This is a genomic window from Rhodospirillales bacterium, from assembly GCA_028824295.1.
Taxonomy (GTDB): Bacteria; Pseudomonadota; Alphaproteobacteria; order TMED109; family TMED109; genus VXPW01.
On sequence record JAPPED010000015.1, the window covers coordinates 1 to 113,508 of the forward strand.

Consider the following 113,508-nt stretch of genomic DNA (forward strand, 5'->3'; position numbering starts at 1 on the left):
TCCTCCGTCCTTCGTTTCGGTGCATGACGGGGCTTGTCTTTCGCTGGCCGTCGACTTGGAGCAGCCGCGCGTGCTGACAGGCGGAGACGATGGACGGCTGGTGCGCACCGATACCGACGGCGAGACCACCGAGATTGCAGCCATGGCGGGGCGATGGGTCGAGCCGATTGCCGTCAGCGGGGTATCCGGACTATGCGCTGCGGTCTTCGGCAAGACCGTCTCCCTGTTCGCGCAAGATGGAAGCGCGGTGGGAACGTTCGATCATGCCAACACGGTCGGCGGCCTGGCATTCGACCCGAAGGGACGACGGATCGCCGCCGCGCACTATGGCGGAATCAGCCTCTGGAGGGCGAACCCCAGCACGCAGGATCCGCAACGGCTCAGCTGGGCGGGCTCGCACCTCAGCCTGACCTGGAGCCCGGACGGGAAATACATCGTCAGCGCAATGCAGGAGAACGAGCTGCATGGTTGGCGGGTCTCCGACGGCGCTGATATGCGGATGTCTGGCTACCCGACGAAGGTCAAGTCGATGAGCTGGCTGCCGAAGGGACAGTATCTGGCGACCGGTGGAGCGGAGTCCGTCGTTTGTTGGCCTTTCCAGGGCAAGGACGGCCCCATGGGTAAGGCGCCACTCGACCTCGGGTGGGGCTTCGACGGTGCGGTGACGGTGGTGGCCGCCCACCCCCAGCACAACGTGGTCGCCGCCGGATACGAGGACGGTGCCACCATCCTCGTGCAAATCGACCGCGCGCGCCCAGCTCTGGTGAAGCGACCCGGCAACGGCGCTGTGACCGCGCTCGCCTGGTCGGCGGATGGACAGCACCTCGCACTCGGTACCGAGAGCGGCTTTGTCGGTCGAATCAGCGTTGCCGACTGGCGGGCTCCATCTTGAGCGCGAACCGGGCGCGACCACGGGCTGGCCTTCATCGCGCCGCAGGGGCCCGGTACCGAGTCGGAGGCGTCCGCGCAGGATGTCGCCCGTCTGGTCCAGCAGGGCTGGGGCCGACGCGGCCTTGGCAGGCCATGGCCGACTATCGCCTAATACCCATTGCGATCACCGGTGGGGCCGATGTTGCTCGGCGCTAAGCCAGGGAGTCCGCATGACCGACGCTGCCGCGTCCGTCTTGACGAATGGGGTGCCGCCGTCTCGTGTATCCGTTTCCCCACTGGGTCCATGAAAACCTATCCGAGAATTTTCTCGCAATGGGTGGTCCAAGTTCCGGGGAGCAGGCCAAACCCGCTTAGCACTAACATTGCGAGTGGACCAATCGATCGGGGCTGACTAGCGGTCCCGAACACGACAGCAGGTACTCGATCCGAAACCCTGTACCGCGAGAGAGCGAGGCAGGAATTGCGGTGTCACGTGCCAGATATCTGTCTGACCGACACCGCGATGCCTGACCGATCCCCATGACATAATCCTTCCAATACACAACGACACAGGTAGCTAGCCAGGTCATCCAATCCCTCTCCTGGGCACCCCCGAACAGTCAGCATCGGAAGCGCCATCCCGTCAATGGTGGTGCGGGACTTCGACCTCTCCGGCGGCATCGGCTTCCAGATCGTCCGGGAGCGGCGGCATTGGCTCTCCCGCCAGTGCCAGCTCGACACCACTGTGCACTTGCACGGACAGGCCGGTCGGTGGCTCCGCTTGATCGTGTTCCGCAAACGTCCAGGTCAGGATCCAGGCGTGCGCGTCCGGAAATACCGTGCGTGCACAGAGCACGTGGTCTCCAAAGCGGGCCAGTGCCCGCAGGTCAGGGACAGCGAATGCAAACGGCGCGCGACCTCGCATCAGCGCGTCGGCATGGTCCAGCGACAGCAGGAGAACCTTGAGCTGGTCGGTGGCGATCAGGTCGGCGAGGCGCTGCACCGTCCGCGCCCGGGCGACCCGCGCGCTGGCTTCCGGCAGGTGCTCCTCGAGGAACGCCTGGATTCGCTTGGCCTTGGGATAGCTCTCGGCGTCTGCCCGCGACGCGCCGATCACGAGGTGGCGCTGGCGGTAGACCTGCCACTGCCGGTAGGGAGTGTGGGCCCTCGCCGGGACGGCCCCGAGGACGCCGGCGAGAAAGGCTCCGAGGAGCGCCCGTCGGGTGGCGCGCGCTCCTCGGGAGCAAACGGTCTCAGTTCCTGTACTTGTCGAAGACGTCAAGGTTCAGGACCGCGGTGACCACGTAGTTCGGCACGTCGACGACCTGCCCGACTCGGAGGTCGACCGCGACGCTAGCCAGAATGTAGGCCTGTTCGCGCGTCATCCCGTGCTCGGCTTGGATGTAGTCGATCATCTGGATCAGCGCGTGCCGCGCGGCGAGGGTGAGGTCCTCGCTCAGGTTCTCGAGCGCCCCGATCTTCTCCGATTCGAGGTAGGTCACGTAGATCGGGACCTCGCCGGCCGTCTTGAGCGGCAGGCCGATCGTCTGGTGGAACCGGGTCGGCTCGATGTCGCGGATCTCGTCGTTGCCGGAGACCTGCGGTGCCACCATGCCGGCGGCCCCACCTTCGATGATGCTGGTCCGGACCGTCACCACGGCGCCGATCTCGATCGCCGTGCCGGAGACCTCGCCGTCGCCCTGGGCGTAGTGCACGTCACCGATGAACAGGCCGCAGCCGTCCACGTAGCAGGGGAAGATCATCGTCGTGCCGACCTGCGTCTGCTGGACGTCCATGTTGCCGCCGTTCTCGCGGGGCGGGATGGTCCGGAGACAGTCGCCGCTGTGGCTTCCCTCCGGTCCGCACACCGCGGCCGGCAGGCCGCCGATGGGCTGGGGTGCGAGCGCGATGCCGCCGGCCTCGGCGAGCGCCGCCTCGCGGGCCTTCCAGGCCTGGACCTCGGGCTCGCCCGGCAGCACGCCAATCGAGCCGGGGAACGCCTCGTAGGGCACCGTGATGCCCGGCATCTGGTCGGACACCGCGCCCCGCGGGGTGAGCTTCCAGTTCACGATGTAGGACTCGGTGTAAAGGTCGCGCAGGAACCCGAAACCGGGGACGATCAGCGTGTAGCCGTACTGGTCGGGGTCGATCGCCAGCAGCTCCACCGCGAGAGCGTCGCCCCGCTTGGCCCCGTTGATGTGCACGGGTCCGGTCATCGGGTGCACGAGGTTGAGGTCGAGCGCGGCCATGTCGTCGGCGATCGAGTCCAGGGTCAGGTCGGAATCGAGCGCGTCACGGGTGCCCATCGTGATGATGTCGCCCGGGTTCGCATGGGCCACCGGCGGGATCGCCGGGTGCAGACGATTCATGCAGCTCGGGTCGTCGGCGCAGTGGTCGCCCTGCTTGGCGATCACGACCTCCGTCGCCCATTGGGAATCGGTGGTGTCGGCTCGGGCCGTGAAGGCGGCGGCGAGCGCGGCGGTAAGGATGAACGGGAGCAAGGCCCGGAATATCGTTGGCAATTCAGCCTCCTCGACGCCGCAAGGGCGGCGCAGTCAGGGTCCCGCAACGCTCAAGGCATGAGGGTGGCCGAACTTTCGCACCCGCATCACGCGGGCCAGACATGCACCCGCCAGGCGCCCAGCGACGGGCCCGGCATACTCGCACCCGACCGTTGCAATGTCAGACATTAGCACAGCCGAGCATGCAATAGTTGACTCAATTGGTCTAAATTACTAAGTGTTGCTTGTCGACCTACCGGACGGGGAGGAGGATCCCATGCTCCGTGTCAGTCGGCTCGCGGACTACGCCGTTCTGCTAGCAGGGCGTATGGCCCGCGAGCCTGCACGCACATTCACCGCTGCCGCGCTGGCCCGGGACATGCATCTCCCGGCGCCCACTGTCACCAAGGTACTGGCGGCGCTCACGCGTGCCGGCCTGGTGGAATCGCAGCGCGGCCCGGGCGGCGGCTACCGCAGTGCGCACGCCGCGCCCGACATCTCGGTCGGTGCCGTGATCGCCGCGATCGACGGCCCCGTTGCGCTCACCATCTGTGCGGAGGGGGGCGACGCCTGTGACCTCATGGAGATCTGTCCGTCCGCGGCCAACTGGCAGCGCATCAACGAGGCAGTCCGTTCCACCCTTGAAGGCATTTCGCTGGAGGAACTGACTGGCGGCGGTGCGGGCTTCCCGCTGCCCGCCGCCCCTGTCGCCGCCGTGCCGGAGATGGCCTCGTGACGCCGCTTAGGGAAACTGTCGAGACGGTCGAGCGCGCATCCGGCGAATACCGCTACGGCTTCGTCACTGACATTGAGACCGAACGGGCGCCGACGGGTCTCAACGAGGAGATCGTTCGTTTCATCTCGGCCAAGAAGGAAGAGCCGGAGTGGCTCCTCGAGTGGCGCCTCAAGGCGTTCCGTATGTGGCTTGGCCTCGAGGACCGCGAGCCCCGCTGGGCCAACGTCCACTTCCCCAAGATCGACTTCCAGGAGGCCTGCTACTACGCCGCGCCGAAGCAGGAGGGTGACGGTCCCGCCAGTCTCGACGAGGTCGATCCCGAACTCCTCCGCACCTACGAGAAGCTTGGCATCCCGCTCAGGGAGCAGGAGGTCCTGGCGGGTGTCGCCGGCGCCGGGAACGTCGCGGTCGACGCCGTGTTCGACAGCGTCTCGGTGGCGACCACCTTCAAGGACAAGCTTGCTGAGATGGGGGTCATCTTCTGCCCGATCTCGGAGGCCGTTCGCGACCATCCGGAGCTGGTCAGGCAATACCTCGGGAGCGTGGTGCCGCAGGGCGACAACTTCTACGCAGCGCTCAACTCCGCCGTTTTCAGCGACGGCTCGTTCGTCTACGTCCCGAAGGGCGTGCAGTGCCCGATGGAGCTCAGCACCTACTTCCGGATCAACGCGCAAGGCACCGGCCAGTTCGAGCGCACGCTGATCATCGCCGATGAGGGGAGCCGGGTCTCCTACCTCGAGGGGTGCACGGCGCCGCAGCGCGACGAGAACCAGCTGCACGCGGCCGTCGTCGAGCTCGTGGCGCTGAAGGACGCGGAGATCAAGTACTCGACGGTCCAGAACTGGTACCCGGGCGACGCCGAGGGCAAGGGCGGCATCTACAACTTCGTGACCAAGCGGGGCGCCTGCCGCGGCGCCGATTCGAAGATCTCCTGGACCCAGGTCGAGACCGGCTCGGCGATCACCTGGAAGTACCCAAGCGTGCTCCTGCAGGGGGACCGGTCCGTCGGCGAGTTCTACTCGGTCGCGATCTCGAACCTCCGCCAGCAGGCCGACACCGGCACCAAGATGATTCACCTCGGGCGCGACACCCGGAGCACGATCATCTCGAAGGGGATCTCGGCCGGCCGCGGGCAGCAGACCTACCGGGGCCTGGTGCGGGTCCAGCCGAAGGCCGGCGGCGCCCGCAACTTCACGCAGTGCGATTCGCTCCTGATCGGCGATACCTGCGGCGGCCACACCGTGCCCTATATCGACGTGCGGCACCCCGGCGCTGAGGTTGCGCACGAGGCCACGACGTCGCGGATCAGCGACGCACAGCTCTTCTACTGTCGCCAGCGCGGGCTCGACCCCGAGGAGGCGGTGTCCATGATCGTGAACGGCTTCTGCCGCGACGTGCTCCAGCAGCTTCCCATGGAGTTCGCGGTGGAGGCGCAGAAACTGCTCGGCATCAGCCTGGAGGGCGCCGTCGGATGAGCGAACCACTTCTCTCGATTCGCAACCTTCGGGCCAGTGTCGACGACAAGGAGGTGCTGAAGGGCATCGACCTGACCGTCGCGGCCGGCGAGGTCGCCGCCATCATGGGGCCGAACGGGTCGGGCAAGTCGACCCTGTCGAACGTGCTGGCGGGCCGGGACGGCTACGAGGTCACCGACGGCGAGGTGCGCTACGACGGGCAGGACCTCCTCGCGATGCAGCCCGAGGAGCGCGCAGCCACCGGCGTGTTCATGGCGTTCCAGTACCCGGTCGAGATCCCGGGCGTCGTCAATGCCACCTTCACCCGCACCGCGCTCAATGCCCAGCGCAAGGCGCGGGGCGAATCCGCGATCGATGCGATCGATTTCCTGAAGCGCGCCCGCGCGACCCTGGGCCGGCTCGAGATGAACGAGGACTTTCTCCGGCGCGACGTCAACGCCGGCTTCTCGGGCGGGGAAAAGAAGCGGAACGAGATTTTCCAGATGGCCATGCTGGAGCCCCGGCTCGCAATCCTCGACGAGACGGATTCCGGCCTCGACATCGACGCCCTCCGGATCGTGGCGACGGGGGTCAACGCCATGCGCAACCCCGAGCGCACCCTGGTCGTCATCACGCACTACCAGCGGCTGCTCGAGTACGTCGTGCCGGATTCGGTGCACGTCCTGGCCGACGGGCGGATCGCCCGCTCGGGTGACCGCGAACTCGCATTGGAACTGGAACGGGCCGGCTATGCGGCCTTCCAGCCGGCCTGACACCATGACCGACGCATGGCTGGCAGGACAGCGAACGGCGTTTGCCGCCTGCCGTGACGCGCTGCCCGGCTCAGGCACACCCTGGGTCGACGCACTTCGTGCCGAGGCCTTCCGCCAGTTCGAGGAAGACGGCCCGCCGACTGCGAGGATCGAGGAATGGCGGTCCGGGCCGACGGCGGCCCTCACCGGCCAGATCTTTGCGCCCGCGGCGCCGGACGGCGCGCGAGCGGCAGCGGTGCCGGCGCCGTCCCTCGAGGGTCCGCGTCATCGGCTGGTGTTCGTGGACGGCCGGTTCAGCCTCGATCATTCCGATGCGGGTGAGCCGCCGAAGGGGGTTCGTCTCACCACGCTGGGCGCACTGCTGGCGGAGAATCCGCAGGCGGCCCGCGACCTCATCGGCGACCCCGACGCGTTCGCCGAGGAGCGGCTGTCGCACATCACCGACCGCCGCCCCCAGGCACTGGTGGCGCTGAACACGGCGCTCGCGTCCGACGGGGCCGTCCTGCTGATCGATGACGGTGTCGCGCTTGCCCATCCGCTCGAGGTCGTGCACGTCGCCCGCGACACCGAGGAACCGCGAGCCCATCACCTTCGCACCCTGATTGCGCTTGGCGCCGGTGCCCGGGCGCACGTGGTCGAGGTTCATGCGGGCGGGAGCGCCAGCGTCTGGACCAACCACGTCACCGACATCGCGATCGGCGCCGGCGCGCGCCTCGAGCACGTCCGGGCCGACGCGGGATCCGCGACCGCCGTGCACGTCAACGTTGCCCACGCCCGCCTGCGGGCCGGCGCCGCCTATGCCGGATTCGTGCTGGCCGCAACCGATGGCGCCGTCCGGACCGAGACGCGTCTTGCGCTCGAGGAGCCGGGCGCCGACGGGGAGGTCAACGGCGTCTGCCTGGCAAGGGAGTCAGGCCACATCGACGCGTTGACCCGCCTCGATCACCACGCCTGCGAGGGGGCGAGCCGGCAGCTCTGGCGGGGCATCTTCGCCGACACGGCACGCGGCGCCTTCCAGGGGCGGATCCGGGTGCTCCCGGATGCCTCGGGCACCAACGCGGCGCTCGACAACCGCAACCTGCTCCTGAGCACCGGCGCCCGTGCCGAAAGCAAGCCGGAGTTGGAGATCCTCACCGACGACGTGGCGTGCAGCCACGCCTCCGCGACCGGCGAACTCGACGCCGACGCGCTGTTCTACCTCCGCTCCCGCGGCCTGTCCGAGCAGCTGGCGCGGGCCCTGCTGATGGAGGCCTTCGCCGGCGCCGTGGCCGACCGCATCGCCCACGAGGGGATGCGCGAGTTCATCCGGCGCCTGGTCGACGACCAACTGCACGCACTGGGGAGTGCCGCATCATGAACGCGCCCGCGGGCCAGAACCCCGAAATCCTCGCCGCACGGGACGATTTCCCATTGCTGGCGCGCCCGATGCACGGCCGCCCGCTCGCGTTCCTCGACAGCGCCGCGAGCGCCCAGAAGCCCCGCGCGGTGCTGGACGGACTCCGGGACTTCTACGAGTCCGAGTACGCCAACGTGCACCGGGGGGTCTACCTGCTCTCGGCGCAGGCGACCGACCGGTATGAGGCCGCGCGCGAGACCGTGCGCCATTTCCTCAACGCCGGCCGGCCCGAGGAGATCGTGTTCACCCGGGGTGCGACCGAGGCGATCAACCTGGTGGCCGAGACGCTCGGCCGGAGCGGCCGCCTCGAGCCGGACGACGAGATCGTGCTCACGGTGCTCGAACACCACTCCAACATCGTGCCGTGGCAACTGATGCGCGATGCGACCGGCGTGCGAATTCGCGCGGCTGCCGCCGACCAGGACGGGAACGTTGACGTCGAGGCGGTCTTCCGGGAGGTGACCGACCGGACCCGGCTCATCGCGTTTTCGCACGTCTCCAACACCACCGGCACCGTGCTCCCGGCCCGCGAGATCTGCCACCGTGCCCGTGAACGGGGAATCCTCACGCTGATCGACGGCTGCCAGGCCGTCCCGCACGCGGCCGTCGACGTGCAGGACCTCGCCTGCGACTTCTACACGTTCTCGGGCCACAAGCTCTACGGGCCTTCCGGGATCGGCGCACTCTACGGACGGCTCGACCTGCTGACGTCCCTGCCGCCCTGGCAGGGCGGCGGTTCCATGATCGAGGAAGTGACGTTCGAGCGGACGACGTATGCACCGCCGCCGGCGCGCTACGAGGCCGGCACACCGAACATCGCAGGTGCGGTCGGGCTGGCCGCCGCCATCGACTACGTGCAGCGTTTCGGGAGCGAGAACATCCAGCGCCACGAGAGTGCCGTGCTGAAGTACGGGGTCGACCGCCTGCAGGCATTCGACAGCGTGCGCCTGATCGGCACGCCCCGCCATCGAGCCGGTTCGATTTCGTTCGTGATGGATGACGTGCACCCCCACGACGTGGGGACCGTGCTCGACCGGGAAGGGGTTGCCGTCCGGGTCGGGCATCACTGCGCACAGCCCGCGATGCGCCACTTCGACGTGCCCGCGACCATTCGTGCCTCGCTCGGCATCTACACGCACGCTTCGGACTTCGACGCCCTGGTCGAAGGTCTCGGCAAGGCAAAGGAGCTGTTCCAGTTGTGATCGACCTTCGCGACCTCTACCAGGAAGTCATCCTCGACCACAGCCGAAACCCGCGGAACGCCGGGCGGCTGGCGGAGCCGAGCGGCACAGCCAAGGGACACAATCCCCTCTGCGGCGACTTGATCACGCTTGATGTCCTGGTCGAGGACGGAGTGGTCCGCGACGTGTCGTTCGACGCCCGGGGGTGCGCGATCTCCGTGGCCACGGCCTCCATCATGTCGGACATGCTGAAAGGCAAGACCCTCGAGGAGACGCACGACCTCTTCCGCCGGTTCCAGGAGATGCTGACCGGTCCGGATGCCGAGGCCGAGGGTCTCGACAAGCTCGAGGTGCTGGCCGGCGTGCGCGAGTTTCCCATGCGGGTGAAGTGCGCCACGCTGCCGTTCCATACGTTGCGTGCTGCGCTTGACAACGAGCCGGGAACGGTCCAGACGGAATAGCCATGACCGATTTCGACCCGCCGCCACAGCCCGGCACCGTCACTCCTGACGAACACGCGGAGGCGCTTCGACCGGCTGTCGTGGCCGCCATAGGTACCGTTTACGACCCGGAGATTCCGGTCAGCATCTGGGAACTCGGGCTCGTGTACGACATCGCCATCCGGAACGGCCGCGACGTCGATGTCACGATGACGCTGACGACGCCGCACTGTCCGGAAGCCCAGTACATTCCGGGGCGCGTCGAGGAGGCCGTTCGGGAAGTCTCGGGCGTGGGTGACGTGAGGGTTGATATCGTCTGGGAACCGCCGTGGACGCCCGACCGGATGAGCGAGGCCGCGCGCCTTGAGCTAGGCTATTTCTAGAGGGACCGTGATGACCAACGCGCCGAAGCTCCTGACACTGACCGACGTCGCCGCCGAGCGGGCCCGGGCCATGATTGCCGCCCGGGGAGCGGCCACGCAGGGGCTCCGCATCGCCCTCAAGACCGGCGGCTGCTCCGGCATGGCCTACGACGTCGAGTACGCGGACGAGGCGCGCCCGACCGACGAGGTGGTCGAGGACCGAGGGATCAAGGTGTTCATCGATCCCGCAGCGGTACTGTTTCTTGCCGGCAGCCGGATCGGCTGGGAAGAAAGCATCCTGCAGTCGCGGTTCACGTTCGAGAATCCGAACGAGGTTGCTCGGTGCGGGTGCGGCGAATCGGTGTCCTTTGGAGGTCTTGGCGGGCAAGGCTGAGGCCGCGTTCCGCTGTCCCGGTTTGGTCTTTCGACGGTTGCAGGCGCACATAGCGTAGCGCCCGGCGGCAGGCATCAGCGCGGGGCGATGATCTCCCCTACAAAGCGCTCCCTCCCGACAGGGCGTTCGGGTGCAGCGGTCCGTTGGCGGTTCCACGACCTTGGTCTCGATCGAAGCCTCGTGGCGGAGCCCATCACCGGAGGATTGCCAACGGTGTGGCGCCGCTGCGCCGGTGAGGATGTATCCGTTTGGGTTGCGCTGATTTCTCCAGTGGACAGGAGTGTCTGCAGCACGACGCTCGGTGCGGCCTGAAGCAATAGTTCCGGGCGCGGTTGCGGGTCCGGGAGAACTGCCCCCAAGCCAACCGCCCACACCGTGGCTCGTGTTGCGGCGCTTGACGGAAAGCCCGTAATTATGGGAATATGTGCTCATGAAGACCACGGTAGAGCTTCCCGACGCCATGTTCCGGCGGGCAAAGGCCTATGCAGCCGTTAACGGCATAAGTTTGAAGCAGTTCTTTAGCGAAGCACTCGAGGAGAAGCTTCGAAGGTGTGTGGATGAGCCGACCGCCGGCCAGGTGGTTCCACCTTGGATGGCAGGCTTTGGCGGGCTCGCCGACCTTTCGGATGAGAACCGTCGGATCATGCGCCTTATCGACGAGGAATTTGAAAAAATCGGTCCCGAAGACGCGGCGTGATCATCGACACCAATGCGTTATCGGCGTGGGCGGAAGGCACGCGGGCCGTCGAACCAGTCCTGTTCTCCGCTGGTCGGCTGGTGGTGCCGACTGTCGTACTGGGCGAATACTGCTTCGGAATTTGGCAATCCCGTCACCGCGGTCGCTACGAGGAATGGCTGGGCCAGAACCTGCCGCTGGTGGAAGTTGCCTCTATCTCTGCGGTGACGGCCCATTGTTATGCGGAAATTCGCTTGCAACTGAAGCGAAAGGGAACTCCCATTGCTTCGAACGATGCTTGGATCAGCGCCCTAGCCAGGCAGCTTCGCCTTCCCATCCTGAGCAACGACACCCACTTCGATTTCGTGGACGGAATCGAGCGCGTCGCGTTCTAGGAGAAGTAACGCTACTTCGACCTCTCCGCCTGTTCGAAGCCGAATTGGGGGACGGCTATCATCAGGCTTCGACCTTGGTCCGGGGATGGCGAACGTGGTCAAGCCGCTCCAACATCTGATCGCGCCGTTGCTCTTCGGGCTCATCTTCCTGCCGGCCGCAGCTTCTGCGCAGGGAGTCGAGAGCGGAGGCGGGGATCCGCTTAGCCGGGAGCTGATACCGGCGCCCGTGCTGTCCCCGGAAGATGTGGTCCGCATTCAGCTCGAAGCGCTGCGCCACAACGACGAGCGCAATCGCGGCATTGAGGTCGCTTTTCGCTTCGCCTCTCCGGCCAACCGCGTTCACACCGGGCCGCTGCCGCGCTTCATCGGCATGATCCGCAACGGCCCCTATGCCCTCATGCTGGACTTTCGGGCAGTGAGCTACGGCCCGGTGGAGTCGAACGGCACGCAGGCGCGGCAGCGGGTCATTCTCACGGACGCGACAACGAGCGTCATCTATTGGTTCTACCTTTCCCGCCAGTCCAAATACCCCTACGCGGACTGCTGGATGACCGACGCGGTGTTCATTGAACCCTCGGAGGGGCAGGCGGCATAAACACGGCCACCTTCTGCAGGTCCCGGCCTGTCCGCGTCCGGCGAGCAGACCGGCAGGCCGCGGGGGCCGACCGCAAAGCGCGGATCTGTCGAGGCGCTACAGGCGAAGGCGGAAGTCGTTCTCGCCTGACTCGTCGATACCGCGGACGAGGAATACCGTGCGCTTCGTGTGGTCGGACACGCCCTTTTCCTCGCTGAGGCGGCGTGCGAAGTCCCGATCGAAGACCGTGCTTGTCGGCATGTAGCGGAGCGTCATGCCTCGGCGCGGGTGCTCTGACCGGTTGGCGAGGGAGCCGTGCGTCAAGTAGACGTCATGCAGCGAGATCTGACCAGCCTTGAGCTCCAGGCCCACCGCTTCAGAGAGGTCAATCTCGTCGTTGTCGATCTCTTGATGCAGGGTCAGCTCGGGGTTGGCATTCGTGTGGTGGGAGCGAAGCTTCCTCGCCTTGTGGCTGCCCCGGATGACCTGAAGGCAGCCGTTCTCGGAGCTCGCAGCGTCCACGGCGATCCATACCGTGCACGTCGCCATTGGTCGGAGCGGCCAGTACTCGCCGTCCTGATGCCACGGCGTCTCGTAGCCGTCCCGCGCCGGCTTGGCAAAGAAGCTCGAGTTCCAGAGCGCGATATTCGGACCCAACACCTGTTCGACCATGTCGAGGATGTCGGGAATTCTTGCGTAATTCAGGAAGGCGAGATCGTAGGCCAGCAATGTCGGGCAGTAGTTTCGGAACTCCGGGTGGCGGGCAACCAGACGTTCGTGATGACCGCGAATGTCGGCAAGATCCGATTCGGGCAGTCGGTAGTCGGGAATCACGTAACCGTCTTCGTGGTATTGCCCGATTTGCTCGGCAGTCAGCATCGCACGTCCTCGTCCAGGGCCTCCGGGAAGTGGCCGAAAATTGTCTCATTTGCCGGGCTCCGATGCAATTTCGCCCGAGGCCCATGCGGAGCACCGATGAAATGCCGGTGGGTGGCACAGTTCCGTGCGCCGGAAGCACCCGGACGCTTCTCTCGGAAAGTTGCGAACGGAATACTTATGGTTGCGGCGCGCTGTATCGCATAGGACAATGCCGCCAATTCGGAGATTCTGCTCCGATCCCGGCGGCACCGGCCACTCGGTCGCGCCCAGTTGTTCGGCGATGTGCCGCCGGAATACCGACCGCGCCGTTGGCCTACCGCTCTCGACGCCGGATCGCATTCGTCCCTCGCCACGTCGGCTGATCGGCGTTTCAGTTACATTGACGCTCCCCCGACAAGGCGTGCAGCCGTTGGAAAGTCAGTCATGCAACTAAAGCGATACAGTGACTATTCGTTGAGGGCTCTGATCTACCTCGGGCTCAACCCTCACCGGCGCTGCACGATTCACGAGATTGCCACTGCGTACGGTATTTCCGTAAACCACCTCACGAAGCTGACGCATCGTCTGGGGCAGCATGGTTTCATTGCGACGTCGCGCGGCAGAAAGGGCGGCTTGGAGCTCGCCATGCCGGCCAGCGAGATCAGCCTCGGCGACGTGTTCAGGGTGACCGAGGGTGACGTCCACCTGGTCGAATGCTTCCGCGGCGAAGAGAACAACACGTGTCCGATCGCGGGGCCGTGCGTGCTGACCAACGTGCTGGAGTCTGCCCTCGCGGCCTTCATCAACGTGCTGGACCGGCACACGCTGGCAGACCTGCTGGCCCCGTCACAGGCATTGCAGGCCATCTTCGCCGCAAGGCAGGACGAGGGCGCGGTTCGGCCGCTGGCCACGGGCAGCAGCGCCACCGCCTAGTGGGATGAAAGCCGGGGCTCCCCGCCGCTTTCAGGAGCCGGGAACGCCGGGGCCTACGATTCCAGCAGCACGCGGAAACCGAAGTTTCCCGGCATGGGTTTCACTGAGCAGCCGCCGGAGCCGATTTCCCGAAGAAACGTCTGCATGAAGCTCTGGTGTTCTCCCTGCAGGATCCGGATTCCGCAGTTCTCCCTGAACACGCTCCCGCCTTCCTGCGCGTACGTCCGGTGCCAGCAGGAGTCGGTCCATTCCCACACGTTGCCCCTGATACCGAAGATACCGAAGGCATTGCCGTCGTCGGACCCGACCGGACTGGTCTTGCGGGTCGGCCTGGGGACGAGTGCGTAGTCCGAGGCCCAGGCCAGACGCTTGTCCGTGAACAGCTGCGGTTGCTCGAACGGTTCATCGGATCCGGCGCGAGCCGCGTACTCCCACTCGTGCTCCGTCGGCAGCCGGTAGGGGTCACCCGTCGCATCGGAAAGCCAACGGACGTACTGCGCGATGTCGTCCCAGCTCACGTTGATCACCGGCCGGTCCCCGCGCCCCCAGCCGTTGTCGTCCGGACGATGGGCGCAGGCGCCAGCTTGGTGGCAGTAGTCCCATTGGGCGAACGTCACCTCGAATTTCCCGATGTAGAACGGCCGCTCGAACACGACGCGTGGCGGGTCGCCGCTCCGCTCGGCAACCGGAGCGGCGTCGGCAGTCGCCATTGCCATCTGCCCGGCCGGGACCCTGACCAGCTCGGGCAGGAACTCGTCGGGAATCGGCGGGGCCGGCGAACGGAGCGCGGCGAACACGCCCACGGACACCGCCACCAGGACCACGGGCACCGCCACGACGCCGAGGCCCAGCCAGCCGACGCGAAGTTTGGACATCCTGCGATTCATGAGGACCTGCTGCTGGGCACCTCCCGGAGCAAGGGGCCGGCGGTCGGCCGCTCCCGGGGACGCGGGAGCGGCACAAGCGCCGTGAAAGCCTACGCGGCGATCGGGCCCGGGGCCTGGACCTGCGTCATCAGGTCATCGTTCCACTCGCCTTCGACGACCACGGTCGCCAGGGCCCCCAGCTCAACCGCCTCGATCAGGTTGTGGGAGAGGTAGACGTACACGCCCGGCTGCAGGAACTTGTACAGCGCCGCGCCGGCCGAACCGCCCCGGATGAACCAAGTCTCAAGGCCTTCCGCCGGCGGGTCGGCAAACGAACCCTGTTCCCAGACGTAGTCGCCGTGGCCGCCGATCAGGTGGGGCCGGGAATCCCGGTTGGCCTGCGAGTGGATGAAGAGCACGGACTCACCGACGTTGGCCGTCATGGTGTTGTCGCCCGTGAGCCCGCCCACGCGGCCGTTCATCACGACGTGGGTCGGGGTCGGCGTCCGCATGACCTCGAGAGTCTCGGCCATCGCGTCAGCGTGCGATTCGAACGACTTGAAGTTGCCGTCGGCGTCGCGCGGTACGTAGAAGTCCTGCTCGCCGACGTAGTAGGCCTTGTCGTAGTGCAGCGCGTTCCCGTGCCGGTCCTTGAGACCGTCCCTCGGCAGCACCATGACCGCGCCGTTCATGCCGGACACCACGTGGTACGGGATCATCTGCCCGCCAGGCGCGCAGTGGTAGATGTAGGTCCCGGCCTTGGTCGCCTTCCAGCGGAGCACGACCTGTTCGCCCGGTTGCACGAGCGTGAGACCGCCGCCGCCCAGCGCCCCCGTCGACGCATGGAAATCGATGTTGTGGGCGAAGATGTTCTCTTCGGGATTCTTCAGCGTGAGTTCGATGTAGTCGCCCTCATGGCAGACCATCAGGGGGCCCGGAATGGAACCGTTGAATGAGAGCGCGTTGATGACGGTGCCGTTGTCGTCGATCTCCCGCTGGTCCTCGACGGCCGTGAGTTCGACCTCGATGATCTTGGGGCCGCCGGATGCTACAAGCTCGTGGGCGGGCGCATGCGGCGGGGCGAGGAGTTCCTGTTTCACCCGCGGCAGGTCGTCCATTTCAGCAGCGGCGGCCGTGTTGGTTGCCACGGGCACCACCATCGCGTTGACGCCGGACGCGGCGCCAAGTGCACCCCCGCCAGCCCAGAGCAGCTGACGTCTGTTCATGTCGAGCATGGCTGATTCCTCCTTTTGTCTGTTGCCTCATCGCCAGGATTCGACGCGGCCCAAACGCGGATCAGCTATGTCACTAGTGGCTTCGACTCCTCGCAGAGACAATCAGCAGCAAGCACATTAAGTTGTATTTTAGATGCATCTTTAAGGACATCAAGCACGTTCGGAGCCGGCGCCCCGGATGGCGGCCGGCCTTGCCACACGTGACGAATCGGCCGCGAGCCCCGGCGCTGTTATCGGCGGCGGATCGTCCGGGCGCTGTTGCGTCCGGCAGTTCATCGCTTGCGCTCATTCCCGCGCAGGTGGTGGGCTCGGTCAGGCGGGGCCCGTGCATGGCGGGTTCAAGAGCACGGGATCCCGTGGCCGCGCGGTGCTCAACGCTGCCCTGCCGTGAACCCGCGCTGTGTCCCCTGGCTTGCCGATGACGGAGCCATCTGGACGTGGAGCAGCCCCGATTCGGGCCGGGTCAGTGACGGCGAGTGCTGCGGCTGCAGGCGGTCGCGTCAGGGTAACGGGAGCGCCAGCGACGGGGTCAGGCGTCCCAGAACCGCACGCGCGTCGTAAGCGTCGGGGTCGCCTGCCGGCTTGGCGCCCCTTCGCATGACGATGTTGGCGTAGGACGCGTATCGGTCGGATGGCCGGGCTCGGGCCGTGGCGAAGCCGGCAAAGGGATCGCCGTAGGAATCGTACCAGCCGAACCCCACGTAGCCGGTCAGGGGGACCGTCGAAAAGTAGGTGGTCTTGCGCTCCGTGTCCCAATGCGCGACCACGAAATGGTCGAAGCCGCGCGTCACGGTGATCTCGGCAGCGCGGTAGAGCAGGTAGTTCTCGACCGTTTCACGCGATGTCAAGCGGTTGCCGCTGAAGGAGATGCGGAAACGATTCGCCTCAAGCGCCTGCTCGGCGTAGCCGTAGCCATCCGCGGCCGGCTGGTACGGCGTCGGTGTACCGCAGGCGACGAGTCCGAGTGTCGCCACGATGACCGTCGCCATCATCATGCGCTGCGTCGGTCCGTTCATCACTGCCAATTGCTCGCAATTCCAGTTTGCAATATGGGGCCCCGGCGATGGCGCGGCAATGTCGGGCAGTGCGTGCTCGCCCGGGCTGCGCGCGCAACTGCGGGAGGTGCCTCAGGTTCGATCAGATAGACTCATAGGTCGGGAAGGGCTTCATTGGGGGACACGATGGACCGCTTCAACGCAATCATCGATTCGGTCAATGCATTCGCCTGGGGGCCGCCCATGCTGGGCATCCTTGGCGTCACCGGCGTCCTGCTGACGTTGGGGCTGGTGTTCATGCCGTGGCGAAAGGTGGGCTACGGCTTCAGGCTCCTATTCGACAAGAGCTCCGCCGTCGGCGAAGGCGAGGTCAAGCCGTTCAACGCGCTGATGACGGCGCTGTCGGCAACGGTCGGGACCGGGAATATCGCCGGTGTGGCGACCGCCATCGCGCTCGGCGGACCGGGCGCCATCTTCTACATGTGGCTCATCGCCCTGTTCGGAATGGCAACCAAGTACGCGGAAGCGGTGTGCGCGGTTACCTACCGCGAGGTGGACAAATCCGGGAAGTACGTCGGCGGACCGATGTACTACCTGCGGAATGGTGTCGGCGAGTTCGCCCCTGAGCTCGGCAAGTGGCTGGGGCTGGCGTTCGCGATCTTCGGTGCGGTGGCGGCGTTCGGCATCGGCAACGCGGTTCAGGTCAACTCCATGGCCGCGGCCTTGGTCAACAGCTTCGGCGTGCCCACCTGGCTGACCGGTGTCATCGTCGCGGCCCTCGTAGGCGTGGTCGTGATCGGCGGCATCCGCCGGATCGGGGAGGTCGCCGGCAAGCTGGTGCCGACCATGATCGTGCTCTACCTCGGCGCCGCGGTGCTGATCATTGCCATCAATATCACCAGCGTGCCAGACGCAATCGGCCTGATCTTTACCCACGCCTTCACGCCGGCGGCGGCGACCGGTGGATTCGCCGGAGCGGCGGTGGCCGCGGCGGTCCGTTTCGGGGTGGCCCGCGGAGTGTTCTCCAACGAATCCGGGCTGGGCTCAGCAGCCATTGCGCACGCGGCCGCCCAGACCAACAGCCCGGTGCGTCAGGGGATCATCGCCATGCTAGGGACGTTCATCGACACCCTCGTCGTGTGCACCCTGACGGCCTTGGTGATCCTCACGTCTGGCGCATGGACCATGACGGGGGCGGACGGCGGCGGGCTGACCGGCGCGGTGCTCACGTCGACGGGCTTCCAGACTTCGATTGCCGGCGGCCAGTACATCGTCACCATTGCCTTGGCGGTGTTTGCGTTCACGACCATCCTCGGGTGGTCGTACTACGGCGAGCGGTGCTGGCAGTACATGTTCAGGGAGAAGAGCCTGGTGATCTATCGGGCCCTGTGGGTGCTGGCGGCGCTGACCTTCGCCAACGTCAAGGTCGACCTGGTCTGGAACCTGTCGGACACCCTCAACGGTCTGATGGCGATCCCGAACCTCATCGGATTGCTGCTGCTCGCGCCCATGGTGTTCAAGGTGACCCGCGAGTACTTCGAGTCGATCGGACGGCCTCTCGCCTGATCGCAGTCGGCAAGCCAGGCTGACGCGGGGCCCCTCGGCCGCCGCGCCAGCCTGTATCGAGCGAACGGCCTGACGCCGGAGGGCCCGGCGTCAGGCCGGGCGGATCATGTCGGAGGCGCGACGCGCAGCGTGAACGTCACGGGTCCGTCGTTGGTGAGAGAGACCTGCATGTGGGCGCCGAATCGTCCGGTCTCGACCAGCGGATGCAGCGCCCGCGCCCGGCACACGACATGCTCGAACAGGCGCTTTCCCTCGTCCGGCGGCGCGGCGCCCGAAAAGCTGGGACGCGCGCCCTTCCGGGTGTCGGCGGGGAGCGTGAACTGGGGCACGAGCAGGAGCCCGGCGCTGACGTCGGCGACGCTGAGATTCATCTTGCCGTGATCATCGGGAAACACGCGGTACCCGACCAGACGTTCCACGAGGCGGTCGCCTGTCCGCTCGGTGTCTCCTCGCTCCACGCCAATCAGGACCATCAGACCGGCGCCGATGGCGCCGATGGTGTCCGGCCCGATGTCGACCCTGGCCCTGGAGACGCGCTGGAGCAGCCCGATCATGGGTGCCGGGTGTGGGCGGAACCGCCGCTTCCGCGGTGAACCGCGGCCGCCGGATCCGCGTGTCCCGGTTCCGGGGAACTCTCGGGCAGGCGCGGTGTGCGACGCGCGGGTTCGACCCCGGTCACGGTCACGCGGCCTAGGCTGCGGCCTGGCTCGGAGCCTCCACGACGCGGGTCCCGAAGTCGGCCGGCGAGACCACCTCCAGCACCTCGTAGTCGTCGGAGCACGCGATCTCGCGGTGCTTGATTCTCGGCGGCTGGAGGATGCTGTCCCCCTTCTCGAGCCGGCGCACGCCCAGTCCCTCGTACTCGAACTCGGCCCAGCCGTTCAGCACCAGCACGAACTGGAAGTCGCAGTCGTGAACGTGCCATTCCTGGACCTCATCCTCCATCCGCTTGCCGTTGGCCTTGATGATGTGCGCGATGTAGTCACCCTTGGTGCCGTTCTTGATGCCGAGGTCGCGGTAGTCGAAGATCTCGCGCAGACCGGGGGTCCACGCGGCGTCGCCCGCCTTGGCATGGACGAATTCCCATTGCTTAGCCATGTCCTGCCCTCACTTTCGCTGGATCAATGGAGCGCGGGGTGCCGATGATGGCATGAAGTGCGGGCGCCGTCTTGCCTACCACTCGCTGACAGGGTGATGCCGATCCGTCATTCCCCCGACTGACACATGTCGCGATGACATCGGACTACCAACTCTGCTCGACGCTTTGGACACACAGTTCCTTGATAAGCACGATCTCTTCTCTTCGCTCGCGCGCGATGGCATGGAATTCGTACTCCTGTTGGCCGCGGCACGATGCCACCGGTCCCCATATTCAGTTTGGTGCGAGACACTGGCGGTCGAGAGCTACCTGATTACGGGGCGCGAGGAAAACGACCGTCTTGCACTATCCGAAAACACAAATTAAAATCTATAGTCAGCAAGAAATCGTCAGGAACCGATTTTGATTCACAGATTTTCCGTAAACAACTTTCGGTCCATCCGAGAGAGCGTCGTGCTGGATTTCCGGATTCCCGGAACCACTCCGTCGGAGTCCTGTTTCCGTCAAAGCCGCTCGAAGCCTCGCACCCGGTTGCCGACGGTGGTGGTGCTGGTTGGCCCAAACGGTTCCGGTAAGACGGCACTTCTCCGGGCTCTTGCCGAAACCGTTCGATTTGTCGCGCATTCGTACGACCAGTCTCCGACAGGCTATTTCGCCGACTTCATCCCGTTCTTGTCGCCTGAGACGCGGGGAGCGCCGACGCGAGTGGAGGTAGAATTCGATGCCGAGTGGTTCGATTTCGGGAATGGTGAAGAAGCCAACCTATTCAGATACACGTTGGAACTCCGTCGGGATGCTTCGACGCTGGCGATCGCCGGTGTCGGCTACGAGGCTTTGCACGCTTTCCCGCAGGGTCGCCCAAGGCGTGTGCTCGAGCGGCGCGAGACCGGACCAGTTTATGTTGCGAAGGAAACTGGGATTCGACAACGCGATGATCGTCTTGCCGCCATTCCTGCAAGCGCATCCGCAATTTCGGCCTTGGGCAAAATGGGTGTGGGCCCGTTTCCATCGTTAGCTCAAGACGTCGGAAACCTGCAAACAAACATTTTCGGCCCTGATCCGGGACGCCCAGACACCTCAGCCGTGATCGACTTCTACCGCAATCATCAGGAACTGCGGGAGCGGGTTGCCGGCAAGCTGCAGCGTTTTGATCTGGGTATCGAGGACATGCAGGTTCAGCTTTTGCCGGACGGTAGATGGATCCTGCTTTTCCAGCATCAAGGCCTGGACTCACCGGTCATATTGGAGAATGAGTCCACCGGTACTCGGCACCTAGTACACGTGTTTCCGCAGTTGGACTATGTCCTACAGACCGGCCATGTGGCCGTCGTCGATGCACTGGACACTGAATTCCATACCGATTTGTCTGCCGAGGTTCTGAACTGGTTTCGCCGCGAGGAAACTAATCCCAAGGGTGCGCAACTGATTTGTTCGCTTCACAACGTCTCGGTACTCGATGATCTCGAAAAAGAAGAACTCTTCATTGTGGAAAAGGATTCCGACGGCTCCACCCGCGCCTACGGCGCCGCCGATGTACGTGGTCAGCGACGTGGCGGAAACCTACAGAGGCAATACCGTAGCGGCGTCTTGGGCGGGCTACCTGCATTTGGATAGCGCATGGCGCAGTACAAGGGTCTGCGTCCGCGCCGGCGACGCATCTTCATGGGTGTTGAAGGCGAGAGCGAACGATCACTCGTCCGGTGGTGGAAGCATTTGTGCGATGAGGCCGAAAGCCACGTGCATTTGGACGTAGTGGTTGGAGGTGGCGGAGATGGGCTGGCGATTGCTGAATTCGCGGTCAAGCGATACCGCCAGGTCGATTTGCGGCGGGCTTCATCGTCCTTGATGCGGACCGGGTTGAGGAAGATCGGCGCCGTGGCCGAGATCCGGCCACGGCGGTGCAGCCCTTCGACATCCAGTTGATTTACTTGCGGCCGAACCTGGAAGGCTTGCTGTTTCGACTATTCCCCGGCAATGAACGGCGACGGGTATCGGCAAGCCATGCAAACCGGCTGCTGCGGAGAAAGTGGCCTGGCTATTCCAAACCTGCCTCGGCGATGGAACTTCGCAGCCGTTTCACGCTGGATGACGTTAGGCGGGTTGGCGAGGTCGATGCAGAACTAGGGCAGTTATTGCAGGCTCTCGGTTTATTTGGCGCGGATCGGGAGCCATGAAGTGCGTGGCGGATGGCGCGAATGCGGGTCCGACTGGACCCAGACATCCGTTGGTGGCGCACCACGGACCAGCTGCTGTTTGCTGCTAGTGCTTCGGCCAGGAGTGGCAGGATTTCGCTGCACGGCTTCACCGTCTCGAGGTCGTCCGCAAGTAGTCCGCAACGGTTGACGACTCGCTGCGCTGCACGCATGTTGCAGCCTGCCGGTGTCCACCGGTGCCCCTTTCTGACGACCTGACTGCGCCCCCGGATTCCGGCTTGTCCGAGACGTTCTCTCCTGCGACGTACCGCAGCATGGCCAATGCGGTGCGTGCCCTCGCCATGGACGCGGTCGAACGGGCCGCCTCCGGGCACCCGGGCATGCCCATGGGCATGGCCGATGTCGCGACGGTGCTGTTCGCCCGGCACCTCCGGTTCGATCCCTCGTGCCCGGACTGGCCGGACCGTGACCGGTTCGTCCTGTCAGCGGGTCACGGCTCGATGCTGCTCTACGCGCTGCTGCACCTCACGGGTTATGCCGACTTCCCGCTCGAGCAGCTCAAGCGCTTCCGCCAGCTCGGCAGCCGCACGGCCGGCCATCCGGAGTACGGGCACGGCAAGGGCATCGAGACCACGACGGGCCCGCTCGGTCAGGGCCTGGCCAACGCGGTCGGCATGGCGCTCGCCGAGCGGATGCTGAACGCGCGCTTCGGCGACGATCTGGTCAATCACCGCACCTGGGTGATTGCCGGCGACGGTTGCATGATGGAGGGGATCAGCCATGAGGCGGCCAGCCTCGCCGGCCATCTGCGGCTCGGTCAGCTCACGGTCCTGCTGGATGACAACGGGATCTCGATCGACGGGCCGACCAGCCTCGCCATGTCCGACGACTACCCGGCCCGGTTTGCCGCGCTCGGCTGGCACACCCAGTCGGTCGACGGGCACGACATCGAGTCGGTCGACCGGGCATTGACCGCGGTGACCGAGGACCCGCGCCCCTCACTCATCTGCTGTCGGACGACCATCGGGCTGGGCGCTCCGACCAAGGCGGGAACCGCGAGCGCGCACGGGGCTCCGCTCGGCGCGGAGGAAATCTCCGGCGCCCGCGCCGCCCTCGATTGGCCGCACGATCCGTTCGAGATCCCCGCCGACATCGCGATGCACTGGCGGTCCACCGGCCGGCGCGGGCGGGAGGAGCGCTCGGCGTGGGAGGCCAGGCACGCCGCCGCCGGGGCTCCGGCGGCCGCGCTGAGCAGTGCACTCGCGGGCGAACTCCCGGAGGCACTGGGGACGGCGGTGGCCGGACTGGTCCGCAAGTTTTCGGAGACCGCGCCGACGTGGGCGACCCGGAAGGCCAGCCAGGAGGTGCTGAACGAGCTTGCGCAGGTGGTGCCCGACCTGGTGGGCGGTTCGGCCGATCTCACCGGGTCCAACAACACCCGTGCCTCCACGCAGGAGCCGGTCACGCCGGGACACTACGACGGCCGGTACCTCTACTGGGGGGTGCGCGAACTGGGCATGGCTGCCGCCATGAACGGTATTGCCCTGCACGGCGGGTTGATCCCGTACGGCGGCACCTTCCTCGTGTTTTCCGACTATGCGCGCTCGGCGATCCGCCTGGCCGCCCTCATGGGTATCCGGGTCATCCACGTCGCGACGCACGATTCGATCGGCCTCGGCGAGGACGGCCCCACCCACCAGCCGGTGGAGCACCTGGCCGCGCTCCGGGCGATTCCGAACCTCCTGGTGCTGCGGCCGGCCGACGCCGTGGAGACGGCTGAGTGCTGGCAGCTGGCCCTCGAGCACACGACCGGCCCGTCGATTATCGCGCTGACCCGGCAGGGGGTGCCGACGGTGCGGACGACCACCGGTCCGGACCGCACCGCCCGCCGCGGCGGCTACGTGTTGCGCGACGCGCCGGGTGCCGACGCGGCCCTGATCGCATCAGGCTCGGAAGTCGCCGTCGCCATGGCCGCGTCGGACCTCCTTGCTGGTGAGGGGATCTCCGCGCGGGTGGTATCGCTGCCCTGCTGGCAGCTGTTTGCCGCCCAGGACGAGGCGTATCGCGAACAGGTCCTCGGGGGTGATACGTTGCGGGTCGGCATCGAGGCGGCCACACGGTTCGGCTGGACCCGGTGGCTTGGCCATGACGGTGAATTCGTCGGGATGACCGGTTTCGGGGCGTCCGCGCCGGCCTCCGACCTGTTCCCGCATTTTGGCATCACGGCAGAAGCGGTTGCCGAGCGGGTGCGTGCGCGGCTCGGCCGCGGCTGAGGAGACAGAATTCAATGGCAGCACGACTGGCCATCAACGGCTTTGGCCGGATCGGCCGGCTGGTGTTCCGGGCCGTTCACGAATCGGGCCGGGATGATGTGGAGGTGGTCGCCGTGAACGACCTCGCCCCACCCGAGACGTCCGCCCATCTGTTGCAGTTCGATTCGGTCCACGGCCGCTTTCCGGGCACGGTCTCCCTTGACGGCGATCGGCTCGATGCCGGCGCTTCGAGTGTCGTCGTGCTGGCTGAACCCGATCCGCAGAAGCTCCCGTGGGGAGACCTGAACGTCGACGTGGTGCTCGAATGCACGGGCCGGCTTGCGGACCGCGACGGCGCGGCCCAGCACCTCGAGGCGGGGGCTGCCCGCGTGCTGGTGTCGGCCCCGGCCAAGGATGTCGACCGGACCGTGGTCGTGGGCGTCAACGATTCGATGCTGCAGGCGAGCGACCGCGTGGTGTCGAACGCGTCGTGCACGACCAACTGCCTCGCGCCGGTGGCCAAGGTGCTCCACCAGCTGGTCGGTCTTGACCGCGGCTACATGACGACCGTGCACGCGTACACGGCGGACCAGCGCCTGCAGGACACGATGCACGGCGACCTCCGCCGCGCCCGGGGGGCGGCGATGTCGCTGATCCCGACCTCGACGGGGGCGGCGCGGGCGATCGGACTGGTCCTGCCTGAACTTGCCGGACGGCTCGACGGCTGCGCCATCCGGGTACCGACCGCGAACGTGTCGCTCGTGGACCTGGTGTTCGACGCCGGTCGCGCGACCAGTGCAGACGAGATCAATGCCGCGATGGCCGCGGCGGCCGGCGGCGCGTTGCGGGGGGTCCTCGCGTACACCGAGGCGCCGTTGGTGTCGTGCGACTTCAATCACGTTCCCGCCAGCGCCACGTTCGACGCCACCCAGACCCAGGTAGTGGACGGGCGCCTGGTGCGCGTGCTGGCGTGGTACGACAACGAGTGGGGCTTTTCCAACCGGATGGCGGACACGGCCGCCCGCATGGCCGCATTTGGCGGGCAGGTCGGGTGAAGCTCCGGACCCTCGATTCGATTTCGTGGGAAGGGCAGCGGGCACTCGTTCGCTGCGATCTCAACATTGCCTTCCACCCGGACGGCACGCCCGCGGACGTGTCCCGGATGGAACGCCTCAGACCCACGATCGCCGAGCTCGTCGGACGGGGTGCCAAGGTGGTGCTGGCTTCGCATCTCGGCCGGCCCGGCGGCACGGTGGACCAAGATCTCTCGCTGACGCAGCTGGTGGAGCCGCTGGGTGAGACGCTCGGGGTGGAGGAAATCGCGCTCCTCGGCGACTGCGCCGGCGACACGATCGAGGCGATTACCCGGGACCTGCAACCCGGCGGGATCGCCCTCCTCGAAAATCTCCGGTTCCATCCCGGGGAGGAAGCCAACGATCCGGAGTTTGCCGCTGCCCTTGCGCGGCTGGGGGATGCCTACGTCAACGATGCGTTCTCCGTGGCCCACCGCGAGCATGCCTCCGTCATCGGGGTTCCCCGGCATCTCGACTCGGTTGCCGGTAGGGCGTTCGAGACCGAGGTGGACATGCTCGGGCGGGCACTCGATGCGGGTGACGGCAGCGTGATGGCGATCGTGGGCGGCTCCAAGGTGTCTTCCAAGATCGTCGCCCTGCGCAATCTCGTGGGCTGGGTCGACGCCCTCGCCGTGGGCGGCGCCATGGCCAACACGTTCCTCGCGGCGCAGGGTCTGGACCTCGGCAAGTCGCTGGTGGAGCCCGAGATGTTCGATGAGGCTCGGGCGATCATCGAGGCCGCGTCGCGATCGGGCTGCGAGCTGATGCTGCCCGTCGACGTGGTGGCGTCCGATGATGCCGCCGGGGAGCCGCAGGTCGTGCGCGCGGACCAGGTGCCGTCGGGGCAACAGGTCTACGACATCGGTCCTGAGACCTGCGACGCCTACGGCAACCGACTCACGACCGTGCAAACCCTGCTTTGGAGCGGTCCGCTCGGGCTTTACGAGGTGGCGCCGTTCGACCAGGGCACGGCGATCGTCGGTCGCACCGCGGCCATGCTGACCCGCGGCGGCGTTCTCACATCGGTCGCTGGTGGCGGGGACACTGCGGCGGCACTCAGCCGGCTGTCGCTGGGTGGTGGCTTCAGCTACGTCTCCGTGGCCGGCAGCGCTTTCCTGCGATGGGTCGAGGGCAGGAGCCTGCCCGGGCTTCTGCCGCTGGCTGCCTGACCTCGTCTCCTCGAGAAGGATTCTTGAGCATGCATGCAACGCCTGAAGTCAAACGCATTCTCAGTCACTACGAGGGGGAATCGCCGTCGCTGCTCGCAAACCTGGGCCGGATCCTCATGCACGGGGCGCTCGGCGGCACCGGCCGGGTCGTGATCCTGCCGGTTGACCAGGGTTTCGAGCACGGTCCCGGCCGGTCGTTCGCACCCAATCCGGACGGGTACGATCCGCACTACCACTACCAACTGGCGCTTGACGCCGGACTGAGCGCGTTCGCGGCGCCGCTCGGCCTCCTCCAGGCCGGCATCGACACGTTCGGCGGGCGCGTGCCCCTGATCCTGAAGCTGAACGGCGGCATGAGCTGGTCGACGGTCAAGGATCAGGCCGTGACGGCTTCCGTGCGCGACGCGGTGCGGCTCGGGTGCGCGGCGGTGGGGTTCACGATGTACCCCGGTGCCGAGGCCCAGTACGGAATGATGGAGGAGTTGCGCGAGATCATCCGCGAGGCGCGGGTGGCCGGGCTCCCGTCCGTTGTCTGGTCGTACCCGCGCGGCGGCGCGCTTGCCAGGGAGGACGAGACGGCACTCGACGTGACCGCCTACGCTGCGCATCTCGCAGCGCTGATGGGTGCCCACGTGATCAAGGTGAAGCCGCCGACGGCGCATCTGGCGCAGAAGGAGGCCGCGGCGGTCTACGCCGAGCACGGTGTGCCGGCCGGAACCCTGTCCGAGCGGGTCCGTCACGTGATGCAGGCCTCCTTTGACGGCCGGCGGATCGTCGTCTTTTCCGGCGGCTCGGCCAAGGGACAGGACGCCATCCTGGCAGAAGTGGGGGAGATCGCCCGCGGCGGCGGCCACGGCTCGATCATCGGCCGGAACAGCTTTCAACGGAAGAAGCCGGACGCTCTCGCGCTGCTGGGCGCGATTGTTGACATCTATCGGAGTGCATGCTGACGCATCCCGGGCCGGGCAGCGCGGAGCAGCGCTGCCGCCTGTACCTCGTCACGCCGTCGGTTTTTGATCTCGAGGCGTTCGTTCCGCGGTTCGAGGAAGCGCTCGCAGGCGGCCCGGTGGGCTGCGTGCAAGTGCGGATGAAGGAGGCGGACGACGCCGCGGTCGTGGCGGCGATGGCCGAACTCCTGCCCCGATGCCGCGAGCGCGGCGTACCGCTGGTGTTGAATGATCGGGCCCATCTCGTGGAGGTGACTGACGCCGACGGGTTGCACGTGGGCGCAGAGGATCTGCCCCCCGTGGCGGCGCGCGAGCGGATCGGGGCGGACCGGGTCCTGGGGGTCAGTTGCTACGATTCCAAGCATGCCGCGATGGAGGCGGCCGCCAGGGCCGATGCGGACTACGTGGCGTTCGGCGCGTTCTTCCCGACGGCGACCAAGACGCCGCGGGCGCGGCCCAACGTCTCGCTGCTTCGGGACTGGGACACCGCCACCGTTGTGCCGGCGGTTGCTATCGGCGGCATCACGCCGACGAATTGCGGACCTCTGGCCGAGGCCGGGGCGGCCTTCGTGGCCGTGATCTCAGCGGTATGGGAACACCCGGCCGGACCGGGCGCGGCCGTGGCCGCGTTCAACCGCGCGCTAGACGAGGCGGCAAGCCGGTCGGCTGTGCGGCAGCGGTAGCGACGGGGAAGCGCAGGCATTCCCCGAGGCCGTAAAGGAAACGGTCAGGCTTCGCGCGCTGCGCGCTTGCGCTGCAGCTTCCGCCAGCGGCGCACGGCTTCCGACTTTTCGCGGGCCCTTCGCTCGGAGGGTTTCTCGTAGGCCCTCCGCTTTTTCATTTCCCGGTACAGGCCCTCGCGCTGGAGCTTTTTCTTCAGCGCCTTCAGGGCCTGATCGACATTGTTATCTCGTACGACGACCTGCAATGGATGCTCTCTCTCGTGGACGCAATTGCTCGAATTCCCGTCGGGACGGTCGCTTTCTATAGCACAGGCGCGGATACCATGGGAAGGCGTGGAGCGTGGCACGAGGCCGGTGAGCGAGGGGGGGGCCGAGAAGAGGGAGGAATGCGGGCGCCCTCGGCCGTCGCTGCGATATCGTCGGCGCGTCGCGCGATCGTATCGGGCGAGGATTCCGCAAGATGACCAGCCGGCGCCTCCCGGTCACGTGGTCGTGCGCCCTGCGCCGGGGGCCGGGCGCCAGGGACGGTCTTGGCCCCGGCAGGACCTGCCGTGTCGCTTGGGGCTGCTGCCGAACGAATCAGATGACGGCGAGGGATTCGGTGGTTGCTCGCCGGACAGCGCCCAGGGGCACGGACTTCTCGAGGGTCACAAAACGGGCGCCGTGCGAGACGGCCAGAGCCAGCAGATAGACGTCCGTCAGCTGGCGCGGGACCAGCAGCTGATGGCGGTCGACGGCGTGATCGTCGAGCAGGCTGACGTCATCCGCCAGGAATCGGTGCCACGGGGTGGATACGGCGATTCGGAGCCGCATGACCGCCTCAGCCGCGCCCAGCACGTTGGGGTATCGCGGCTGAGAGAGGATCCGCACACAGCCATTCTGCGTGAGCGGGCACGAGGCCCATCCATGTTTGATATGCGCTTCCAACCACTCAGAGACCGTCTGGTGCTGGGCGTGGTTTTCGTCAAGCAAGGCTATCAGGACGTTGACGTCGAGCAGGGCCCGCATGGATCAGACTCCCAGCTCATCGCGCAGTTCATTGACGAGCTCGTTGGTGACGACCTCGCCCCCGGACGGAATGGGCTTGAAGCCGTAGACGTCTCGACGCGAATGCCTGGGGCCTGCGGAACCGGCCCGGGCCCGCAAGGCCTCGCGGAGCAGACCGGAGACGAATTCGCCGGTGGTCGTCTGCTCGCGTTTGGCCAATTCCTTGACGGCGTACAGGACATCGCCGTCGATGTTCAATGTGGTTCGCATGCCAGAGTTCTCGTGGCCATCCGGCACGACATGGTAATGCGACGGTCAACAGCATCCAACATCAAGCATCGGCCATCACCAGCGCCAATGTCCGAGGATGCGCTTCGTGGCTGGCGGGACGGCGCTGCGCATTCCGTCCCGCCTCGGTGGGCCCGACGGCCGCAGTGGCGGGATGCCGCTGTTGCGGCGATTCGGCCGAATGTCTCTGAAATCACGTGACCGTTTCTGGCTCGCCCCTATGGCTTGACATATACTTGACATTCTGATGCACAGCTTGGCTTGCACATGGTAACGCCGCTCCCCGCGCTCGGTCCCGCGGGCAGCCGTTGCCGATTTCCCACAGTCGATTCACCGGAACGCCACGCATGCGTGATGACGCCGGTTGGAGCACGACCTGGCGCGCTATAGGCGAGTTGTCCGCACGGTTCCGCTCGTTGTGGCGGGTTCCTGTATCTTCGCGTGGGCCGTCGGGCTACAGGGATTCATCCAGTCGCTGCCGACGGATCCGGCGATCGATTCCGACATCAAAGCCGTCATCGTGCTTACCGGAGGACAGGGTCGACTTGCCGCCGGGTTTCAGCTGCTGGAGGTCAATCCCGGAGCGCGCCTGCTCATATCCGGGGTCGGAGCGGGCGTACGCGCTGCCGACCTGGTCGTGCCGGAGGGCATCGAGTCCCGGGTGGATCTCGGCCGGACAGCCGCCAATACGGTGGGCAATGCCGTGGAAAGCCGGCAGTGGGCGAAGGAGCGTGGAATTGCTCGGGCCGTCCTCGTCACCAGCGATGTGCACCTACCGCGCAGCCTGCTGCTGTTTCGCTATCTGGCACCTGACATAGAGGTCGTTCCGTACCCGGTTGCGGGCTTGGGCGAAAATCCTCATGACCGGTCGCTCGCGTGGTACGCCGCCGCCGCGGTCGAGTATTCCAAGTCGATCGTCATGCGGATCATCCTGATGTTCGGCGGGCTGGACTACATCGCGGGCAGATCGTGATGGCGCCGGCGACAGCACGCCCGCGGTGGAACCGCGCCAAACAAACGCTATATGCTTGTGTTCATACACTTCCTGGGCGTGTGCACATCTCTAGCCGGGAACGTGGAGGTTCGCGGGCTGAGCACGTTCGGATCCATCGCTCGACGATGCCGTCAACAGTTGCAACATCATGACCGAGCCCACTGGCATCGAAGCTGAACCGAAGCGTGCCGAGGACGGAGCGGCTCCCGCCGATCCGGCCGTGCGCCGCTTCCGATTCTTCCGCGGGTTCCGGCGCATCTGGCATGGCCTGCATTTTGTCGGCGTGCTGGCTGCCGGGATTGCCGTCTTCATGGCTCTAGTCCGCGCCAAGGCGCCGCCGGAGATCCTGGACATGACCCTGCCGCCGCTGCCTGTCGCGGCGGCAACGGCCCAAGAGGGGGATCATCCGTCGACGATCATCGCCTACGGCGAGGTGGTCGCGCGGCGTTCAGCCGATGTCCGCGCCATCGTCGGGGGGGCCATTCTGCGGGTGTCGGACCAATTCGCGAACGGGGCGCCGGTGGTGGCGGGAGATGTCCTGATCGAACTGGACCCGTTTGAGTACGAGCGTCGGGTCGAGGAGACGGCCGCCGCGGTGCGGGAAGCAGAAGCACGACTGCACGAAAACCGGGAGAACAGCCGCCATCAATCGGATCTCGTGACCCTCGCGGAGGAACGACGGGACCTGACCCAGACGGAGTACGAGCGGCAGGTGGACCTTGCCGAACAGAACGTGAGCGCGAGGCGCACGCTGGAGGCGGCGCAGTCCAGGCTGGCGGCGGCCGAGGCGGAACTGACGCAGCGACGCCAGCAGGCCACCGCAGGTACGGCCAAGATCGCCCAGCAGGAAGCGGTGCTCGAACGCTTGCGCGCGGCCGAGGCGCGCAGTCGTCGGGCATTGAGCGACACCCAGATCCGCGCTGCTTTCGATGGCTATCTCGCCCAGGTGTCGGGTGACCTGGGCCAGCAGATCAAGGCTGGGGAACGCGTCGCCCGGCTGATCGACACGGCCGTGCTTGAAGTCCGGTTCTTCATTCCCGAACGACAGCTTGCCCGGCTGGTCGAGATCGCCGACCGCGGCATTGGCGCCATCTGCGTGGTGTCGTGGCGGACGGAGGCGGGCGTCCGAACGTATTCGGCTCGCGTGACCCGCATCGAGGGCGAAATCCAGTCCAACAGAGCCGGCGTCAACGTGTATGCCCGCATTTCCGATGCGGACCTGGACGCGGATCCGATCCGGCCGGGGGCCTTCGTTGAAGTCGAACTCTTCGAGGAGACCCACGTACGAACATTCCGGGTTCCGTCGGAGGCACTGCATCCGGGCCTCAGCCTGCTGGTCGCGAAGGACGGGATCGCGGTTTCCCGGGCGGTCACGGTGGTGGCCCGGGCGGGCAACATGGTGCTGCTACGCGGCGACCTGCTCCCGGGCGAGGCCGTGATCGTGACCCGCTCCGGCGAACTTCACCCCGGGGATGCGATCGCAATCGTCGCGGACGAGACGCTACGTGGACAATAGATCGAGGCTGGTCCCGCGCCGGGGCCTGATTGCCGCGTTCGCCCGCCACCCAACTGCGCCCAACATCCTGATGCTGATCCTGGTGGCGCTGGGCATCGCCTCGATGGATCGCCTCAATCGTCAGTTCTTCCCCGACTACTCGGTCGACTATGTGAACGTGGAGGTGGTCTGGCGGGGCGCCAGCGCCGATGAGGTCGAGCAGTCGGTGGTGGCCGCCATCGAACCGGAGGTTCGTTTCCTCGATTCGGTCAAACGTGTCACCTCCACTGCCCAGGAGGGTTACGGCGGGGTGCTTGTCGAGTTCCTGGAAGGCACCGACATGCAGAAAGCGCTCGCTGACGTGGAGACGGCCGTGGCCAGGGTCACGACGCTGCCCGAGACGACCGAGCGCCCGACCATCACGCGGATTGTTCCGTTTGAGCAGGTGGCGAGGATTCGTGTCGCCGGGCCGTACGAAGAGGCCCAACTGCGGAGCTACGCCAAGATCCTTCGCGACGGCCTGCTCGATGCCGGAGCTGACAAGGTCACCATCTCGGATCTTCGTTCACCGGAACTGGTGGTCGACGTTGAGCCGGCCGCGCTCCTCGCACTTGACCTTAGTCTGAACGACGTCGCCGACCGCATCGCTGCCCAATCGCGCGACATGCCTGGCGGCGATACCAGCGGCGCGACCGAGCTGCAGGTGCGCATGCTCGGCGAGCGCGCTACAGCGCGGGAGCTGGCGGCGCTCGAAATCGTGTCCGATTCGTCAGGCCGCACGTTCCGGGTCGACGACTTGGGGACGGTGTCCGATACGTTCGCCGAAGGCATGGCGAGCGGCCGGGCAGGTGGCCGCCTGGCGCTGTCTCTCCTCGTCAGCCGTTCGGAGACCAGCGACATCCTGGATATCTGGAAGGACATTCAGACGTATCTAAATGGCGATCTTGAGGGGCTGCCCGACAACCTTGAGTTGACGCTCTACCGGATCGAGGCCGATGGGGTGATGAGCCGGCTCAACATGCTGGTCCGGAACGGGCTGAGCGGCCTCGTGCTGGTCCTGATCATCCTGTTTGTCTTCCTGAGCCCCCGGACCGCGTTCTGGGTCGCCGTGGGAATCCCCACCGCCTTCGCAGCGACGCTGTTCGCGATGTACATCACCGGGCAATCCATCAACATGATCAGCATGTTCGCCATGATCATGATGCTGGGGATCGTGGTCGACGACGCGATCGTGGTCGCGGAGCACGGACAGATGCAGTGGGAGCGGGGCGTGCCGCCGCTCAACGCGTCGGTCATGGGTGCAAGCGCCATGCTCTGGCCGGTGGTTGCAGCTTCGGCCACCACCGCGTGCGCCTTCATGCCGGTGTTCTTCACGACTGGCCTCGTCGGCCAGATCGTCGGCGCGATCCCATTCGTGGTGATCGCGGTACTCGCGGCCAGCCTGTTCGAGTGCTTCCTGGTGCTGCCGGGCCACCTGCGTCACGCCTTCACGCAAAGGTCCGGCCGCCCCCGCGAGGCCAGGGGGTTCCGGCGGTGGTTCGATCGGGGCTTCGCGGCCTTGCGCGACGGGGTCTACCGACGCTTCGTTGCCTGGGCCCTGACTCGCCGCTACCTCATGGTGGCGGTCGTGGTGGCCTCGTTCCTCGCGGTTGGGGGCTTGCTGGCAGGGGGGAAGGTGAAGTTCGTCTTCTTCCCCCAGCTGGAGGCCAACGTCGCGGAAGTCACGTTCTGGTTCCCGGCCGGTACGCCGCGGAGCACCACGGTGGCCATGGTCGACGAGCTGGAACGCGCTGCCCACGTCATCGACGACGGCGAGTTCGTCGAGACCATCTACGGCTACGTCGGCCGGACACCGACGCCACGGTCCGGCCTCGCCGGTGACCATGTCGGCGGCATGACCCTGCAGCTGATTCCGATCGAGGACCGGAACATTCAGCTGCAGCAGGTCATGGACGCATGGCGGGCCGAGATCCGCCCCCTGCCGGGACTTGAGAACCTGGTGATCGCCCCGCCGCCGCGCGGCCCGCCGGGCAAGGAAATCGACATCCGCCTCTCCGGCGCCGGACCGGCAGCGTTGAAGGCGGCTGCGCTCGAGGTCCGGTCGGTGCTCGCCGGCTACGTCGGCGTGAACGACATTCGCGACAACCTTCCGTACGGCAAGCGTGAACTCGCACTCACCCTGACCCAGCGCGGCCGGGCGCTCGGGTTCACCACGGCCAGTGTCGCCCGCGAAGTACGGGGAGCGTTCGAAGGCATCATTGCGCAGCGGCTGGCGGCGGCGGACGAGGAGCTGGTGGTCCGGGTCCGGATGCGCCCGGACGCCATGGAAGCGCACGCGCTCGGGACCCTGTTTGTGCGGAGCCCGGCCGGGCTTCAGGTGCCGCTGTCCGAGGTCGTGGACATCACGGAACAGCAGGGTTTCTCGGTGTTCCGGCGCGAAAACGGCGTGCGCGAGGTCGCCATCACCGCCACCGTGGATTCGAGCCGCGCCAATGCGAACGAGGTGCTAATCCGGCTCGCGGATGGCCCTCTCGCCGCGGCGGTCGAGCCGCACGGCGCGCGCTGGCGGCTGGCGGGCCGGAGCGAGGAGCAGCAGGAAACCCTCCGCGAGATGCGGCTGGGGGCCGCCCTGGGCCTCCTCGCGATCTACCTGACGATCGCACTCGTGTTCGGGTCGTACACCCGTCCCATCATCGTCATGGTGGTGATCCCGTTCGCCACCGTGGGAGCGATTCTTGGGCACTGGGTGATGGGCTACGACCTCACGATCATCTCCCTGCTCGGCCTGCTCGGCCTCTCCGGCATCGTGGTCAACGGGTCGATCATCGTGGTCAATACCATCGACCGGCACGTGGGCGCGGGTGAAGACCTGCTGGAGGCGGTGGTCAACGGGAGCTGCGAGCGGTTCCGGGCGGTCATTCTGACCACGGCCTCCACGATCGGCGGTCTGGCGCCGCTGCTGCTGGAGACGAGCTTCCAGGCGCAGTTCATTCAGCCCATGGTGGTGACGATCATCTTCGGGCTCCTGGCGACGACGCCGCTGGTTCTGGTCATCGTGCCGAGCCTGTTCCTGGTCCAGAACGACGCCGGGAGGCTGATCCGGAGGCTGCTCAGCGCCGCCAGAATCCGGGAGCGAACATCACCAGCGCCGTGAGAAACTCGAGCCGGCCGAGGAGCATGCCGACCGACAGCGCCCACTTGGCGGCTTCCGGCAGGGGGGCGTAGGAACCGTCGGGCCCCACGATCGGCCCGAGCCCGGGGCCTACGATGGCGACTGCCGAGGCCGCGGCCGACAATGCCGTGAGACGGTCCAGGCCGAGGACCGAAAGGAATCCGGCCAGCACCGTGACGGTGATCAGGAACAGCGCAGCAATGCTCAGGACCGGACGAAGGTAGTCCTCGCTGATCGGCTTGCCGGCCAGCCGGGGCGTACTCACCAGTCGCGGCTGCGACACCTTCCGCAACTGCGCCGCGACCAGCGCCAGCATGACCTGGATCCGGAAGATCCGCAGACCGCCGGTGGTGCTCCCGCTGCACCCGCCGACGAACATGAGCAGGAACAGCAGGGCGGTCGTACCGCCCCCCCACCCGGAGAAATCCTCCGTCGCGTACCCTGTTCCGGTCAGGACCGAGATCACGTTGAAGGCCGAGCGGCGCAGGGCGTCGAACGGCCCGGTCCCGGTGCCCAGCCACAGCCAGAGCGTGACGACGCCGACCGCGGCGCCGACGACGGCGAAGAAGACCCCGACCTCCGGATTGCCGGCAAAGTGGCGCCAGTTGCCCTGCGCAATCTGGCGATAGCCGATGAACGGCAGCGACGCCGCCAACATGCCCAGGATGACGACGGTCTCGATCGCGGGACTGTGCCAGGCGCCCACGGATCCGTCCCGCGTGGAATAGCCGCCGGTCGCGATGGTCGTCATGGCATGGCAGAGGGCGTCGAACCAGTCCATTCCGGCGATGCGGAGCAGGACCACCCAGACCGCGGTGAGAATCAGGTAGATCCTGACCAGCACCAGCGCCAACCGTGCGTCACTCAGTTTCCGGCCGCCGCTCAGGTTGTACTGGTCGATGCGGATGACCTCCATGCCGCCGATTTCCCGGAACGGCAGCATGACCAGCGCCATCACCACGATGCCGAGGCCGCCGAACCATTGCAGCATGGCCCGCCAAAGGAGGACGCCCGGCGGCCGGTCCTCGAGACCGGTGAACACCGAGGCGCCAGTGGTGGTGAGCCCGGAAGCGGCCTCGAAGAACGCGTCGGTGTAGTTGATGCGCTGGTCGGCAAAGTAGAGCGGCAGCGCCGCCAGCACGATGGCGAGCAGCCACCAGAGCGTGATCAGCGCCAGGACCTGCCGCGGGTCATGGTTGCGGCCGAAGTCGCCGGCCAGCGTGCCGCTCCGGCAGGCGAGGGCCAGGGCCACGCCGACGAACGCGGTCGCGGCGCCGGTACCGGCGAAGGCCAGAGACGACGGTTCGCCGGCCAGCAGGTCGGCCGCCATGGGGATCAGCATCGCTGCCCCCACCGGGAGCATCAGGATCCCGGTCAGGTACAGAACCGGCCGGATTCGGAGCATTCGCTGTCCGGGGTCCTAGCGGGGTCCCCGATCGATCAGATACAGGAATTCGCGACGCGTGGAGGGATCGTCGCGGAAGGCTCCCGTCATGCGGCTGGTCACCATGACGGCGTTGCGTTTTTGGACGCCGCGCGTGGCCACGCAGAAGTGCTCTGCCTCGATCACCACGCCGACACCGCGTGGGCGCAGTTCCTCGGTGATCGTATCGGCGATCTGGGCCGTCATCTTTTCCTGGAGCTGCAGCCGCTTCGCGAACACGTCCACGAGGCGGGCGAGCTTGCTCAGCCCGACCACCCGGCGGTCCGGCAGGTAACCGACATGCGCGTTGCCGATGATCGGGGTGAGGTGGTGTTCGCAGTGCGATGAGAACGGGATCGACCGCAGGGCGACGATTTCGTCGTAGCCCTGGGTTTCCTCGAACGTTCGCCGCAGGACGGCGCCTGGATCCTTGGCATACCCGGCGAAGTGCTCGTCGTACGCGCGGATGACCCGGCCGGGCGTAGCGGCGAGTCCCTCGCGATCGGGATCTTCGCCGATCCAGCGGATCAGGGTGCGTACCGCCGCCTCGGCCTCCGCCCGCGACGGGCGTTCACTGTCCATTAGTGGAGCGTGCGCTGGGACCAGGGACTCTCGAGCGGGAACGCCGGGATCTCGACTTCAAACGTCTGGCCGTCCTCGCCCTGCATCGAGTACGTGCCGCTCATGATGCCCGACGGCTCGGACAACGGGGTGCCGGACGCGTATTCGAACGTCTCGCCGGGCGCCAGCACCGGCTGTTCGCCGACGACGCCCTCGCCCTTCACCTCGATCGCCTGGCCGCGACCGTCGACGATCCGCCAGTGGCGGGTCATGAGCTGGACCTTGCCGGCGCCGCGGTTCTCGATGCGGACCTGGTACGCCCACAAGTAGCGCTCTTCGTGCGGCACGGACTGCTCTTCGAGATAGAACGGGCGAACCCGGACCGTGATGCCGCAGCTTTCCTTCTGGTACCAGTGTCCCTCGTCGTCGTCCTCTTCGGGCTCGGCCACGTCAAACGGGTCTTCATTCATGATCAGCTCGCCGAACAGTTGGCGCCGCCAAGGACGCAGAACTGCGCACAAAAGGGGTGGTTGAGCGCCACGCTCTGGTGGGCGTCGGAGAGTTTGGTGCCCAGCTCCAGTGCCTCGTCGTAGGGTAGCAACGTGCACGGGACGACTGCAGGGGCGGGTGCCCCTTTTCGCCGCACGACCATGCGGGACGAGGCGCACATCATGGTATCGGGGTCCACGTCGAGAATCTGCCAGCAGGACTGCGTGATCTCCGGTACATCGCGGCGGCGGTCCATCACCGGAAACAGCACGAGGCGGGCCGGGTCGAAGGCATCGACGCCGAGATCGAGTTCCCGGAACAGTCTGGCGAAGCCGGTGCGCATGTCAGTTTCGGTTTCGTCTTCCAGGAGTCGACACGCAATGTCGGTGTGGAAGCCATGGTCGCGCAGCCAGCCGAGCCCCCGCATGGCCGGAGCCCACGACCGCGCGCCGCGGATGGCTTCGTGCCGTTCCGCGCGGTAATGGTCGAGGGAGACGCGAATGATCAGGCGGTCGCGCCCGGCAAGGTCAGCCAGGGCATCGGCCTGTTTCTCCATGGGGCGCATCGCGTTGGTCAGCAGCAGCACCTGAAACCCGCGATCGAGGCAGCTCCCCAGCATGCCGACCAGCTCCGGATTCATGAACGGCTCGCCGCCGGTGAAACCGATCTGCCGGGTCGCCAAACCGGTGGTTCGGATCTCGTCCAGATAGCCTTCAACTTCCTGCAGCGATAGATACTGCAGCCGGTCGTTGGTCGGGCTCGACTCGATGTAACAGCCTTGGCAGGCAAGGTTGCAGAGTGTCCCTGTGTTGAACCACAGCGTATCCAGCCTGCGCAGCTGGACCCATGCGCGCGGGCTTCCGTCGAGCGTGAAATCGGGGTCGACGTACTTGGCCGACTTCGCGTCGATCATCTGCAGATCGGTGGGGGCGCAGTCGTCCATGGGCAGTTCCGAGCATGGATTGCCCCGGGATCGGGCACCAGATCAAGATAGCGTAGGGGACTCCGGCATTCCACACCGGGAACCGGTTTTCCCCTGCGCACTGAGGGTGTTGCAGGCGCGTCCTGCGGGGCTTGCGGCGCGGGTCTTTGACCGTTGGCAGGGCTGCGGATACCTTCAACGCCAGCGTCGGATGGATGCTGTTGTTCGCGCGGGCGTAGTTCAGTGGTAGAACGTCAGCTTCCCAAGCTGAATGTCGCCGGTTCGATCCCGGCCGTCCGCTCCAGTGCCGTCTGACGGCATGGCACCTTTTCGGGTGACCGTATCGGGCCTACGCACGGTCCAGCGATCCCGCTTCGGCCGTCCCGGCCATGTGGTGTCCATTCTCGACCCCGGCAACCAGACTCCGGTGCCGCTCCGGCGCGGCAACGGCGGGCGGGTGACCCGAATGGCGTTCCACGACGCGGTGCGGCCGACCCGGGGCAAGCGGCTGCCGTCGGCCACGCACGTCCGCCGACTGATCCGACTTGGTCGGCGGCTGGCGGTCGCAGGCTGCCGGCACGTCCACGTGCACTGTTATCAGGGCGTCTCCCGATCCACGGCGGCCGCATTGATCGTGATGGCGGCGGGAAGCGGCGGAGGGCCTGCCGACGGCCTGCTGGATGAGCTGGACCGGATCCGCCCGAAGAACTGGCCGAATAGCCGGATGGTCGCGCTCGCCGACCGGCAGATGGGTTATCGTGGGGGGCTGACGGCCGCCCTGCGGGCACATCAGCGGCGCAAGGCGCACCGGGATCCGACGCTGGCGCGTTTGATCCGGTCGCATTCGTTCGGACACCGCCGCCATGAGGTCCCGGAAGGCGTGTAAGGCCGGCCGGCGAGCCTGTGCGGCGGGCCCGATGGGCGTGGCGAAGAAGGCGTGATGCAGAAAGCGGCAAGGGACGAGAGCATCAGCCCGTTGAGCGAACTCGACGAGCGCTCGCAGGAGATCTTCCGGCAGGTCGTCGAATCGTACCTCGAGGGCGGCGCTCCGGTGGGGTCGCAGACGGTGGCCAAGGAGCTGAACGGTACCCTGTCGCCCGCATCGATCCGCGCGGTCATGGCGGAACTGGAGGGCCTGGGGTTGCTCTACGCACCGCATGTCTCGGCGGGGCGGCTCCCGACCGAGCGCGGACTCCGGCTGTTCATCGACGGGTTTCTCAAGATCGGCGAGCTGCCGGTGTCCGACAGCAGCCGCATCGAGGCGCTCTGCGCCGGGGCCGGGCGCAACCTGCGGGAAGTGCTGCGCGAGGTCGGTGAAGGACTGTCGGGCCTGTCACAGTGCGCGTCGCTGGTGATTACCCCCACCCAGGAGCAGCGCGCGATCAAGCACATCGAATTCGTGCGGCTGGATCCCGGACGGGCGCTGGTGGTCATTGTGGATACCCACGATCTCGTGGAGAACCGTCTGATCGATCTGCCTCCCGGCCTGCCGGCGCATGCGCTGATCGAGGCCTCGAACTACCTCAATGACCGCTTTGCCGGACGTTCGCTCGAGGAAGCCAGCCGCGCGATCGAGGCGGACATGACCGTTGACCAGGCGGACCTTGACGCCGAGACCCAGAGGGTGATCGAGGCAGGGCTCGCAGTCCGTACTGCGGCCGACGGCGATCCGTCGCTCATCCTGACGGGTCGGGCCCGCACGCTGGAGGGAGTACAGGAACGTGCCGCCATGGAGCGGGTACGGCTGCTGTTCGAGGCGATCGAGCGTGGCCGTACGCTCCGCCGCCTGCTGGAATCGACCCTGGACGGGTCCGGCGTGCACGTGTTTATCGGGGCGGAGACCGAACTCTTTGCCCTGTCGGGATGTTCGATGATCGTCGCGCCGATTGTGCAGCACGACAGCGGCACCGGAACGCTGGGCGCCATCGGCGTCATCGGGCCCACCAGGCTCAACTACGCCCGCATCATCCCCATGGTGGACTACACGGCGCGCGCCGTCGGACGCTTGCTCGCCTGAACGATGAAGAACGGGACAGTGACGGGCCCGGGCACCGATTCAACCGCCCTCCTCCGAAGCGAACTGGAATCGGCCCGGCGCATCCTGATCTTCACTGGCGCCGGGATCAGCACCGAGTCGGGCATCCCGGACTTCCGCAGCCCGGGCGGCGTATGGGACCGCAATCAACCCATTCTCTTCGACGACTTCCTGCGTTCCGAGGCGATGCGGCGGGAAAGCTGGCGTCGGAAGCGCGAAACCGACCGGTCGATTGGGCAAGCCGCCCCCAACCGAGGGCACCGGGCGATCGCGGAACTGATGCGGCGGGATTCGGCGTCCATGGTCGTCACCCAGAACGTCGATGGCCTGCATCAGGTGTCCGGGGTGTCGGAGGAGCAGCTCGTGGAACTGCACGGCAATGCCACCTACGCCGCCTGCTGCGACTGCGGGCTGCGGCACGAACTGGAAGACATCTTTCGCGAGTTCGACCGTGACGAGACGTTGCCGACCTGCCGGGGTTGCGACAGCCCGTACGTCAAGAGCGCGACCATTTCGTTCGGGCAGCCCATGCCCGTCGAGGCGATGCGCCGGGCCGAGGCAGCGGCCCGAACGTGCGATCTCGCGATCGCGATCGGGTCCTCGCTGGTTGTCTACCCGGCGGCAGACGTTCCGCTGATGGCGAAGCAGCACGGCGCCCGCTACGCGATTCTCAACCGCGAGCCCACCCCGCAGGACAGCTACGCCGACCTGGTGGTCCACGGCGAAATCGGTGCCGTGCTAGGGGACGCCGTCGGCATCGACTGACTGAGGCTGGGCGTTGAGCCCCGCAACGTTGCAGTCGCGGCCTGGAACCAAGACGCTTCGCAGATTTCGGAACGAGATTCAACCGCCGCGCGGGATGCCGTGCTCGGCAAGGAACACGTGACGCGTTTGCGCGACCCGACCGTGAACAAGACGTGGGAAGTACCCGGATACTCCTCGCCTGCGCTCGTCCGAATGTTGGCGTCCTATCGGACCCGGCCAGCCCCTGCGGGTTGAGTTGACACCGGAGGGAGGGCGTGTAACGCGTGGATGGCGCCGCGGGAAACCGGTGTCGGGAGGGTTCGGAAATCCGGCCGTTCCTGAAACGCGACCAACCTCTGTTGCCGACCCCGATGCCGATCCGGTCCACTGTCACGCTGTCGCGCACGCCGGCGAAGCTCGCCCATCGCGCCGGACGGTTCCACCGACAGCGAGGCTTCCCGGCTTTGCGGTGGCAAGATCGGGAGCAGAGGGCACCGTCTGAAGAGAAGGGAAAGGGGGCGTCGCATGGCGTTTCTTGCACAGGTCGCGATCTTCCTCGCCGCCGCCGTGGTCGTCGTCCCGCTGGTGAGGCGGGCCGGGCTGGGTTCGGTCCTGGGCTATCTGCTGGCGGGCGTCATCGTCGGGCCATGGGTGCTGGACGTGGTCGTGGACGAAGAGGAGGTCCTTCACTTCGCGGAGTTCGGCGTCGTTCTGCTGCTCTTTGTCATTGGCCTCGAACTTCAGCCGTGCCGCCTTTGGGCGATGCGGCGGGCGGTGTTCGGGCTGGGCGGCGGACAGTTCCTGCTGACCGCCGCGGCACTCGGCGGCCTCGCCCTCGTGTTCGGACTACCGCCCGAGAGCGCCGTGGCTGCGGGACTCGCGTTGGCGCTTTCGTCGACGGCCTTCGCCTTGCAAGCGCTCGCGGAGCGCAATGAACTCACTACCCGCCACGGCCGGCTGTCGTTCTCGATCCTTCTGCTGCAGGACCTAGCTGTGATCCCGATCTTGGCCCTCCTGCCCCTGCTGGCGCCTGCGTCCGGCAGCGCCGACGGCGAGCTCCTCTGGCTCGGTATTGCCAAGGCGGTCGGAATGATTGCGCTCGTCGCTTTCGGCGGCCGTTACCTCCTGCGCTACGTCCTGCGCCTCGTGGCGCGGTTTGGCACGCATGAAGTGTTCACGGCCACGGCCCTCCTCACGGTCGCGGGCGTGGCCCTGCTGATGGAGCTCGTCGGCCTGTCAATGGCGCTCGGCGCGTTCCTGGCCGGCGTGCTGCTGGCCGATTCCCAGTACCGGCACGAGCTCGAAGCCGATATCGAGCCCTTCAAGGGGTTGTTTCTCGGCCTGTTCTTCATGGCCGTCGGCATGAGTGTCAACGTCGGGCTGGTGATCGAGACGCCGCTCATGGTGCTCGGTCTCACCCTCGGTCTGATCCTCGTGAAGATGCTTTGTCTGGTCGTCGTCGTGCGCGCCGGCACGCCGAACTGGCGGACGATCCGCGGAACGGCCGTAGCGCTCTCGCAGGGCGGCGAGTTCGCCTTCGTCATTCTCGCGCTCGCCGTGTCGTCCTCGCTGATGGATGAGCGCACGGCCGACCTGCTGATCGTCGCAGTGACGCTCTCGATGGCGGCGACGCCGCTCGCGCTCATGGCCGGCGACTGGCTGAACGGGCGTCTGGAGCGGCAGCCGGAGCCGGAGTACGAACGGCACTTCGAAGAGGAGAACCAGGTGATCATCGCCGGGTTCGGCCGGGTCGGCCAGATCGTGGGCCGTATCCTCCGGCTGCGGCGCATCGGCTTCACCGCGCTCGAGACCAGTGCCGAGCAGGTCGATTTCGTGCGCCGCTTCGGCAACAAGATCCACTACGGCGACGCGAGCCGGGTTGAGCTGCTGCGCGCCGCGAAGGCCGACGAGGCCGTACTCTTCGTCCTTGCGATCGAGGATGTCGAGCGCTCGCTCGCGACGGCGCGGGCGGTGCGCCGGCACTTCCCCCAGCTCACGGTCTTCGCCCGCGCGCGCAACCGCCAGCACGCCTATGCGTTGATGGACCTCGGCATTCACCGCATCGTCCGCGACACCTTCCATTCGAGCCTCGTGCTCGCCCGCGGCGCCCTGATGGAACTTGGCCTCGGCGACTTCGAAAGCCGGCACACCGTCGAGACCTTCCGGGACCACGACACTGCACGGCTGATTCATCAGCACCAGATCGCGCACGACACCGACCGCCTGATTGAAGAGGCGAAGCACTGGACACACGAGCTGGAAGAGATGTTCGCCGAGGACGAACGGGAGGCCGCAGGGGAACGGCCCTAGAGCTCATGGATCGACCTGCTCTCCCCTGAAGCCGTGGGTTACCTCCGCGGTCGAGACCGGGTTGGCAGTACCGCCCCAAGGAGGGCAGATCATGGGCAAGCGCCGCTTGCGGGCAATGCCAGGCTGACGGTTACGCGACGCCGCCCGGTCGGCGCAGCAAGCTCGCAAACGTATGGAATTCTTGCACTCTCAGCGATGTCCGGCGCCATGCCAGTCCGATCTGTCGCGACGCGGGCGCAGCGAGCCGGGAGAGCGAGATGTCTGCTCCCAGCGCGATCTTGGCGTCGACCGCGAGCCGGGGCACCAGGGTGACGCCGATGCCGGCCGCCACCATCTGCACCAGCGTGTGCAGGCTGCTGGCCTCGAACTGCGCCCGCGCCCTCCGATCGCCTAGCCGGCAGGCATCGAGCGCGTGGCCGCGCAGACAGTGGCCCTCCTCCAGCAGCAGAAGCCGTTCGCCGGCAAGCGCATCGAGCGACACCTCGCGTGCACCGGCAAGCGCGTGGGCGCGGTCACAGGCGAACAGGAACTCGTCCTCGAGGATGACCTCGGTGGTGAGGTCGCCCACATCGTAGGGCAATGCGATCAGTGCCACGTCCAGCTCCCCGTCCTCCAACCGGGCGAGCAGCGGGGCGGTCTGCTCCTCCCTGAGGTAGAGCGTCAACTCCGGGAATCTCTCGCGCAGCGCCGGCAGGACGCGCGGAAGGTAGAACGGGCCGATCGTCGGAATCACCCCTAGGCGCATTTCCCCCGTCATCGGCGAGTGACCGGCTCTTGCCATCTCCATGACCTCTTCGGCGTCGCGCAACAGCGCCTTTGCCCGCTCGGCAATTTGCATGCCGACACGGGTGATCAGCACGCGCCGGTTCGAGCGCTCCGCGACGGCTGTGCCCAGCACCGATTCGAGATCGCGAATGCCCGCGCTGAGCGTCGACTGGGTAACGTGACAGCGCTCGGATGCGCGGCCGAAATGTCGGGTGTCCGCCAGCGCCGCGAGATATTCGAGCTGCTTCATCGTGGGCAGGCGCTTCACCCGGCGCCCCCGGGATAGAGTATTCGTAACATACGATCATTGTAATAAGTATTCATCGTTATGCACGAAGTCAGGTAGCTGCTAGGCTCATCCATGCCGTCGTACCGGATGTCGTCAGACGGAGTGCCTTGGCCGTGGATTCACGCAACGCAGTCCGAGTCGGTGAGAAGGTCCGCCACGCAGTTGCGGCTTCGTTCCCACACCCGCTGGCCCATGACTGACAGGGTCGACGGCGGACACGAGGCGCACCATGGTGAAGCGGCGGCACGCGGAACGCACCAAGGCCGTTGACGATGTCGCGGTGCGCGATCGTTCCCGAAGCGCTGCGGCGCAAGGCCCGAATCGGCCGGCCCCGAATCGTGGTCTCCGCAGACGTTTCAAAACGCTGAACATGTAGAGGAGAGAAGCATGAGCGAAGGCAAGTGCCCGGTCATTCACGGGGCTCGCAAAAACGCCGCCGGGAGCGGCACGTCGAACCGAGACTGGTGGCCGAACCAGCTGCGGCTCGACGTCTTGCACCAGCAATCCGCCCTGTCCAATCCGATGGGCGAGGCTTTCGATTACGCCGAGGCGTTCAACAGCCTCGACCTCGATGCGGTCAAGAAAGACATCTGCGACCTGATGACCACGTCGCAGGACTGGTGGCCGGCGGACTACGGCCACTACGGGCCGCTCTTCATCCGGATGGCGTGGCACAGCGCCGGCACCTACCGCATCGGTGACGGTCGCGGCGGCGCGCGCACCGGCACGCAGCGCTTCGCGCCGCTGAACAGCTGGCCCGACAACGGCAACCTCGACAAGGCGCGCATCCTGCTCTGGCCTGTCAAACAGAAGTACGGGCGGAAGCTCTCGTGGGCCGACCTCATGATCCTGGCCGGCAACTGCGCCTTGGAATCCATGGGGTTTAAGACATTCGGGTTCGCCGGTGGGCGCGAGGATGTGTGGGAGCCCGAAGAGGACATCGACTGGGGTTCCGAGGGCGTGTGGCTCGGAGACGAGCGCTATACCGGCGACCGGGAGCTCGACGATCCTCTTGGCGCCGTCCAGATGGGCCTGATCTACGTGAATCCGGAAGGGCCGAATGGCAATCCCGACCCGGTTGCCTCGGGCCGGGACATCCGCGAGACCTTCGCCCGGATGGCGATGAACGACGAGGAGACCGTCGCGCTCGTTGCAGGCGGGCACACCTTCGGCAAGGCCCACGGCGCTGGCGACACGGCCCATGTCGGTCCCGAACCCGAAGGCGCTCCCATTGAGCAGCTGGGCCTCGGCTGGAAGAGCGGCTTCGGTAGCGGCAAGGCCGGCGATGCGATCACCAGCGGCATCGAGGGCGCATGGACCCCGACTCCGGTGACGTGGGACAACAGCTATTTCGACACCCTGTTCGGCTACGAGTGGGAAGTGACGAAGAGCCCTGCCGGCGCGTGGCAATGGGTGCCCAAGGACGGCGCAGGCGCGGATGCCGTGCCGGATGCCCACGATCCGTCGAAACGGCACGCTCCCATGATGACCACGGCGGACATGGCCATGCGGATGGATCCCATCTACGAACCGATCTCCCGGCGCTTCCATCAGAATCCGGACGAGCTCGCGGACGCGTTTGCCCGGGCCTGGTTCAAGCTGACCCACCGCGACATGGGGCCGCGCTCGCGCTATCTCGGCTCGGAAGTTCCCGACGAGGAGCTGATCTGGCAGGACCCCATCCCGGCCGTCACGAACGAGCTGATCGACGAGCGTGATATCGCCTCGCTGAAGGCCGAAATCCTCGCTTCAGGGCTCTCCGTCTCCGAACTGGTGTCGACCGCCTGGGCTTCGGCGTCGACCTTCCGCGGCTCCGACCTCCGCGGTGGGGCGAACGGCGCGCGCATCCGCCTCGCGCCGCAGAAGGAATGGGCGGTCAACGAGCCCGCCAGGCTGGCGTCTGTGCTCGATACCCTCGCGGGCATCCAGCGGAAGTTCAACGACGCGCATGCCAACGGAAAAGGTGTGTCGCTGGCCGACATCATCGTCCTCGGTGGATGCGCGGCGATCGAGCAGGCGGCGAAGGATGCCGGGCATGAGGTGGAGGTGCCGTTCACGCCGGGCCGGACGGACGCGTCGCAGGAGCAGACCGACGTCGAGTCCTTCGGGGTGCTGGAACCGCGTGTCGACGGTTTCCGCAACTACCTCGACGGCCAGTACGCCGTGTCGTCGGAACAGCTGATGGTCGACCGCGCACAGCTGCTTGAGCTGTCGGCACCCGAGATGACGGCGCTCGTCGGCGGCATGCGCGTGTTGGGCGCGAATGTCGGTCAGTCCCGCCACGGGGTGTTCACCGATCGGCCGGGGGTGCTCACCAACGACTTCTTCGTGAACCTGCTCGACATGGGCACGACGTGGGAAACGGCCTCTGATTCGGAGGACGTGTTCGAGGGGCGGGATCGCGCGACCGGCGACCTCAAGTGGACCGGTACGCGTGTGGATCTTGTCTTCGGGTCGAACTCCCAGCTTCGGGCGATCGCGGAGGTGTACGGGTCCGAAGACTCAGAGCAGAGGTTCGTGAACGACTTCGTCGCCGCCTGGAACAAGGTGATGAACCTCGACCGTTTCGATCTCGCGTGATCGCTGGAAAAGGTCCACGGCGGGACGCGTCGTGGACCTTTTCCGCACCGGCGCATCGGATCCGGTTTCCGCGCGGTCGGCGTCCGGTGACTCCGAGCCCGGCGCAGGTCGCGGCGACATGGTTCGTCGCGCCGCGCCGCAATCGAACGTCAGGACCCGAACTTCGAACGCGCCACGGAGCGCGGTGATGGCGGTGCAGTCACGCGGCCGTGGCAGGACTCGCCGACCGGCATCAGCTGCGCGTGTCGGCGTTTCCTGACCGCTGGAGACGGCTGACCGAGGGATCTATTGTCGACGAATCGCGTAGACTTCTCGCGCGTTGCTGTTCCGCCTCGATGCATTCGCGCATACGCCCGTGCAGCCGCACCCGACCGAGCGAGGGAAGCCCTTGCATCGGAACCCAGGTACCACCATCTGCACCACCTGCCTGCATGGGGGACCGGCCTTGACCGACCAGGACGACGCTAAACCGACCGCGACTGACACACCGCCGGATTCCGATGTGACGGCCGAACCCCCGGCCGAAGGTGCGCCCGAGCAAGATTCTGAAGGGGCGCCGCCGCCCGAGCCGGAGTCTGAGATCGCCGACCTCGAGGCCAGGATCGCTGCGCTCGAGGAAGAGGTGGCTGCCGAACGGGACCGCGCGCTTCGTGCACGAGCCGACGCCGAGAACACCTCGAAACGCTCGGCCCGCGAACGCGCTGAGGCCGTCAAATACGGGGCGTCGGGCTTGGCCCGCGACCTGCTGGAGATCGTCGACAACCTGGAGCGCGCCCTGGCGAGCATCCCCGAAGACCGGCCGGCCAAGGCGAAGGACGTGGGGACGCTGCGGGAAGGTGTCAAGCTGACGCTGCAGGAGCTCAACGCAAAGTTTCGCCGCCACGACATCCAGCGCATCGCTCCAGCTCCAGGGGATCCGTTCGATCCCAACTACCACCAGGCCGTAACCCAGTTGGCACGACCTGATTTGCCGGGCGGCGCAGTGGCCGAACTCCTGCAACCAGGATACCGGCACCATGATCGTCTGCTGCGCGCGGCCGTCGTGGCGACCGTCCTGAAGGAGGCCGCTGCGGCGGCGCCTGAAGCCTCGTCCAACGGTATCGACGACCCAGTGCCTGGGGAACCGGGTAACGGGGACCAGCCAACCGAGCCGGACCCGGACGTCACCGACGCGACGGCCGACACGGCACGAGCTGACGCATGACAGACGGGCAGTCCCTGGCGCTCGGCGAAGGGGCGGCCCAACTGACGCTGCCGGCGGACTGGCGACTACGCGAGGTCGAACGGGACCGGGCCAAGGCGACCTTTCCGTTCGGTGACTATCCCGTACTCGGAATCAGCGTGGTGTCGGTGGACGACCCCGACGCGGTGGCCCGGGGCGAGCCCGGCGAGTACCTGCACGGCGGTGACGCCGGACTGATCGCCGCCGGCAACCCTGCCGCCGGCTGGAGTCTGGGTTACCGGGCAGTTCTTGACGACACCGAAGAGGTTCGGATCTGGCGCCGGGCCGCAGTCTTCGGGACGCGCCATTTCCGGATCGTCACGCTGGCGCTGGCCCATCCGGCCACCGACGACGCCCGGGCCGTCGTGGACGGGGTGGTTGATGACATCGAAGCGGTCGCTGCTGGCGTCGCCTTCGGTGCCTCCGAGACGGCGCTCGACCGGGAAGCCCGGGCGGAACGCCGGGCCAGCGCGGTTGTGCTGGACCGTACGACGCCCTGGCCGGGCGTCGCCATCAACCTCCCGGCCGCCTGGACGAAGCATCCGGAAACAGGCGAGCGGGTGCTGGTGCTGGAAGCACCGGACCTCCCGGGCACCTGCTTCGTGCTCGAGGGCGACGAGCGAAGTCTTTCCCAGACCCCCCCGGACGCCGAGTCGATGGTGCAGCTCATGCACTCGATCGCGGAGTCGAAGCAGGCAGGCGACATTCTGATCCGGAGCGGCCGCGAGGGTGAGTACATGCTGTCGTGCAACCGGATCAACGAGGATCACCCGGAGGCGGGCCCTCTTCGCGAACGCTTCTGGCACCGTTTCCTGTTCACGCCGGGGCGGCTCACGACGCTCAACGCGACCTTCGTCTACCCGGAAGCCACCGACGAGCCGGAATACCACGCCGCCCTGGCCCGGGTGCTGTCGCGCGCCATGACCGAAGCCGAGGTTGCGATCCCGGTTTCGGACTGATTTTCGCGGGCGGCGCCGTCTTGCAGGGGACGCGCCTCGTTCCCATATACCGTTCCTTGCCCAATACGAATGTCCGCCGCCGCTGAGGGCCGCGGGTCCCCGAGGAGAATGCAATGGCCAAGGTGATCGGGATCGATCTCGGCACCACGAACTCCTGTATCGCTGTCATGGACGGCAGCAGTGCGCGTGTGATCGAGAATGCTGAAGGTAGCCGGACGACCCCCTCGGTGGTTGCATTTGCAGACGACGGCCAGACCCTGGTCGGCCAGACCGCGAAGCGGCAGGCGGTCACCAATCCCGAAAACACGTTCTTCGCGATCAAGCGCCTCATCGGCCGGAACTTCAGCGACGAGAAGGTCACCAAGGACCGGGAAATGGTGCCCTACGAGATCGTCAAGGCCGACAACGGCGACGCCTGGGTGCGGGCAAGCGGCAAGAGCTACGCCCCGAGCCAGATCAGCGCTTATGTGCTCCAGAAGATGAAGGAGACGGCCGAATCGCATTTTGGCGGCGAGATCAACCAAGCGGTCATCACGGTGCCCGCCTACTTCAATGACTCCCAGCGCCAGGCGACCAAGGATGCCGGCCAGATCGCGGGACTCGAGGTCCTGCGGATCATCAACGAGCCGACGGCGGCGGCGCTGGCCTACGGGCTCGACAAGCGCGAAAGCGGCCTGGTGGCGGTGTACGACCTCGGCGGCGGCACCTTCGACGTATCGATTCTCGAGATCGGCGACGGCGTGTTCGAGGTCAAATCCACCAACGGCGACACCTTCCTCGGGGGCGAGGACTTCGACATGCGCGTGGTCGAGTACCTCGCCGACGAGTTCCAGAAGGACAACGGTATCGACCTCAGGGAGGACAAACTCGCCCTGCAACGCCTCAAGGAGGCGGCCGAAAAGGCGAAGATCGAGCTATCCAGCACCGGCCAGACCGAGGTCAATCTGCCGTTTGTCACGGCGGACGCGAGCGGGCCGAAGCACCTCAACATGAAGATCACCCGGTCCCAGCTCGAGAAGCTGGTCGACGACCTGATCCAGAGCACCGTGGTGCCGTGCCGCAAGGCGCTCGAGGACGCCGGGGTCAGCGCCGGCGAGATCGAGGAAGTGGTCCTGGTCGGCGGCATGACGCGGATGCCGAGGGTGATCGAGACCGTCAAGAACTTCTTCGGACGCGATCCGCACAAGGGCGTGAATCCCGACGAGGTGGTCGCCATCGGTGCCGCCATCCAGGGCGCAGTCCTGGCCGGTGACGTCAAGGACGTCCTGCTGCTCGACGTGACCCCGCTGTCGCTCGGCATCGAGACCCTGGGCGGCGTGTTCACGCGCCTGATCGACCGCAACACCACCATTCCCACCCGCAAGAGCCAGACGTTCTCAACCGCCGAGGACAATCAGACAGCTGTGACGATTCGCGTGTTCCAGGGCGAGCGCGAGATGGCTTCCGACAACAAGGCGCTCGGCCAGTTCGATCTCGTCGGCATTCCGCCGGCGCCACGCGGCATGCCCCAGATCGAGGTCGGATTCGACATCGACGCCAACGGCATCGTCAACGTGTCGGCGAAGGACAAGGCCACGGGCAAGGAGCAGCAGATCCAGATCAAGGCGTCCGGCGGGTTGAGCGAGGATGACATCAACCGGATGGTCAGCGAAGCCGACCAGCACGCTGCGGAGGACAAGGCGCGCCGGGAAGCGGTGGAAGCCCGGAACCAGGCTGACAGCCTCATCTACGCGACGGAGAAGAGCCTCGACGAGCATGGCGACAAGCTGGGCGAGGACGACCGGACCGCGATCGACACGGCGCTTGCCGACCTCAAGACGGAGGTCGAGAAGGACGACGCGGATGCCACTGCGATCGCCGCCAAGACCGAAGCGCTCAACAAGGCCTCGATGAAGCTCGGCGAGGTGATGTATGCCCAAGCCACGGCCGAGGCGGCGGGAGCCGGGACCGAGGGCGCTGCAGCCTCCAACGGAGCGGCAGCGGAAGATGCTGACGACGGAACCGTCTACGATGCCGATTTCGAGGAAGTGCAGGAGGACGACAGCAAGGACCGGCCTCGATCCTGAGGGAAGGCGCCGGCAGGTCGCGGTGCCGTCTGTGTTCGCTCTGCCGCTAGCCGGCAGGGGTTCGCATGCCTGACTTCTATGACGTGCTGGGCGTCGAGCGCAACGCCGACGCACAGGCTATCAAGAGTGCGTACCGACGCCTGGCCAAGGAGCACCACCCCGACCGCAATCCGGGCGACAGCAAGGCCGAGCAGACGTTCAAGGACGTCAACCGTGCCTACGAGGTCCTGAAGGACCCGGAACGGCGCAGCGCCTATGACCAGATGGGGCACGCGGCCTTCGAGGAGGGGCTCCAGGCGGGCTCGGCCGGCGCCGGCGGGTTCGGTGGCTTTGGCGACATCTTTGACAGCATCTTTCGCGATTTCATGGGTGGCGGCCGACGTACCTCACGTTCGGCCCGCGGCGCCGACCTCCAGTACGCCTTGGCCGTGACCCTCGAAGAGGCCTACCACGGCGCGAACAAAACGATTCGTTTCTCGGCCGAGGAAACCTGCGAACGCTGCGGCGGCTCGGGGGCGGAGGGCAACCGCCTGGCGATTTGCAGTACGTGTAACGGCTCCGGCGAGATGTCGGCGCGGCGGGGCATGATGATTTTTCAGCAGACCTGCCCGACATGCCGCGGCCGAGGCCAGATCATCGAAGTTCCTTGCAGTGCCTGCCATGGAGGCGGGCGGATTCGCCGCTCCCGGTCTGTCGACGTCAAGATCCCGCCGGGCGTCGACGACGGCACCCGGCTCCGGCTCACCGGAAAGGGCGAGGCAGGTGCCCCGGGAGGCCGCGCTGGCGATCTTTATGTGTTCATGGAGATCGAACCGCATCCACTCTTCGAGCGCGACCGGGAACACCTCCAGATGGTCGTTCCGATTTCATTCGAAACGGCGGTACTGGGTGACGAAGTGGTCGTGCCTTCGCTAGACGGGGGGCGCGTGAAATTGGCGATTCCGGCCGGCGCGCAGAATGGCCAGAAGTTTCGGCTCCGTGGCAAGGGCATGCCCCGTCTGCAGCGTTCCGGGCATGGCGACCTCTACGTGCAGATCAGCGTCGAGGTACCTTTGAAACTCTCGCGTAAGCAGAAGCAGGCGCTGGAGGCGTTCGCCAACGACATGACCGACAGCAACTACCCCACGATTGCCAAGTTCCGGGCTGCCGTCCGTCGCAGCGCGGCCTCGTGACCGCCCCCGTCCGTATCGGTGTCGTCGGTGCTGGCGGTCGCATGGGGCAGGCCCTGGTGCGCGAGGTGGCCGCAGGGAAGGGCGTGCTCACAGGTGCGCTCGAACAACCGGGCCATGCGTCTCTCGGGACGGACGCCGGCCGCGTTGCCGGCCTGGACGACGTGGGAGTCGAGATTACCGCCGCGGCCGACGCGTTCTTTGCGAAGGTCGACGTTGCCATCGAATTCACAATTCCCGAAGCCACCGTTCGACATGCGTCGGCCGCCGCCAAAGCTGGCACCGGCATGGTGATCGGGACGACGGGCTTGGATCCCGTTCAGATGGAGGCGCTACGCCGCGCGGGTACGCGCGTGCCGGTGGTGTGGTCCGCCAACATGAGCCTCGGCGTCAATTTGCTGTCCCATCTGGTGGAGACGGCCGCAACGGCGCTCGGACCCGAATGGGACATCGAGATCATGGAAATGCACCATGGTGCCAAGCGCGACGCACCGTCGGGGACGGCGCTGGCCCTCGGCCAGGCGGCCGCGGCTGGTCGGGGAATCGACCCCGAGACATCTGCGGTACGTGGACGGGACGGCGATACCGGCCCGCGGCAACGCGGCACGATCGGTTACGGCGTGCTCCGTGGCGGCGACGTCGTCGGTGACCATACGGTGGTATTTGCCGGCGCCGGCGAACGGCTGGAGCTCGGACACCGGGCGCATGAGCGCGCCATCTTCGCGCGCGGTGCAGTGCATGCCGCTGCGTGGGCGGTGCGCCAGCCGCCGGGCTTCTACGGTATGCGGGATGTCCTGGACCTGCCCACGTGAGCGGGGACGGGTCCCCCGTCCATGTTGCGTTCAACGGGGTCATGGGTGAGGGCTACGCGGAGTTGCTGCACGCGAGCCTGACACTGCCGCACGAGCTGCGGTGTGCGGGCTCCGACCCGGACGCCTGGGCCGAGGCGCTCGCAACCGCTGAAGTCGTCGTCACCATGGATTGGCCGGCAACCAGCCCCCCGGCGCCCAAGCTGCGCTTGCTGCACCTGCCGGGCGCCGGCACTGATTCCGTCGACGTGTCTGCGCTTCCGGCGGGTTGCGCCGCCTGCAACGTGTTCGAACACGAAGTTCCGATTGCCGAATATTGCATGCGGGCGATGCTCGAGCATGCAATCGGCGTGACGGCAACCGACCGGCGATTCCGATCCGGTGACTGGTCCGACAGCCTGGTCGCCGGCGGGCCCACGCATGGGGAATTGCAAGGCCGAGTGCTCGGAATTCTTGGCTACGGCCGGATCGGGAGAGCCTTGGCGAAGCGCGCCTACGCCTTTGGCATGGAAGTCCGGACGGTGACGGCACATCCGGTTCTCGAGCCTCCGCTCACCCAAGCCCTAACGCCGGACGGCTTGGTCGAGGCCGCCTCCCGGTTCGACTACCTGGTGGTTGCGTGCCCGCTGACAGCGGCGACGCACGGGATGGTCGATGACCGGGTCTTCGCGGCAATGAAGGCAGAAGCCGTGTTGATCAACGTCGGGCGAGGACTGGTAGTCGACGAGGAAGCACTGTTCCGGGCCCTGGAAAACGGAGCCATCGGCGGGGCGGTCATCGACGTCTGGTACCAGTATCCCGGTCCGGATGGACGCTTGGATGTACGGCCTTCGCGATTCAACTTCGAGGGCCTCTCCAACGTCTGGATGACTCCGCACACTTCGGCCTGGAGCACCCCGATGCTGGAGCGCCGGTTCGCCGTCATTGCGGACAACATCGTCCGGATGCGTGCAGGTCGGCCTCTCCTGAACCGATTCGCCTGAAGCTGGTCAAGGATCGCCGCGGCGGTTCAGAGACAGTCCGGGATCGGCTGCTAGTCAAGGGTTGCTTGGCCCCCGACGCTCTCCCCGAGGAAGCCTGAAGAATGAAAGCCGTCGGTCCAGCCGCCGGCCGCTGAACTCCGGTACGGCGGCCGTCGCTCGAAGGCGGTCGATCTGGCGGCGCGGGCATCGATGCCGCGGTTGTTGACGGCTCGAGCCTCGACCTGTCCCAGGCCGTCAAGGTTTCGAGAGGCCGGCCCGCGTTTCTTGGTGCCGCCATTTGAATTGCCAATCAAGCTCATTTGCCGCGGTCGCCACGATTCGCGCGGGCCCCTCGTAGGCGCGCATAAATAAGTATAACTGATGATTACTATCATTAATCGGTATTGGCTATTATCGATAACTATTGCCAATATTATTGGCAGCACCAATTAGGTAGGTGCTCTGAAGTCAGCCGGCTTCGGGATGTTGGATCAGGAGACGACCATGCGTGATCAAGCAATGACGGCAGCCGACGACAGCGTGCCTTCCGTGGATCAGGCGGGCGTACCCGGGGAGGCCGAGCTGGACGAAGTCGTGTGCGGCAGCGGGGCCAATTGCGAACCGGGACCGCAGAACACGTGTGAGGGTTCGGGTTCCGATTGGTGGAATGGTCCCAGCCGCTGAAGCCAGGTTTCCGGTCGCCGAGGGCCCGCGACGGTGGGCAGGTAGCGCGACAGGGACACTGGCGAAAGCACTGGTAGTGGCCGCGCGTTGCGTGCGGCGTGGGCCCGATACCGCACGAGCGGACGGGCTGGAAGAAGGGCTTTGTGGCCGCCTGCGGGAGCAGCGCCGCCACCACGGGAAAGGATGAGGACGTGAGGGTAACGTTACGCCAATTGCGGTATTTCCGAGCGCTTGTCGAGCATGGCTCGTTTAGTCGCGCGGCCGAAAGCGTGTTTGTTTCGCAACCAGCGCTGTCACTGCAGATTCAGGAACTGGAAGGGATTCTCGGCGGTCCGCTGGTCGAACGCGACCGCCGCGGCATCATTCTCACGCAGCTGGGCCGCGACGTGCATCAGCAGGCGTTGAGAGTCCTGGACGAGACGCTGTTGCTGGAGACCTTGGGAAAGCGGTTCGCGGAGACTTCGCTCAGGGTCGCTGTCGGCATGGTTTCGACGTTGGCGCCCTACCTGCTGCCGGGAGTCCTTGAGCGTCTCCAGTCCGCATCACCGCGGATCGAGCTTGACCTCAGGGAGGCTTCGGGTCAGACCCTGGTGTCCGACCTTCTTGCCGGCCGCCTCGACGCCGCCGTCGTGTCGCTGCCCCTGGGGGTACTCGAGCTACCGGAGCGAGAGCTGTTTGAGGATCGCTTCCTGCTGGCCGGTCGCCCCGAGCGACTGGCTGCCGTCACCCACGCGTTCGAAGGCGAGCCTCGCCCGCCGGACTTGTCTCGAGCCGACCTCGGTCCGTTGCTCACCCTTGACGAGGGGCACTGTCTGGGCGAGCAGATCCGAGGGGTCTGTGCCACGTGGCGGCTGCAGGAGGTGCGTCGCGGTGCCGGATCGCTGGCCACACTGAGCAGACTCGTGGCAAGCGGAGCCGGACTAACGCTGCTTCCGGAGACGGCGATCCTTACCGAGCGCAAGAATTCTCCCGAACTGGGCCTCTTCCGTTTCGCCGCTCCTGAGCCCGCGCGGCGCATTGGCCTGGTGCACCGCGTGGCTTCGCACGGTCAGCACTGGATCGACGTGTTGGGAGACGCGGTGGCTGACGCCGGCCAGGCGCTCGTCAAGGATACCCGCACGATGATCCAGGCCGGTACGACAGCCAAGGCCGCGTGAAGCAGTTGGTCCGGACCGGACGGTTGCTGGCCGGTCCGGCAGGGGTGGCACCCCGCGCTGGCCGGAAAGACGGCGGCGGGAGACGAGGACAGCAAGTCCGCCGCAAGCAAAACCTGGGAGGTGGCGGTAGGAGCTGCGATCGGCCGTGGCGGCGCGTGGGTCAGGCTGGCCCGGCACTTTGACGATGACCGCAATGGTACCCTAGGCGATGAGGCACACCACATAGAGGAAGCGGGACCTAGCGCCTTCTTCCGGCACATACGCGACGACGGCGTCGATGGGCCCGTGTCTGATCCACGGCGCACCACTACGAATCGCCCGACCCACTTGGCACAGACCCCGCTGGTTGCGGCCGACGACAGTGGTAGCGTATCTGGCAGGGTTCCGCGCGCGAGACGGCCGGTCGGCGTCCGGACGCCGGACTGCCTTGACGCGCTTCTGCACCGGGTCTCCGACGGCCAAAGGGATGCGATGATCGACGGTGTCACGCCGGCAGGGAAGGATGTGAGCGTATGCGGATCGTCAGTTGGAACGTGAACGGGATTCGTGCGTGCGTTCGGCGTGGCTTTGTGGATTTCCTGGCGAGATCGGATGCCGCCATCGTGGGGATCCAGGAAGTCCGGGCGCTACCCGAACAGGTCCCCGAGGCTGCCCGGTCGCCCGCCGGTTGGCATGCCATGTTCGTCGCGGCGGAGCGCCGCGGTTACAGCGGCGTCGGGATGTATTCTCGCGCTGAGCCGGATCGCGTGGACACCTCGCTCGGTGAACCGCGCTTTGACGTCGAAGGCCGATACATGGCTGCCCACTTCCGCAGTCGCGGCAGCAGGTTTGCCGTAGTCAACGCCTACTTCCCAAAGGGGAGTGGGAAGGATCGCGACAACAGCCGGGTTCCCTACAAACTTAACTTCTACGAGGCGGTGTTGGAGCGCATTCAGCGCATGCGGCGTCGGGGGCCCGTGTTCGTGGTCGGTGATTACAACACGGCTCATTGCGAAATCGACTTGGCCCGACCGAAGACCAACGTGAACAGCAGCGGTTTCCTGCCCGAGGAACGGGCAGAACTCGACCGCTGGGTGGAAGCCGGTTGGGTCGATACCTTTCGCGCGCTGCATCCCGGCCTCCCGGGACACTACACCTGGTGGCGCCAATGGGGCGGCGCGCGCGAGCGGAACGTTGGTTGGAGAATCGACTATGTGCTGGCGTCGCCAACGGCGATGAAGCGGGTCCGCAAGGCATTCATCTGGCCTGACGAGCATGGCTCCGACCATTGCCCGGTCGGCGTGGATGTCGACATTTAGCCTGTGGTCAGGACGGCGTTCAGAAGGAGGACCCTTCGGTCTTGAGGAAGGCGATCTCCTCAGGAGTGGAGGGGCGCGAAAGCACCGCGTTTCGATGGGGATAACGCCCGAAACGATCGATAATCGCCTTGTGCTGAAATTCATAGTCCAGGCTGTTCGCGTCTCCGAGCGCTTCGAATAACGGCACGGCAGCCTCGTGGACGCGTGCCGATTCGCTGTGCTGGTAGGGCATGTAGAAGAACCCCCGCCGGTCCAGCGGGACCTGTTGGTCGGCGCCAGCGCGCACCGCCTCCTGCGCCAGTACCAGCGCCATGCCGTCGTACGCGAAGGCACGCGCATCGTCGCGATGGAGATTGCGGGAGAACTGGTCCAGCAAGATGATTTCGGCGAGCCGGCCCTCTGGCGTGGCACGCCAATGGTGGAGTTCAGCACGGGCGGCGCGCTCGTGGAGCGCACCAAACTTCGTGCGGATCGTTTCGTCGAAGTCGGCGTCCTTGGCCCACCACTGGTCAGGGCCGTGGAGTTCGAACCAAAATTCGAGTATCTGCTTGATCATCCGTTTCTCCGCACGTGCCGTTGACACCACCATAGGGTCGCCTCGGACGTCCAGGCCGATCCTATGTGATGGCGCTGTCGCGCGGCTGCCATTGTCGCGAACCGGTGTCTCGATTCTGCTCTCGATCGTTGTACGCTTGTCCGGGGCCCGAACGGTAGTCGGCCTCGGGTGGTGCCGTCGTGAGGCCACGTCAGTGCTCCCTTGCGCGGGAGCCGGAGCCGGCAATGCGAAACGTGGTGAGCCTCGTGACCCTGGTGGCGCTTGCGGGTTCCGTCGGTGTTGCCCAAGCCCGCTCGGTTACCGATTCCGCAGGCCGGACGGTGACAATCCCGGATACGGTCCAGAGGGTCTATGCGGCCGGGCCGCCAGCGGCCGTCCTGTTGTATGTCCTCGCGCCGGACCGGCTCGTCGGCTGGCCGAGGGCGCCTTCGCCGGAAGACGAGCGCTACCTGCCGGAAGCGTACCGGGGATTGCCCGAGACCGGCCGTCTCACGGGTCGTGGCAATACTGCGAATCTTGAAGTCGTGCTACGCACCAAGCCCGATCTGATCTTTGACTTTGGGTCGGTACGGCGAGCGCACGTCTCGCTGGCCGATCGCCTGCAGGCGCAGACCGGCATTCCGTACCTGCTGATCGACGGACGGTTCGAACACACGGCATCCGCCTTGCGGTTGATGGGCAACGTGCTCGGGGTCCCGGATCGAGCCGAGGAGTTGGCGGCGCATGTGGAAACGCTGCTTGCCGACCTCGAAGCCGTGCTGGCGGATATACCGGAGAGCCGCCGCCCGCGAGTCTATCTCGCCCGGACGCCCTCAGGGCTCGAGACCGGCCTGCAGGGATCGATCAACACGGAAATCATCGAGCGGGCGGGTGGACGGAACGTGGCCGGCGTCAACTCCGACGAGGCGAGCCGGCGCGGACTCACGCAGATGTCCGTTGAGCAGCTGATTCTGGCCAATCCTGACACGATCATCACGTGGGACCGGACGTTCTACGCCCGTGTCCGGTCGAGTCGGGTCTGGGAACCCATCGAGGCGGTGCGGCAGGGTCGCGTGTTCCTGGCGCCGACGTCGCCGTTCGGTTGGATCGACAGGCCGCCGTCGGTCAACCGCATCATCGGACTGCGATGGCTGGGCGGGCTGTTCTATCCCGATCGGATGCGATCCGACTGGCAGGAGGAAGCCCGGTTGTTTTACCGCCTGTTCTATCATGTCGATCTGACGGATGAGATGCTAAGCCGACTGACCGATTGAACCCGCCCGGCAATCCGGAACGACCGCGCGCGCGAGGCGCTGGTCTGATCGTTGGCGGCATGGCCGCCGGTCTGCTGCTGCTTGTCCTCCTTGCCATCACAATCGGGCCGTATCCCGTCTCGGTTGTCCAGGTTCTCGACGCGTTGCTGGATTACGCTGGGGGATCTGCGGGCAAAACAGATGCCCAGCTCGAGACCGTACTGTTCTCGGTGCGCATCCCGCGCGTGCTGGCGGCGTTGCTGGTCGGCGCTGCCCTGGCGGCTGCGGGCACGGTCTATCAGGGCCTGTTCCGGAATCCGTTGGTGTCGCCAGACATCCTCGGCGTGTCCACCGGGGCCGGGCTGGGTGCCGCTGTGGGAATCCTGTTGTCGATGCCCGTGGTCGTCACCCAGGGCTTTGCTTTCGCGGGGGGCCTGGGGACGGTCGCGCTGGTGTACGCCGTTGCGACGGCGGTCCGCGGGCACGATCCGATGCTTGTCCTGGTGCTCGCGGGCGTTGTGCTTGGAGCACTGGCAGGTGCGTGCATTTCGCTGGTGAAGATCCTGGCCGATCCGTACGATCAGCTCCCCGCGATCACGTTTTGGCTGCTGGGCTCGTTGGCCGGCACGCAACCGGGTGACGTCTGGTCGGTATTGCCGTTCGTGGCGATCGGCCTGGTGCCGCTGGTCCTGCTGCGCTGGCAGATGAACCTGATGACGCTGGGCGATGAGGAGGCAACCGCGCTTGGCATCGACCCGCGCCGGCTTCGCGTGCTGCTGGTTGCGGCTGCGACATTGATGACCGCAAGCGTGGTGGCGATTTCAGGCGTGGTCGGGTGGGTAGGTCTGGTGATGCCCCACATTGCCCGATTGGTGGTCGGGCCGAACTTCGATCGCCTGCTTCCGGCCGCGATGATCATGGGGGCAGGTTTCCTCCTGATCGTGGACACGATCGCCCGGACCATGGCGGCTACCGAAACGCCGCTGGGGATTCTGACCGCATTCGTGGGAGCCCCGGTGTTTCTCTGGCTGCTCGCGACCGGACGGCGCAGCTGGTGAGCGTGTTGCGGGCCGAGGGATTGGGGTTCGGCTATCCCCGGTTCCCGGTCGGGCGCGCGGTCGACCTGACGCTGCAGGCAGGCGAAATCATGTGTCTGCTTGGCCCGAACGGCTGCGGCAAGACCACGCTGTTCAAGACCCTGCTCGGGCTGATCCCGCGCCAGGCCGGACGGGTTCTGGTCGATGATCGCGACATTCTTTCGCTTGACCGTCGGCACATCGCCCGAGTGATGGCATACGTTCCGCAAGCCCACTCGACAGTCTTCCCGTACGCCGTGGGCGACATGGTCCTGATGGGACGGACCGCTCACCGCGGCACGTTCTCCGGTCCGACCCGGGAGGACCGGGATCGCGCGACCGCCGCACTCGCGCAGTTGGGAATCGCTGATCTGTCCGAACGGGACTACACACAGATTTCCGGTGGCCAGCGGCAGCTGGTCCTGATCGCCAGGGCGCTGGCCCAGGACGCTCAGCTGATCGTCATGGATGAGCCGACCGCCAGCCTCGATTTCGGCAATCAGCTTCTGGTGCTGAACGAGGTAAGGAAGCTGGCGGCGGCCGGTCTGGGCGTTGTGCTTTCGACCCACAATCCCGATCACGCGTTCACATACGCAACCAGCGTCCACCTGCTAGGCGACGGCGCCACCCAGGCCGCGGGCCGCCCCGTCGAGGTGCTGACGCCGGGGGTGCTGTCCAGGGTCTACGGTGCGCCGATTGCCGTCGAGCGACTGCCAAGCGGCTACAACGTGTGCGTCCCGACCGGCCTGTCATCCGCCCGCAAGACCTAGCTGCCGGAGATGGGTCCGGCGCTGACCTGCGCCGTGTTGAACGACGGCCGGACCGCGCTTGAGGGCGGGTTCAGGGGCTTCGTCGGGCGGCTACGGCCTCAACTTCGATCAGGAATTCCTTCCGGACCAGTCCGTCGATGATCAGCAGTGTGTTGGGAGGATAGTCGGGCCCGCTGAACAACCTCGGAAAGAGCTTTGCACGGACCTCCATGAAGGTCGGCAGCAGGTTTGCGTCGACCAGATAGGTCCGCATGGAAACGATGCTGTCGCAACTCTCGCCGATCCCGTTCAGTACCGATGCCAGGTTTTCGTAGACCTGGCGGACCTGGGCAGCAAAGTCGTCGCTACCGACGATGGCTCCGTCGCTATCGACGGAGACCTGACCGGCGATGTGGTAGGTGCCGAACCCGGCCGGCATGAACGCGGCCTGGGAATAGAGGCCCTGCGCCGGAGCGGCGGCGGGCGGGTTAAGAAGTTCGATCTGATCGGCCACGGTTGCCTCCTGTGCAGGGCGGGATTGCGGAGGATCCAGAGAGTAGAGGAGAACTCAGGGCTTTCCGAGTTGACGAATCCCGGTAATGCTTTCCCATATTCATTGATATGGCTAATATGGGTCATATGAAGACGACCCTCGATATTCACGATGAACTTCTCTTCCGCGCCAAGCGCCATGCCCGGGATACCGGTTCCACGCTGCGTGCCGTGGTCGAGGACGGGCTCCGGCAGGTGCTGGACAGGGCGAATCCGATTCGGGAGCACGTACTTCCCGACCTGCGGGTGGGCGATCCCTCGGCGGATGACCCGCTGGAACAGTACTCTTGGCCGGAGCTGCGCGAGTTGATCTACGGTGACCCGGGTACCCGATGATCGCGGTGGACACGAATCTCCTGGTGTACGCGCACCGTCGCGAGGTGCGACTTGGCGACGCGGCTTTTTCGCTGATGCGGAAGCTCGCGGAGGGCGACCGCGCCTGGGCCATTCCCTGGCCCTGCTGTTACGAGTTCCTCAGCGTCGTGACGAACCGCCGGATCTGGAAGGACGGGGCAACGTCTTCGGGAATGGCATGGCAACAGATGGCGGCTTGGATGGCCTCGCCGTTTCACCGCATGATCGGTGAAACGGCCGATTTCGCTGACATTCTCAGCAGTTTCGTACAGCGTCCACATGTCGTTGGCGGGGTGGTTCACGACGCGCGGATTGCGGCGATCTGCGTCGCGCACGGGGTCGATGAACTGCTCACTCGAGATCGCGATTTCTCTCTGTTTCCCGAGCTGCAAACACGCGACCCGTTCGGCACGCGGTCCATCCGGCACTGACGGATGGCCAACCCTGGGAGGCCAAGGGTTCGGCCTCCCAGTTGACGCACGTCCCTGCGTAAGGCGCGGCGGCGAGCGAAGCCAACTGCCTGCCGGTGCCGGACAGTGCCTCGGGTCACTGGAGTCGAGCGATCTCCTTCCATTGACCGCCCTCGACCACTGACAAGATGACCTCGTCCGAGCCCTGATGGTCGTCGGCCGAGTAGTCGACGTGGTTGTCAAGGATCGGGTCGTAGTAGTCCAGGCTCTCGATCGCCTCAAGGAAGGTGTCGACAGTGAGGTTGCGCCCTGCCTTCTCCAGCGCCCGGGTCAGGCCGGTGGCAGCGGAGTAGCCGAGCAGGGCGCCGGTTCCCGGAAACTCACCGTGTGCTTCCGTGTAGGCCGCGATGAAGGCTGCCGGCTCGGGCTGGTCGGCCCGGGCCGCCAGGTCGGCCCAGCCGGCCGCGGCGAACAGGCCTTCGGTCAGGCCACCGGGTACTTTCGCGAGGAGGGTATGGAAGCTCCCCGAGGACCCGACGAACTTGATGTCGTCGAAACCGAGCTTCTTCGCGGTTCCGAGCACCGTAATCGTTTGGCGGATTCCCAGCGCGAGTCCGACCATCTCGCAGCCCTCGGACCGGAGCTTCTGCAGGGAACCTGCGAAGTCCGTCTCGTCGGGCTTGTGGGCGGTTTCCGCGGCGTACGTCACCGCCGCGTTTGCGGCGGCTTCGTCGCTGAGGGCCTCTTGGACTTCAATCCCGAAATCGGACGGGATGTACATGGTGCAGACCGTGGTGACCTCGTGGTGCTCCACCATGTACCGCGCGGCCAGACGCAGCTGGTCGTAGTACGTGCTGGACCCCAGGAAGCGCAGGCGGATCGGTTCCTCCACCATCTGGCGGGCGGCGGAAAGTGGCGAGATGTTCGGAATGTTGTTCGGGGTCGTGAGCTTGAAGCCGGCGATGTTCATGGGGGTTCCCAGCGACAGGAACATCGCGAACACCTGATCGCGGTTGACGAGCTTGTTGTACCCCTGCATCGCCTTCTGCATCTGGTAGCTGCTGTCCTCGACGACGAACCGGATGGTCCTGCCGTGAATGCCGCCGGCGCCGTTGACCACGTCGAAATGCATCTGTGCGGCAGTGACCGCGGGTGCGCCGAACGCCGCAAAGATTCCGGACAGGTCGTTCACGGAACCGATGACAATCTCGTCATCGCTGACACCCTGCTCGGCGAAGGCGGGTGTCGCGACGATCAGTGTTGCCGCCAGAAATTTCAGGAATCTCATGTTCGCCCTCCTTGACGAAGTCAGTACATTTCCGCGATCAACGCCTCGTGCTTGCGCTGCACGAAGTCGCGGCGAAGCTTCATGGTGGGTGTCAGCTCATCGTCTTCAGCCGTGAGCAGGCAGTCGATCAGGCGGAAGTCCTTCACCTGCTCGACCCGCGCGAACTGGTTATTGACGGTTTCGACTTCCGTACGGATCAATGTCTGCACGGGTTCCGCAGCGCACAGTGAAGCGAAATCCGAGAACGGCACGCGGCGCTCCTGCGCGAAGCGTTCCACATTTTCCTGATCAATCATGATCAGCGCCGTGAGGTACTTCCGGCGATCGCCGACCACGACAGCATCAGCGATGTACGGAGAGAATTTCATCTGGTTCTCCATCGTCGCTGGCGTGATGTTCTTCCCCCCGGCCGTGATGATGATGTCCTTGATGCGCCCGGTGATCCAGAAGAATCCCCGGTTGTCGACCCGCCCCACGTCGCCCGTGTGCAACCATCCGTCACGAATGGTCTCCGCGGTCTTCTCCGGGTTGTTCCAGTACCCCTGAAACACGAGGGGCCCCTTGGCCACGATCTCGCCGTCTTCCGCGATCCGCATTTCCACGCCCGGGACCGCAACGCCGATCGAGCCGGTCTCGTTGCGGTCCGGCAGGTTGACCGAGAGCACGCCCGAGCTCTCGGTCTGCCCGTAGCCCTCGAGCATGACCAGCCCGATCGCCCAGTACCACTTCACCAGGTCCGGCGAGATGGGGGCGGCTCCCGTCGCGACGCGACGCGCGCGGTCAAGTCCGATCATCCGGCGCAGGTTGGCCAGCACCAGCCAATCCCAGAGCCGGTAGCGCGCCTCAAGCCAGTCCGGCACCCGGCGGCCCGTCATCCGGAATTCGGCCCGCTGCATGCCGCAGGCAACCGCCCGACCGAACGCCCACCGGCCGAGCGGCGTTGCCTCTTCGTTCAGCAGCATGACGCGCGAATAGATCTTTTCCCAGAGCCGCGGCACCGCGGTGAAGAACGATGGCGAGATCTCGCGCAGGTTGTCGAAGACGGTGTCGGGACTCTCGGCGAAGTTGACCACCGATTTCGCGGCCAGCGGCACGAAGGCGGACAGCAGACGTTCGAGCACGTGGCAGAGCGGCAGAAAGCACAACTGCTCGTCCCCATCCTCGACGGGGAGCATGCGGAGGCCCGACTGCACGGAAAAGACGATGTTCTCGTGGGAGATCATCGCTCCCTTCGGCTGTCCGGTCGTTCCAGAGGTGTAAATCAGAATGGCGGTGTCATCGGGACGCGACGCGGCGATTTCGCGTTCGAAGCGCCCTGGGTCCGCGGAGTGGGCGCGGGCGCCCAGCTCGTACAGCTCGTCGAGAAACATCACGGATTCGTCAACGAAGCCGCGCAATCCGTCCCGCTCGACCACGATGCACGTGAGCACGTTCGGGACGCGGTCGCGGATCTCGAGAAACTTGTCGAGCTGCTCGTCGTTCTCGACGATCAGGAACCGGCTCTTCGAATCGGCGAGCAGGAACGCCACCTGCTCGGCGCTGTCCGTCGGATAGATGCCGTTCGTGATCCCGCCCATGCACTGGACCCCGAGATCGGCATACAGCCATTCCTTGTTGTCTTCGGAGAGAACGGAGACCACGTCGCCTCGCTTGAGGCCCAGCGACGCGAGCCCCATGCCGATTGCCCGAGCGGCGTCGAGGAACCGCGCCCAGGTATGGCTCCGCCAGATTCCCAGCGTCTTTTCCCGGTGGGCGATCCGTTCCTCCAAGGTCCGGCAGCGGTGCAGGAACACCTTTGGCACCGTGTCGCACCCGTCGATCAGGTACGGGGCACAGGGCGCGGCGTGATCGGCGTGGACCGCCTGGCCGGCTTCCGGTGGCAGGGTTAACACGGGGGATCTCACCTCCAGGACTTCCGGCGTTTCCAGCGTCGGTCGCCACGCACGCTGTTCTGGTGGCCGCCAAGGTAGAACTCCTGGATGTCCCGACTTTCCTTGAGGGCCTCCGTGGGGCCATCCAGCACGATGCGGCCGGTCTCCATCACGTAGCCGAAATCCGCGACTTCGAGCGCCAGCTTGGCGTTTTGCTCCACGAGCAGCACGCTGATTCCGCGTTCCTGGTTGAGGCGTCGGATGACGGTGAAGATGCCGCGCACGAGTAGGGGCGAAAGACCCAGGGACGGCTCGTCGAGGAGCATCAGCTTCGGGCGCGCCATCAGCCCGCGCGCGACGGCGAGCATCTGCTGCTGGCCGCCCGACAGCGTGCCGGCAGGCTGCGCCAACCGTTCCTGAAGGATCGGAAAATAGTCGAGGACCCTGCTGATATCCGCGGCGATGCCGCTGTCCGCGCGGGAGTACGCGCCCATCTCGAGATTTTGGGCCACGGTCAGCAACGGAAAGATCTCGCGCCCTTCAGGTACGTGCACGATACCGCGCCGCACGATCGCGTCGGGCTCCTTGTGAGCGATGGCTTCACCGGCAAATTGCACTGCTCCTTTTTCCGGGTTCAGCACGCCCGAAATCGTTTTCAGAAGGGTGGTCTTGCCGGCGCCGTTGGCGCCGAGCACGGTCACAATGGTCCCCTCCCGCACGTCGAGACTGATGCCGCGGATGGCCAGCACGGGCCCGTAGTAGCTCTCCAGGTTGCGGACCTGGAGGAGGGCGCCGCTCATGTCGCGGGGCTCCGGTCGAGCCCCAGGAACGCATGCAGGACTTCCGGATGCGACTGCACCTCCGCAGGGGTACCAAGTGCGATCACCCGGCCTTCGGCCAGCACCAGCACCCGGTCTGACACTGCGGAAACCAGCCCCATGTCATGCTCGACCATGAGGATGGTGATGCCGAGCTCCGCACGGATATCACTGATCCAGAACTGCATGTCCCGCGATTCTTCCGCGGACAGCCCGGATGCCGGCTCGTCCAGCAGGACGATCCGGGGCTCCATGGCGAGTGCCCGGCCGACTTCCACCACCTTGCGGGTGCCGTACGGGAGGCCGGCGATTCGCTGTTCGCGGGAAGCGTGCAGATCCAGGAAATCGATGACCCGCTCGACCGCTTCGCGATGCGCGATTTCCTCCCGCCGGGCTGCCGGGCTGAAAATCGCTTGCGACACGAACGAAGCCCGGCGGTGGGTATGGCGGCCGATCAGCAGGTTCTGCAACACGGTCGACGTTTCGAACAGGTCGATGTTCTGAAATGTGCGGGCAATGCCAAGCGGGGCGATGTCAGCCGGGCGCCGGTTCAGAAGGCTGGCTCCGTCTAGCCGCACATCCCCGGAGTCCGGCTCGCAAAAGCGGGAGATCAGGTTGAAGAGCGTCGACTTGCCCGCTCCGTTCGGCCCCACGATGGCGAAGATCTCGCCGGGCTCGACGCTGAACGAGACGTTGGTGAGCGCCGTGACACCCCCGAAACGGATGGTAACGTCGCGCACGTCGAGCAGGCTCACCGGACGCGCTCCGTTTTCAGATACGACCGCTGGCGACGGAACAGGTCACGGCGGTAGAACGGAAACAGCTCGAAGTAGATCCGCCACTTGGTGATCCTGCCGTGGACACCCTGCGGCTCGAAGAGGATGAAGAGGACCAGGATCAGGCCGAACACCCCGGTCTCGAGCCCGGGAATCGCGACCCCGCCGGTACCGATGGCCTCCGTGATCCAGTCCCGACCGATATTGATGGCCTGGGGGATCACCCCCACCACGAGAGCTCCGTAGAAGGCGCCATGAAGCGAACCGATCCCGCCAATGACGATCATGAGCAGCAGCTGGATCGAGACCACCACCGTGAAGACCTCGTGGTTGAAGGTGTAGAAGAAATGCCCGAGGAGGGCTCCGGCCCAGCCAGTGATCAGGCAGGACAGCCCGAACGCAGCCGCTTTCGTCCATGCCAGTCGGACTCCCATCGCTTGGGCAGACACCTCTGAATCGCGGATCGCGAGAAAAGCTCTGCCGAGCGGCGCGCGGAGGATGTTGCGGTATCCAAGCGTGATCATGAGCACGATCGAAAGGCACAGCCAGTAGAATCGGTCCGGGGAACTGAACCGGTCCACGTCTATCCCGGCGATAGTGATGGTCGGCGCGGTCAGGCCAATCACCCCTCCCGTCCACGGCTCGGCCAGGACAATGAAGTCCTCGACCAGCATCGATAGGGCAAGCGTCGCGATGGCGAGGTAGATGCCGTGAAGCCGGAACACGGGAATGGCGATCAGCACGCCGACAATCCCGGTGAGGACACCGGCCAGCGCGAACGAGGCCAGAAACGGAAGTCCGAAGCGGTCCATCAGGATGGCATGGGCGTAACAGCCGACGGCGAGAAATGCGGCGTGGCCGAGGCTCACCTGCCCGGCGTGCCCCGTCAGCAGCATGAGGCCCATGCCGGCGACGGCCCAGATGAGGACGCCCGTGACCTCCCCGATGAGGAAGTCGTCCAGCACGAACGGCAGCCCGACGGCGAGCGCGACGAGAGCGGCATAGCGACAGGCCTGATAGCCGTCGGCGAACAGCCGGATGTCGTGGTTGTAGCTGGTCTTGAAGGGAACGCGCATCGCTTCAGAGCTTCTTGCCTCTGACCTGAGCAAACAGACCGTGCGGACGGAAGATCAGCACGAGGAGGAGGACGGCATAGGGCGCGATCTGCGCATAACCGGCCGCGACGTATCGAGCGGCGAAGGGTTCCACGAGGCCGATGATCAGGCCGCCCAGCAATGCTCCTGGCAGCGACCCGAACCCTCCGATGACCGCCGCGGCAAACGCCTTGATGCCAAGCAGTCCGGCGCTCGGGTCCACCGAACCCTTGGCGGCAAACAGGATTCCTGCGACGGCGGCGGTCGCGCCGGCCAGCATCCAGGTCAATCCATGGACCCGCTTGACGGGGATGCCCATGTAATAGGCGGCCAGCTGGTTCTGGCTTGCCGCCTGCATGGCAACGCCAAGTTTGGTGCGGCTGAAGAACAGGTACAACAGGCCGGTCAGCAGAACGGTGACAGCGATCACCGCGATTTCGTCGGCACTCAGGACGACTTCACCAAACGCAACGTGGGTGCCTGCGACCGGATGGTCCATGACCAGTGGATCGTGGCCCCAGATGGCGCCAGCGACGAACCGCAGCACGAAACCGAACGCAATCGTGAGGATGACGACGGCGATCTGTGACTGGCCGAACAGGGGGCGAAGAAGGGTCCGCTCGACCGCCATGCCGAACGCGGCCATGATCAGGATGGCACCGACGCAGGCCAGCCAGAACGGCAGGCCGCCGTGGGATTCGTTGCCCAGTCCGATGGCAATGAAGGCGCCGAGCATCATCATGTCGCCCTGCGCAAAATTGACCTGCTCGGTGGCTTTGTAGATCAGCACGAAGCCAAGGGCGATCAGGCCATAGACGCAGCCGTTGGCAAGACCGCCTACCATGAGCTGAAGATCTTCCAAGCGCCCGCTCCGATAGCACGTCGGCCGATTGACATGAGTGCGCCCCTGACAGTTTCACTGGCAGCAGTGTGTGGTCAACTGCGGGCCTGGTCGGGTGGCCAGGGTCGAAGCGCCGGCGCGGCTGTCGAGGTCACGTATCGCCGGTGTCGGCGGTGATCCGTACAACTTGGCGCGGTCCCCGGCCGATGCTGCGTCCGTCGGGCGCCATGCGCCCCGAGGGCCGGTGCCGCGTATCAAGGTCCCGGTGCGGGATAGTTTCCGGGGTATCCGAAGGCGGATATTGTCGGGGGTGTTCTAAGACGGGGAGACGACACTCGGCGGCAGTGCCCGCCAACGCCGGATACCATCGCGGAGGAGTTCTGCGCACTTGGCACGCTCCTCGGGGGCTAGGAATGCGCCGATCACGAGGCTGCGGCCGTGCGAGGAGAGCCGAAGCTGGTCGGCGCGGTCGCCGGTATCGTCGAAGTCGATCCGAAGCCAATGCGGCTGAAACGTCCAGGACCGGGCCCGGCCGTCCGCGCGCGTTTGCACGATCTGGAGTGCCTCCGTGTCAAGTCGTATCCGCTCACGTTCGCGCGCGCTCCGGTAACTCCACCGGAATGCCATGTAGACAAGGAGCATGTCGAGCCCGAGAAACGCGAAGACGGGCCACGCCCCCAGCGAGGCGAAGACGATTCCAATGGTGAGGCAGGACGCTGCGACAGTGCCCATGAGCAGACGGAAGCCGGTCGGTCCGAGCGATCGGTGCGGCAGGAGCACGGTGTCGAGGAGGACCGTTCGCTCGCAGGCGGCAAGTGTTTGGACCGGTGCCATGACAGAAGAATAGGAGAGTTTTCGTGCTGGGGCAGCGACTTGCCGGAACTTCCGGTCGGGACCGCTGCGGAAAGGCGGAGGCGCGTGCGGTTGTCCTCCGCCATGTCGTCGAGAGCCGGTGCGTACCGCGCAGCTGTACGATGGCTGCCGGTCGATCCGGCAGCTGGCGGGTCGGGGCCGAGGCCATTCGGGGCAGCGGACCCGGTCACTTTTCGCCCTGGGCTTCCGTACTGTCCTGCGGTTTCGCTGGTTGATCCTTCCCGTTTCCCCTTGTAGGTCCTCGCAAATGGTGACATTCACCGGCGCATCGGCGGTCCTGCTTGCCAGCCGGATGGCTTGGGCGGCCGCGACTCCCGTGTTGGGGCCGGTTTTACGCGCGCGCGTCCGGCGCGGGCGCGAAGATCCCGACCGCCTCGGCGAGCGGCTCGGCTACCCGTCCGTGCCGCGCCCACAGGGCCCGCTGTGCTGGGTGCACGCGGCAAGCCTGGGCGAGGCGCGATCGGTGGAACCGATCATCCGCCGCCTGGTGGAAGAGCACGGGATGGACGTGCTGCTGACCACGGTGACCGTGACGTCCGCCCGTGCCATGGCGCAGGCGCTCCCGCCCCGGGCCTGCCACCAGTTTGCTCCCCTAGACCGACGTGCGGCCATGGGCCGATTCCTTAACCATTGGCGACCGGACTGCGCGCTACGCGTGGAATCGGAGATCTGGCCGGAAACGCTCAGTGCGCTCATCCAACGGCGCATCCCCCGGGCGATCGTGCAGGCACGCCTGTCCGCTCGTTCTGCGACACGATGGCGTTGGCTGGGCGGAGCGCTCCGACAGCTGCTGGACGGGTTTGATCCCGTGATCGCCCAGACAACGGTCGACCGGAAGCGCCTCGCGGACCTTGGTGTGGCCCACGTTCAGGGCCCTTTCAATCTGAAGGCCGACGCGGGCGTCCCGGATTCGGATCCGGCGTCGCTGGCGGCCCTGCAGAACGATCTGGGGCAGCGCCCGCTCTGGCTGGCGGCCAGCACGCATCCTGGCGAGGAGACCATTGCCCTGGCCGCGCACGCCCGGCTTTCGTCGCGCTGGCCGGACCTGCTGACCATCTTGTTGCCGCGCCATCCCGACCGGGGCAGTACGATCGAGGCCGACGTGCGGAAACGTGGACTGACGGTCCGCCGCCGGAGTCTTGGGGTGCTGCCGGGTGATGCGAACGTCTACGTTGCCGACACGCTGGGAGAGACCGGGCTCTTCTATCGGCTGGTGCCCGTCGCGCTGGTCGGCGGCACGCTCGCGTCCAGGGGAGGTCACAACCTGCTCGAGCCCGCGCAACTGGATTGCGCCATCTTGCACGGGCCTGACATCGCGAACGTTGTCGATGTTGCCGCGGAACTCAAGCAGGCGGGCGCAGCGACAGAGGTGCTGGATGCCGACACGCTGGCCGCCGCGCTATCGCACCTTCTCGAACAACCGGCGGCGGCCAAGCACATGGCCGCCGCGGCGAGACAGGTAGCGGCCCGGGCGCGCGGCGTCACCACACAGGTGACCGAGCTGCTCGGACCCATGATTGCGGCGGCCAAGGTGGCGCATGCGCGCACCTGATTTCTGGGCCCGCCGGGACAGTGTCGCGGTGCGTGCCCTCACGCCCCTGGCAGCCTTCTGGACATGGGGAGCACGGCGGCGCCAGCGCCGCGGGCGACCGCGGTCCTGTGGGGTGCCGGTCCTCTGCGTCGGCAACCTGGTGCTTGGCGGAAGCGGCAAGACACCGGTCGTGCTGGCGTTGGCCGAGCGACTTCGAAACTCAGGCATCGAGGTCCACATCCTGTCCCACGGATACCGCGGCCGCCTCAAGGGCCCGATTCGGGTGGATCCGCACCAGCACACCGTCAGCGACGTCGGCGACGAGGCTTTGGTGGCCGCGCGCACCGCACCGACCTGGGTGGCTCGGGATCGGGCGGCCGGCGGCGCGGCGATCGCTGCGGCCGGCGCCGACTGCTTGGTCTTGGACGACGGCTTTCAGGACCCGTCGCTGGCCAAGGACTTGGCCCTCCTGGTATTCGACGGCGGGCTCGGTGTCGGGAACGGCCGCACCCTGCCGGCCGGCCCTCTGCGGGAGTCGCCCGACGACGGCTTTCGGCGCGCCCACGCTGCCGTCGTGATCGGCGAGGATACGGTGAACGTGAGCGCGGCCCTGCCCGCCACGTTGCCCTGTATCCGGGCTTCCATGCGGCCCGCGCCGGGCCTCGACGCCCTGCGGCGGCGGCGTGTCTTCGCGTTCGCCGGAATCGGGCGTCCCGAGAAGTTCTTCCGGTCGCTGCGGGAGCTCGGTGCCGACGTCGTCGGGACCCGGCCGTTTCCCGATCACCATCGATACCGCACGCGCGATCTGGAGCGGGTGCTGGCAGCGGCCAGGGAGTCAGCCGCGGTGCCGGTGACGACAACGAAGGATGAGGTGCGCCTGCCCGCGGAGTTCGCAGCACGGGTGATGGTGGCGGAAGTGCGCTTGCGCTTCGACGACGGCGGCGCGCTGGATGAACTCCTGGCGCGGGTGGTCGGCACCAGGGAGCCGGGATGAGGCGCCGCTCCCCGCTCCGGCGAATCCGCCACGCCGCGGAGGCGATCGGTCTGCATTCCGCAATGGCGGCATCCCGCGCCCTCGACATCGACCGGGCCTCCGCCCTGGGAAGCCGAGTGCTCCGGGCGCTGGGACCGCGTATTCCGCTGCACGCAACGGCGGAGGGCAATCTTCGTCGTATCCTGCCGGAACTGGATGCGGCGGGACGCGACCGCGTGCTGTCTGGCATGTGGGACAACTTGGGTCGGCTGGTATTCGAGTTTCCCCATCTGCACCGGCTGGACCCGTTCCGCCCCCAAATTGCGCCCCTTCCAGATGGAACTCCGCGGTTTCAACTGGAGGGTCTGGAGGTGATCGAGGGGCTCCGCGCACGTGGCCAATGCGCGGTATTTGCGAGCGCCCATCTCGCGAACTGGGAAATTGGGGCGCTGGTGCTCACCCGGGCAGGGATGCCGATGACCTACGTCTATCGACAGGCGGACAATCCCTGGGCGGACGACGTCATCCAGAGCTACCGGCTGGAAGACGCTGAGTTTGTCCGCAAACGCCACGCAGGTAGGGCCCTGCTCGATGCGCTGCGTCGGGGCCGCTCGGTCGGTGTCGTCAACGACCAGAAGCTCACCGAGGGGCCGTTGGTCGACTTTCTCGGAGTCCCGGCTGGGACGGCGCCGGTGGCCGCATCGCTGGCCCTGCGGGCCGGTCTTCCAGTCTTCCCGCTACGCGTTCAGCGGACTGGCGGCGCGGCTTTCCGGGTGACCATCGAGCCGGCCCTCCCGACGCCTGCTGAGCGCGGGACGCGTCGGGAACGCAGGCTGGCCCTGCTCCGGTCGCTCAACGAGCGGTACAGCAATTGGATCCGCGACTGCCCCGAACAATGGCTCTGGATTCACCGGCGCTGGCCAGCCTGATTCTAACCCTGGGTCAGGTCGACGCGGTCAAACGGGCCGAATGCGGCAGCTGCTGTTCCCGTGGTACGCCCATGTCTCCAGTCCTCGAGAGCCCATCGGACGGACGGGAAGGCGAGATCGTCCCACGGCACTTCGCTCCAGGAAAACAGTCGGACCTCGAGGCTCTCGGCTCCCGGCGCAATATTGGGATCCATGAGCTGAGCGGCAAAGATGAGCTGGATGAGCGAGATGCGGGGTAGCGAATAGATGCCCAACGGCCGTTCGATCGCGATGACCGCTCCGGCTTCCTCCTCGGCCTCCCGCCTGGCGCCCGCCGCCGCGGTTTCGCCGGTTTCCAAGTAGCCCGCCGGCATGGTCCAGAAACCCGTACGGGGTGGAATGGCGCGTCGGCACAACAGCACCTGCTCGTCGTATTGAACGACCGCTCCCACCACGATCCGCGGATTCATATAGTGGATGAATCCGCAGTCGGTACAGACGTTTCGTTCGCGGTTGTCACCCTCCGGCACCATGCGGACGACAGGACCACGAAGCGGTGCGTCGCTCACCGGCCGGCCGGAGGAGGATTCTGATAGGCCGGAAGAGCGCACACCCACAGGAGCCCCTGTTGCGCCGGCACGCGATACTCCGCAAGCCCGATTTCCATGCCGGTGTGACCGGCGATGGGTTCGGCGCGGAACGTGCCGAACAACCGGTCCCACCAGGTGACGCTGAACCCGAAATTCGAATCGGTTTCGGCCCGGATCGTCGAGTGGTGCACCCTATGCACGTCGGGGGTCACGATCACCAGTCGGAGTACCCGGTCGACGGCCTGGGGCAGAGCCAGGTTCGCATGGTGGAAGAGGGAAGTGGCGTTCAGCAGCACCTCGAAGGCCACGACGGCCGCTGGCGGCACGCCAAGCAAGGCAATGGTGGCGAACTTGATCAACATGGACAACACGATTTCACCGGGATGAAACCGGACTCCGGTGGTCACATCGACCTCGAGATCGGCATGATGGACTCGGTGAAAGCGCCACAGAAACGGGACGTGGTGGAAGGCTGCGTGCTGGGCGTAGATGACCAGGTCCAGCAGAGCAATGCCGACCAGGCACGCGGCCCAGTAGGGAACGCCGAGGATCGGTGCGAGGCCGATCTCGTGGGTGGTCATCATGGCTGCCCACTCGACCGCGAGCAGCGGAAAGAGCAGGCGGAGTGTCACTGTGTTGATGGCGGTCAGCGCCAGGTTCACCCCCCACCTCTTGGCCGTCGGTGCACGGCGCTGCCGCCGCGGAAACAGTTTCTCCAGAAGCGCCATGACGGCAAGTACGCCGGCGAAGGAAAAGAGGCGCACCTGATCTTCGTACAGGATCAGAAATTCCAACGCGGTATGTCCCCGGTCATGCGCATTCCAGTATAAGGGGCTGTCCGTTTCCGGGAATTAGCGATGCGAAGCATGGTGGTCTCAGCACTGGGCGGCCCCGAGGTCCTGTGCCTCGAGGAGGGGCCAAGTCCGGCGCTCGAGCCGGAGTCCGTCCGGATCGACGTGTACGCGGCTGGAGTCAATTTCGCGGACTCCTTGTTGCTGCGCGGCCGATACCAGGTGCGCCCGCGGCCACCCTTCGCCCCCGGCCTCGAGATCGCTGGCGTTGTGCGGGAGATAGGTGCCGGAGTCCGGGCTCGCACCGTTGGAGAGCGCGTACTCGGCGTCATGCGTTACGGGGGTTTTGCCGACGAGGTGGTGATGCCCGAGGAAAACACGTACCCGCTGCCGGTGGGAATGGATTTCACGACGGGCGCCGCGTTCCCGGTCGCCTACGGAACCGCGCACGGCGCGCTTTCCTGGAAGGCGGCGCTGGCGGCCGGCGAAACGTGCCTGGTGCTCGGGGCGGCCGGCGGTGTGGGGCTGGCGGGCGTGGAAATTGCCGCGGCGATGGGTGCGCAGGTCATCGCGGCCGCCGGCAATGATGAGAAGCTGGCAATCTGCCGCGAACACGGCGCGACGGCAGGCATCAATTACCGGACCGACCGGGTGCGGACACGGTTGCCGGACCTGGCGCCCGGCGGCGTCGATGTGGTGCTGGACACCGTGGGAGGAGATGCCGGCGACGATGCCCTACGGCGACTTGCGTGGGACGGCAGGATGGTGACCGTGGGGTTTACCGCCGGCCGAATTCCGACATTTCCCGCCAACCGATTGCTCCTGCAGAACGCCGCGGTTCACGGTCTCTACTGGGGTGAAGTTGCTGCACGCGAGCCGCAGCGGGTGGGAAAATCGTTCGCGCGCCTCGGCGAGTGGTATGGCGAGGGACGCCTGCGCCCCAGGGTGGCGACCGTGTTGCCCCTCGACAAAGCGGCGCATGCGATCGAACTGCTCTTGTCGCGGGCTGTCAGCGGCAAGGTCGTGCTTGATTGTCGGCGTTGAGCCGCACTCGCTGCAGCCCGGCGGCTCGGCCCGGGGATCAGATAATCGATCCCGACAGCCATGGTGCGTAGGGCACGGACGTGTTTGAACCACGATTACTGACCGAGACGTCGGTCAGCGGGGTCGCGCCTCGATGACGTCGCGGCCGTTGCCGCGGGACCTGCCGATGTGGCGGCTGGCCGTGCCGATGATTCTGTCCAATCTCACGGTGCCATTGGTTGGCATGGTGGACACCGCTGTCGTGGGCCGTATCAGCGTTGCGGACATTGGCGCGGTGGCCGTGGGCGCCACGGTGTTCTCGTTCCTGTTCTGGACATTTGCATTTGTCCGCATGGGAACGACGGGTTTTGCGGCTCAGGCGCACGGGGCCGGCGACTTTCAGGGATTGGCCGGCGCCGGCGTTCGCGCCTACGCGATGGCCGTGGTGATCGGCTGCGGGATGCTGATCCTGTCGATGCCCATCCGCTGGCTCGGGCTGCTGGTCGTTGGGCCTTCGGAGGCAGTCGCCCCGCTGGCCGACACGTACATAGGCATCCGTATCTGGTCGGCTCCCGCGACGTTGGTGAACTTTGTGGCCGCCGGCTGGCTCCTCGGGGTGCAGCGGGCAGACCTCGTCTTGGCCCTCCAGGTATTTATCAATCTGCTCAACGTGGCGCTCGACCTGTTGCTGGGAGTCGTCTTGGGATGGGGGCTGGTCGGCGTCGCATGGGCGACGGTGATCGCTGAGCTGAGCGGCTCCGGGATCAGCATCGCGCTGACCGCCCGCCTTGCGGCCAAGCGAGGGGCTCCGTTTCGACTGGCGGCCGTTCGGGATCTGCAGGCCTTTCGACGGATTGCTTCGGTCAACACTGACATTTTCCTGCGGACACTGATCGCGGTTTGCACGATCACGTCGTTCACGGCCGTGGGCGCCCGCATGGGCGAGCTGGTCTTGGCTGCGAACGGCATCCTGATGCTGCTCCAGACCTTTGTCGCCTACGGGCTCGACGGTTTCGCACATGCCGCCGAAGCTCTGGTGGGCGGCGCCGTCGGACGGCGCGACCGGCGAGCGTTTCGGGCGGCAGTGGCCGCGACCAGCCGATGGGCAGTGTTGGTCTCGGGGTGCTATGTGGCCGGGTACGCGCTGTTCGGAAATCAGATCGTAGGCATGATCTCGAACCTCCCGGAAGTACGCCAAATGGCGAGCACCTATCTGCCTTGGTCAATCGTGCTGCCGATCGTTTCGGTCTGGAGTTTCCAGCTGGACGGCATCTTCATCGGGGCGACCCGAACGCGGGCCATGCTCGTGGGCATGGCAATCAGCGGTGCCACGTTCTTCGTGGCGATGGCAGTTCTTGTGCCGCTGTACGCCAATCACGGGCTTTGGGCCGCTTACCTGGTGTTCATGGTGGCTCGGGCAGTGACGCTTGGCGCAGCGTACCCGGCGCTGGAGCGGACGCTACGCAACTGACAATCGCGGGCCCGCGAACCCGGGGCCAGGCCGTAGCGCCGAATGCGATGGAGACCGTAAAGACCTGTTAGGACATTCAGAAGCGTACGTCGGCGGCGGCGATCTGGAGCAGCGAGTGTCCGTCTGTTCCCCCGGCGGGGGACACGATCCCGTTAAGGAGGCGACGGGGGCTTAGGTGTGCGAGGAGGCGCTTGGCCGCATGCGCGCAGCACAAGACCGGGTGGCGGCAACCTTGTGGACAGTGATTTCGGCACTCGAGAGCAGTGCCGTACGTTGCTGAATGCGTGGCGAAGACATGAAAGACAAGCTCGGCGGGCCCGAGCGTCTAGTTGCATGGTGTGTCCGGTGAACGGCGGCTCCGATCACGTAGTCTCTTGGGACAGGCCGTCGTCGGAAGTCGAACGCCGCCGTCGCTTGGAGGCCCACGCTTCGACGTCGGCACGCAGATAGCGCACCCGGTTGCCAAACTTGTGAAACTCTGGGCCGTCTCCACTCACGCGGTAACGGTCCAGCGTGCGCGGGGAAAGGCCCAGTAGAGCCGCCACCTCGCGCGTGCTCATATACTGGTGGGGGTTGTCCGTCATGCCGTGACCTCCATTGGCTGCACCTTGCGGCTTCGACTCCTGTCCGGACGATGCAGCGCGAACCGCCCGACGTTCCGCGTCATTTGAGTGCTTTCTCATCCACGCGCGTGCCTTGTCTACCGTTGCGAGACGGGGCGACGCACCGTGGCGAAGCTGTGTGACGAAGGAAGGACTACCGGTTACGCCTCGACCAAACTCCGATGACTTGACCCGGGTGACTGACAGAAAAGCCTCGACCTCGCGTCGAAACGTAGGGCCCATGGGCTCAAGACCCATGTATTCCAACACTCTGTCGGCGGTGTTGAGCTGCGGTGACCGCCCGAGTTCCAAGTCAGCGACGAACGACGGATCGCCCACTGCTGCCTCGCCGAACGCCGTGCGCGTCATGCCGCGTCGTCGGATGAATGCGTTGATAGCGAAACGGAGTGTCTTCTCCCAATTCATTGTTGCCACAAGTAGTTGGATTAACCTCGTTTGACAATAACTTTTGTTATTTAATTGACTAGTCATGACGACAAAAACGCGAGAACATGCGAGAAAGCGCGACTAGATATGAGAAAAAAGCCCGGAATTTTCCGGATGTTAGGTGATGCCTGTCGGTGACTGGGTAGGACCGCGCTGACCAGCGGGGTACTGGGGCGTAGGAGGCGGCGGTGAACCGGACCGGACCGCTTCAAAGCGATACATACATTCGTACCATAAAACAAATTGTTTCGTAATGAGTGTTCACTTCCGGTTCAACTTGATAACGGATGCGTAATCGTTCAATTCATGGCTGCGCACCAATCGAGCTGGATTTATTCTTAACTTGCTTGCGATCTTATAGGCTTTCTAAATTAGATCGCGTTCAATTCTGATTTCTGTTTGCACCGTGCCGACCTGTAGCTCCTTTTGAGTCGGCGGCACCGGTTGCGCACCCAGCGGGTTGGGTGCTGGGTCATCGTGCTTCCTGACCCGTCGACGTAGCAGAACCCCACCAACCGCCCCCGATGCGACCAACCCGGGAACTGGGCGCGCCCCTTTACTCGTGTACGCACAGACGACGTGTGCGGTTTCAGGAGTGAGATCGGCGGACGCCGGTGACCGGATGGCGCGTCAGTCGGTTCCGGGGCCGCAAGGAGCTGCATGACAACCCTGCGGAGGGAACGCAAACGGGACCGTCGTGCCGTCGCGACTCGTCTACCCGTTTGCTGATCGGAGGAGCGGAGCGAGTCCGGCCACACCGCATGACGGCCGCAGCGGCAATTCTGAATCCCGCGCAGGCGTCACGGGCCATCAATGCCGCCCCGGGTCTCTTGGTCGGCGTTTGACCGGGCTACCGACCGCCTGTCCGTCCCCGCGCTCCGGCGCGTCTCGGTTAGGCGGACGATGCGCCGCGCGAAGGGTCCGGTACCCGCAGCAACAGAAGCGCGCCGACGATCAGGAACGGTATCACCGTGGCCAAGCCCCACCGCTCGCTGTCCGTGGCGAGTGTGACGACACCGACCAGCCAAGGCCCCACGAATGCGGTGACCTTGCCCGACAGCGCGTACAGACCAAAGGCCTCGGCTTCTTCTCCGACCGGTACCAGGCGAGCCATCAGGGACCGGCTCGCCGACTGGACAGGACCGAAGAAGATCCCCAGAACCGCCCCGACGGCAAAGAACAGGAGTTGGGTGCTGATGAACAGCATGCATGTACTGAGGACGACGATTGCCGCAAGTCCGATCAGAATCGTCGGTTTCGCGCCCAGTCGATCGTCCACCCGACCGAACACAAAGGCGCCGATACCCGCAGTGATGTTGATCAGGATCGCAAATTGGACGACTTCGCTGACGGTCATCCCGATGACAGCGGCAGCGTAGATGCCGCCGAAGGCGAACACGGTATTGATTCCGTCGGTGTAGACCATGCGGGCCACGAGGTAACGGCCGACCACCCGCCGTTCCGGATCCACCAACATGCCCGAGAGATCTCGGTAGAGCTTCCCGAGCCCCGTCCGGATGGCCGCCGGTACCGCCATGCGACCTGCAGGGACATCTCGTGTCCAGAGAAACAGGGGCAAGCAGAAGAGTCCCATCCAGATGGCAACGAGTGGTCCCGTAATGCGGACGTGCTCACCCTGTTGCGGATCGAGGCCGAGCGGTGGAGGGTCTGCAAGGACAATTCCGAAAAGTGCCAGCGCCAGGCAAGCCATGCCGCCCATGTAGCCGGTTGCCCAGGCGGTACCCGAGATCCGACCAAGGCGATCGCGGGGCCCCAGGCCAGGCAGCAGAGCGTTGTAGAACACCAGCCCGAGTTCGAAGGCCACCAAGCCGACGCCGGACCACCACAGGATCCAGGCTGCCGATTCGGGCCCCGGCTTGCCCCACCACAGGAGTCCGGTCGCAACGATCATGACGGCGGCGCAGAAGGCGATCCAGGCTTTCCGTCGTCCTGTCCGATCGGCGACAGCGCCAAGAACGGGGCTCAGCACTGCCACCACGAAAGACGCAGTTCCGACCATGAAGCCCCATTCGGCTTGCGCAGCGGCGTCGTCGGAGAGGATTGCACTCGCGAAGTAGGCCGGGATGACGAACGTCAGAATGATCGCGGCGAACGGCGAATTCGCCCAATCGTACAGGCACCAGCCAGCGATGCTTGCCCGTGTGGTGGCGGGTGAGGTCTGTGGCACGTACTGGAATCCAGAAGCTCGAGAGCGGTGTTCAATCCGGTATCACACTAGCTGGTATTCTTGGAGCAAGTGCTGGCTTGCGGAGGCCGAGCGACGCCGACTACGAGAGCAATGAGGAGTCTGCCATGTCGAGATCGCAGATGGATCTGGACCTGCGACATCGGTTGCGTGCGGCCGGTGTCCGCCTGACGCGACAGCGTCTGCAACTGGCGCGAATATTGTTCTCAGGCGGGAACCGACACGTTACCGCCGAGGTCCTGCGTCACGAAGCCGAGCAGGCCGGAACACCGGTCGCAACCGGCACGGTCTACAACACCCTGCATTGCTTTGCCCGAGCCGGACTGCTGCGCGAAATAACCGTCGATTCAGCATGCAACTGGTTTGATACCAACACCGATTCTCATCATCATTTCCTGCACCAGAGAAGCGGCGAACTCGAGGACATTCCGGAGGAGGACATTTGCGTCGCCGGGGTGCCGGAGCCACCCGCCGGAATGCGGGTGGCTGGAGTCCACGTGCTGGTGCGGCTGGAGGAGGATCGCAGCATCCGTTGAAGCGCAGCCCGTACTCGGTCTTCGTGACACCACCGACACCCGTACAGGCGGTTTCCATATCCCCGCCAGTCCGACGCCGCCACACCGCACGGTTCCAGGCTACGTTGGACACGCTCGGCAGCTGAATTGCGGCGTCCGCCGGAGGACCTGTGGCGACCGCTCTCCGGTGCAGCAATGGGGGTATGAGGATGGAAGGCGGCCTCCGGCGGGCCAGTTCGGGACCCGCTTGGGCTCGACGGTCCGACATACAGGGCCGATTCGGCGTTGGAGGCCGAAGTGCGGCGCCACAGGATCCGCAATTGTCTAGGTGGATTCGATGAAACCGTGAGGATGGAAATCGGCGGGCGCCCCGAGTATCGGCACTTGGCGCTAATGTCGAAAGCCACCCGGGCAGCCCGCAGCGGGGACGTCACTCGGGATCCGTAGGTCCCCACAGGGCGGTCCGCGCGATGTAGCCCTTCCATTCTCCGGCGGTGACCCGGCACCAGGTGGCTCCACAGGTGTCAAGGAGGTCGACGACGGCGCCGACCCTGACCTCGGCAAGCACTGCGCTGTTTTCGCTCGGACGTCGCCGCAGCACCGTATTTTTCTCGACTTGGGCAGTTCGCCGCCGTGACAGCAGGCTGTGATGCATCCAGCCGGAATCCCCGTTGGGCAGGGTGACCGCACGCCAGTTCCCGTGTCGATCCGTGATCAAGACCGGCAGGCTTGGCGCGGTGAACACCCATTCGATCGGGAAACGCTTACCGGGTCCGGCCCGCAGGTGTGCGCGGCTGGCGGCGATGCTGCCCCAGGTCGGAACGACTTCCTGAGCGTGAGCGATTGGTGCCGTGGGGACAAGATGCAGGAGCATTGCACCCACGAGCAGAGGAATGGCCGCGCGGCTCACGGGTCCATTCCGGGGCGGCGGGCCCAGACATCATGTTCCGCCGCCTGCCTCGGTCCGAAATTGGGCGAAGCAGGGCAGCCCGCAACCAAAGATGTCGCCGCCGGGAAGTCGCCGGCCTGATCATTCGTGATCGGGTTCGTCGGACGATTCTCCATGAATTCCATTTACATGAATTCAGAGGTCTTGTGGCCGCCCATCCGGCATCGTTCTTCGATGTTCTGCTCGGTGTGGCACGTTGCGGAACCGAATTCACGGCGGGAGTCTACGGGCAACTCAGGACAAGCAGGAGAAAACCTGAGCGTCGGTCCCGGACACCGATTGTAGGCGCGGTCAGTCTCTCCGCGTCTTCTCTGTTTGTGACGAGAACGGCACGCGAGGCGCAATGCATGCAGGCCGTCGCCGCCGGAGGAGAATCAAGGCTCCACTTTCTCGATGTTCCAGAAAAACTGGACCGGGGACTTGATGAGCCCGCGCAACGAATCGCGGTACGCGACCGGGTTTGACCACTGTCCGTACAGCCCATGTGTGACAACCTCGAAGGCCCGAGCCTGGATCGCCTGGGCCAGTGTCTTCCGGCTGTCGGGGTCGGACGTGCGGGCAAACGTGTCGCGCAGGCGTTCGATCTCCCCGTCGCACGGCCATCCGAACCAGGCCCGTTCGCGGCAGCCTCCGGAAATCGCGATGTTGGCGACCGGGTTGGCGACGTCCACGGCGAGCGCCCAGGTATGGAACAGGTTCCAGCCACCCTGCGACGGCGGATCGGCGATGGGGCGACGGGAAGTCAACGTACTCCAGTCCATGGCCTGGAGATCGACCACGAAGCCGGCATCACGCAGCGCCTGCGCCGTGACCAGGGACGCGCTGTTGAGAATGGCTATATCGGTGGGCTGCAGGATCGTCACCGCCGCACCGTCATAGCCGGCGGCGGCAATCAGCTCCCTAGCCTTGTCGATATCGTGACCCACAAGCGCGTCGCTACCTACAGTCGACTCGAAGGGCGTGCCGCACGCCAGCATCGCCGGGCAGGTTTGGTAGTAGGCCGGGTTTCCGACCGCCGCGCGCATGTAGTGTTCCTGGTCGATGAGCCACAGGACGGCTTCACGAACGCGCGGGTCGTCGAACGGCGGATGCAGATGGTTCATCCGCAGCCAGCCCTGGACCCCAAGTGGGTCCAGGTTCTCGACGACAACCCCCGCCGCCGCCTCCAGGATCGGCAGCAAGTCGTGCGGCGGCAGTTCGAAATAGTCGACCTCACCCGCCATCAGCGCATTCATTGCCGTGGCTGAATCCGGGATGTAGTGCCACTCGACCCGATCGACCCTGGCGCGCTTGGCGCCCGCTGCGAAGCTCGAAGGCTCGGCGCGGGGCACGTAGTCCGGATTACGGACATAGACCACCCTGGCTCCCGGGATCCATTCGTCCTTCACGAAAATGAACGGCCCGGAGCCCAGCGTGTCCGGAATCTGCTCAAACGGATCCGTCAAGGCGTGGCGCTCAGGCATCATGAACGGCACGTTGGAGCTGATCTTGCCAAGTGATTCGAGCACGAGGCCATACGGTGCGCTCAGCTCCAGCTCAAAGGTCTCGGCATCGACAACCCGAAGCTCCCGCGTCGCGTCGGCGAGCTTCTGGCCCATGCCGTCGCGTGCGCTCCAGCGCTGGATCGACGCGACGCAGTCGGCTGCGGTCACCGGCGTACCGTCATGCCACCGAAGCCCGGCGCGAAGCACGAACCGCCAGATCAGGCCGTCTTCGCTGACGGACCAGCGATCTACCATCTGCGGCTGGACTTCGAGGTTCTCATCCAGAGCGAACAGGGTGTCGTAGACCATGTAGCCGTGGTTGCGCGTGATGTACGCGGTTGTCCAGATCGGATCGATGTTCTTCAGGTCGGCATGCGGGACGATCCGCAGGATCGACTCTGATTGTGCGGGTGACGCCGGCGACATGCCGAGCAGCAGCAGGCCGGAGACGATGCCAGCGAAAGCGGCCCGTACGATCAGGCGTGGCGCCATCGGGCTGTCGTTCGCCGTGGCCATCCTCTAGACCGGTATCTCCCGGTCGCGTCCCTTGGGGCCCAGTTCCTGAAGCCGAAGCGCCCGACCGGGCCGCGCCCCGGTGCCGGCGCCCGCCTGCCAGACCGCCCGGCCGTTCACCATGACCAGCTCGATGCCGGCAGCGGGCCGGGTGGGTTCCTCCCACGTGGAGCAGTCGGCCACGGTTCGCGGGTCGAACACGACGAGGTCGGCATACGCTCCCGCCCGCAGGACCCCGCGGTCGGTCAGACCGAACTGGGCGGCGGACAGGCCCGTCATGCGGCGCACGGCCTCTTCCAGGGGGAAGAGGCCCACGTCACGCGCGTAGTGGCCAAGCACACGAGGAAACGTGCCCCACAGGCGCGGATGCGGATGCTGGTCGTGCGGCAATCCGTCTGACCCGATCATGGCGTGCGGGTAGGTCAGCACGCGCTGGACGTCCGCCTCGTCCATGATGAAGTAGATTGCGCCGGCTGGCTGAAGCCTCTCGGCAGCGGCGGTCTCGGTGCACCCCCAGGCGGCGGCAATCTCCGACAGGTCGCGCCCGGCTGCCTCCGGGACCGACTTCGACCAGGTCACGATCACCCGGCTGGCGTTCATCATTCGGTGCGGGTTCAGCACGGTCGAGCCCGCCACGTACGGGTAGACATCGAGGGCAACCGGCTGCGATTCCCGGGCCGCGTCGATTTTGGGAAGGCTTTCGAGCGTCCGCCCATGGTTGGGTGTACCGGCGCACTTGTGGTGGGAAATTACCACCGGGACTTCTGCTCGCCGACCGATTTCAAAGGTCTCATCGAGCGATTCGAGAACGTGGGCGGTTTCGTCCCGCATGTGCGTGGAATGGATGGCCCCCGCCGGAGCCAGCGCCGCTGCGAGCTCCACGACCTCTTCCGTTGGCGCCGCGTTTGCCGGTGGATAGAACAGCCCTGTGCTCATGCCGACGGCGCCGGCCGCCAGCGAGTCCTCCAGCCGCCCCCGCATCCGTGCGATCTCGCTTGGAGTGGCCGCGCGATCGAGCCCGTCCATCGCGCCAATCCGCAGCGTCGAGTGGCCGACCTGGGCAACGACGTTGACGGCCGGCGGATCGCGATCCAGTGCTGACAGGTAGTCGCCGAAGTCAGCGAAATAGTGTTCGGGCCGGTCGCCGATCAGGTCTGATGGCGGAGGTGGGGGGGCGGCGGGCGCGAGGGGCGCCAGACTGATCCCGCAGTTCCCGGTGACGACGGTGGTGACACCCTGGCTCACCTTGCAGGTCATGTTCGGGTCGCTCAGGACCGCACGGTCGTCGTGCGTGTGCACGTCGATGAAACCCGGCGCCACGGCTCGCCCGCCGACGTCCAGTTCCGATGCGCCCGACAGATGGGCAAGGGCCCCGATTGCCGACACCCGGTCACCCGTGATCGCGATGTCGCCGGAGCGAGCCGCCGCTCCCGAGCCGTCGATGATGCTGGCGTTGCGGATCACCAGGTCCGGTTTCGGTACCGTGGTCATGGTCCCCGACTAGCCAGCCCGGACAAATTTCTGGAATGCATGGCAGGTGAGCGGTGCGAAGTGCTCGATCGCCCCGGATGCCTTGACGACCTCGCCGACGTACATGTCCCCGCGTGAATCGGCCCAGATACCGTGCGGGACGATGAAGTTGCCGGGCAGTAGCGCGTCCGGGCCGCCGAGCTGGGCCTGAATGTTGCCGTCAAGATCGCAGACCGTAACCCTCGCGATTGGCGAATGGCCGGTCGGTGGATGCTGCATGAAGGGGAAGTGGGGTTGGGTGGGCACTGGCATGGCCCAGCCCAGTTCGGCGATGTAAAGGTTTTCCTGTTCATCCAGAAACAGGTCGTCGGGCCGGTTCACCCAGTTCCAGCTGTCCAGGTAGTCGCCGGTCGGAGAAAAGATCTGGATTCGTGAGTTTTCGCGATCGGCAACAAACACACGTCCTGACCGGTCTACTGCGATTCCGTGCGGGAGGTTGAATTGGCCTTCGGCGCTGCCGGGCCCGCCCCAGGATGCCACGAGATCACCGTCGCCGGTAAAGTGATGTACTCGCGCGTTGCCGTAACCGTCGGCGATGAATAGGTCGCCCGAGCGCGTGACCGCCACGTTGGTCACCATGTTAAAGGGGCCGCCGGCGTGCTGGACCGGCGTTTCGCCGAGCACAAACCCGGTGTCCGCGGGCCGGTTCACCTCGCCCAGCGTCATCAGCAGCGCTCCGTCCGTAGTGAACTTTCGCACCGTGTGGTCGAAGTTGTCGGCGCACCAGACGTGATCATTGTGGTCGATGAAGATCCCGTGGGCGCTCGAGAACACGCCCTCTCCCCAGGCGTTCAGGAACTTGCCTTCCTTGTCGAAGACGATGACCGGATGCGCGCCGCGGTTGAATACGTACACACGGTCCCGCGAGTCGACGGCGACGCCAGCGACCTCGACAAAGGACCAGTTTTCAGGCAGCTGTTCCCAGCCTTCAAGCACCTCGTATTCGAGTTTGTGTGGGCCAATGGCCATGTCGGCTCCCGCTTCCCCGTGCAGCTGATTGGGCGAGCATAACGAAGGCTTCCGCGACAGGGCATGCGCGCATTCGCGACGGCCGCAAGCCCGCCGGCGCGCCATGAACGGCCGCCGGCCGCGAGTGGGATCAGCTCACCGTCAGGTGGTCCCGGCCGTGCGGCGCGTCGAAGCGGATGTCCGGGCCCGCTGGTACGATCCCGTGCGGGTTAATCGACTCGTGACTGGCGTGGTAGTGGCGCCGGATGTGGTCCATGTCCACCGTGGCGGCTACTCCTGGCCACTGATGGAGTTCGCGCGTGTAGGCCCACAACGTGGGATAGTCGACCAGGCGCCGGATGTTGCACTTGAAGTGTCCGACGTAGACCGGGTCGAAACGAACAAGCGAGGGGAACAGCCTCCAGTCGGCTTCGGTGACGGTGTCGCCGGTCAGGTAACGCTGCCCCGACAGGCGGTTCTCCAGCCGATCGAGTTCCGCGAACACGTTTCGGACAGCGGTGTCGTACGCTGCCTGCGTGGTCGCAAAGCCCGCCTTGTACACGCCGTTGTTGACGTTGTCGTACACCGAGGCGTTGACGGCATCGACCTCCGGGCGCAGCTCGGCCGGGTAGAAGTCCCGTCGGTCACCGGTGATCGCATTGAAGGCGCTGTTGAACATCCGGATGATTTCCGAGCTTTCGTTGGAGACGATCGTTTCCCGTTCCCTGTCCCATAGCACCGGCACCGTCGCATGCGCGGTCACACCGGGCGCGGCCGCCATGTAGACCTGGTGCAGAAACTGCTTGCCGAGGACGGTGTCGCCGGTTGCCCCCGGGTAGCCATCCGACAGGACCCAGCCATGCTCCTTCATCAGCGGATGCACGACGTCGACCGAGACGTGCTCCTCCAGGCCTTTCAGCTTCCGGAAGATCAATGTCCGGTGCGCCCAGGGACAGGCGAGCGAAACGTACAGGTGATACCGTCCGCTCTCGGCCTGGAAGCCGCCCTCACCGGTGGGCCCCGGCGCCCCGTCGGCGGTGATCCAGTTCCGGAAGCCTGCGTCCTGACGTTGGAAGCTGCCGTCCGTTGCTGTCGAATCGGGCGGCTGGTTCCGCCAGACGCCGTTTGCCAGATATCCCATTCCCGCTCCCTATCCGATGGCTTCCCCCGACCTGGCGGTGTCCCCTGGGCAGCCATCGTCCCACGGCGCGTCGCCGGGACCCCGGGGCTGGGCGAAACATGTTGGCGTCCTGGTGATCGGAACTTGACCGGGCAGCGGAATCCCTAGGCGAACAGCAGTTGCGCGTCCGCACCGTCGCCGGACAACAGTGAGAAGAGGCCACCGATCTCAATGTCGAGGTCCGGGTCCAGCCGGTCCCTCGAAAGGTCGCTCGCACGCAGACCCATCTCGCAGGCGATCAATCTGACCCCCAGTTCCCGGCATGCGCCCAGCAGTTCGGTGAATCCGCCGACGCCCCTGTCCCGCAGCTTCGTGTCGGCGTCAAGCGCGCTGCCGCCGGCCGACTGCAGGCCCTGCCAGCCGCTGTCCCGCTGCAGCGCCACGCACGCATCCATCGTAAAGAACAGCGTGACGTCGCGGTCCGCGGCGGCGGCCGCGGCGGCCGTCGCGAGGACGAACCGGACGCGTTCGTAGTCGCCAGAGTGCACGATGCAGATCAGGGAACGCTCAGGCCGTTGCATGGACCGCGAGATCGGTGATCGTGGGTCTGGTGCCGCATACGGGGCAGTCCGGGTCCGGCCGGACCCGGACCTTTCGGGACTCGCCGTCCAGGGCGTCGATGAGAACCAGCCAGCCGGCAAGGCTGGTGCCAATCCCCAGAATTTCCTTGATGACCTCGATGGCCTGAAAGGATCCGGCCTGCCCGGCGAGAGCGCCGAACACGCCACCCTGTGCGCAGGTCGGCACCGTTCCCGCCGGGGGCGGCTCCGGAAAGAGGCAGCGGTAGCACGGATGCTCTGCTGCGTAGCCTTTCCAGGTGGCGAGCTGGGCCTCGAACCGCAATAACGCGGCCGACACCAGCGGTTTCGAGGCCAGCACGCAGGCGTCGTTCACCAGAAAACGGGTGGCGAAGTTGTCGCTGCCGTCGGCGATCACGTCGTAGGCGGCGACGAGATCGGCGGCATTGCCCGGCGCAAAACGCTCGGCGTGCGGCTCGACGGCGATCGTGGGGTTAATTCTGCGCGCTGCTTCCGCGGCGCTCGCGGCCTTCGGGGTGCCTAGGTCTTCGGTTCGGTGGGCGATCTGGCGCTGCAGGTTCGATAGGTCGACCGCGTCATCGTCCACGATCCCGATGCGCCCGACGCCAGCCGCCGCGAGGTACAGCACAAGCGGCGATCCAAGCCCCCCGGCGCCGACCACGAGGACGCTGGCCGCCAGCAACTGCTGCTGTCCGGTACTACCCACTTGCGGCAAGACGATGTGGCGGGCATAGCGCTGAATCTGTTCTTCGGTGAACTCGGCGGTCATGCGGCCGGCTGTCCGTGGCCGGTCCCGGTCGACCCGAAGCCGCCCGAGCCCCGGTGGGTCGCCGACAGTTGCTGAACTTCCTCGAAGCGGATTGCGGTCAATCGCTGGATCACGAGCTGCGCAACCCGTGCGCCGCGCTCGATGACGTGCGGTTCGTGCCCGTGGTTGACCAGGATGACCGCAACTTCGCCCCGGTAATCGGCGTCGATTGTCCCGGGGCCGTTGAGCACCGTGATCCCGTGCCGGAGTGCCAGTCCCGACCGCGGCCGTACCTGCCCCTCATACCCCTCGGGGATCTCGAGGGTCAGCCCGGTCGGGACCACGATGGTCGCGCCGGGAGCGAGCGTCATGGCTTCCGGGATCGCGGCGGGGAGATCGAAGCCGGAACTCCCTTCGGTCATCCTGGCCGGCAGCTCATTGAGTGCGTGCGGAAGTCGGCGGATTCGGACTGTCAGGGAAGTCTCGCTGGCCGTCATGGACGGGCTGCCGGTTCGACCAGAGCGTCCGCGATGCGTTCGGCGAGCCGGTCCGCCACCTCCTCCTTGCTGAGGCGGGGCCACGTTTCGGTTGCCTGGGACGTGATGAGGTGGACGGTGTTGCTGTCGCCCCCGAACACGTTGCTGTCGTCCGAGACATCGTTGGCGACGATCCAGTCGCACTGCTTGCGTTCACGCTTGGCGCGGGCGCGGGCGACGACGTCCTCGGTTTCCGCGGCAAACCCGACGACCAGCCGGGGACGATCGTTTGACGTCTGGGAGAGCTGCGCGAGGATGTCCGGATTTTCCTCCATCTCGTAGCGTGGCGGCTCCCCATCGCGGCGCGACAGCTTCTGTTTCTGCACAGCCTTGACCCGCCAGTCGGCGACAGCGGCCACGCAAACCGCGATGTCCGCAGGCAGCGCCTCCCGGCATGCGGCGAGCATTTCCGCTGCGGTTTCCACCTCCGTCAGGCAGGCCACCGGAGGCGGCGGCTGGACGCTGGGGCCCGTCACCAACGTCACCTCCGCGCCGCGCCGGGCGAGGGCGCCGGCGACGGCGTGGCCTTGTTTGCCGGATGATCGGTTGCCGAAGTAGCGGACCGGATCGATGGGTTCGATGGTGGGACCGCTGGTCACCAAGGCCCGGATGTTGTGGAGCGGCTTCGGCTGCGCTAGCAGCGTTTCGATGGCGCCAACGATGTCGGCCGGTTCGGCCAGGCGGCCTGGCCCTTCCTCGCCGCAGGCGAGATCGCCGGAACCCGGATCGATGAAGTGAATGCCGTCTCGGCGCAGCCGGTCGACGTTCCGCTGCGTCGCGGGATGCGCCCACATCTGCACGTTCATCGCCGGCGCCACCAGTACCGGGGCGGTGGTGGCGAGGAGGACCGTGGTCGCGAGGTCGTCAGCAAGACCGGTCGCCATCCTTGCTAGGAAGTCGGCGGTCGCCGGCGCGACGACCACCAGGTCGGCATCGCGGGCCAGCCGAATGTGCCCCATCTCGCTCTCGTCGGTGAGCGAGAACAGGTCCTGGTAGACCTTCTCGCCCGAGAGGGCTGCCAAAGCCAGCGGCGTGACCATCTCGCTCCCGCCAGGGGTGAGGATGGAACGCACGCTTGCGCCCCGTTCACGCAGCCGGCGGACGAGGTCGAGACTCTTGTAGGCGGCGATGCCGCCGGTCACGATCAGGAGGATGCGGGTCGGTTCAGTCATGGGCACAACGGGCAAGCGTGGCGCGGCCCCGCCGAGCGCGCGGGTCAGGCTCCGACGCGCGGAACGATGACGGCGGGTCCGGTCGCAGTAACCGAAGCATAAGGGAACTCACCGGGGCCGTGCGTCCAGGCGCGGTCTGGCTGCCGCGGGGGACGGTATGGCGCTCAGGTCTCCTCCAGTAGCAACGGCAGCTCGACGTGCATGTCATCGATGAGTTCGATCGGGTAGTCGCCCGTGAAGCAGGCGGCGCAGTAGGGCATGCGTTTGCCGTTCGGCAGGCCCCCGTGCACCGCTTCAAACAGGCTCTCGAGCCTGACGAACCGGAGACTGTCGGCACCGATCTTGGCGGCGATCGCACTTTCGTCCATCTGCGCCGCAATGAGCTCCTTGCGTTCTGGCGTGTCGACGCCGTAGTAGCAGGGATGCGTGGTCGGCGGGCTCGCGATCCGCATGTGCACCTCGCGGGCCCCGTTCGTGCGGAGCATTTCCACGATCTTGGTCGATGTGGTGCCGCGCACGATGCTGTCGTCCACCAGCACGATGCGCTTCCCGTCGATGGCGTCGGCATTCACGTTGTGCTTGAGGCGGACGCCGAGATGGCGAATCTCGTCGGTCGGTTCGATGAAGGTGCGCCCCACGTAGTGGTTGCGAATGATCCCGAGTTCGAAGGGCAGTCCGGCCTGGTCGGCGTAGCCAAGGCCGGCCGGGACGCCTGAGTCCGGGACCGGGACGACGATGTCGGCATCGGCGGGCGCATCCCGCGCGAGCAACCGCCCGATCTGCTGACGGACGGCGTACACGTTCTTGCCTTCGACCACGCTGTCGGGGCGGGCAAAGTAGATGTATTCGAAGATGCAGAACGTCCGTTGTGCCCGGCCCAGGGCGCCGGGGAGGGTCCGCACGCCGTCCCGACCGATGTGCACGATCTCGCCTGGCGCCACGGACCGCTTGAACTTGGCCCCGATGATGTCGAACGCGCAGGTCTCGGAAGCGAGAACGGCCTGGCCGTGCAATTCTCCCAGGACCAGGGGCCGGACGCCGTTGGGATCGCGCGCGCCGATCACGCCGGTCTCCGAGAGGGCAATCAGCGAATAGGCACCCTCGACCTGGTGGAGTGCCTCGATCAGGCGGTCGAGAAACGTCGGCCCGCTGGCGGTCGCGATCAGGTGGACGATGACTTCGGTGTCCATGGTCGACTGGAAGATGCAACCCCGCTGAACGAGGTCCCGCTTGAGGGTGCGCGCATTGGTGAGGTTGCCGTTGTGGGCGATCGCGACGCCGCCCTGGGCGATCTCGGCGAAGATCGGCTGGATGTCCCGAAGCTGGGTCTTGGTGCCGCTGGTCGAGTACCGGTTGTGGCCGATCGCCGCATTGCCCGGCAGCATGCCGATCACCTTTCCCGAACCGAACGAGTCGCCGACCCTTCCCTGCGCCCGGTGGGCAAAGAACTGGTTGCCGTCGAAACTGACGATCCCGGCCGCCTCTTGGCCGCGGTGCTGGAGGGCGTGCAGACCGAGCGCGGCGATGGCCGACGCATTCTCCGTTCCGAACACGCCGAAGATCCCGCACTCTTCACGGAAGCTGTCGATCGCTGGACGGGAGTCGTCACGGGCGGTGCGGATCATGGATCGCTGCCTCCTTCGCCGCTGCCGGATTCGATCTGGATCAGGCGGTCGAATTCCTTGCGGTCCTGGCCCGGATAGCCAACCTCGGCCTGCGGCTCCGTCGTCTCGGGCGCCGGGGTCTCCATGCGCCGGAGGAGATCGGCCGCGTCGGTCGCGTCGCCGGTGGAGCAACTGTGGTTGACCATCAAGGCGGGCCCGGGGACCAGTACGGCGAGCATGTGGGCGCCATAGAGTACCACGGGCAGGGTCCGCGCCTCGCGCACGAATTGCGGGCAATCCGTGAAGACCAGGCCGGACGCGAACAGGCCGATGTACAGCGCGGAAATGATGACCAGGCCGCGCACCGCCCCGAAGATGAACCCCAGCGCCCGGTCCAGCGGCGCCAGCACGCTTGCGGCGATCGCGCTGGCGAGCGGGACGATGGCGAACGTGAGGATGACGATCGCCGCCACAAAGATGCCCAGGGCGCCGACCCCGCGTGCGATGACCGAATCGCCGACCAGCGGCATCACTAGATCGCCGGCCCAATCGAGCAGCCACAGCGACGCCATGCCTGACACGATCCAGGCGGCCAGCGAGAGCGCGCTCTGTACGAAGCCGCGCGCATACGCCAGCGCGCCGGAGAACAGCACCGTACCAACAACCACGAAGTCAGCGATGGTCAAGTCGGCGGCTCCGCGGTCACCGGGCCGTCGGCGCGACCGTGAACGAACTGCTCGACATGGGTGGAACCGCTCCGGTCGAGTTCGGCGACCGGGCCTTCCCAGACGATGCGCCCCCCGTGCAGCATGGCGACGCGGTTCGCGATCTGGCGCGCGCTGGCGAGGTCGTGGGTGATGGTGACGGTGGTGGCCCGCAGCCGCGTCACGCAGTCCTCGATCAGCCGGTTGATCGTGGCGGCCGTGATTGGGTCGAGGCCTGATGTCGGTTCGTCGAAGAACAGGAACTCAGGGTCGGCAGCGATGGCGCGGGCGATCGCGGCGCGCTTCTGCATGCCGCCCGACAGTTCGGATGGGAACAGATTGGCCGCGCGCTCGTCCAGCCCGACCTCGGCGAGCTTGGTGCAGGCTACTTCATAGGCTTGGGCACGCCGCATCGACCCGGTGTGAAAGAGCGCGAACGCAACGTTTTCCCAGATGGGGAGGGAGTCGAAGAGCGCACTTCCCTGGAACAGCACTCCCGAGCGTCGCATGAGCGCCTGCGGCCCGCTGGACGGCAGTTCGTCCCGGGGGGTGCCGGCGAACCGCACGGTGCCCGCGTCCAGGGGCAGCAGCCCGAGTGCGCACTTGAAACTCACGGACTTTCCGGTGCCGGAGGTGCCGATGACCGCGAGCGAATCACCTGCCATCGCAGTCAGGTCCATGCCGTCAAGAACGGTCTTCCGGCCGAAGCGCTTGACCAGCCCGCGGAGCTCGATCGCTGGTACTTGGGCCGACCCGGTCATCGCGAGAAGAAGGCTTCCGTGATGAGGTAGTTGGCGACCAGGATGAGGGCCGAGGCCGACATCACTGCATTGGTCGTGGCACGCCCGACTCCGCGCGCGCCGCCTTCGGAGTGAAAGCCGTGGTAGCTCCCCATCAGGACAATCAGGAAACCGAACACGGCCGCCTTTACGAGGCCCGACACGACGTCCAGCGTCTGAAGGCTTTCCAGGCAGCGGTTCAGAAAGATTCCGGGCTCGAAGCCCAGCTTGCCAACACTGATCAAGAACCCGCCCATCGTGCCGATGACATCGGCGATCAGCACCAGCGGGGGCAGCGCCAGCACACCCGCCAGCAGGCGCGGGGCCACCAGGTACTGGAGCGGATTGGCTGACAGCGTGACCAGGGCATCAAGCTGCTCGGTCACGCGCATGGTGCCGGTTTCGGCGGCGATGGAGGCGCTGACCCGTCCCGCCACCATCAGGGCCGTGAGCACCGGGCCGAGCTCGCGCGTCAGGGACACCACCAGGACCGAGGGGATGGCGCTCTCCGCCGCAAATCTGCTGAAACCGGTGTAGCTCTGCAGCGCCAGCACCATCCCGGTGAAGATCGCCGTCAGTCCGACAATGGGGAGGGAGTAGTAGCCGATTTCGAGGAACTGGCGGACGGCCAGCCGGAAGAAATACGGGGGTCGCACAGCCGCCAGGACCGATTCGGCGGTGAACAGGGCAACCCGCCCGGTGGCGGCGAGGAACTCGAGCACCACCCGACCGATCGGGGCCAGCGGATTGGGCCAGGCTCGCACGCGTGTCAGTCCACGTACAGCCGGGGGACGCGGCTGCCGAGGCGGGCAAGAATCTCGTATCCGATCGTACCGCCCCGTGCGGCCACGTCATCCACCGGAATTAGATCGCCCAGCAGTTCCACGAGGGTACCGGGTCGGGCCACTTGGTCCGGCACGCCGGAAACGTCAACGGTGACCAAATCCATGGAGATTCGCCCCACTACTGGCGCGACATGGCCACCGATCGCAACGCGGCCCGTATTCCCGAGGTGTCTCGGGTACCCATCGGCATAGCCCGCCGACACGGTTGCAATGCGTCGCGCATTCGGGGAAACCCAAGCGTGACCGTAGCCTACACCCTCTCCCCGGTCAACGGAGCGCACCTGCAGGATCCGCCCAATCAGGCGGGCAACGGCACCCATCGGATTGGGATGCGCGGGCGTGGGATTGATCCCGAACAGGGCCGCGCCGGCCCGGGCCAGATCGAACCGGAAGGCGGCGGGCAGCCAGATTCCAGATGAATTGGCCAGGCTCGCCCGGGCAACAAACGGCGCCAGTTTCCGTGCCGCTTTGAACCGCGCGAGCTGCGTGGCATTGAGCGGGTGGTCGGGCAGTTCCGCCGCGGCCAGGTGGCTCATCACGATCCCGATATCCAGTCCGGACCGGAGGGCAGGTTCCGCACAGAACGCGCGCCAATCCGCCGCCTCGTAGCCCAGCCGGTTCATGCCTGTGTCCACGTGCACCGCCACGGCGAGCGTCCGGTCTGCGCGAAGTGCGGCTGCTTGGCGGGCTTCGGTCTCGCCAGGGTGGTTCAGGACCGGGATCAGGTCGCTGTCGGCGGACAGATCGGCGCCTCCGGCCAGGACATGGATGGGAGCGTCCGGGACGACAGAGCGGACGACGGCGCCTTCGTCCGGCGTAGCGACGAAGAAGGTGCCGCAACCCGCGTCCGCCAGCGCCGCGGCGACGCGGCGTGATCCCATCCCGTAGGCGTCCGCTTTCACGACTCCGGCAACGTCGCAGTTCGGACCGGCGCGCTGCCGGAGCGTGCGGAAGTTGGCGCGCACGGCCCCGAGGTCAACGACCAGAACGCAGCTGGCGCGAGCCAACGCCTTCTCCAGCGCGCTGCCGCCCGGGAGCGGCCGATTACTGGTTCGGTTCGTGGAGATCGCTGAAGCGGGTGAAGCGGGGGTCGAAACGAACGTTGGCGACACCTTGTCGGCCATGCCGCTGCTTGCTGACGTAGATCTGTGCAGCGTTTGCAATCTTCTCGAGGCGCGTCTTCCAGTCGGCGTACCGACGGCCGAAATCGGCGTCGGATTCATCGTTTTTCTGCTGCGGGTCTTGCTGCGCCTTGTAATAGTATTCCCGGTAGATGAACAGCACGACGTCCGCGTCCTGCTCGATCGACCCGGAGTCTCGGAGATCCTGCAGTTGCGGTCGCTTGTCGTCGCGGCCCTCCACCTGACGGCTCAACTGCGATAGCGCGACCACCGGCACGTTGAGTTCCATCGCGATGGACTTGAGGCCTTGAGAGATCTCGCTGATTTCGTTGACTCGGGAATTGTGGTTCCGCGTCGCGGTCATCAGCTGCAGGTAGTCGACGACGATCAGGCGCAGCCCCTGCTCGGTCCGCATCAGGCGCCGCGCCCGGGTCCGGAGTTGCGGAATGGAGATGGCGGGAGTGTCGTCGATAAAGAGACGCAGTTCCTCCAAGTCCTTCGAGACATCGATCAGCTTCGTAAGGTCCCGGTCATTGATCGCGCCGCGCCGGATCGATTCGGAGGAAATGCTGGTTTCGGCCGAAAGGATCCGGTTGGCCAGCTGGGTGGCGGCCATTTCCAGCGAAAACACCGCCACGATCCCCTTTTGCTTGCCAGCGTCCTCCTCCCACGGGATGAAGGTCTCGGGCCGGCTCGCGACGCGCGCGAAGTCGGTCGCAAGGGCGGTCTTCCCCATGCCGGGCCTGCCGGCAAGGATGATGAGATCGGAGCGATGGAAGCCGCCGAGCAGGTCGTCAAGCTCGGTCAGGCCCGACGTGACGCCGGAGAGTTTGCCGCCCAGTTGGTAGGCCATTTCCGCGGCGTGGATGGCGTCGGTGAGCCCGCTGACGAACGGCTGTGGTCCGCCGGGCCCTTTGCCGTGCTCGGAAATCTCGAACAGCCGCTGCTCGGCGTCCTCGATTTGCGCCGCCGCAGAGCTTTCCACCCGCACGTCGGACGCGTTGTATCCGATGCGGGCGCCGATTTCCATGAGCGATCGGCGCTGGGCCAGATCCAGGATGATCTCGCCGTACTGACGGGCCGCTTCCGGCGGCATGGCGCCGTGGACCAGCCGCTCCAGGTAGTCATCGACCCCGGTGAGGGCCTGGTCCTTCGCAAACTGCGGCTTCAGCGTGACCGCGTCGGCCCGACGGCCCTGCTGGATGAGGCCGCGGGCGGCCTCGAAGATGCGGCCGTGGACCGGTACGTAGAAATGCGACCCGCGCAGCTGTTCGACGTATTCGAACGCCCGGTCGTTATGGAGCAGCGTTCCGAGCAGCGCCTCTTCCGCCTCCAGGTTTCGTGGCGGCGACTGGTCGCCGGTCTCCGACTGGTCGGGCGGCGCGGGACCGGGCGGCGGGATCGGGTGGGGGTCGTCGGGCATCCGGGACAGATTGGTGCATGACCCGACTCCCTGCAAGCATGGCAGGCGGCAACCAACAGCCAAGCCGGTCGCCCCGCGCACACGGTCCGGAAAAGGGTGTCGGACCGGGTCTCCGATCGCGCGTTTGCCGGCGTCGGGGACTGTCCGGTCGCCGGCCCCCCGGCGTGAAGCCCAGGCTGCGAGCGGGCTCCCGGCGATTGCGGGGTGCGGTGCCGCCCGCCCGCAAACGCGGGAAGCGTCGCGTGTTTGCTGTTCAATTGCCTGGCGGATACGGTCATTTGCAGGACCAGGTCAACCTCGTGGGCAACGCCGGCTGCGAGCCGGTACGCGATGCGGACGGGTTCCAACTTTCCAACGTATCCGGGATCACGAAGCCATGAAATCGATCGCCACGGTGCTAGTCGCCGCTCTTACCTTGACGTTGGGTGCCGCGGGCGCCCTGGCAGCCGAACAGCGGGCGATCCTCACGCTGGAGGCGGCAAAGGTGATCGCGGAAGCGTGTGAGGCCAAGGCAGCCGAGATGGGCTGGCGGCCCGTCATCATCGCCATCTACGACCAGGGTGCCGACCTCAAGTACTTCAGCCGTACCGATGACGCCCAACGGGGCAGCATTCAGGTCGCCATGCTGAAGGGGCAAACCTCGGCGAACTTCCCGCGTTCCACGCGTTCATTCGGGGAATTCATCTACAAGGGCGACCGTCCCCACGGGGCCCAGCATGTTCCGGGACTCGTCATCTTCCCTGGAGGCCTCCCGATCATGACGGCCGATGGTCAACACGTCGGGGGTGTTGGCGTGTCGGGGGCCACGTCCGACCAGGATGAGGTCTGTGCCCAGGCGGGCATTGACGCCGCGGCAGAGTTGCTGAAGTAGCAGGGCGCCGGCCGGCGGGCAGGGGCAGCGGACTCGACCGGGACATTCACGATGGTCTCGCCCGGCCGGCGACGGGTCTCCAGTCCGTGCCGGTCGCTGTTGCAGGCTCGGTTCGGCGTCCAAGCCGGTCGCAGTGGCGGGGATAGCGGCGGCCCGAGGGCTTGCCTGTGGTGCCGCGGGCGCTACGTTTATGCGCCGGCCGGGGCCTGCGCAAAGGGCGTTCTTCCGGTGCCTGCGGTCCGATACCGGTTGCCGCGGCCGGGTACCCCCTTTTTCAGCCCGACGACTGATCTCTAGCTCCTCTTGGAGCGTCCGGGCGAATGGTAACGCCTACGTGCATCAGGGAGCACGACTATGAAACTCTATTTCGACCCGATCACGGTGAACTGCCGCAAGGTGGTCGCCGGATTGGACCTGATCGGCGCCGGGTACGACGAGGAAGTTCTTGACTACTTCGGCGGTGACCACAAGAAGCCCGATTACAAGGAAATCAACCCGAACGCCGAGTTGCCGGCGCTGGTCGATGGTGACCTGGTGCTGTGGGAATCAAACGCGATTCTCGTCTACGCCGCCGAAAAGGCTGGCAACCGGACGGCGTACCCCGCCGATCCCAAGATTCGCGCCGACATCACTCGCTGGCTGCTTTGGGAATCGAGCAAGTGGTTCGAGGGGTGTTACGTCTTCCTGGTGGAGAATGTCGTCAAGCCGATCCTCGACGACAAGCCGGATCAGTCGGTGCTGGAGAACCACGCGCCCACCTTTCACGGGCTGGCCTCGATCCTCGAGTCACGTTTGAAGGGCCGCGAATGGATCAGCGACGACCACGCCACCATCGCTGACATTGCCGTGGCAGCGCCCATGCACCTGCACGGGGTACAGAAGCTGCCGCTGGACAACTATCCGGGCATCCGGGCCTGGATGAGCCGGGTGGAAGCACTGCCGTGCTGGCAGAAGTCGGACCCGGTGCCACACATTCCGCAGGAACTGCTCGCCAAGCTGGCGTAGGCCTCGGCGCACTGCGCCGATGACGGATTGCCCGGCTTCCGTCGCCACAACCGCGGGGCCGGTTCGGTTGACCGCATCGGCGCCCCGGGGCTGGCGACAACTGGGGGCGCAGGATTGCAGGGACCGCGCCGGGCGCGACCTGGGCGCCCTCACGCGGCGCCCGGCCAAGCTTCGTGCAGGCTGACCTCCGTGGACATGCGCAGTGGACACCGAGCACGCCGGTGTCCAGGAGCATTACGGCGTAGCAGCGCTCCGCATTTCCTGCCCCGGAAACAGCGCCAGGAGCTTTGTCAGGCAGCCGCTCCAGCCACTCTCGTGCCGGTCGCGTGCCTCGCTGTCGGCAAACCGGGAATGGGTGACTGTCAGGTGCGTCGTGCTGGCCGATCCGGGTGCAAACTCGACGGTAACCAGTGATTCGATGTCACTGCCCTCCCATTGCCAGGTGTGCACGAGACGTCGATTTGGAATGACTTCGCGGTAGACGCCCCGGGTCAGGTGGCTCTCTCCGTCGGTGCCGTGCATCTCAACGAGAAACGTGCCCCCGACCTCGAGTTCGGCGATGGCCCGGGTGACCTTGAGTTCGCCAGGCGCGAACCACTTGCGCATCGATTCCGGGTCTGTCCAGGCGGAGTACACCTGGTCCACCGGCGCATCGATGGTGCGTTGTAGTGACAGAAAGATCTCTTGCTCCTGCGGCTGTGGCTCTGTCATGTCGAGGGCTCCTGAACGGGTTCGTACGAGGGTTCGGAAAAGGTTGACCGCCGTCAGTCGGGTTTGCCGGACTTCTGTCCGACCATTGCATCAAGTGCGTCCAGACGTTCAGACCAGAAGCGCTGGTGGAAGCCAAGCCAGGCGCGGGCGTCGCCGAGTGCAGAAGGGTTAAGCCGGCACACGCGTTCACGGCCCCGTGCCTCGCGCGTTACCAGGCCGGCGCGTTCAAGCACGCCGAGATGTTTCGACACCGCGGCGAAAGAGATAGGAAAAGGTCTCGAGACACGCCCGACGGTCGCCTCCCCCTCGGCCAGCCGATCGAGGATGGCCCGGCGGGTAGGGTCGGAAAGCGCGTGGAAGACCCGGTCAAGGTGATGTTCAACCATATGGTTGAACATAATGGTCTCGGGCTCGTTTTTCAACCGTCTGGTTAAACTTCTTTGGCCGAGCGGCGAATGGGGCGGATGCGCCGCCGCCCATCAGTGTGAAGTCGCACCCACCTCCCGGGTGTGGGGGTGCTCGACTGTGCTAAGGCAGGGTGACGAGACCGCCGGACGTCACATATGTCTGGCCGGTGACGAAGCTCGCGGCATCGCTCAACAGGAAGTAGGTGAGCTCCGAGACGTCCTCGGGTTTTCCGGTGCGCGCTGCGGGCGTTGACGCGACGATGCGTTCGCGCATCTCTTCGCTCATGTCCTTGGTCATGTCGGTATCGATCAACCCCGGTGCGACACAGTTCACACGAATCGCCGGTCCGAACGCGACGGCACAACTGCGCGAGAACGAGATGACAGCGGACTTCGACGTGCCGTAAGCAATCAGGCGGTCGCGTCGGATGCGGCTCGGAGCGATACCGTTGATGGACGAGATGCATACGATTCGCCCGTAGTCCTGGGCCAGCATCCTCTCCTTGGCGCGCCACACGGAATGGAACGTGCCGTCCAGGTTTACCGACAGAATTCGCCGCCACACATCCGCGGTCATGTCGGCGTTGTCGTCAAAGGACGCGATCCCGGCGTTGGTCACCAGGAGATCGACGGTGCCGCGTTCGGCTTCGATTGCGTCGTACATGGCGTCCGTGGCCTCCAGCGAGGACACGTCGCCCTGAAAGAGGTCGCCGCTTCCGCCTGCCGCGGTGACCAGTTCGAGCGTTTCCGTCGCGGCGTCGGGGTTGGACGAATAGTTGATTGCTATCCAGGCGCCGGCCTGTGCCAGACGTACACAGATGGCGCGGCCAATCCCGCGCGAGCCGCCGGTTACGAGTGCCGTCCGTCCGGCAAATTCCTTATCGCCCACGAGTAATTCTCCTTGTCTCTTCGGCCGCCAACGCGTCAAGCGTTCTCGACCATCTGGCAACTCTCGCGTAGGACTGCGATGCCGGGCCTGTGCGGGGCTGCCGCCGCCGTGAGCGGTCCCGGGCGCGTGCCGATGCTATTCGAAGGTGCCGGTTTTCCAAGGCCAGCCCATTTCCGGAGGGGTTTCCACCACCTCGAAGGACTTGGTCTCCGAGAATCTCCGCCCGTAGCGGTCAACGGTCACGATGTCCATCGTGTGGACACCGACCGGCAGCGACTGCGGGAGGTCGGCTCGCCAGAGATGACTGGATCTCCGGGTCAGCATCCACGACTGGAACGGGCCGGCAGCGCCTTGCCAGGCGACTCCGCGCCAGGTTGTGAACCCGGCCGTCGCCTCACCGCCTTCGGTACTATGGAAGGTGAGCCGGCCCTGGGTCGCCTGCAGTGCCAGGGCCTGGGGATCCGCGAACTCGAGCCCGACCCTCGCCGGTTCGCCGCTGCCGGATTGCGTCCGTGTCGCGTGGATGGGTTCGCCGTTGTCGATCGATACCGACACGCGGCTGTCCCGCGAACCGTTCCAGACGTTGATTGCCAGCCAGGTCCCGTCTCGCAGGTCTTCAACGGTCACCATGTTCCCGTCGCCGAGGTCGGAAACCGTGACCGGTGGCAACGTGTCCGAGGGGGCCGGGTGGCTGTCGACAAAGTCCAACAGCGCCTTCGCCCATGAGCGAAACCGCGGTGTGTTGAACGCGGCATGGAACTGCTCGTTTGGCCCGCGCCCGAATGCCTGGAAGGTGTCGACGTAGTTCGCGCCATCGAACGTCAGCACGTAGTAGCCCCGCGGCGCACCCTGGCGCTGGGTGGCATGCGGGATGTTGTCGTCGTCGAGGTCGCCGGCCCACCACGAACCCGAAACCGCCCCTGTCACGATCTGATGAAACGGCGCCGGTCCCGTACCGGTCGCTTCCTTCCAGCCGGCAAAATGTTCGCCCGGCAAGATCTGTTCGATGGTGTGCGTGTGCCCGGACAGGCCGAGGGCCGGACGGTCGCCGATCAGGGCATGGAGCTCGGAGAGGTTGTCGATCTGGTGTTTTCGGGTCGTGGAGTCGGAAAAGCTGACAAACGGAATGTGCGTGTTGACCACGAGCAGCCGGTCTTCCGGCACATGGGCGAGGTCATTGCGGAGCCAAGCGAGCTGGCGGTCGTGGATCACGCCGTTGTAGGTGGGGCGGGCGTCCGGCGCACAGAAGGGATGATCGTCGATGCCGTTGCAGGGGTAGCGGACGTCGTCCAGCACGATGAAGTGAACCTTGCCGATGTCGAACGAGTAGTACTCGGGTCCCCATTCCCGCCGGAACGTATCGAATGAATGCGCGTCACTGGCGGCGTCGAAATCGAGGTCGTGGTTGCCGGCGACGTAGTACTGGGGCACGCGGCCCTGCGCGATGATGCGCTTGAACCGGCCGAAGAGCGAGAGGTCGTCGCCCATGACGTCGCCCTCGAAGATCAGGCATTCGGTGGCTGCGCTGTCGCGCCCGGCCAGCATGGCACCGACGGTGTCGCGGACGTACGAGACTTCCCGGTTCGTATAGGGCTGGGTATCACCAAAGATCAGGCACTCGAACTGATCTCCGACCGGATCCCGGATGAGCGGGAAATTGACTGCCGCGGGCAGCGGCCCGGTTGGCTCGATGCCGCCGAACCGAAGGTCGGGTGAGCCTGCGACCTTGTGGACGTAGTTGAACTGGGGGACCATGTCGTCGTCGAGCGGGACGGCGTAATCCGCCGGTTTCGTAATGAACACGTTCATGTCGTCGTAGGCTGGCAGAGCGTAGTCACCGGAACGGTCGGTGCGCACGACTTCCCGGCCGTTCGAGACCATCACGTCGGGAATGCCGGGTTCATCAGCATCCAGCATCGAATTGCGATTGCTGTCGAGAAATACCGTTCCGCGCACGACCGGCCCACCGCCGCCATCGTGAACCACCTCGACGGAGCCGAGGTAACTTGCGTCCTTACCTTGAGGGCTGACGGCCGGCGTGACGAGCAACGCCGCCAGCGTGAGCGTGCCGATTGCCGGCGCCTTCGATGGAGCCATGGTGATGGTGAACTCTCGCTCGGTTCCGGTCGCGGACGGCTTCAATGCGGCAGGGGCTCCCGGGTGCGGGACGTTCCAGCCATGGCAGCTGAAGGGCTTCGCTTACTCAGCCGGCAGTTCGACGGGGCCCAGAAGGCCGGCCTCCAGCAGTTCGGGTATGAACCCGAACATTTGCTTCTTCTCGATCCGGTCCGGGTAAAGGACCCCGTCAAGATGGTCGCATTCATGCTGCACGACGCGGGCGTGAAATCCGTCGGCCGTCCGGTCGATCAGCTGACCCGCCGCGTCGAGGCCGCGGTAGTGAATTCTCGAGAAGCGTGGCACGAGCCCGCGCATACCCGGTACGCTCAGACAGCCCTCCCAGGCCTCGTCCGAATCTGCGCCCACCGGTGAAATGTCGGGGTTGATCAGGACCGTCATCGGCACGGGAGGTGCATCGGGATATCGAGGGTTGCTCTCCACGCCAAATATCACGACCCGGAGCGGTACCCCGATTTGTGGCGCCGCAATTCCCGCGCCATCGCAGGCTCGCATGGTATCGAGCATGTCGCCAATCAGGTCACCCAGAGCCGAGTCGCCGACGTCATCCACTGGATCGGACTTGCGCCGCAACCTCGGATCGCCCATCCGAAGGACATTGCGTACTGCCATCACCGCTCCTTTCGTGACGTCCAGACCCGGCGATTTGCCGGGGCGCCATGCCAGACCGCCAACAGAGTGTAGATACTGTAGGAACATATGAAATCAATCATCCGCGCGCCTACTGAACCTGGGCCTGCCAAGGCCGAGGCAGAGCCAGCGGAAATGCCCGGCCCGGACTTGCCCCGAGCGTCAATGGGAAACCCTGCCACCGCGAACGGGATCAGCCGCCCACTTCGAGAGTTCGCGTCGGGAACCGCGTCGCCGACGCAGGGTCCGAACGGCGCACCACCTCGATGGAGAGCATCCATATGAATTCGAACGCAGCGCGGGTGGCCATTCGTGAAGGCGCGGCTGCATCCGGCCTGCGTGTCGACGGGAACCTCAATCTGGTCGGCTGCGCGGACGTAGCGTCACTGCCGGCCGATCTCCACGTCAGGGGAAGTTTGCACCTGAACAGCTGCACCGGTCTTGCGGAGTTGCCCGCTGGCTTGCGGGTTGGGGGCTACCTGGACGTGACGGGCTGCACCAGGTTGACGGGCCTGCCGACGGACCTCGACGTCGAGGGCAATATCAATCTGTCGTACTGCCTGGGACTGGTCGGACTGCCCGCCGGTTTCCACACCAAGGGCAGCCTAAGCATGGCTCACTGCACAGGGCTCTCCGAACTTCCGCCGGGATTGCAGACAGCTCGCCACCTCATCCTGACCCGTTGCACCGGTTTGGAAACTGTCCCTGCGGACCTCGTGGTCGGCGGAAATCTCGAATTGACCTACTGCACGAGCCTGAAAATGCTGCCGGCCGCCCTCGCAGTGGGGGGCGGCCTTTACCTGAACAACTGCCGCGAACTGGCGGAACTTCCGGACGCTTTCCATGTGAAGCGCGGCCTCGATCTGACCGGGTGCACGCGGCTCGAGGCGCTCCCCGACGATTTGCGCGTGGACGGGGATCTCGATCTGACCGGGTGCACGCGGCTGCAGGCGCTGCCCCCGGATCTTCAGGTGGGTGGAAGGCTGGTCGTCGACGGTTGCACGGGCCTTCGTCCCCGGCCTGAAACGTCAGGTTGACACCGTGCCTGCCCACGCCGTGTGGTTGCGCCGCGGCCACACACGATGACCCGAGCCCACGCACGACAACGGCCTGCTCACATGACTGGAACCGCGTGACTACCAGGGCACGCTAGCCGGATGACGACAGGGCGCGGAGTCCTGCCGGCAGTATCCGTCGTGACCTTCCCCCTAGACTTGGATACCGCGCTCGAAGGTTGGGGATTTCCCGGCGTCAGCGCCAGCGCCGCGCGGTTGCCGGCCACCCACGTTTTCGCACTGCCACGAGCCAAGCCAGCACTGCGTGTTGGGCGGGCTTGGCCGAGGCCGACCGAACCCAGTCGGCGTGAAAGGGAAGGGCTGATGCCCGTCGCCGCAGGGTACCAACGCTCGCGGCGCCTGGCATCGCGAAGGTGCATGGGCGGACGACCCCTGGCAGCGGTTTCTGCTTCCGAAATCCTCGCCGCCGGCGCCGTCAGCAGGGGGGGGTGACTCGGCAAGAACAATAATGTTATAATGTAACATGTGCGGAGACGGTAGCTCCCTCTCCGTCTTCGCAAAACAACCGGGAACCCGGCGCGGACCACCCTTGGTGGGCAGCGTCGGGTTTCTTCGTTTCCGCCGGATCATCGTTGTGTCGGATAAAGCCTACTGCCCGAAGGTTGCGGCGTCGATAACGGTCTGCTCGGTCCCGGAGACTAGCCGGACCGTTTCGGCCTGCCCGATAACGTACACCGTGCAGCCTGGTTCCGAGCGGGCCTGCCGCTATCACGCACCGGCATGATTGACGCGCCATCTCACGCGGTGGCCATTGCGTCTTGCATCTCTCCAATACCTAAGAGGTCTTCGCGTTGCGCCGCGAGGTCCTGGCGGTCGGTGGAGTTCCGTCGTGTAGCTGACCCTAGTGGCGCTGATGGCCCGATGCCTCTGGTGTCCGTTTAGATGACTCACACCGAGAACTTTCTGGCGAACCACTTATGCGAACATATCCGGGCAGGGAAACTCCTGGGGCGCCCATCGGTTTCCAAGGCGTCCGCATAGCCATCCCCTATCGGACGGTCTTCTGGTGCGCGCATCAGTAAGCCAGCCGCACAGACATGCAAGCCTTGCACGCATATGCGCGATCGTCAGCACAAACTTCTGGTCAACGGGGCTTCCAAAGACGAGCCGCGATCCGAATGACTCGCTAGCGCTACTAAACCATCCTGATGCTGGCTTGTATCAGTCATCCTTGACCGGCTGGTAAACTCCCCTGATGGACACATACACGGCAGTCATCGAACGTTGCCGCGACACCGGCATGTATTTGGGCTACGTGCCCGGCTTCCCAGGCGCCGACAGCCAAGGCGAAACGCTCGATGAACTCAACGCCAACATTCGTGAAGTCATTGCTTTGCTCCGCGAGGACGGGGCCCCCGAAAAAATCGGCGACTATATCGGCACGCAGACCGTCGTGCTGTAACCGGCCGTGCCCGCCGTCCCGGACCTCAGGCCACGTGAAGTCATCGGCATTATAGAGACGCTCGGCTTCTCAGAGGTCCGCCAACGTGGCTCCCATAAACGGTTTCGCCACCCTGACGGCCGTACACAACCGTTCCCGTCCACCTTGGGCGTGATCTCTCGCCAATCCTGCTCCGTCAAATTGCTCCCGATGTAGGTCTGACCGTTCACGACTTTGTCGCACATCGCCGATAGCGATCCGCCACCGCCGGCACCCTGCATACGCGCTGGCGCCATTTTCGAAACTTCCGCTAGCAATGCAGACCAACGACACGGGATTCTGTGGCGATGCGAGCAAGGACGATGGCATCACGCCCAAGAGCCCAGCGTGATCGAGGACGTGGTGAAGAGACGCTGGCTTCTTCTGCCACCCCTTGCCCAATGGACGCTTCTCGGTGTCAGCAAGTACGAAAAGGGTTCCGCGACCATGCACGCAAGCGCCTAGTGAGAGGATTTCAGGCCGGGCTGGCCGGAAACTACGGCGCACCGCAGTTTCCGGCAGTTTTCGCCATCGGTGCTTTTCCGCTAAGCGGATGAATGTTTATGGCGCACCCGGCAGGACTCGAACCTGCAACCTCTGCCTCCGGAGGGCAGCGCTCTATCCAGTTGAGCTACGGGTGCGGGACTTGCCGGCGACCATACCAGCCATAACGCCCCATTGGACTTGAGGCCGGCCTAGCCGCCTTCGGTCGGGCCACCGGTGTTGACCCAGGCCGAGTAACCGCCAACCAAATTCGACACGTTGGCGTACCCCATCTCCTGGAGCGTGGCCGCTGCCAGGGCCGAACGTCCGCCGGCCGCGCAGTAGATCACGAGTTCCGTGTCGGTGGCCAACTGGGAGGGGTGGCTCGACGAGGCCGGGTCCGCAATGAACTCGAGATGGCCGCGCGGGACGTGCAGCGCACCCGGAATGTGACCCGCTGCCACTTCGTGGTGATCGCGCACGTCGACAAACACGGCGCGACCATGTCGCGCCCGTGCCTCGACGATATCGATTTGCGGGACCTTGGCTTGGGCTGCAGCCAGCATCGACTGCATGGTCTTGGCTGAAGATTGCACGGATGTCGTCAGTGGTGGCGTGATCGGGAACCCATCACGGTAGGGTTGTCCGGCCATGCGGACAGGTGGGAGCAGGATAGCGAATCGCCGTGGGAGCGTAGCATCGGGCGCGGTGCCCGGCCGCGTTTCGCGCCCGCCCTACGAGCGCGTACGCAGGCTGCAGTACATGCGCCCCGGCTCCCACCGGTCAGGGCCCAAGCGTGCGCCAACCAGCTCAGCGAGCGGTCAGCCGTTGCCGATGCGCCGGTACACGAACTCCGGAATCTCGCCCCCGGCCTCGCCGATGGGCATTTCCAGCACGTGCCGCTGCGGAGCGAACTCGCAGGCCGGGTCGGTCGTATCGGGGTCCCCGGTCAGGGCGAACGCCTGGCACCGGCATCCCCCCCAGTCGATCTCGCGCCGATCGCAACTGCGGCACGGCTCCGGCATCCAGTCGGTGCCGCGGAACCGGTTGAAGGCGCTCGAGTGTTCCCAGATCCAGGCCAGCGGACGCTCGGTCACGTTCTCGAACTCCAGGAAGTCCAGCGATTCCGCCGCGTGGCAGGGCAGCACCTTGCCGGCGGGCGTGATGTTCAGGAACTGGCGGCCCCAGCCGCCCATGCAGGACTTCGGTCGGCGCGCGTAGTAGTCGGGGACCACGTAGTCGATCGCCAGGATCCCCTTGAGGCGGATCCGGGCCTCCTCGACGATCCGGGTCGCCTCATCGAGCTGGTCCCGTGTCGGAAGGAACGCCTGCCGGTTCTTGAGCGCCCACCCGTAGTACTGCACCTGGGCCACCTCGAGCCGCTCCGCGTCGAGCTCCACGGCCATCGCGATCATGGCTTCCAGGTGATGCAGGTTCTGGCGGTGCATCACGGCGTTGACGGTGAGCGGCAAGTCCGCGGCCCGGACCATGCGGGCAGCTTCCTGCTTCTTGGCGTGTCCGCGGAAGCCCGCGATGCGGTCCGCGTTCTCGGCCTCCGTGTCCTGGAAGGAGACCTGCACGTGATCGAGGCCCGCCTCCCGCAGCCGGTCGAGCCGGGCCGGAGTCAGCAACACCCCGGAGGTGATGAGATTGGTGTAGAGCCCCGCCTTGGAGGCGTGCTCGACCATCTCTTCCAGATCCTTCCGAACGGTCGGCTCGCCGCCCGAGAAGTGCGCCTGCAGGATCCCCATGTCCACGGCCTGCGAGAGGACGCTCTTCCAGGCGTCGGTATCGATCTCTCGCGATGCGCGCTCCAGTTCGACCGGGTTGGAGCAGTACGGGCACTGGAGCGGGCATCGATGGGTCAGCTCGCAAAGAACGGCATAGGGAATCAGACGATTGCGGGAATCCGAGGTTCCGGTCGCCGCGGCGCATTCGGTCTGCGCGTTCACGGGGGCTTCAGCTTGGTCAATCATGCGATCACAAATCCCTTGTCAGCCAGGTTCTGGAGCATGGTGGTGACATCGCGTTCGATGTCCGCACGGGGGGCCTGGTCATACTTCGTGGCGAGTTCGTCCACCAGGACCGCCAGGGTCCGCGTGCCGTCCACGAGCTGGATGACTTCGCCCGCAATGGCGTCCAGCTCGAACACGCGCTCCGGCGCATTGATGATCCAGCAGTCGCGGGCCCGGTCGAACCGGAGTTTTGCATGCCGCGGCAGCCGCGGCACCGAGTCCAGGTTCAGGAGGAGACGCTCGCTCACGCCGCGTGCTCCTGATCCTGAGGTTGGGGTACAAAGCAGCCAGGGGGAATTCGTTTCGGTTCCACGTAGGCTGAATGCAACGCATCGAGCTGGGCCCAGAGCACGTCGGTCTTGAACCGCACCGCGTCGAGCACCGCGTCCTGCTCGACGCGGGTCCGGGCATTGCGGAGCACCCACGCGCGGCCGAAGTCGACGTCTCGCCGCGCTTGGTTGATGCGCTTCTTGAAATACGCCAGGGCGTAGTCGTCGGCCCATGCGTAGTGGCGGGAGAGACCGGCAATCCGCTCCCGGTGGATGGCCGGCGCGTACAGCTCGGTCAACGAGGACGCGATCGCCTCCAGCACCGAACGCTCACGCACAAACGCGATGTAGGCGTCGACGGCAAAACGGGTGCCGGGCAAAAGGCCGGCGCACGAGCGGACGTAGTCGAGGTCGAGACCGAGGCGTTCACAGAGCTGGAGATAGCGGGCCAGCCCACCCGATCCATCCATGTCGCCTTCATGGTCGATCACGCGAGATCGCCACTCCAGCCGCAGATCGACGTCGGCGATCCGCGCCATGAGGGTCAGATCCTTGCGGGGGATGGAGCATTGGTAGTAGTAGCGATTTAGGGCCCAGGCCTGCACCTGTCCGTGGTCGAGTTCGCCGTCGTGCAGCAGCCGATGGAACGGATGCAGGCTGTGGTAACGCTCTTCGCCGATCCGGGACAGTGCCGCCAGCATTTCCGGTTCGGTACGCGGCGGCTCGGTCTCCGTGACGGGCGCTCCGGGCACCATCGGCGCCGGTGCGATCACAGGTCGATCTCCATCCCGTCGTAGGACACTTCCCACCCGGCGTCCTCGACGGCCCGGCGTTCCCGAGTGTCGGCCGACAGCACCGGGTTGGTCGTGTTGAGGTGAATGAAGATCCGGCGTCCGATGTCGAGGCCATCCAGACCGTGGAGCGAGCCGCCCTCGCCCGAAATGCTGGTGTGCCCCATCCGTTTGCCGGTCTTCACGCCGACTCCGTCGCGGACCATCTCGTCGTCGACCCAGAGGGTACCGTCAAAAAAGAGCAGGGGGGTGCCGCGGACGCGCTCGCGCACGGCATCGGTGATGGCGGCGCAGGCCGGCATGTAGTGAAACGAGGCGCCGCTCGATGTGGAACGGACGTGCAGGGCGATGGTGTCCTCGTCGACCGAGCCGAAATCGGGCCCCTTGGCTTCGTCTTCAAGCCAGAGGGCGACTTTTCCGGGAACTGCGAAGGGCGTGATCTCCAGGCCGGCGTCGCCCCCGGCAGCGTCCACGAGCGCCACCGGCTCGTCGAGCGTCAGGGTGCGCCGCTCCACGAACGCGGGGTTCAGGACGTTGAAGATGGTGTTGGCCTCGAGCACGCCGAGCACGCGGGGGGTCGCGTAGAGGCTGAGCGGCTGCGATTCGCGAAGGTTCAGCAGCCCGGCGACATGGTCCACATCGGCATTGGTCAGCACTGCGCCGGTAATCGGACTGTAGCGAAGCGGCGCCTGGGCCGAGGGCTGGAGGACCGGATTCTCAGCTATCTGCTGGCGTAGATCGGGGGAGGCGTTAAACAGGAACCAACGCGCACCGTCGTCGCTGACGGCGATGGAAGACTGAGTTCTTGAGGGAGTATCGGGGTCGCCGGCACGCGCCCGGCGACTATTCGGATGATTACAATTCCACTGCGGAAACCCCCCGCCGGCGGCTGCTCCCAGAACACGGATTTGCATACGACATCACCGTTGCCCCAGGTTTCCGTTCGGCGGGGGTCAAAGTCAGATCCAGACTGGGATCAGACCTCCGCGCAAGCGTAGCAGTTGATCTCAAGACCGACCGCCACCTCGCGAACCACAGGAGCTTTCCACATAGGTAACTCTCCGATCAGGGTTCCAAGGTAGACGCAATTACGTGCGCCCGTCAGTGGGACGCAAGATAGGATGCGCGACCTGAGGGTCCATCTATACGTTGCATAGGAACTGCCTATTGGTATCTGCCGTCCGGGCCTATGCTCCGGCCAGCATGGCACGGCGTTGGTTTTTCCTGCTCGCGACTTCGGTGTTCGCCGCACTGGCGCCGCCCGCAGCGGCGGCGACGCCGTTGGTCGACGTGGCCTGGCTGGCCGAGCGGACCTGTTCCGAGGGGCTCCTGGTGCTCGACGTGCGCCGGTCACGAGCCGACCACGAGACCGGGCACGTTCCCTGCGCCACCTTCACGAACTTCTACGAGGACGGCTGGCGGGAAACGCAGGCCGGAGTGCCGATGCGGCTCCCGGCGCCGAGCCGCACGGCCGAGTTGCTGGGGCGCCTCGGCATCAGCCCGGACGACCACGTCGTCATCGTGGCGCCGGGGTCCGGCCGCTACGACGCGGCGGAAGCCGCCGCGATCTTCGTCTCGCTGCGCAGTGTCGGTCATGCTGCGGTGTCGATCCTGGACGGCGGCCTCGCGGCCTGGACCGCGCGCTGGGACAACGACGTGGACACCGGTTACCAGCCCCCAGTACCGGGTGCCTACGCGCCGCGCCGGGCGCCTCCCATTCTCGCGGACCGTGCCGCCGTAGGAGGCGCGATCGCGTCGGGCCGCCCGCTCGTGGACCTTCGAACCAGCGACCAGTACCTGGGCCTGAACCGCAATGAGACCGTGCTTCGCCATGGCACGCTGCCGGGCGCACGGAACGTGCCGCTTGCCTGGTTTCTCGTGGACGACACCCTCGTCTTTCACGCGCCCGCCACGGTGCGCGCGGCGCTCGAGCACGCCGGCGTGCCCGCCAATGCCGACCCGGTCGTGTTCTGCAACGCCGGACTGGAAAGCTCGTTGGGCTGGTTCGTCCTGCATGAACTGCTCGGGCGCGCCGGAACCCGCCTGTACGACGGCTCTCTCGCGGAGTGGTCGCGCGACCCGGAGCTGCCGATGCAGGTGATTGTGGGGCCGCCCGGCTGAGACGACCGCAACGACCGGCGCGCGCAGGTGCCCACGGTCGGGGTCGAGCCGGGAGACTCTGTCCGCCCGTACTTTTTTGCCATACTTGCGTGGCGCGCGTGCCGCGTGCGGGCGGACACGCAATTGGCAGCGGAGGCTGAATCCCTTGGCAATCCTACCCATCCTGAAGGCGCCCGACCCTCGGCTGACGAAAGTGAGCCGCCCGGTCGAACAGTTCGACCGGACGCTCGCGGAGTTGGCCCAGAACATGCTGGAGACCATGTACGCAGCCAACGGCATCGGGCTGGCGGCACCGCAGGTGGACGTGCAGCAGCGGATGGTGGTGATGGATCTGCACGGCGAGGACGAGCCGCCCAATCCGCAGATTCTGGTCAACCCGGAAGTCCTCGATGCGAGCGAGGAGACCGCCACGATGAGCGAGGGCTGTCTCTCGGTACCGGAGGCCTACGAAGAGGTCGAGCGCCCGGCCCGGGTCACGGTGCGGTACCAGGATCTCGACGGCGTGACCCACACCCGGGAATGCACGGGGCTGGAAGCCGTGTGCTGGCAGCACGAGATCGATCATCTGGACGGGGTGCTGTTCGTCGACCACCTGACCCGCCTGACGCGCGACCGGATCATCCAGCGGCTGGTCAAGGAGAAGCGGCTGGACCGGCGGGGACGCGATCGAACCATCCGTCCGGCGGCCTGAGGCGGCCTTGAAAGGGACGCCGCTGCGGGCGGCGTTCTTCGGCACGCCGGAGTTCGCGCTGCCGGCGCTGGACGCGCTGCACGCCAGCGTCCATCGCATCGAGGTCGTGTACACGCAGCCGCCGCGCCGCGCCGGCCGTGGTCACCGGATGCGGGGGAGTCCCGTTGCCGACCGCGCCGGAGCCTTGGACCTTTCGGTGCGGACGCCCCGCACCCTGCGGGATCCCGGGGAAACGGCGCGGCTGCGGTCGATGCGGCTCGATGTGGGGGTCGTGGTCGCGTACGGACTGCTCCTGCCGGGTCCCGTCCTGACGGCATTCCGGCTGGGGTGCGTGAATGTGCACGCGTCCCTGCTGCCCCGGTGGCGAGGCGCGGCGCCGGTCGAGCGCGCGATCATGGCCGGTGATGCGGCGACCGGGATCTCGCTGATGCTGATGGATGAGGGGCTGGATACCGGTCCGGTCCTGGATCGGTGCGAGGTGCCGATCGGTCCCGACATGACCGGCGGTATGCTGCGAGACGCTCTGGCTACGTGCGGCGCGGACCGGCTCCCGGAGGCACTGTGCGGTTTGGCCGCGGGCACGCTGGTCCCCGTGGCGCAGCCGGAGGGCGCGGTCTATGCGAGCAAGCTCGGTCCGGCTGACCGGGTCCTCAATTGGGAGTCCACGGCCGAGCAGCTGGAGCGGCAGGTCCGCGCCCTGCACCCTGCGCCGGGCGCCCGGGCCCTGATTCCCTTGAAGGGGCGTTCCGAACCGGTCAAGGTATGGCGCGCTCGGCCCGTCAAGTCCTGTCCGGCGCCTGCGGGAACGGTGCTGGATGATCGCCTTACGGTCGCCTGTGGGGTGGACGGCCTGCGATTGCTGGAGGTACAGCGGCCAGGCGGCCGCAGGCTTGATGCCGCAGCGTTTCTGCGCGGCACTCCGGTTTCCGTCGGCACCGTGCTGCCGGCCCCGAATTCGAACGAAGGTTAGTCCAAATGGTCCAGCGTAATTCGCGCAGCCCGGCCGCGCCCATGCCCATGCCCACCATGGGTCGGATCAATTGGGGAGGACTGTGGGTTCTGTGCGGGCGGGAGACGCTGCGGTTCCTGAAGATCGGGCAGCAGACCATCGCCGGCCCGATGGTCACCACGCTGCTGTTCCTCGCGGTGTTTGCGCTGGCGCTGGGCGGGACGTTCCGGGAAGTAGGGGGCCGGCCGTTCCTCGAGTTCCTGGCGCCCGGCCTGATCGTGATGGCGGTGATGCAGAACGCGTTTGCGAACGCTTCGAGTTCGCTGCTCAGCGCCAAGATGACCGGCAACATCGTGGACCTCCTGATGCCGCCGCTTGCGCCGGGGGAACTGCTGACCGGGTTCCTCGTGGGCGGGCTGGCCCGCGGACTCTGCGTCGGGCTGGCGGTTGGTCTCGCCATG

Annotated in this window: 112 protein-coding genes and 2 tRNA genes (1 of these 114 only partly in view); 58 read left to right on the forward strand and 56 right to left on the reverse strand. The window is 66.0% G+C overall.

Going from position 1 to position 113,508, the window contains the following annotated elements; genetic code table 11:
- A partial coding sequence (locus OXH60_06450; GenBank protein MDE0711758.1) for a WD40 repeat domain-containing protein occupies positions 1-892 on the forward strand: 892 nt, incomplete at its 5' end.
- Positions 893-1,513: 621 nt separating this feature from the next.
- On the opposite strand, the gene OXH60_06455 is transcribed toward OXH60_06450, so the two are convergent.
- Complete coding sequence (locus OXH60_06455; protein MDE0711759.1) at positions 1,514-2,152, reverse strand: hypothetical protein; 639 nt, start codon at positions 2,150-2,152, stop codon at positions 1,514-1,516.
- Positions 2,124-3,392: an acetamidase/formamidase family protein gene (locus OXH60_06460; protein ID MDE0711760.1), complete on the reverse strand. Its 1,269-nt coding sequence runs from the start codon at positions 3,390-3,392 to the stop codon at positions 2,124-2,126. The genes OXH60_06455 and OXH60_06460 overlap by 29 nt, the downstream gene beginning before the upstream one ends.
- Positions 3,393-3,648: 256 nt before the next feature.
- Here OXH60_06460 and OXH60_06465 point away from each other — a divergent pair, with 256 nt between their 5' ends.
- The 11 genes from OXH60_06465 (at position 3,649) to OXH60_06515 (ending at position 11,773) form a co-directional block, all read left to right on the forward strand.
- The gene (locus OXH60_06465; GenBank protein ID MDE0711761.1) at positions 3,649-4,107 is read left to right on the forward strand and encodes an SUF system Fe-S cluster assembly regulator; all 459 of its coding nucleotides are present in this window, start codon (positions 3,649-3,651) and stop codon (positions 4,105-4,107) included.
- Positions 4,104-5,582 carry a Fe-S cluster assembly protein SufB gene (gene sufB, locus OXH60_06470; protein MDE0711762.1) on the forward strand — a complete coding sequence of 493 codons (1,479 nt, stop codon included), beginning with the start codon at positions 4,104-4,106 and terminating at the stop codon, positions 5,580-5,582. The genes OXH60_06465 and sufB overlap by 4 nt, the downstream gene beginning before the upstream one ends.
- Complete coding sequence (sufC, locus tag OXH60_06475) at positions 5,579-6,334, forward strand: Fe-S cluster assembly ATPase SufC (protein ID MDE0711763.1); 756 nt, start codon at positions 5,579-5,581, stop codon at positions 6,332-6,334. Before sufB ends, sufC begins: the two co-directional genes overlap by 4 nt.
- 4 nt (positions 6,335-6,338) lie before the next feature.
- Positions 6,339-7,691 carry a Fe-S cluster assembly protein SufD gene (gene sufD / locus OXH60_06480; GenBank protein MDE0711764.1) on the forward strand — a complete coding sequence of 451 codons (1,353 nt, stop codon included), beginning with the start codon at positions 6,339-6,341 and terminating at the stop codon, positions 7,689-7,691.
- Positions 7,688-8,932, forward strand: coding sequence for a cysteine desulfurase (locus OXH60_06485; GenBank protein MDE0711765.1), 1,245 nt, complete (start codon positions 7,688-7,690; stop codon positions 8,930-8,932). The genes sufD and OXH60_06485 overlap by 4 nt, the downstream gene beginning before the upstream one ends.
- Entirely contained in the window at positions 8,932-9,372 is a 441-nt protein-coding gene (locus OXH60_06490) for an SUF system NifU family Fe-S cluster assembly protein (protein ID MDE0711766.1), read from the forward strand. Before OXH60_06485 ends, OXH60_06490 begins: the two co-directional genes overlap by 1 nt.
- A gap of 2 nt (positions 9,373-9,374) precedes the next feature.
- Positions 9,375-9,734, forward strand: coding sequence for an iron-sulfur cluster assembly protein (locus OXH60_06495; protein MDE0711767.1), 360 nt, complete (start codon positions 9,375-9,377; stop codon positions 9,732-9,734).
- A 10-nt stretch (positions 9,735-9,744) separates the two neighbouring features.
- Positions 9,745-10,107 carry an iron-sulfur cluster assembly accessory protein gene (locus OXH60_06500; GenBank protein ID MDE0711768.1) on the forward strand — a complete coding sequence of 121 codons (363 nt, stop codon included), beginning with the start codon at positions 9,745-9,747 and terminating at the stop codon, positions 10,105-10,107.
- 430 nt (positions 10,108-10,537) lie between these two features.
- Positions 10,538-10,804, forward strand: coding sequence for a hypothetical protein (locus OXH60_06505; protein ID MDE0711769.1), 267 nt, complete (start codon positions 10,538-10,540; stop codon positions 10,802-10,804).
- Entirely contained in the window at positions 10,801-11,178 is a 378-nt protein-coding gene (locus tag OXH60_06510; GenBank protein MDE0711770.1) for a type II toxin-antitoxin system VapC family toxin, read from the forward strand. Before OXH60_06505 ends, OXH60_06510 begins: the two co-directional genes overlap by 4 nt.
- Before the next feature lie 85 nt (positions 11,179-11,263).
- Complete coding sequence (locus OXH60_06515; GenBank protein ID MDE0711771.1) at positions 11,264-11,773, forward strand: DUF4864 domain-containing protein; 510 nt, start codon at positions 11,264-11,266, stop codon at positions 11,771-11,773.
- A 96-nt stretch (positions 11,774-11,869) separates the two neighbouring features.
- Here OXH60_06515 and OXH60_06520 read toward each other — a convergent pair whose 3' ends face one another.
- Complete coding sequence (locus OXH60_06520) at positions 11,870-12,631, reverse strand: phytanoyl-CoA dioxygenase family protein (GenBank protein MDE0711772.1); 762 nt, start codon at positions 12,629-12,631, stop codon at positions 11,870-11,872.
- Between the two features lie 423 nt (positions 12,632-13,054).
- Here OXH60_06520 and OXH60_06525 point away from each other — a divergent pair, with 423 nt between their 5' ends.
- Complete coding sequence (locus OXH60_06525; GenBank protein ID MDE0711773.1) at positions 13,055-13,543, forward strand: Rrf2 family transcriptional regulator; 489 nt, start codon at positions 13,055-13,057, stop codon at positions 13,541-13,543.
- A gap of 53 nt (positions 13,544-13,596) precedes the next feature.
- Here the strand turns inward: OXH60_06525 and OXH60_06530 are convergent, their stop codons facing one another.
- The 3 genes from OXH60_06530 to OXH60_06540 all read right to left on the reverse strand — a co-directional run bounded on the left by OXH60_06530 (position 13,597) and on the right by OXH60_06540 (position 16,660).
- Complete coding sequence (locus tag OXH60_06530) at positions 13,597-14,418, reverse strand: SUMF1/EgtB/PvdO family nonheme iron enzyme (GenBank protein MDE0711774.1); 822 nt, start codon at positions 14,416-14,418, stop codon at positions 13,597-13,599.
- A 101-nt stretch (positions 14,419-14,519) separates the two neighbouring features.
- Entirely contained in the window at positions 14,520-15,644 is a 1,125-nt protein-coding gene (gene nirK, locus OXH60_06535) for a copper-containing nitrite reductase (GenBank protein MDE0711775.1), read from the reverse strand.
- A 500-nt stretch (positions 15,645-16,144) separates the two neighbouring features.
- Positions 16,145-16,660, reverse strand: a complete 516-nt coding sequence (locus tag OXH60_06540; protein ID MDE0711776.1) for a hypothetical protein — start codon at positions 16,658-16,660, stop codon at positions 16,145-16,147.
- Positions 16,661-16,825: 165 nt separating this feature from the next.
- On the opposite strand from OXH60_06540, the gene OXH60_06545 reads away from it, so the two are divergent.
- Entirely contained in the window at positions 16,826-18,205 is a 1,380-nt protein-coding gene (locus tag OXH60_06545) for a sodium:alanine symporter family protein (GenBank protein MDE0711777.1), read from the forward strand.
- 104 nt (positions 18,206-18,309) lie between these two features.
- Here the strand turns inward: OXH60_06545 and dtd are convergent, their stop codons facing one another.
- Complete coding sequence (gene dtd / locus OXH60_06550) at positions 18,310-18,759, reverse strand: D-aminoacyl-tRNA deacylase (protein MDE0711778.1); 450 nt, start codon at positions 18,757-18,759, stop codon at positions 18,310-18,312.
- A 136-nt stretch (positions 18,760-18,895) separates the two neighbouring features.
- Positions 18,896-19,303, reverse strand: coding sequence for a cupin domain-containing protein (locus tag OXH60_06555; GenBank protein ID MDE0711779.1), 408 nt, complete (start codon positions 19,301-19,303; stop codon positions 18,896-18,898).
- 454 nt (positions 19,304-19,757) lie between these two features.
- Here OXH60_06555 and OXH60_06560 point away from each other — a divergent pair, with 454 nt between their 5' ends.
- The 7 genes from OXH60_06560 (at position 19,758) to thiE (ending at position 27,581) form a co-directional block, all read left to right on the forward strand.
- A complete protein-coding gene (locus tag OXH60_06560; GenBank protein ID MDE0711780.1) occupies positions 19,758-20,918 on the forward strand; it encodes an ATP-binding protein in 1,161 nt (386 codons plus the stop codon).
- Positions 20,919-21,202: 284 nt separating this feature from the next.
- Entirely contained in the window at positions 21,203-21,478 is a 276-nt protein-coding gene (locus OXH60_06565; GenBank protein MDE0711781.1) for a hypothetical protein, read from the forward strand.
- A gap of 257 nt (positions 21,479-21,735) precedes the next feature.
- Positions 21,736-23,730, forward strand: coding sequence for a transketolase (gene tkt, locus OXH60_06570; protein MDE0711782.1), 1,995 nt, complete (start codon positions 21,736-21,738; stop codon positions 23,728-23,730).
- Positions 23,731-23,744: 14 nt separating this feature from the next.
- Entirely contained in the window at positions 23,745-24,764 is a 1,020-nt protein-coding gene (gap, locus tag OXH60_06575; protein ID MDE0711783.1) for a type I glyceraldehyde-3-phosphate dehydrogenase, read from the forward strand.
- Positions 24,761-25,951, forward strand: coding sequence for a phosphoglycerate kinase (locus OXH60_06580; protein ID MDE0711784.1), 1,191 nt, complete (start codon positions 24,761-24,763; stop codon positions 25,949-25,951). Before gap ends, OXH60_06580 begins: the two co-directional genes overlap by 4 nt.
- 29 nt (positions 25,952-25,980) lie before the next feature.
- Entirely contained in the window at positions 25,981-26,901 is a 921-nt protein-coding gene (locus OXH60_06585; GenBank protein MDE0711785.1) for a class I fructose-bisphosphate aldolase, read from the forward strand.
- Positions 26,895-27,581 (forward strand): thiamine phosphate synthase, encoded by a 687-nt coding sequence (thiE, locus tag OXH60_06590; protein MDE0711786.1) that lies wholly within the window; start codon positions 26,895-26,897, stop codon positions 27,579-27,581. The genes OXH60_06585 and thiE overlap by 7 nt, the downstream gene beginning before the upstream one ends.
- A gap of 44 nt (positions 27,582-27,625) precedes the next feature.
- Here thiE and rpsU read toward each other — a convergent pair whose 3' ends face one another.
- The 3 genes from rpsU to OXH60_06605 all read right to left on the reverse strand — a co-directional run bounded on the left by rpsU (position 27,626) and on the right by OXH60_06605 (position 28,838).
- Positions 27,626-27,826 carry a 30S ribosomal protein S21 gene (gene rpsU, locus OXH60_06595; protein MDE0711787.1) on the reverse strand — a complete coding sequence of 67 codons (201 nt, stop codon included), beginning with the start codon at positions 27,824-27,826 and terminating at the stop codon, positions 27,626-27,628.
- Between the two features lie 334 nt (positions 27,827-28,160).
- Positions 28,161-28,589, reverse strand: coding sequence for a hypothetical protein (locus OXH60_06600; GenBank protein MDE0711788.1), 429 nt, complete (start codon positions 28,587-28,589; stop codon positions 28,161-28,163).
- A gap of 3 nt (positions 28,590-28,592) precedes the next feature.
- On the reverse strand, positions 28,593-28,838 hold the full coding sequence (locus OXH60_06605) for a hypothetical protein (protein ID MDE0711789.1): 246 nt from the start codon (positions 28,836-28,838) through the stop codon (positions 28,593-28,595).
- Positions 28,839-29,274: 436 nt separating this feature from the next.
- Here OXH60_06605 and OXH60_06610 point away from each other — a divergent pair, with 436 nt between their 5' ends.
- The 3 genes from OXH60_06610 (at position 29,275) to OXH60_06620 (ending at position 34,499) form a co-directional block, all read left to right on the forward strand.
- Entirely contained in the window at positions 29,275-29,829 is a 555-nt protein-coding gene (locus OXH60_06610) for a YdcF family protein (GenBank protein ID MDE0711790.1), read from the forward strand.
- 169 nt (positions 29,830-29,998) lie between these two features.
- The gene (locus OXH60_06615) at positions 29,999-31,366 is read left to right on the forward strand and encodes an efflux RND transporter periplasmic adaptor subunit (protein MDE0711791.1); all 1,368 of its coding nucleotides are present in this window, start codon (positions 29,999-30,001) and stop codon (positions 31,364-31,366) included.
- A complete protein-coding gene (locus OXH60_06620) occupies positions 31,356-34,499 on the forward strand; it encodes an efflux RND transporter permease subunit (protein ID MDE0711792.1) in 3,144 nt (1,047 codons plus the stop codon). Before OXH60_06615 ends, OXH60_06620 begins: the two co-directional genes overlap by 11 nt.
- Here the strand turns inward: OXH60_06620 and OXH60_06625 are convergent.
- The 4 genes from OXH60_06625 to OXH60_06640 are packed head-to-tail and all read right to left on the reverse strand — an operon-like array spanning position 34,456 to position 37,933.
- The gene (locus tag OXH60_06625; protein MDE0711793.1) at positions 34,456-35,922 is read right to left on the reverse strand and encodes a TrkH family potassium uptake protein; all 1,467 of its coding nucleotides are present in this window, start codon (positions 35,920-35,922) and stop codon (positions 34,456-34,458) included. The genes OXH60_06620 and OXH60_06625 overlap by 44 nt on opposite strands.
- A 15-nt stretch (positions 35,923-35,937) precedes the next feature.
- Positions 35,938-36,522, reverse strand: coding sequence for a GTP cyclohydrolase I FolE (gene folE / locus OXH60_06630; protein ID MDE0711794.1), 585 nt, complete (start codon positions 36,520-36,522; stop codon positions 35,938-35,940).
- Positions 36,522-36,971, reverse strand: a complete 450-nt coding sequence (gene apaG / locus OXH60_06635; protein ID MDE0711795.1) for a Co2+/Mg2+ efflux protein ApaG — start codon at positions 36,969-36,971, stop codon at positions 36,522-36,524. The genes folE and apaG overlap by 1 nt, the downstream gene beginning before the upstream one ends.
- A 2-nt stretch (positions 36,972-36,973) precedes the next feature.
- Entirely contained in the window at positions 36,974-37,933 is a 960-nt protein-coding gene (locus OXH60_06640) for a radical SAM protein (GenBank protein MDE0711796.1), read from the reverse strand.
- Between the two features lie 208 nt (positions 37,934-38,141).
- On the opposite strand from OXH60_06640, the gene OXH60_06645 reads away from it, so the two are divergent.
- The 5 genes from OXH60_06645 to OXH60_06665 all read left to right on the forward strand — a co-directional run bounded on the left by OXH60_06645 (position 38,142) and on the right by OXH60_06665 (position 43,001).
- Positions 38,142-38,216: transfer RNA gene (locus OXH60_06645), tRNA-Gly, on the forward strand.
- 15 nt (positions 38,217-38,231) lie between these two features.
- The gene (locus OXH60_06650; protein ID MDE0711797.1) at positions 38,232-38,798 is read left to right on the forward strand and encodes a hypothetical protein; all 567 of its coding nucleotides are present in this window, start codon (positions 38,232-38,234) and stop codon (positions 38,796-38,798) included.
- A gap of 54 nt (positions 38,799-38,852) precedes the next feature.
- Positions 38,853-39,929 carry a heat-inducible transcriptional repressor HrcA gene (gene hrcA / locus OXH60_06655; GenBank protein ID MDE0711798.1) on the forward strand — a complete coding sequence of 359 codons (1,077 nt, stop codon included), beginning with the start codon at positions 38,853-38,855 and terminating at the stop codon, positions 39,927-39,929.
- Positions 39,930-39,932: 3 nt separating this feature from the next.
- Complete coding sequence (locus OXH60_06660) at positions 39,933-40,712, forward strand: Sir2 family NAD-dependent protein deacetylase (GenBank protein MDE0711799.1); 780 nt, start codon at positions 39,933-39,935, stop codon at positions 40,710-40,712.
- Between the two features lie 504 nt (positions 40,713-41,216).
- On the forward strand, positions 41,217-43,001 hold the full coding sequence (locus OXH60_06665) for a monovalent cation:proton antiporter-2 (CPA2) family protein (GenBank protein MDE0711800.1): 1,785 nt from the start codon (positions 41,217-41,219) through the stop codon (positions 42,999-43,001).
- Positions 43,002-43,131: 130 nt separating this feature from the next.
- Here OXH60_06665 and OXH60_06670 read toward each other — a convergent pair whose 3' ends face one another.
- Positions 43,132-44,034: a hydrogen peroxide-inducible genes activator gene (locus OXH60_06670; GenBank protein ID MDE0711801.1), complete on the reverse strand. Its 903-nt coding sequence runs from the start codon at positions 44,032-44,034 to the stop codon at positions 43,132-43,134.
- Positions 44,035-44,442: 408 nt separating this feature from the next.
- On the opposite strand from OXH60_06670, the gene katG reads away from it, so the two are divergent.
- The 7 genes from katG to OXH60_06705 all read left to right on the forward strand — a co-directional run bounded on the left by katG (position 44,443) and on the right by OXH60_06705 (position 53,843).
- Positions 44,443-46,635: a catalase/peroxidase HPI gene (gene katG, locus OXH60_06675; GenBank protein MDE0711802.1), complete on the forward strand. Its 2,193-nt coding sequence runs from the start codon at positions 44,443-44,445 to the stop codon at positions 46,633-46,635.
- A gap of 445 nt (positions 46,636-47,080) precedes the next feature.
- Complete coding sequence (locus OXH60_06680; protein MDE0711803.1) at positions 47,081-47,839, forward strand: nucleotide exchange factor GrpE; 759 nt, start codon at positions 47,081-47,083, stop codon at positions 47,837-47,839.
- Positions 47,836-48,816, forward strand: coding sequence for a hypothetical protein (locus OXH60_06685; GenBank protein MDE0711804.1), 981 nt, complete (start codon positions 47,836-47,838; stop codon positions 48,814-48,816). The genes OXH60_06680 and OXH60_06685 overlap by 4 nt, the downstream gene beginning before the upstream one ends.
- 113 nt (positions 48,817-48,929) lie before the next feature.
- Positions 48,930-50,882, forward strand: a complete 1,953-nt coding sequence (dnaK, locus tag OXH60_06690; protein MDE0711805.1) for a molecular chaperone DnaK — start codon at positions 48,930-48,932, stop codon at positions 50,880-50,882.
- A 65-nt stretch (positions 50,883-50,947) separates the two neighbouring features.
- Complete coding sequence (dnaJ, locus tag OXH60_06695; GenBank protein ID MDE0711806.1) at positions 50,948-52,054, forward strand: molecular chaperone DnaJ; 1,107 nt, start codon at positions 50,948-50,950, stop codon at positions 52,052-52,054.
- Positions 52,051-52,863, forward strand: a complete 813-nt coding sequence (gene dapB, locus OXH60_06700) for a 4-hydroxy-tetrahydrodipicolinate reductase (GenBank protein MDE0711807.1) — start codon at positions 52,051-52,053, stop codon at positions 52,861-52,863. Before dnaJ ends, dapB begins: the two co-directional genes overlap by 4 nt.
- On the forward strand, positions 52,860-53,843 hold the full coding sequence (locus OXH60_06705) for a 2-hydroxyacid dehydrogenase (GenBank protein ID MDE0711808.1): 984 nt from the start codon (positions 52,860-52,862) through the stop codon (positions 53,841-53,843). The genes dapB and OXH60_06705 overlap by 4 nt, the downstream gene beginning before the upstream one ends.
- A 50-nt stretch (positions 53,844-53,893) precedes the next feature.
- Here the strand turns inward: OXH60_06705 and OXH60_06710 are convergent, their stop codons facing one another.
- A complete protein-coding gene (locus tag OXH60_06710) occupies positions 53,894-54,142 on the reverse strand; it encodes a hypothetical protein (protein MDE0711809.1) in 249 nt (82 codons plus the stop codon).
- 184 nt (positions 54,143-54,326) lie between these two features.
- Here OXH60_06710 and OXH60_06715 point away from each other — a divergent pair, with 184 nt between their 5' ends.
- The 3 genes from OXH60_06715 to OXH60_06725 all read left to right on the forward strand — a co-directional run bounded on the left by OXH60_06715 (position 54,327) and on the right by OXH60_06725 (position 56,961).
- Positions 54,327-54,506, forward strand: a complete 180-nt coding sequence (locus tag OXH60_06715; GenBank protein ID MDE0711810.1) for a hypothetical protein — start codon at positions 54,327-54,329, stop codon at positions 54,504-54,506.
- Positions 54,507-54,697: 191 nt separating this feature from the next.
- Positions 54,698-55,663: a LysR substrate-binding domain-containing protein gene (locus tag OXH60_06720; GenBank protein MDE0711811.1), complete on the forward strand. Its 966-nt coding sequence runs from the start codon at positions 54,698-54,700 to the stop codon at positions 55,661-55,663.
- Positions 55,664-56,175: 512 nt separating this feature from the next.
- Positions 56,176-56,961 (forward strand): exodeoxyribonuclease III, encoded by a 786-nt coding sequence (locus OXH60_06725; GenBank protein ID MDE0711812.1) that lies wholly within the window; start codon positions 56,176-56,178, stop codon positions 56,959-56,961.
- A 19-nt stretch (positions 56,962-56,980) separates the two neighbouring features.
- Here OXH60_06725 and OXH60_06730 read toward each other — a convergent pair whose 3' ends face one another.
- Positions 56,981-57,517, reverse strand: coding sequence for a DUF924 domain-containing protein (locus OXH60_06730; GenBank protein MDE0711813.1), 537 nt, complete (start codon positions 57,515-57,517; stop codon positions 56,981-56,983).
- A 224-nt stretch (positions 57,518-57,741) separates the two neighbouring features.
- On the opposite strand from OXH60_06730, the gene OXH60_06735 reads away from it, so the two are divergent.
- Genes OXH60_06735 through OXH60_06745 form a run of 3 tightly spaced genes read left to right on the forward strand, consistent with a single transcriptional unit; the run spans position 57,742 to position 60,595 of the window.
- Entirely contained in the window at positions 57,742-58,770 is a 1,029-nt protein-coding gene (locus OXH60_06735; GenBank protein MDE0711814.1) for an iron ABC transporter substrate-binding protein, read from the forward strand.
- A gap of 59 nt (positions 58,771-58,829) precedes the next feature.
- Positions 58,830-59,807 carry an iron ABC transporter permease gene (locus OXH60_06740; protein MDE0711815.1) on the forward strand — a complete coding sequence of 326 codons (978 nt, stop codon included), beginning with the start codon at positions 58,830-58,832 and terminating at the stop codon, positions 59,805-59,807.
- Complete coding sequence (locus OXH60_06745) at positions 59,804-60,595, forward strand: ABC transporter ATP-binding protein (protein MDE0711816.1); 792 nt, start codon at positions 59,804-59,806, stop codon at positions 60,593-60,595. The genes OXH60_06740 and OXH60_06745 overlap by 4 nt, the downstream gene beginning before the upstream one ends.
- Before the next feature lie 70 nt (positions 60,596-60,665).
- Here OXH60_06745 and OXH60_06750 read toward each other — a convergent pair whose 3' ends face one another.
- Complete coding sequence (locus tag OXH60_06750) at positions 60,666-61,088, reverse strand: RidA family protein (protein MDE0711817.1); 423 nt, start codon at positions 61,086-61,088, stop codon at positions 60,666-60,668.
- Positions 61,089-61,213: 125 nt separating this feature from the next.
- Here OXH60_06750 and OXH60_06755 point away from each other — a divergent pair, with 125 nt between their 5' ends.
- Together OXH60_06755 and OXH60_06760 are read left to right on the forward strand one after the other, a co-directional pair.
- Positions 61,214-61,462, forward strand: a complete 249-nt coding sequence (locus tag OXH60_06755; GenBank protein ID MDE0711818.1) for a hypothetical protein — start codon at positions 61,214-61,216, stop codon at positions 61,460-61,462.
- A gap of 5 nt (positions 61,463-61,467) precedes the next feature.
- Positions 61,468-61,911, forward strand: coding sequence for a PIN domain-containing protein (locus tag OXH60_06760; protein MDE0711819.1), 444 nt, complete (start codon positions 61,468-61,470; stop codon positions 61,909-61,911).
- A gap of 115 nt (positions 61,912-62,026) precedes the next feature.
- On the opposite strand, the gene OXH60_06765 is transcribed toward OXH60_06760, so the two are convergent.
- From OXH60_06765 to OXH60_06795, 7 genes are all read right to left on the reverse strand, one after another.
- Positions 62,027-63,178: an ABC transporter substrate-binding protein gene (locus tag OXH60_06765; GenBank protein MDE0711820.1), complete on the reverse strand. Its 1,152-nt coding sequence runs from the start codon at positions 63,176-63,178 to the stop codon at positions 62,027-62,029.
- A 20-nt stretch (positions 63,179-63,198) separates the two neighbouring features.
- Entirely contained in the window at positions 63,199-65,070 is a 1,872-nt protein-coding gene (locus OXH60_06770; protein MDE0711821.1) for an AMP-binding protein, read from the reverse strand.
- An 8-nt stretch (positions 65,071-65,078) separates the two neighbouring features.
- A complete protein-coding gene (locus OXH60_06775; GenBank protein ID MDE0711822.1) occupies positions 65,079-65,849 on the reverse strand; it encodes an ABC transporter ATP-binding protein in 771 nt (256 codons plus the stop codon).
- The gene (locus OXH60_06780) at positions 65,846-66,622 is read right to left on the reverse strand and encodes an ABC transporter ATP-binding protein (protein ID MDE0711823.1); all 777 of its coding nucleotides are present in this window, start codon (positions 66,620-66,622) and stop codon (positions 65,846-65,848) included. The genes OXH60_06775 and OXH60_06780 overlap by 4 nt, the downstream gene beginning before the upstream one ends.
- On the reverse strand, positions 66,619-67,719 hold the full coding sequence (locus OXH60_06785) for a branched-chain amino acid ABC transporter permease (protein ID MDE0711824.1): 1,101 nt from the start codon (positions 67,717-67,719) through the stop codon (positions 66,619-66,621). The genes OXH60_06780 and OXH60_06785 overlap by 4 nt, the downstream gene beginning before the upstream one ends.
- Positions 67,720-67,723: 4 nt before the next feature.
- Positions 67,724-68,599: a branched-chain amino acid ABC transporter permease gene (locus tag OXH60_06790; protein ID MDE0711825.1), complete on the reverse strand. Its 876-nt coding sequence runs from the start codon at positions 68,597-68,599 to the stop codon at positions 67,724-67,726.
- Positions 68,600-68,893: 294 nt separating this feature from the next.
- Positions 68,894-69,412: a DUF2244 domain-containing protein gene (locus OXH60_06795; GenBank protein ID MDE0711826.1), complete on the reverse strand. Its 519-nt coding sequence runs from the start codon at positions 69,410-69,412 to the stop codon at positions 68,894-68,896.
- Positions 69,413-69,698: 286 nt separating this feature from the next.
- Between OXH60_06795 and OXH60_06800 the strand changes: the two genes are divergently transcribed.
- From OXH60_06800 to OXH60_06810, 3 genes are read left to right on the forward strand one after another with little or no spacing between them, the layout of a single operon-like run.
- Positions 69,699-71,003, forward strand: coding sequence for a 3-deoxy-D-manno-octulosonic acid transferase (locus tag OXH60_06800; protein MDE0711827.1), 1,305 nt, complete (start codon positions 69,699-69,701; stop codon positions 71,001-71,003).
- The gene (gene lpxK / locus OXH60_06805) at positions 70,990-71,976 is read left to right on the forward strand and encodes a tetraacyldisaccharide 4'-kinase (GenBank protein ID MDE0711828.1); all 987 of its coding nucleotides are present in this window, start codon (positions 70,990-70,992) and stop codon (positions 71,974-71,976) included. Before OXH60_06800 ends, lpxK begins: the two co-directional genes overlap by 14 nt.
- On the forward strand, positions 71,973-72,884 hold the full coding sequence (locus tag OXH60_06810; GenBank protein MDE0711829.1) for a lauroyl acyltransferase: 912 nt from the start codon (positions 71,973-71,975) through the stop codon (positions 72,882-72,884). The genes lpxK and OXH60_06810 overlap by 4 nt, the downstream gene beginning before the upstream one ends.
- A 2-nt stretch (positions 72,885-72,886) precedes the next feature.
- Here OXH60_06810 and OXH60_06815 read toward each other — a convergent pair whose 3' ends face one another.
- Positions 72,887-73,432, reverse strand: a complete 546-nt coding sequence (locus OXH60_06815; GenBank protein MDE0711830.1) for an NUDIX hydrolase — start codon at positions 73,430-73,432, stop codon at positions 72,887-72,889.
- A complete protein-coding gene (locus tag OXH60_06820) occupies positions 73,429-74,247 on the reverse strand; it encodes a sterol desaturase family protein (protein MDE0711831.1) in 819 nt (272 codons plus the stop codon). The genes OXH60_06815 and OXH60_06820 overlap by 4 nt, the downstream gene beginning before the upstream one ends.
- Positions 74,248-74,319: 72 nt before the next feature.
- On the opposite strand from OXH60_06820, the gene OXH60_06825 reads away from it, so the two are divergent.
- Both OXH60_06825 and OXH60_06830 read left to right on the forward strand, forming a co-directional pair.
- Entirely contained in the window at positions 74,320-75,288 is a 969-nt protein-coding gene (locus OXH60_06825) for an NADPH:quinone oxidoreductase family protein (GenBank protein MDE0711832.1), read from the forward strand.
- A gap of 133 nt (positions 75,289-75,421) precedes the next feature.
- Positions 75,422-76,738, forward strand: coding sequence for an MATE family efflux transporter (locus OXH60_06830; protein MDE0711833.1), 1,317 nt, complete (start codon positions 75,422-75,424; stop codon positions 76,736-76,738).
- Between the two features lie 362 nt (positions 76,739-77,100).
- Here OXH60_06830 and OXH60_06835 read toward each other — a convergent pair whose 3' ends face one another.
- Together OXH60_06835 and OXH60_06840 are read right to left on the reverse strand one after the other, a co-directional pair.
- The gene (locus OXH60_06835) at positions 77,101-77,322 is read right to left on the reverse strand and encodes a helix-turn-helix domain-containing protein (GenBank protein ID MDE0711834.1); all 222 of its coding nucleotides are present in this window, start codon (positions 77,320-77,322) and stop codon (positions 77,101-77,103) included.
- Positions 77,323-78,679: 1,357 nt separating this feature from the next.
- The gene (locus tag OXH60_06840) at positions 78,680-79,975 is read right to left on the reverse strand and encodes an MFS transporter (protein MDE0711835.1); all 1,296 of its coding nucleotides are present in this window, start codon (positions 79,973-79,975) and stop codon (positions 78,680-78,682) included.
- A 125-nt stretch (positions 79,976-80,100) separates the two neighbouring features.
- Here OXH60_06840 and OXH60_06845 point away from each other — a divergent pair, with 125 nt between their 5' ends.
- The gene (locus OXH60_06845) at positions 80,101-80,529 is read left to right on the forward strand and encodes a transcriptional repressor (protein ID MDE0711836.1); all 429 of its coding nucleotides are present in this window, start codon (positions 80,101-80,103) and stop codon (positions 80,527-80,529) included.
- A 409-nt stretch (positions 80,530-80,938) separates the two neighbouring features.
- Here the strand turns inward: OXH60_06845 and OXH60_06850 are convergent, their stop codons facing one another.
- From OXH60_06850 to OXH60_06920, 15 genes are all read right to left on the reverse strand, one after another.
- Entirely contained in the window at positions 80,939-81,418 is a 480-nt protein-coding gene (locus OXH60_06850; protein MDE0711837.1) for an SH3 domain-containing protein, read from the reverse strand.
- A gap of 413 nt (positions 81,419-81,831) precedes the next feature.
- Complete coding sequence (locus OXH60_06855) at positions 81,832-83,457, reverse strand: ABC transporter substrate-binding protein (protein MDE0711838.1); 1,626 nt, start codon at positions 83,455-83,457, stop codon at positions 81,832-81,834.
- A gap of 3 nt (positions 83,458-83,460) precedes the next feature.
- The gene (locus OXH60_06860; GenBank protein ID MDE0711839.1) at positions 83,461-84,945 is read right to left on the reverse strand and encodes a D-aminoacylase; all 1,485 of its coding nucleotides are present in this window, start codon (positions 84,943-84,945) and stop codon (positions 83,461-83,463) included.
- 9 nt (positions 84,946-84,954) lie between these two features.
- Positions 84,955-85,953 (reverse strand): peptidyl-alpha-hydroxyglycine alpha-amidating lyase family protein, encoded by a 999-nt coding sequence (locus OXH60_06865; protein MDE0711840.1) that lies wholly within the window; start codon positions 85,951-85,953, stop codon positions 84,955-84,957.
- Positions 85,954-86,083: 130 nt separating this feature from the next.
- Entirely contained in the window at positions 86,084-87,073 is a 990-nt protein-coding gene (locus tag OXH60_06870) for a glutathione S-transferase family protein (protein MDE0711841.1), read from the reverse strand.
- A gap of 143 nt (positions 87,074-87,216) precedes the next feature.
- On the reverse strand, positions 87,217-87,633 hold the full coding sequence (locus OXH60_06875) for a DsrE family protein (protein ID MDE0711842.1): 417 nt from the start codon (positions 87,631-87,633) through the stop codon (positions 87,217-87,219).
- Entirely contained in the window at positions 87,620-88,420 is an 801-nt protein-coding gene (gene moeB / locus OXH60_06880; protein ID MDE0711843.1) for a molybdopterin-synthase adenylyltransferase MoeB, read from the reverse strand. The genes OXH60_06875 and moeB overlap by 14 nt, the downstream gene beginning before the upstream one ends.
- Positions 88,417-88,896: a dUTP diphosphatase gene (gene dut / locus OXH60_06885; GenBank protein MDE0711844.1), complete on the reverse strand. Its 480-nt coding sequence runs from the start codon at positions 88,894-88,896 to the stop codon at positions 88,417-88,419. The genes moeB and dut overlap by 4 nt, the downstream gene beginning before the upstream one ends.
- The gene (gene coaBC, locus OXH60_06890; protein MDE0711845.1) at positions 88,893-90,107 is read right to left on the reverse strand and encodes a bifunctional phosphopantothenoylcysteine decarboxylase/phosphopantothenate--cysteine ligase CoaBC; all 1,215 of its coding nucleotides are present in this window, start codon (positions 90,105-90,107) and stop codon (positions 88,893-88,895) included. Before coaBC ends, dut begins: the two co-directional genes overlap by 4 nt.
- Positions 90,108-90,271: 164 nt before the next feature.
- Complete coding sequence (gene purF, locus OXH60_06895; protein MDE0711846.1) at positions 90,272-91,732, reverse strand: amidophosphoribosyltransferase; 1,461 nt, start codon at positions 91,730-91,732, stop codon at positions 90,272-90,274.
- On the reverse strand, positions 91,729-92,379 hold the full coding sequence (locus OXH60_06900) for a CvpA family protein (protein MDE0711847.1): 651 nt from the start codon (positions 92,377-92,379) through the stop codon (positions 91,729-91,731). Before OXH60_06900 ends, purF begins: the two co-directional genes overlap by 4 nt.
- Positions 92,380-92,393: 14 nt before the next feature.
- Complete coding sequence (locus OXH60_06905) at positions 92,394-93,176, reverse strand: ATP-binding cassette domain-containing protein (GenBank protein MDE0711848.1); 783 nt, start codon at positions 93,174-93,176, stop codon at positions 92,394-92,396.
- Positions 93,173-93,958 carry an ABC transporter permease gene (locus OXH60_06910; GenBank protein MDE0711849.1) on the reverse strand — a complete coding sequence of 262 codons (786 nt, stop codon included), beginning with the start codon at positions 93,956-93,958 and terminating at the stop codon, positions 93,173-93,175. The genes OXH60_06905 and OXH60_06910 overlap by 4 nt, the downstream gene beginning before the upstream one ends.
- Before the next feature lie 5 nt (positions 93,959-93,963).
- Positions 93,964-95,046, reverse strand: a complete 1,083-nt coding sequence (alr, locus tag OXH60_06915) for an alanine racemase (GenBank protein ID MDE0711850.1) — start codon at positions 95,044-95,046, stop codon at positions 93,964-93,966.
- 37 nt (positions 95,047-95,083) lie between these two features.
- Positions 95,084-96,583: a replicative DNA helicase gene (locus OXH60_06920; GenBank protein ID MDE0711851.1), complete on the reverse strand. Its 1,500-nt coding sequence runs from the start codon at positions 96,581-96,583 to the stop codon at positions 95,084-95,086.
- Positions 96,584-96,959: 376 nt separating this feature from the next.
- Between OXH60_06920 and OXH60_06925 the strand changes: the two genes are divergently transcribed.
- Both OXH60_06925 and OXH60_06930 read left to right on the forward strand, forming a co-directional pair.
- Complete coding sequence (locus tag OXH60_06925) at positions 96,960-97,454, forward strand: heme-binding protein (protein ID MDE0711852.1); 495 nt, start codon at positions 96,960-96,962, stop codon at positions 97,452-97,454.
- 354 nt (positions 97,455-97,808) lie between these two features.
- The gene (locus OXH60_06930; protein MDE0711853.1) at positions 97,809-98,459 is read left to right on the forward strand and encodes a glutathione S-transferase family protein; all 651 of its coding nucleotides are present in this window, start codon (positions 97,809-97,811) and stop codon (positions 98,457-98,459) included.
- Between the two features lie 234 nt (positions 98,460-98,693).
- On the opposite strand, the gene OXH60_06935 is transcribed toward OXH60_06930, so the two are convergent.
- From OXH60_06935 to def (OXH60_06955), 5 genes are all read right to left on the reverse strand, one after another.
- Positions 98,694-99,170 carry an SRPBCC domain-containing protein gene (locus OXH60_06935; GenBank protein ID MDE0711854.1) on the reverse strand — a complete coding sequence of 159 codons (477 nt, stop codon included), beginning with the start codon at positions 99,168-99,170 and terminating at the stop codon, positions 98,694-98,696.
- A gap of 53 nt (positions 99,171-99,223) precedes the next feature.
- Positions 99,224-99,592, reverse strand: coding sequence for a metalloregulator ArsR/SmtB family transcription factor (locus tag OXH60_06940; GenBank protein ID MDE0711855.1), 369 nt, complete (start codon positions 99,590-99,592; stop codon positions 99,224-99,226).
- 106 nt (positions 99,593-99,698) lie between these two features.
- Positions 99,699-100,466 carry an SDR family oxidoreductase gene (locus OXH60_06945; GenBank protein MDE0711856.1) on the reverse strand — a complete coding sequence of 256 codons (768 nt, stop codon included), beginning with the start codon at positions 100,464-100,466 and terminating at the stop codon, positions 99,699-99,701.
- A 135-nt stretch (positions 100,467-100,601) separates the two neighbouring features.
- Entirely contained in the window at positions 100,602-102,608 is a 2,007-nt protein-coding gene (locus tag OXH60_06950) for a calcineurin-like phosphoesterase family protein (protein ID MDE0711857.1), read from the reverse strand.
- Positions 102,609-102,665: 57 nt separating this feature from the next.
- Positions 102,666-103,214: a peptide deformylase gene (gene def, locus OXH60_06955; GenBank protein ID MDE0711858.1), complete on the reverse strand. Its 549-nt coding sequence runs from the start codon at positions 103,212-103,214 to the stop codon at positions 102,666-102,668.
- A gap of 299 nt (positions 103,215-103,513) precedes the next feature.
- Between def (OXH60_06955) and OXH60_06960 the strand changes: the two genes are divergently transcribed.
- Both OXH60_06960 and OXH60_06965 read left to right on the forward strand, forming a co-directional pair.
- A complete protein-coding gene (locus OXH60_06960) occupies positions 103,514-104,269 on the forward strand; it encodes a hypothetical protein (GenBank protein MDE0711859.1) in 756 nt (251 codons plus the stop codon).
- A gap of 1,234 nt (positions 104,270-105,503) precedes the next feature.
- A complete protein-coding gene (locus tag OXH60_06965; protein MDE0711860.1) occupies positions 105,504-105,710 on the forward strand; it encodes a type II toxin-antitoxin system HicB family antitoxin in 207 nt (68 codons plus the stop codon).
- A 582-nt stretch (positions 105,711-106,292) separates the two neighbouring features.
- Here OXH60_06965 and OXH60_06970 read toward each other — a convergent pair.
- The 6 genes from OXH60_06970 to pqqB all read right to left on the reverse strand — a co-directional run bounded on the left by OXH60_06970 (position 106,293) and on the right by pqqB (position 110,200).
- Positions 106,293-106,369, reverse strand: a tRNA-Arg gene (locus OXH60_06970).
- Between the two features lie 54 nt (positions 106,370-106,423).
- A complete protein-coding gene (locus OXH60_06975; protein ID MDE0711861.1) occupies positions 106,424-106,807 on the reverse strand; it encodes a rhodanese-like domain-containing protein in 384 nt (127 codons plus the stop codon).
- A 225-nt stretch (positions 106,808-107,032) separates the two neighbouring features.
- Complete coding sequence (pqqE, locus tag OXH60_06980) at positions 107,033-108,187, reverse strand: pyrroloquinoline quinone biosynthesis protein PqqE (protein ID MDE0711862.1); 1,155 nt, start codon at positions 108,185-108,187, stop codon at positions 107,033-107,035.
- On the reverse strand, positions 108,184-108,474 hold the full coding sequence (pqqD, locus tag OXH60_06985) for a pyrroloquinoline quinone biosynthesis peptide chaperone PqqD (GenBank protein ID MDE0711863.1): 291 nt from the start codon (positions 108,472-108,474) through the stop codon (positions 108,184-108,186). The genes pqqE and pqqD overlap by 4 nt, the downstream gene beginning before the upstream one ends.
- Positions 108,471-109,250 carry a pyrroloquinoline-quinone synthase PqqC gene (pqqC, locus tag OXH60_06990; GenBank protein MDE0711864.1) on the reverse strand — a complete coding sequence of 260 codons (780 nt, stop codon included), beginning with the start codon at positions 109,248-109,250 and terminating at the stop codon, positions 108,471-108,473. The genes pqqD and pqqC overlap by 4 nt, the downstream gene beginning before the upstream one ends.
- A 14-nt stretch (positions 109,251-109,264) precedes the next feature.
- The gene (gene pqqB, locus OXH60_06995; protein ID MDE0711865.1) at positions 109,265-110,200 is read right to left on the reverse strand and encodes a pyrroloquinoline quinone biosynthesis protein PqqB; all 936 of its coding nucleotides are present in this window, start codon (positions 110,198-110,200) and stop codon (positions 109,265-109,267) included.
- Positions 110,201-110,453: 253 nt separating this feature from the next.
- On the opposite strand from pqqB, the gene OXH60_07000 reads away from it, so the two are divergent.
- From OXH60_07000 to OXH60_07015, 4 genes are all read left to right on the forward strand, one after another.
- Positions 110,454-111,407 carry a rhodanese-like domain-containing protein gene (locus OXH60_07000; GenBank protein ID MDE0711866.1) on the forward strand — a complete coding sequence of 318 codons (954 nt, stop codon included), beginning with the start codon at positions 110,454-110,456 and terminating at the stop codon, positions 111,405-111,407.
- Positions 111,408-111,552: 145 nt separating this feature from the next.
- Positions 111,553-112,098 (forward strand): peptide deformylase, encoded by a 546-nt coding sequence (def, locus tag OXH60_07005; protein MDE0711867.1) that lies wholly within the window; start codon positions 111,553-111,555, stop codon positions 112,096-112,098.
- A gap of 22 nt (positions 112,099-112,120) precedes the next feature.
- Entirely contained in the window at positions 112,121-113,068 is a 948-nt protein-coding gene (fmt, locus tag OXH60_07010) for a methionyl-tRNA formyltransferase (GenBank protein MDE0711868.1), read from the forward strand.
- A 47-nt stretch (positions 113,069-113,115) separates the two neighbouring features.
- Positions 113,116-113,508, forward strand: the 5' portion of a protein-coding gene (locus OXH60_07015; protein ID MDE0711869.1) for an ABC transporter permease. 387 nt of this gene lie beyond the right edge of the window; only the first 393 of its 780 coding nucleotides appear in the window; the start codon lies at positions 113,116-113,118; its stop codon lies beyond the right edge, outside the window.

What these genes read in the sequence shown, in the direction of transcription:
- OXH60_06920 (MDE0711851.1), bottom strand. Translation starts at nt 96,583, where the DNA reads ATGCCCGACGACCCCCACCCGATCCCGCCGCCCGGTCCCGCGCCGCCC.
- OXH60_06795 (MDE0711826.1), bottom strand. Translation starts at nt 69,412, where the DNA reads ATGGCACCGGTCCAAACACTTGCCGCCTGCGAGCGAACGGTCCTCCTC.
- OXH60_06465 (MDE0711761.1), top strand. Translation starts at nt 3,649, where the DNA reads ATGCTCCGTGTCAGTCGGCTCGCGGACTACGCCGTTCTGCTAGCAGGG.
- OXH60_06930 (MDE0711853.1), top strand. Translation starts at nt 97,809, where the DNA reads ATGAAACTCTATTTCGACCCGATCACGGTGAACTGCCGCAAGGTGGTC.
- lpxK (MDE0711828.1), top strand. Translation starts at nt 70,990, where the DNA reads ATGCGCGCACCTGATTTCTGGGCCCGCCGGGACAGTGTCGCGGTGCGT.
- dut (MDE0711844.1), bottom strand. Translation starts at nt 88,896, where the DNA reads ATGACGGCCAGCGAGACTTCCCTGACAGTCCGAATCCGCCGACTTCCG.
- OXH60_06500 (MDE0711768.1), top strand. Translation starts at nt 9,745, where the DNA reads ATGACCAACGCGCCGAAGCTCCTGACACTGACCGACGTCGCCGCCGAG.
- OXH60_06935 (MDE0711854.1), bottom strand. Translation starts at nt 99,170, where the DNA reads ATGACAGAGCCACAGCCGCAGGAGCAAGAGATCTTTCTGTCACTACAA.
- OXH60_06725 (MDE0711812.1), top strand. Translation starts at nt 56,176, where the DNA reads ATGCGGATCGTCAGTTGGAACGTGAACGGGATTCGTGCGTGCGTTCGG.
- OXH60_06585 (MDE0711785.1), top strand. Translation starts at nt 25,981, where the DNA reads ATGCATGCAACGCCTGAAGTCAAACGCATTCTCAGTCACTACGAGGGG.
- OXH60_06755 (MDE0711818.1), top strand. Translation starts at nt 61,214, where the DNA reads ATGAAGACGACCCTCGATATTCACGATGAACTTCTCTTCCGCGCCAAG.
- OXH60_06525 (MDE0711773.1), top strand. Translation starts at nt 13,055, where the DNA reads ATGCAACTAAAGCGATACAGTGACTATTCGTTGAGGGCTCTGATCTAC.
- OXH60_06865 (MDE0711840.1), bottom strand. Translation starts at nt 85,953, where the DNA reads ATGGCCATTGGCCCACACAAACTCGAATACGAGGTGCTTGAAGGCTGG.
- OXH60_06615 (MDE0711791.1), top strand. Translation starts at nt 29,999, where the DNA reads ATGACCGAGCCCACTGGCATCGAAGCTGAACCGAAGCGTGCCGAGGAC.
- OXH60_06715 (MDE0711810.1), top strand. Translation starts at nt 54,327, where the DNA reads ATGCGTGATCAAGCAATGACGGCAGCCGACGACAGCGTGCCTTCCGTG.
- OXH60_06625 (MDE0711793.1), bottom strand. Translation starts at nt 35,922, where the DNA reads ATGCTCCGAATCCGGCCGGTTCTGTACCTGACCGGGATCCTGATGCTC.
- pqqE (MDE0711862.1), bottom strand. Translation starts at nt 108,187, where the DNA reads ATGATTGACCAAGCTGAAGCCCCCGTGAACGCGCAGACCGAATGCGCC.
- OXH60_06830 (MDE0711833.1), top strand. Translation starts at nt 75,422, where the DNA reads ATGACGTCGCGGCCGTTGCCGCGGGACCTGCCGATGTGGCGGCTGGCC.
- OXH60_06960 (MDE0711859.1), top strand. Translation starts at nt 103,514, where the DNA reads ATGAATTCGAACGCAGCGCGGGTGGCCATTCGTGAAGGCGCGGCTGCA.
- OXH60_06845 (MDE0711836.1), top strand. Translation starts at nt 80,101, where the DNA reads ATGTCGAGATCGCAGATGGATCTGGACCTGCGACATCGGTTGCGTGCG.
- OXH60_06860 (MDE0711839.1), bottom strand. Translation starts at nt 84,945, where the DNA reads ATGACCACGGTACCGAAACCGGACCTGGTGATCCGCAACGCCAGCATC.
- OXH60_06530 (MDE0711774.1), bottom strand. Translation starts at nt 14,418, where the DNA reads ATGTCCAAACTTCGCGTCGGCTGGCTGGGCCTCGGCGTCGTGGCGGTG.
- folE (MDE0711794.1), bottom strand. Translation starts at nt 36,522, where the DNA reads ATGGACAGTGAACGCCCGTCGCGGGCGGAGGCCGAGGCGGCGGTACGC.
- coaBC (MDE0711845.1), bottom strand. Translation starts at nt 90,107, where the DNA reads ATGACTGAACCGACCCGCATCCTCCTGATCGTGACCGGCGGCATCGCC.
- OXH60_06520 (MDE0711772.1), bottom strand. Translation starts at nt 12,631, where the DNA reads ATGCTGACTGCCGAGCAAATCGGGCAATACCACGAAGACGGTTACGTG.
- OXH60_06555 (MDE0711779.1), bottom strand. Translation starts at nt 19,303, where the DNA reads ATGGCTAAGCAATGGGAATTCGTCCATGCCAAGGCGGGCGACGCCGCG.
- OXH60_06740 (MDE0711815.1), top strand. Translation starts at nt 58,830, where the DNA reads ATGGCCGCCGGTCTGCTGCTGCTTGTCCTCCTTGCCATCACAATCGGG.
- moeB (MDE0711843.1), bottom strand. Translation starts at nt 88,420, where the DNA reads ATGACCGCCGAGTTCACCGAAGAACAGATTCAGCGCTATGCCCGCCAC.
- OXH60_06540 (MDE0711776.1), bottom strand. Translation starts at nt 16,660, where the DNA reads ATGAACGGACCGACGCAGCGCATGATGATGGCGACGGTCATCGTGGCG.
- gap (MDE0711783.1), top strand. Translation starts at nt 23,745, where the DNA reads ATGGCAGCACGACTGGCCATCAACGGCTTTGGCCGGATCGGCCGGCTG.
- sufC (MDE0711763.1), top strand. Translation starts at nt 5,579, where the DNA reads ATGAGCGAACCACTTCTCTCGATTCGCAACCTTCGGGCCAGTGTCGAC.
- apaG (MDE0711795.1), bottom strand. Translation starts at nt 36,971, where the DNA reads ATGAATGAAGACCCGTTTGACGTGGCCGAGCCCGAAGAGGACGACGAC.
- OXH60_06505 (MDE0711769.1), top strand. Translation starts at nt 10,538, where the DNA reads ATGAAGACCACGGTAGAGCTTCCCGACGCCATGTTCCGGCGGGCAAAG.
- OXH60_06905 (MDE0711848.1), bottom strand. Translation starts at nt 93,176, where the DNA reads ATGACCGGGTCGGCCCAAGTACCAGCGATCGAGCTCCGCGGGCTGGTC.
- OXH60_06730 (MDE0711813.1), bottom strand. Translation starts at nt 57,517, where the DNA reads ATGATCAAGCAGATACTCGAATTTTGGTTCGAACTCCACGGCCCTGAC.
- nirK (MDE0711775.1), bottom strand. Translation starts at nt 15,644, where the DNA reads ATGCTCGACATGAACAGACGTCAGCTGCTCTGGGCTGGCGGGGGTGCA.
- purF (MDE0711846.1), bottom strand. Translation starts at nt 91,732, where the DNA reads ATGATCCGCACCGCCCGTGACGACTCCCGTCCAGCGATCGACAGCTTC.
- OXH60_06800 (MDE0711827.1), top strand. Translation starts at nt 69,699, where the DNA reads ATGGTGACATTCACCGGCGCATCGGCGGTCCTGCTTGCCAGCCGGATG.
- OXH60_06710 (MDE0711809.1), bottom strand. Translation starts at nt 54,142, where the DNA reads ATGAGCTTGATTGGCAATTCAAATGGCGGCACCAAGAAACGCGGGCCG.
- OXH60_06765 (MDE0711820.1), bottom strand. Translation starts at nt 63,178, where the DNA reads ATGAGATTCCTGAAATTTCTGGCGGCAACACTGATCGTCGCGACACCC.
- sufD (MDE0711764.1), top strand. Translation starts at nt 6,339, where the DNA reads ATGACCGACGCATGGCTGGCAGGACAGCGAACGGCGTTTGCCGCCTGC.
- katG (MDE0711802.1), top strand. Translation starts at nt 44,443, where the DNA reads ATGAGCGAAGGCAAGTGCCCGGTCATTCACGGGGCTCGCAAAAACGCC.
- OXH60_06640 (MDE0711796.1), bottom strand. Translation starts at nt 37,933, where the DNA reads ATGGACGACTGCGCCCCCACCGATCTGCAGATGATCGACGCGAAGTCG.
- dnaK (MDE0711805.1), top strand. Translation starts at nt 48,930, where the DNA reads ATGGCCAAGGTGATCGGGATCGATCTCGGCACCACGAACTCCTGTATC.
- OXH60_06875 (MDE0711842.1), bottom strand. Translation starts at nt 87,633, where the DNA reads ATGCAACGGCCTGAGCGTTCCCTGATCTGCATCGTGCACTCTGGCGAC.
- OXH60_06735 (MDE0711814.1), top strand. Translation starts at nt 57,742, where the DNA reads ATGCGAAACGTGGTGAGCCTCGTGACCCTGGTGGCGCTTGCGGGTTCC.
- OXH60_06965 (MDE0711860.1), top strand. Translation starts at nt 105,504, where the DNA reads ATGGACACATACACGGCAGTCATCGAACGTTGCCGCGACACCGGCATG.
- OXH60_06650 (MDE0711797.1), top strand. Translation starts at nt 38,232, where the DNA reads ATGGCACCTTTTCGGGTGACCGTATCGGGCCTACGCACGGTCCAGCGA.
- OXH60_06810 (MDE0711829.1), top strand. Translation starts at nt 71,973, where the DNA reads ATGAGGCGCCGCTCCCCGCTCCGGCGAATCCGCCACGCCGCGGAGGCG.
- pqqC (MDE0711864.1), bottom strand. Translation starts at nt 109,250, where the DNA reads ATGGTGCCCGGAGCGCCCGTCACGGAGACCGAGCCGCCGCGTACCGAA.
- OXH60_06545 (MDE0711777.1), top strand. Translation starts at nt 16,826, where the DNA reads ATGGACCGCTTCAACGCAATCATCGATTCGGTCAATGCATTCGCCTGG.
- OXH60_06785 (MDE0711824.1), bottom strand. Translation starts at nt 67,719, where the DNA reads ATGCGCGTTCCCTTCAAGACCAGCTACAACCACGACATCCGGCTGTTC.
- OXH60_06835 (MDE0711834.1), bottom strand. Translation starts at nt 77,322, where the DNA reads ATGACGGACAACCCCCACCAGTATATGAGCACGCGCGAGGTGGCGGCT.
- OXH60_06685 (MDE0711804.1), top strand. Translation starts at nt 47,836, where the DNA reads ATGACAGACGGGCAGTCCCTGGCGCTCGGCGAAGGGGCGGCCCAACTG.
- def (MDE0711858.1), bottom strand. Translation starts at nt 103,214, where the DNA reads ATGGCAGTACGCAATGTCCTTCGGATGGGCGATCCGAGGTTGCGGCGC.
- OXH60_06515 (MDE0711771.1), top strand. Translation starts at nt 11,264, where the DNA reads ATGGCGAACGTGGTCAAGCCGCTCCAACATCTGATCGCGCCGTTGCTC.
- OXH60_06605 (MDE0711789.1), bottom strand. Translation starts at nt 28,838, where the DNA reads ATGCGAACCACATTGAACATCGACGGCGATGTCCTGTACGCCGTCAAG.
- hrcA (MDE0711798.1), top strand. Translation starts at nt 38,853, where the DNA reads ATGCAGAAAGCGGCAAGGGACGAGAGCATCAGCCCGTTGAGCGAACTC.
- OXH60_06870 (MDE0711841.1), bottom strand. Translation starts at nt 87,073, where the DNA reads ATGGGATATCTGGCAAACGGCGTCTGGCGGAACCAGCCGCCCGATTCG.
- OXH60_06855 (MDE0711838.1), bottom strand. Translation starts at nt 83,457, where the DNA reads ATGGCCACGGCGAACGACAGCCCGATGGCGCCACGCCTGATCGTACGG.
- OXH60_06825 (MDE0711832.1), top strand. Translation starts at nt 74,320, where the DNA reads ATGGTGGTCTCAGCACTGGGCGGCCCCGAGGTCCTGTGCCTCGAGGAG.
- OXH60_06665 (MDE0711800.1), top strand. Translation starts at nt 41,217, where the DNA reads ATGGCGTTTCTTGCACAGGTCGCGATCTTCCTCGCCGCCGCCGTGGTC.
- OXH60_06775 (MDE0711822.1), bottom strand. Translation starts at nt 65,849, where the DNA reads ATGAGCGGCGCCCTCCTCCAGGTCCGCAACCTGGAGAGCTACTACGGG.
- OXH60_06485 (MDE0711765.1), top strand. Translation starts at nt 7,688, where the DNA reads ATGAACGCGCCCGCGGGCCAGAACCCCGAAATCCTCGCCGCACGGGAC.
- OXH60_06925 (MDE0711852.1), top strand. Translation starts at nt 96,960, where the DNA reads ATGAAATCGATCGCCACGGTGCTAGTCGCCGCTCTTACCTTGACGTTG.
- OXH60_06600 (MDE0711788.1), bottom strand. Translation starts at nt 28,589, where the DNA reads ATGCGGGCCCTGCTCGACGTCAACGTCCTGATAGCCTTGCTTGACGAA.
- dtd (MDE0711778.1), bottom strand. Translation starts at nt 18,759, where the DNA reads ATGATCGGGCTGCTCCAGCGCGTCTCCAGGGCCAGGGTCGACATCGGG.
- OXH60_06660 (MDE0711799.1), top strand. Translation starts at nt 39,933, where the DNA reads ATGAAGAACGGGACAGTGACGGGCCCGGGCACCGATTCAACCGCCCTC.
- OXH60_06495 (MDE0711767.1), top strand. Translation starts at nt 9,375, where the DNA reads ATGACCGATTTCGACCCGCCGCCACAGCCCGGCACCGTCACTCCTGAC.
- dnaJ (MDE0711806.1), top strand. Translation starts at nt 50,948, where the DNA reads ATGCCTGACTTCTATGACGTGCTGGGCGTCGAGCGCAACGCCGACGCA.
- thiE (MDE0711786.1), top strand. Translation starts at nt 26,895, where the DNA reads ATGCTGACGCATCCCGGGCCGGGCAGCGCGGAGCAGCGCTGCCGCCTG.
- pqqB (MDE0711865.1), bottom strand. Translation starts at nt 110,200, where the DNA reads ATGCAAATCCGTGTTCTGGGAGCAGCCGCCGGCGGGGGGTTTCCGCAG.